General features: G+C 70.5%; 97 protein-coding genes and 1 pseudogene. 81 read left to right on the top strand and 17 right to left on the bottom strand.

The window, feature by feature from the left end; translation table 11 throughout:
* Nucleotides 1-109: 109 nt before the first annotated feature.
* The 4 genes from ACWD0J_RS20710 to ACWD0J_RS20725 form a co-directional block, all read right to left on the bottom strand.
* Nucleotides 110-1,990: a DNA cytosine methyltransferase gene (locus ACWD0J_RS20710; RefSeq protein ID WP_451497274.1), complete on the bottom strand. Its 1,881-nt coding sequence runs from the start codon at nucleotides 1,988-1,990 to the stop codon at nucleotides 110-112.
* Nucleotides 1,991-2,716, bottom strand: a complete 726-nt coding sequence (locus ACWD0J_RS20715; protein ID WP_451497275.1) for a hypothetical protein — start codon at nucleotides 2,714-2,716, stop codon at nucleotides 1,991-1,993.
* Between the two features lie 150 nt (nucleotides 2,717-2,866).
* A complete protein-coding gene (locus ACWD0J_RS20720; protein ID WP_451497276.1) occupies nucleotides 2,867-4,279 on the bottom strand; it encodes an AAA family ATPase in 1,413 nt (470 codons plus the stop codon).
* A gap of 65 nt (nucleotides 4,280-4,344) precedes the next feature.
* Nucleotides 4,345-5,058: a hypothetical protein gene (locus ACWD0J_RS20725; RefSeq protein WP_451497277.1), complete on the bottom strand. Its 714-nt coding sequence runs from the start codon at nucleotides 5,056-5,058 to the stop codon at nucleotides 4,345-4,347.
* Between the two features lie 271 nt (nucleotides 5,059-5,329).
* Here ACWD0J_RS20725 and ACWD0J_RS20730 point away from each other — a divergent pair, with 271 nt between their 5' ends.
* Nucleotides 5,330-5,842, top strand: coding sequence for a hypothetical protein (locus tag ACWD0J_RS20730; RefSeq protein ID WP_451497278.1), 513 nt, complete (start codon nucleotides 5,330-5,332; stop codon nucleotides 5,840-5,842).
* Nucleotides 5,843-5,932: 90 nt separating this feature from the next.
* On the opposite strand, the gene ACWD0J_RS20735 is transcribed toward ACWD0J_RS20730, so the two are convergent.
* A complete protein-coding gene (locus tag ACWD0J_RS20735; protein WP_451497279.1) occupies nucleotides 5,933-6,898 on the bottom strand; it encodes a hypothetical protein in 966 nt (321 codons plus the stop codon).
* A gap of 393 nt (nucleotides 6,899-7,291) precedes the next feature.
* Here ACWD0J_RS20735 and ACWD0J_RS20740 point away from each other — a divergent pair, with 393 nt between their 5' ends.
* The 16 genes from ACWD0J_RS20740 to hisD all read left to right on the top strand — a co-directional run bounded on the left by ACWD0J_RS20740 (nucleotide 7,292) and on the right by hisD (nucleotide 19,897).
* Nucleotides 7,292-7,783 (top strand): hypothetical protein, encoded by a 492-nt coding sequence (locus ACWD0J_RS20740; protein WP_451497280.1) that lies wholly within the window; start codon nucleotides 7,292-7,294, stop codon nucleotides 7,781-7,783.
* Nucleotides 7,780-8,394 (top strand): DUF1643 domain-containing protein, encoded by a 615-nt coding sequence (locus ACWD0J_RS20745; RefSeq protein WP_451497281.1) that lies wholly within the window; start codon nucleotides 7,780-7,782, stop codon nucleotides 8,392-8,394. The genes ACWD0J_RS20740 and ACWD0J_RS20745 overlap by 4 nt, the downstream gene beginning before the upstream one ends.
* A gap of 78 nt (nucleotides 8,395-8,472) precedes the next feature.
* Nucleotides 8,473-9,507 (top strand): DUF5131 family protein, encoded by a 1,035-nt coding sequence (locus tag ACWD0J_RS20750; protein WP_451497282.1) that lies wholly within the window; start codon nucleotides 8,473-8,475, stop codon nucleotides 9,505-9,507.
* Nucleotides 9,508-9,557: 50 nt separating this feature from the next.
* Nucleotides 9,558-10,559, top strand: a complete 1,002-nt coding sequence (locus ACWD0J_RS20755) for a hypothetical protein (RefSeq protein ID WP_451497283.1) — start codon at nucleotides 9,558-9,560, stop codon at nucleotides 10,557-10,559.
* A complete protein-coding gene (locus ACWD0J_RS20760) occupies nucleotides 10,556-11,503 on the top strand; it encodes a hypothetical protein (RefSeq protein ID WP_451497284.1) in 948 nt (315 codons plus the stop codon). The genes ACWD0J_RS20755 and ACWD0J_RS20760 overlap by 4 nt, the downstream gene beginning before the upstream one ends.
* Before the next feature lie 116 nt (nucleotides 11,504-11,619).
* Nucleotides 11,620-12,093: a hypothetical protein gene (locus tag ACWD0J_RS20765; protein WP_451497285.1), complete on the top strand. Its 474-nt coding sequence runs from the start codon at nucleotides 11,620-11,622 to the stop codon at nucleotides 12,091-12,093.
* Nucleotides 12,094-12,106: 13 nt separating this feature from the next.
* Nucleotides 12,107-13,315, top strand: a complete 1,209-nt coding sequence (locus ACWD0J_RS20770) for a hypothetical protein (RefSeq protein ID WP_451497286.1) — start codon at nucleotides 12,107-12,109, stop codon at nucleotides 13,313-13,315.
* 167 nt (nucleotides 13,316-13,482) lie between these two features.
* Nucleotides 13,483-14,493 carry a methyltransferase gene (locus tag ACWD0J_RS20775; protein WP_451497287.1) on the top strand — a complete coding sequence of 337 codons (1,011 nt, stop codon included), beginning with the start codon at nucleotides 13,483-13,485 and terminating at the stop codon, nucleotides 14,491-14,493.
* Nucleotides 14,494-14,579: 86 nt separating this feature from the next.
* The gene (locus ACWD0J_RS20780; RefSeq protein WP_451497288.1) at nucleotides 14,580-14,870 is read left to right on the top strand and encodes a hypothetical protein; all 291 of its coding nucleotides are present in this window, start codon (nucleotides 14,580-14,582) and stop codon (nucleotides 14,868-14,870) included.
* Between the two features lie 12 nt (nucleotides 14,871-14,882).
* Nucleotides 14,883-15,320, top strand: coding sequence for a hypothetical protein (locus ACWD0J_RS20785; protein ID WP_451497289.1), 438 nt, complete (start codon nucleotides 14,883-14,885; stop codon nucleotides 15,318-15,320).
* A 157-nt stretch (nucleotides 15,321-15,477) separates the two neighbouring features.
* Nucleotides 15,478-15,900 (top strand): hypothetical protein, encoded by a 423-nt coding sequence (locus ACWD0J_RS20790; protein WP_451497290.1) that lies wholly within the window; start codon nucleotides 15,478-15,480, stop codon nucleotides 15,898-15,900.
* A 27-nt stretch (nucleotides 15,901-15,927) separates the two neighbouring features.
* Complete coding sequence (locus ACWD0J_RS20795) at nucleotides 15,928-16,377, top strand: ASCH domain-containing protein (RefSeq protein ID WP_451497291.1); 450 nt, start codon at nucleotides 15,928-15,930, stop codon at nucleotides 16,375-16,377.
* A 55-nt stretch (nucleotides 16,378-16,432) separates the two neighbouring features.
* Complete coding sequence (locus tag ACWD0J_RS20800; RefSeq protein ID WP_451497292.1) at nucleotides 16,433-17,011, top strand: hypothetical protein; 579 nt, start codon at nucleotides 16,433-16,435, stop codon at nucleotides 17,009-17,011.
* On the top strand, nucleotides 17,008-17,487 hold the full coding sequence (locus ACWD0J_RS20805; protein WP_451497293.1) for a hypothetical protein: 480 nt from the start codon (nucleotides 17,008-17,010) through the stop codon (nucleotides 17,485-17,487). Before ACWD0J_RS20800 ends, ACWD0J_RS20805 begins: the two co-directional genes overlap by 4 nt.
* 98 nt (nucleotides 17,488-17,585) lie before the next feature.
* Nucleotides 17,586-18,407, top strand: a complete 822-nt coding sequence (locus tag ACWD0J_RS20810; protein WP_451497294.1) for an SDR family oxidoreductase — start codon at nucleotides 17,586-17,588, stop codon at nucleotides 18,405-18,407.
* A gap of 140 nt (nucleotides 18,408-18,547) precedes the next feature.
* Nucleotides 18,548-19,897, top strand: coding sequence for a histidinol dehydrogenase (hisD, locus tag ACWD0J_RS20815; RefSeq protein WP_451497295.1), 1,350 nt, complete (start codon nucleotides 18,548-18,550; stop codon nucleotides 19,895-19,897).
* 56 nt (nucleotides 19,898-19,953) lie between these two features.
* On the opposite strand, the gene ACWD0J_RS20820 is transcribed toward hisD, so the two are convergent.
* On the bottom strand, nucleotides 19,954-21,291 hold the full coding sequence (locus ACWD0J_RS20820) for a transcriptional regulator (protein WP_451497296.1): 1,338 nt from the start codon (nucleotides 21,289-21,291) through the stop codon (nucleotides 19,954-19,956).
* A gap of 219 nt (nucleotides 21,292-21,510) precedes the next feature.
* On the opposite strand from ACWD0J_RS20820, the gene ACWD0J_RS20825 reads away from it, so the two are divergent.
* From ACWD0J_RS20825 to ACWD0J_RS20860, 8 genes are all read left to right on the top strand, one after another.
* Entirely contained in the window at nucleotides 21,511-22,329 is an 819-nt protein-coding gene (locus ACWD0J_RS20825; protein ID WP_451497297.1) for a methyltransferase, read from the top strand.
* Nucleotides 22,329-23,468 carry a pyridoxal phosphate-dependent aminotransferase gene (locus ACWD0J_RS20830; protein ID WP_451497298.1) on the top strand — a complete coding sequence of 380 codons (1,140 nt, stop codon included), beginning with the start codon at nucleotides 22,329-22,331 and terminating at the stop codon, nucleotides 23,466-23,468. The genes ACWD0J_RS20825 and ACWD0J_RS20830 overlap by 1 nt, the downstream gene beginning before the upstream one ends.
* The gene (locus ACWD0J_RS20835) at nucleotides 23,465-25,171 is read left to right on the top strand and encodes a thiamine pyrophosphate-binding protein (protein WP_451497299.1); all 1,707 of its coding nucleotides are present in this window, start codon (nucleotides 23,465-23,467) and stop codon (nucleotides 25,169-25,171) included. The genes ACWD0J_RS20830 and ACWD0J_RS20835 overlap by 4 nt, the downstream gene beginning before the upstream one ends.
* Nucleotides 25,168-25,572 (top strand): cupin domain-containing protein, encoded by a 405-nt coding sequence (locus ACWD0J_RS20840; RefSeq protein ID WP_451497300.1) that lies wholly within the window; start codon nucleotides 25,168-25,170, stop codon nucleotides 25,570-25,572. Before ACWD0J_RS20835 ends, ACWD0J_RS20840 begins: the two co-directional genes overlap by 4 nt.
* Nucleotides 25,572-26,588, top strand: coding sequence for a sugar phosphate nucleotidyltransferase (locus ACWD0J_RS20845; RefSeq protein ID WP_451497301.1), 1,017 nt, complete (start codon nucleotides 25,572-25,574; stop codon nucleotides 26,586-26,588). The genes ACWD0J_RS20840 and ACWD0J_RS20845 overlap by 1 nt, the downstream gene beginning before the upstream one ends.
* Before the next feature lie 14 nt (nucleotides 26,589-26,602).
* The gene (locus tag ACWD0J_RS20850) at nucleotides 26,603-27,784 is read left to right on the top strand and encodes a hypothetical protein (protein ID WP_451497302.1); all 1,182 of its coding nucleotides are present in this window, start codon (nucleotides 26,603-26,605) and stop codon (nucleotides 27,782-27,784) included.
* Between the two features lie 23 nt (nucleotides 27,785-27,807).
* Complete coding sequence (locus tag ACWD0J_RS20855) at nucleotides 27,808-28,725, top strand: hypothetical protein (protein WP_451497303.1); 918 nt, start codon at nucleotides 27,808-27,810, stop codon at nucleotides 28,723-28,725.
* A 236-nt stretch (nucleotides 28,726-28,961) separates the two neighbouring features.
* The gene (locus tag ACWD0J_RS20860) at nucleotides 28,962-30,446 is read left to right on the top strand and encodes a hypothetical protein (RefSeq protein ID WP_451497304.1); all 1,485 of its coding nucleotides are present in this window, start codon (nucleotides 28,962-28,964) and stop codon (nucleotides 30,444-30,446) included.
* Between the two features lie 16 nt (nucleotides 30,447-30,462).
* On the opposite strand, the gene ACWD0J_RS20865 is transcribed toward ACWD0J_RS20860, so the two are convergent.
* Nucleotides 30,463-31,395: a hypothetical protein gene (locus ACWD0J_RS20865; RefSeq protein WP_451497305.1), complete on the bottom strand. Its 933-nt coding sequence runs from the start codon at nucleotides 31,393-31,395 to the stop codon at nucleotides 30,463-30,465.
* A gap of 320 nt (nucleotides 31,396-31,715) precedes the next feature.
* Between ACWD0J_RS20865 and ACWD0J_RS20870 the strand changes: the two genes are divergently transcribed.
* The 18 genes and pseudogenes from ACWD0J_RS20870 (at nucleotide 31,716) to ACWD0J_RS20955 (ending at nucleotide 44,068) form a co-directional block, all read left to right on the top strand.
* On the top strand, nucleotides 31,716-32,114 hold the full coding sequence (locus ACWD0J_RS20870) for a hypothetical protein (RefSeq protein WP_451497306.1): 399 nt from the start codon (nucleotides 31,716-31,718) through the stop codon (nucleotides 32,112-32,114).
* A gap of 262 nt (nucleotides 32,115-32,376) precedes the next feature.
* Nucleotides 32,377-32,907, top strand: coding sequence for a hypothetical protein (locus ACWD0J_RS20875; protein WP_451497307.1), 531 nt, complete (start codon nucleotides 32,377-32,379; stop codon nucleotides 32,905-32,907).
* A gap of 37 nt (nucleotides 32,908-32,944) precedes the next feature.
* Nucleotides 32,945-33,190 carry a hypothetical protein gene (locus tag ACWD0J_RS20880; protein WP_451497308.1) on the top strand — a complete coding sequence of 82 codons (246 nt, stop codon included), beginning with the start codon at nucleotides 32,945-32,947 and terminating at the stop codon, nucleotides 33,188-33,190.
* A gap of 127 nt (nucleotides 33,191-33,317) precedes the next feature.
* Nucleotides 33,318-33,575 carry a hypothetical protein gene (locus ACWD0J_RS20885; RefSeq protein ID WP_451497309.1) on the top strand — a complete coding sequence of 86 codons (258 nt, stop codon included), beginning with the start codon at nucleotides 33,318-33,320 and terminating at the stop codon, nucleotides 33,573-33,575.
* Nucleotides 33,576-33,617: 42 nt separating this feature from the next.
* Nucleotides 33,618-34,289, top strand: a complete 672-nt coding sequence (locus ACWD0J_RS20890) for a hypothetical protein (protein ID WP_451497310.1) — start codon at nucleotides 33,618-33,620, stop codon at nucleotides 34,287-34,289.
* Nucleotides 34,290-34,360: 71 nt separating this feature from the next.
* On the top strand, nucleotides 34,361-35,026 hold the full coding sequence (locus ACWD0J_RS20895) for a hypothetical protein (RefSeq protein ID WP_451497311.1): 666 nt from the start codon (nucleotides 34,361-34,363) through the stop codon (nucleotides 35,024-35,026).
* A 60-nt stretch (nucleotides 35,027-35,086) separates the two neighbouring features.
* Nucleotides 35,087-35,578: pseudogene (locus ACWD0J_RS20900) on the top strand (HD domain-containing protein); the annotation flags it as partial.
* A gap of 316 nt (nucleotides 35,579-35,894) precedes the next feature.
* A complete protein-coding gene (locus ACWD0J_RS20905; RefSeq protein WP_451497312.1) occupies nucleotides 35,895-36,638 on the top strand; it encodes a hypothetical protein in 744 nt (247 codons plus the stop codon).
* 143 nt (nucleotides 36,639-36,781) lie between these two features.
* Complete coding sequence (locus tag ACWD0J_RS20910) at nucleotides 36,782-37,840, top strand: hypothetical protein (protein ID WP_451497313.1); 1,059 nt, start codon at nucleotides 36,782-36,784, stop codon at nucleotides 37,838-37,840.
* Between the two features lie 54 nt (nucleotides 37,841-37,894).
* Complete coding sequence (locus tag ACWD0J_RS20915) at nucleotides 37,895-38,278, top strand: hypothetical protein (protein WP_451497314.1); 384 nt, start codon at nucleotides 37,895-37,897, stop codon at nucleotides 38,276-38,278.
* A gap of 589 nt (nucleotides 38,279-38,867) precedes the next feature.
* Complete coding sequence (locus ACWD0J_RS20920) at nucleotides 38,868-40,799, top strand: hypothetical protein (RefSeq protein ID WP_451497315.1); 1,932 nt, start codon at nucleotides 38,868-38,870, stop codon at nucleotides 40,797-40,799.
* A gap of 160 nt (nucleotides 40,800-40,959) precedes the next feature.
* Nucleotides 40,960-41,466: a response regulator transcription factor gene (locus ACWD0J_RS20925; protein ID WP_451497370.1), complete on the top strand. Its 507-nt coding sequence runs from the start codon at nucleotides 40,960-40,962 to the stop codon at nucleotides 41,464-41,466.
* A 54-nt stretch (nucleotides 41,467-41,520) separates the two neighbouring features.
* On the top strand, nucleotides 41,521-42,159 hold the full coding sequence (locus tag ACWD0J_RS20930) for a hypothetical protein (protein WP_451497316.1): 639 nt from the start codon (nucleotides 41,521-41,523) through the stop codon (nucleotides 42,157-42,159).
* Nucleotides 42,156-42,554, top strand: a complete 399-nt coding sequence (locus ACWD0J_RS20935) for a hypothetical protein (protein WP_451497317.1) — start codon at nucleotides 42,156-42,158, stop codon at nucleotides 42,552-42,554. The genes ACWD0J_RS20930 and ACWD0J_RS20935 overlap by 4 nt, the downstream gene beginning before the upstream one ends.
* On the top strand, nucleotides 42,542-42,892 hold the full coding sequence (locus ACWD0J_RS20940; RefSeq protein ID WP_451497318.1) for a hypothetical protein: 351 nt from the start codon (nucleotides 42,542-42,544) through the stop codon (nucleotides 42,890-42,892). The genes ACWD0J_RS20935 and ACWD0J_RS20940 overlap by 13 nt, the downstream gene beginning before the upstream one ends.
* 49 nt (nucleotides 42,893-42,941) lie before the next feature.
* Nucleotides 42,942-43,256: a hypothetical protein gene (locus ACWD0J_RS20945; RefSeq protein ID WP_451497319.1), complete on the top strand. Its 315-nt coding sequence runs from the start codon at nucleotides 42,942-42,944 to the stop codon at nucleotides 43,254-43,256.
* A complete protein-coding gene (locus ACWD0J_RS20950; RefSeq protein ID WP_451497320.1) occupies nucleotides 43,253-43,597 on the top strand; it encodes a hypothetical protein in 345 nt (114 codons plus the stop codon). The genes ACWD0J_RS20945 and ACWD0J_RS20950 overlap by 4 nt, the downstream gene beginning before the upstream one ends.
* A gap of 69 nt (nucleotides 43,598-43,666) precedes the next feature.
* Complete coding sequence (locus tag ACWD0J_RS20955) at nucleotides 43,667-44,068, top strand: hypothetical protein (RefSeq protein ID WP_451497321.1); 402 nt, start codon at nucleotides 43,667-43,669, stop codon at nucleotides 44,066-44,068.
* Between the two features lie 3 nt (nucleotides 44,069-44,071).
* Here the strand turns inward: ACWD0J_RS20955 and ACWD0J_RS20960 are convergent, their stop codons facing one another.
* Both ACWD0J_RS20960 and ACWD0J_RS20965 read right to left on the bottom strand, forming a co-directional pair.
* Nucleotides 44,072-45,868, bottom strand: a complete 1,797-nt coding sequence (locus ACWD0J_RS20960) for a hypothetical protein (protein ID WP_451497322.1) — start codon at nucleotides 45,866-45,868, stop codon at nucleotides 44,072-44,074.
* Nucleotides 45,869-46,190: 322 nt separating this feature from the next.
* Entirely contained in the window at nucleotides 46,191-46,880 is a 690-nt protein-coding gene (locus ACWD0J_RS20965) for a hypothetical protein (RefSeq protein WP_451497323.1), read from the bottom strand.
* A gap of 288 nt (nucleotides 46,881-47,168) precedes the next feature.
* On the opposite strand from ACWD0J_RS20965, the gene ACWD0J_RS20970 reads away from it, so the two are divergent.
* Nucleotides 47,169-47,576, top strand: coding sequence for a hypothetical protein (locus ACWD0J_RS20970; RefSeq protein ID WP_451497324.1), 408 nt, complete (start codon nucleotides 47,169-47,171; stop codon nucleotides 47,574-47,576).
* 119 nt (nucleotides 47,577-47,695) lie between these two features.
* On the opposite strand, the gene ACWD0J_RS20975 is transcribed toward ACWD0J_RS20970, so the two are convergent.
* The gene (locus ACWD0J_RS20975; protein ID WP_451497325.1) at nucleotides 47,696-48,121 is read right to left on the bottom strand and encodes a hypothetical protein; all 426 of its coding nucleotides are present in this window, start codon (nucleotides 48,119-48,121) and stop codon (nucleotides 47,696-47,698) included.
* Between the two features lie 672 nt (nucleotides 48,122-48,793).
* Here ACWD0J_RS20975 and ACWD0J_RS20980 point away from each other — a divergent pair.
* The 18 genes from ACWD0J_RS20980 (at nucleotide 48,794) to ACWD0J_RS21065 (ending at nucleotide 67,282) form a co-directional block, all read left to right on the top strand.
* Nucleotides 48,794-49,339, top strand: a complete 546-nt coding sequence (locus ACWD0J_RS20980; protein ID WP_451497326.1) for a hypothetical protein — start codon at nucleotides 48,794-48,796, stop codon at nucleotides 49,337-49,339.
* 140 nt (nucleotides 49,340-49,479) lie between these two features.
* Nucleotides 49,480-49,986 carry a PH domain-containing protein gene (locus tag ACWD0J_RS20985; protein ID WP_451497327.1) on the top strand — a complete coding sequence of 169 codons (507 nt, stop codon included), beginning with the start codon at nucleotides 49,480-49,482 and terminating at the stop codon, nucleotides 49,984-49,986.
* Nucleotides 49,983-51,272 (top strand): PH domain-containing protein, encoded by a 1,290-nt coding sequence (locus ACWD0J_RS20990; RefSeq protein WP_451497328.1) that lies wholly within the window; start codon nucleotides 49,983-49,985, stop codon nucleotides 51,270-51,272. Before ACWD0J_RS20985 ends, ACWD0J_RS20990 begins: the two co-directional genes overlap by 4 nt.
* 144 nt (nucleotides 51,273-51,416) lie before the next feature.
* Nucleotides 51,417-51,743, top strand: a complete 327-nt coding sequence (locus ACWD0J_RS20995; protein ID WP_451497329.1) for a hypothetical protein — start codon at nucleotides 51,417-51,419, stop codon at nucleotides 51,741-51,743.
* The gene (locus tag ACWD0J_RS21000; protein WP_451497330.1) at nucleotides 51,740-52,705 is read left to right on the top strand and encodes a hypothetical protein; all 966 of its coding nucleotides are present in this window, start codon (nucleotides 51,740-51,742) and stop codon (nucleotides 52,703-52,705) included. Before ACWD0J_RS20995 ends, ACWD0J_RS21000 begins: the two co-directional genes overlap by 4 nt.
* Nucleotides 52,705-53,604: a Mom family adenine methylcarbamoylation protein gene (locus tag ACWD0J_RS21005; protein ID WP_451497331.1), complete on the top strand. Its 900-nt coding sequence runs from the start codon at nucleotides 52,705-52,707 to the stop codon at nucleotides 53,602-53,604. Before ACWD0J_RS21000 ends, ACWD0J_RS21005 begins: the two co-directional genes overlap by 1 nt.
* A 170-nt stretch (nucleotides 53,605-53,774) precedes the next feature.
* A complete protein-coding gene (locus ACWD0J_RS21010) occupies nucleotides 53,775-54,284 on the top strand; it encodes a hypothetical protein (RefSeq protein ID WP_451497332.1) in 510 nt (169 codons plus the stop codon).
* A 99-nt stretch (nucleotides 54,285-54,383) separates the two neighbouring features.
* The gene (ligA, locus tag ACWD0J_RS21015; protein WP_451497333.1) at nucleotides 54,384-56,438 is read left to right on the top strand and encodes an NAD-dependent DNA ligase LigA; all 2,055 of its coding nucleotides are present in this window, start codon (nucleotides 54,384-54,386) and stop codon (nucleotides 56,436-56,438) included.
* A 399-nt stretch (nucleotides 56,439-56,837) separates the two neighbouring features.
* On the top strand, nucleotides 56,838-57,350 hold the full coding sequence (locus ACWD0J_RS21020) for a hypothetical protein (RefSeq protein ID WP_451497334.1): 513 nt from the start codon (nucleotides 56,838-56,840) through the stop codon (nucleotides 57,348-57,350).
* Nucleotides 57,350-58,738, top strand: coding sequence for a hypothetical protein (locus tag ACWD0J_RS21025; protein WP_451497335.1), 1,389 nt, complete (start codon nucleotides 57,350-57,352; stop codon nucleotides 58,736-58,738). Before ACWD0J_RS21020 ends, ACWD0J_RS21025 begins: the two co-directional genes overlap by 1 nt.
* Nucleotides 58,735-60,192: a VWA domain-containing protein gene (locus ACWD0J_RS21030; protein WP_451497336.1), complete on the top strand. Its 1,458-nt coding sequence runs from the start codon at nucleotides 58,735-58,737 to the stop codon at nucleotides 60,190-60,192. Before ACWD0J_RS21025 ends, ACWD0J_RS21030 begins: the two co-directional genes overlap by 4 nt.
* Nucleotides 60,193-60,259: 67 nt before the next feature.
* On the top strand, nucleotides 60,260-61,381 hold the full coding sequence (locus tag ACWD0J_RS21035; protein WP_451497337.1) for an ATP-binding protein: 1,122 nt from the start codon (nucleotides 60,260-60,262) through the stop codon (nucleotides 61,379-61,381).
* Complete coding sequence (locus tag ACWD0J_RS21040; RefSeq protein ID WP_451497338.1) at nucleotides 61,378-64,170, top strand: hypothetical protein; 2,793 nt, start codon at nucleotides 61,378-61,380, stop codon at nucleotides 64,168-64,170. The genes ACWD0J_RS21035 and ACWD0J_RS21040 overlap by 4 nt, the downstream gene beginning before the upstream one ends.
* A gap of 246 nt (nucleotides 64,171-64,416) precedes the next feature.
* The gene (locus ACWD0J_RS21045) at nucleotides 64,417-64,959 is read left to right on the top strand and encodes a hypothetical protein (protein ID WP_451497339.1); all 543 of its coding nucleotides are present in this window, start codon (nucleotides 64,417-64,419) and stop codon (nucleotides 64,957-64,959) included.
* Nucleotides 64,960-65,075: 116 nt separating this feature from the next.
* Nucleotides 65,076-65,417 (top strand): hypothetical protein, encoded by a 342-nt coding sequence (locus tag ACWD0J_RS21050; protein WP_451497340.1) that lies wholly within the window; start codon nucleotides 65,076-65,078, stop codon nucleotides 65,415-65,417.
* Nucleotides 65,418-65,539: 122 nt separating this feature from the next.
* Nucleotides 65,540-65,914 carry a hypothetical protein gene (locus tag ACWD0J_RS21055; protein WP_451497341.1) on the top strand — a complete coding sequence of 125 codons (375 nt, stop codon included), beginning with the start codon at nucleotides 65,540-65,542 and terminating at the stop codon, nucleotides 65,912-65,914.
* A gap of 185 nt (nucleotides 65,915-66,099) precedes the next feature.
* The gene (locus tag ACWD0J_RS21060) at nucleotides 66,100-66,711 is read left to right on the top strand and encodes a hypothetical protein (RefSeq protein ID WP_451497342.1); all 612 of its coding nucleotides are present in this window, start codon (nucleotides 66,100-66,102) and stop codon (nucleotides 66,709-66,711) included.
* A complete protein-coding gene (locus ACWD0J_RS21065) occupies nucleotides 66,668-67,282 on the top strand; it encodes a hypothetical protein (protein ID WP_451497343.1) in 615 nt (204 codons plus the stop codon). Before ACWD0J_RS21060 ends, ACWD0J_RS21065 begins: the two co-directional genes overlap by 44 nt.
* 34 nt (nucleotides 67,283-67,316) lie before the next feature.
* Here ACWD0J_RS21065 and ACWD0J_RS21070 read toward each other — a convergent pair whose 3' ends face one another.
* From ACWD0J_RS21070 to ACWD0J_RS21100, 7 genes are all read right to left on the bottom strand, one after another.
* A complete protein-coding gene (locus tag ACWD0J_RS21070; protein WP_451497344.1) occupies nucleotides 67,317-67,640 on the bottom strand; it encodes a hypothetical protein in 324 nt (107 codons plus the stop codon).
* A 302-nt stretch (nucleotides 67,641-67,942) separates the two neighbouring features.
* A complete protein-coding gene (locus ACWD0J_RS21075; RefSeq protein WP_451497345.1) occupies nucleotides 67,943-68,866 on the bottom strand; it encodes an alpha/beta fold hydrolase in 924 nt (307 codons plus the stop codon).
* Nucleotides 68,867-69,003: 137 nt separating this feature from the next.
* The gene (locus ACWD0J_RS21080; RefSeq protein ID WP_451497346.1) at nucleotides 69,004-69,705 is read right to left on the bottom strand and encodes an HAD-IA family hydrolase; all 702 of its coding nucleotides are present in this window, start codon (nucleotides 69,703-69,705) and stop codon (nucleotides 69,004-69,006) included.
* Entirely contained in the window at nucleotides 69,702-70,862 is a 1,161-nt protein-coding gene (locus ACWD0J_RS21085) for an MFS transporter (RefSeq protein ID WP_451497347.1), read from the bottom strand. The genes ACWD0J_RS21080 and ACWD0J_RS21085 overlap by 4 nt, the downstream gene beginning before the upstream one ends.
* A gap of 120 nt (nucleotides 70,863-70,982) precedes the next feature.
* Entirely contained in the window at nucleotides 70,983-71,564 is a 582-nt protein-coding gene (locus tag ACWD0J_RS21090) for a GNAT family N-acetyltransferase (RefSeq protein ID WP_451497348.1), read from the bottom strand.
* 269 nt (nucleotides 71,565-71,833) lie between these two features.
* Nucleotides 71,834-72,442 (bottom strand): hypothetical protein, encoded by a 609-nt coding sequence (locus ACWD0J_RS21095; protein WP_451497349.1) that lies wholly within the window; start codon nucleotides 72,440-72,442, stop codon nucleotides 71,834-71,836.
* Nucleotides 72,439-73,380 (bottom strand): hypothetical protein, encoded by a 942-nt coding sequence (locus ACWD0J_RS21100; protein ID WP_451497350.1) that lies wholly within the window; start codon nucleotides 73,378-73,380, stop codon nucleotides 72,439-72,441. The genes ACWD0J_RS21095 and ACWD0J_RS21100 overlap by 4 nt, the downstream gene beginning before the upstream one ends.
* Nucleotides 73,381-73,807: 427 nt before the next feature.
* On the opposite strand from ACWD0J_RS21100, the gene ACWD0J_RS21105 reads away from it, so the two are divergent.
* The 19 genes from ACWD0J_RS21105 to ACWD0J_RS21195 all read left to right on the top strand — a co-directional run bounded on the left by ACWD0J_RS21105 (nucleotide 73,808) and on the right by ACWD0J_RS21195 (nucleotide 84,994).
* Nucleotides 73,808-75,052: a helix-turn-helix domain-containing protein gene (locus tag ACWD0J_RS21105; protein WP_451497351.1), complete on the top strand. Its 1,245-nt coding sequence runs from the start codon at nucleotides 73,808-73,810 to the stop codon at nucleotides 75,050-75,052.
* Between the two features lie 88 nt (nucleotides 75,053-75,140).
* Entirely contained in the window at nucleotides 75,141-75,764 is a 624-nt protein-coding gene (locus tag ACWD0J_RS21110; protein ID WP_451497352.1) for a hypothetical protein, read from the top strand.
* Entirely contained in the window at nucleotides 75,761-76,135 is a 375-nt protein-coding gene (locus ACWD0J_RS21115) for a DUF6415 family natural product biosynthesis protein (RefSeq protein WP_451497353.1), read from the top strand. Before ACWD0J_RS21110 ends, ACWD0J_RS21115 begins: the two co-directional genes overlap by 4 nt.
* A 47-nt stretch (nucleotides 76,136-76,182) precedes the next feature.
* Nucleotides 76,183-76,566 (top strand): ATP-binding protein, encoded by a 384-nt coding sequence (locus ACWD0J_RS21120; protein WP_451497354.1) that lies wholly within the window; start codon nucleotides 76,183-76,185, stop codon nucleotides 76,564-76,566.
* A 361-nt stretch (nucleotides 76,567-76,927) separates the two neighbouring features.
* Nucleotides 76,928-77,224, top strand: a complete 297-nt coding sequence (locus ACWD0J_RS21125; protein WP_451497355.1) for a hypothetical protein — start codon at nucleotides 76,928-76,930, stop codon at nucleotides 77,222-77,224.
* On the top strand, nucleotides 77,221-77,562 hold the full coding sequence (locus tag ACWD0J_RS21130; RefSeq protein ID WP_451497356.1) for a hypothetical protein: 342 nt from the start codon (nucleotides 77,221-77,223) through the stop codon (nucleotides 77,560-77,562). Before ACWD0J_RS21125 ends, ACWD0J_RS21130 begins: the two co-directional genes overlap by 4 nt.
* A complete protein-coding gene (locus ACWD0J_RS21135; protein WP_451497357.1) occupies nucleotides 77,559-78,269 on the top strand; it encodes a hypothetical protein in 711 nt (236 codons plus the stop codon). Before ACWD0J_RS21130 ends, ACWD0J_RS21135 begins: the two co-directional genes overlap by 4 nt.
* Before the next feature lie 138 nt (nucleotides 78,270-78,407).
* The gene (locus tag ACWD0J_RS21140) at nucleotides 78,408-79,031 is read left to right on the top strand and encodes a hypothetical protein (protein WP_451497358.1); all 624 of its coding nucleotides are present in this window, start codon (nucleotides 78,408-78,410) and stop codon (nucleotides 79,029-79,031) included.
* Nucleotides 79,028-79,906: a hypothetical protein gene (locus ACWD0J_RS21145; RefSeq protein WP_451497359.1), complete on the top strand. Its 879-nt coding sequence runs from the start codon at nucleotides 79,028-79,030 to the stop codon at nucleotides 79,904-79,906. The genes ACWD0J_RS21140 and ACWD0J_RS21145 overlap by 4 nt, the downstream gene beginning before the upstream one ends.
* Entirely contained in the window at nucleotides 79,903-80,730 is an 828-nt protein-coding gene (locus ACWD0J_RS21150; protein WP_451497360.1) for a hypothetical protein, read from the top strand. The genes ACWD0J_RS21145 and ACWD0J_RS21150 overlap by 4 nt, the downstream gene beginning before the upstream one ends.
* Complete coding sequence (locus ACWD0J_RS21155) at nucleotides 80,727-80,951, top strand: hypothetical protein (protein WP_451497361.1); 225 nt, start codon at nucleotides 80,727-80,729, stop codon at nucleotides 80,949-80,951. The genes ACWD0J_RS21150 and ACWD0J_RS21155 overlap by 4 nt, the downstream gene beginning before the upstream one ends.
* Nucleotides 80,948-81,433, top strand: coding sequence for a DUF4326 domain-containing protein (locus ACWD0J_RS21160; RefSeq protein WP_451497362.1), 486 nt, complete (start codon nucleotides 80,948-80,950; stop codon nucleotides 81,431-81,433). The genes ACWD0J_RS21155 and ACWD0J_RS21160 overlap by 4 nt, the downstream gene beginning before the upstream one ends.
* Before the next feature lie 363 nt (nucleotides 81,434-81,796).
* Entirely contained in the window at nucleotides 81,797-82,204 is a 408-nt protein-coding gene (locus ACWD0J_RS21165; RefSeq protein ID WP_451497363.1) for a hypothetical protein, read from the top strand.
* On the top strand, nucleotides 82,201-82,752 hold the full coding sequence (locus tag ACWD0J_RS21170) for a hypothetical protein (RefSeq protein WP_451497364.1): 552 nt from the start codon (nucleotides 82,201-82,203) through the stop codon (nucleotides 82,750-82,752). The genes ACWD0J_RS21165 and ACWD0J_RS21170 overlap by 4 nt, the downstream gene beginning before the upstream one ends.
* Nucleotides 82,753-82,807: 55 nt before the next feature.
* The gene (locus tag ACWD0J_RS21175; RefSeq protein WP_451497365.1) at nucleotides 82,808-83,035 is read left to right on the top strand and encodes a hypothetical protein; all 228 of its coding nucleotides are present in this window, start codon (nucleotides 82,808-82,810) and stop codon (nucleotides 83,033-83,035) included.
* Nucleotides 83,032-83,481 carry a hypothetical protein gene (locus ACWD0J_RS21180; RefSeq protein WP_451497366.1) on the top strand — a complete coding sequence of 150 codons (450 nt, stop codon included), beginning with the start codon at nucleotides 83,032-83,034 and terminating at the stop codon, nucleotides 83,479-83,481. The genes ACWD0J_RS21175 and ACWD0J_RS21180 overlap by 4 nt, the downstream gene beginning before the upstream one ends.
* Complete coding sequence (locus ACWD0J_RS21185) at nucleotides 83,478-83,819, top strand: hypothetical protein (RefSeq protein WP_451497367.1); 342 nt, start codon at nucleotides 83,478-83,480, stop codon at nucleotides 83,817-83,819. Before ACWD0J_RS21180 ends, ACWD0J_RS21185 begins: the two co-directional genes overlap by 4 nt.
* Before the next feature lie 18 nt (nucleotides 83,820-83,837).
* Nucleotides 83,838-84,614: a hypothetical protein gene (locus ACWD0J_RS21190; protein WP_451497368.1), complete on the top strand. Its 777-nt coding sequence runs from the start codon at nucleotides 83,838-83,840 to the stop codon at nucleotides 84,612-84,614.
* Nucleotides 84,611-84,994 carry a hypothetical protein gene (locus tag ACWD0J_RS21195; RefSeq protein WP_451497369.1) on the top strand — a complete coding sequence of 128 codons (384 nt, stop codon included), beginning with the start codon at nucleotides 84,611-84,613 and terminating at the stop codon, nucleotides 84,992-84,994. Before ACWD0J_RS21190 ends, ACWD0J_RS21195 begins: the two co-directional genes overlap by 4 nt.
* Nucleotides 84,995-85,085 lie beyond the last annotated feature (91 nt).

Below are 85,085 nucleotides of genomic sequence, written 5' to 3' on the forward strand. Positions count from 1 at the left end.
GCTGCGGGAGGACCCGGAGCTGTTCGGCAACGCCGTCGAGGAACTGATGCGGTATCTGACCATCGCTCAGTTCGGGGTGCCGCGTACGGCGTTGGGGCCCCGATGGATGTCAGGCGGCCATGGTCAGGTCGCCGGGCGTGAGGTAGCGCTCCATCTCGACGCCGGTGATGCACTCCACGAGCAGGCAGACGAGGACTTCCGCCGCGTTGGGGGTAACCGCGTTGCCGTACTGGCGGACGCGCTGCCGCTTGTTGCCCAGGACCTCGTAGTCGTGCGCGAAGGACATGGCGCGGCCGATTTCCTCGGGCTGGAGCATCCGGAAACGGACGTCGTCGATGTCGAAGTCGAACTCCTCGCCGCTGACGAGTGCGTAGCGGTCGCGGGTGGACAAGGCTCCGATGGGATCGGCGACGCTGCTGGCCTGGCCGTTGCCGTAGTACGGAACGAGCAGGTCGCGCCAGTCGACGAGGGACTGGTGGCCGGTGGTGGTCAGGGTGCGGGCCGGTTCGCCGACCGGTGTGCAGTGCTCGCCCCCGTCCCCCTTCGAGCCGTTGTTCCGCATCATCATTGCGGGCCAGTCACCGGGGGTGGCGTAGGCGAGGTGGTTGCCGTTGGCCGACACGGTGCCGGTCGCCTCGGTCAGCGGCCGGGACGCCTCCTGGCTGCCGCCGCCCCGCATGGTGATCTGGAACGGTTCGAACGGGAGGTAGGCCAGGCCCGATTCGGCCCGGGCGGTCTGGGTCCGCAGGGGGTTCTCGACGGAGGCGGCCTCCTTGCCTTGGCGGCCCTCGCAGGGGATGACCAGCGGCGGCACGATCAGGGCGTCGTTCTCCCGGGTCGTGCGGGCGGGCATCGGGTCAGAGATCGGCGACGATTCGTTTCGCCAGGTTCCTCCGGCCGGGACGATCTGCGGCGGGTAGGCAACGGCCTTGGTGGCGGTGGTGGTCTGCGCGGTGAGCGGCTGGTCGATGGGCCGGGTGCGGACGCCCGGCCTGCGCTCGAAGGTGTGTCCGGCGGCCTCCAGGGTGATGGGCCGGGCGTGCTTCTTCATTCCGGCGACGATGCGGGCGACGGTCTTGTCCGCGAGCGGCTTGAGGCCGACGGTCTCGCGGTCGCCGATCTTCGTGCCCAGGACGCTCCAGTCGATGGCGGCGGCGGCCGGAAGCACCAGGGGCTCGACGATCCGGGAGCCGCACTTCTTGTGCGGGCAGCGGTACTCGTACTGGCTCCGGTAGCGGCCCATGTCCTTGGTCGGGTTCTTGAAGCGCTGGACGGCCAGGACTTCCTTGTCGCAGGTCTGGCACCAGGCCTTGGGGCTGAGCCACTTGCGGAAGTCCGGTGTCCGGCCGATCGACTTGTGCCAGTACACGAGGTAGAGGCGGTCCCGGGACTGCGGCGCCCACAGTGTGGCGCGCGGGTTGGCGTGCATGCTGTTCAGGGCGACGAGGCGGGTGCGGTAGCCGAGCTTGTGGAACTCGGCCAGCCAGCGGTCCCACTGGTCCCAGGCCCGGACGTCGATCACGTTCTCGACGACTCCGGCGAGGACCAACTTGCCGCGCTCCTGTACGGACCGCAGGTAGAGGGGGACCTCTTCCATCAGGGCGCGGGAGCGTTCGGCTTCTTCGCGGGTGGCGGCCTTCTCCTCGCCCATCAGCTCGGCGTCGTCGAACAGGCTGCCTTGGAGGGTCTTGTCGAAATCGCGGACGGCGCCGCGCGCGACCGACCACTGGGGGCATTCCGGCGAGGCCCAGAAGATCTTGCAGACGGGCCAGGTCCACACCGGGGCGGTGCGGATGTCGCCGATGAAGTGGCTGACGTCGGGGAAGTTCTTGGCGTGTGTCTCGATCGCCTGGGGCCAGTGGTTGGCGGCCAGTGCGACCCGGACGCCGGGGACGGCGTGTGCTCCCTGCGATGACCCCCCGGCGCCACAGAACCAGTCCATGACGTCCAGTGCGCCGTCATGGTCCCAGCGGCGTGCGTAGGCTGCCACTCAGGCATCACCGCCCGGGCGGTGATCGCTGGCGATCGACCAGCGCCGGAAGGGCTCAATCTCCGGTGAGGCCCAGAAGAGGTCAAGGAGACCGGCAGAAGACCCGCCCGCCGACGATCCCGGAGCGCCGACCATCACGTATCCGTAGTCGGTGACGATGTGGCGGTGCTCGCCGTGACCCTCAATGGCGCCGTAGCCGGCGAGGGCGTCTCCGAGGCGGTCGAGGCTGTGGGAGTGGAGGCGCCGTTCCCCCGGCGTCAGGGCCCTGAAGCTGTGTGGGTCGTGGGCCCAGCCGGAGTCTCGTACGACGGGGGCGCTGTACCGGCCGAACCGCTGCCGCGTGTTGCCCAGGAAGTCGTAGTCGTGCGCGAAGCCCATGGCGCGGCCGAGGTCGTCGATGTCGATGTCGGCGGCGATGCGGGCCCGCAGGGTCAGGGACTCGACGTGCTGCTGTGCGATGTCCGGGTCCATGGGGCTGACGTGCGGTACGGAGGAGTCGAGGCTCACCGCACGGTGCAGGCAGTGCGCGCCCGGACGGGTGTCCCGCGCCCAGCGCTGCTGTCCCAGGTGAGAGGTTGTCGGTGCAACCGAGAATGTGGCGCTGGTGGAGTGCGAGGGCGGCGTCGTTGCGAACCGCCAGTGGTTCGGGGCGGGAGGGGGGCTCGCCGTGGCGGCCGCAATCAGGTCGTCCAGGAGGTCCCAGCGTGAAGGATCGATCGAGTCCATGCGGATCTCCTCAGAGGCGCAGGAAGGAAGGGGGATGCGGCGGTGAAGGGCCAAGTGGCAGCGCCGCGAACAGGGGCAAACCTATCCAAAACAGAGTTGTCTAGTCAACCCTGTATTTCGGCATGGGATATGGCAGCGAGTTTTCGCAGGTCAGTCCGGCTCCGCATCGAGGAGACGGAGACGAGCGTCGAGCAGATCCCCGAGCCGCTGGATCTCCTGCGTGTCGGAGTCGAGGACTTCCGCCCCGGCGAGTCCCTGCTTCTCGGCGACCTCAAGCGTCGTACGCAGTTCCTCGGCCACACTCCAGGTCTGCTGCGCCATATCGCGGATGTCGACCAAGTCGCGCTGCTCCTCGGTCCGCTGCTCGGGGTCGACGGGCAGGCCCACAGGCTCGAACGGCGGCAGCTGCGCGGTCTGGTCAGCGGCCACCGGTCCCAGGTGGGGCGGTGCGGAGGCGTCCTCACTCGGTGACGCCCCAGAAAGGGCCCGCCCCCGGGCGATGATCCAGTCCCGGAGGACGACGGGTGCGTCAGCGCCGGAGGGCATTACCCGCGCCCTGCCTACGCCCTCGGCGTCGGCGATCTCAAGGCGGCGCAGCAGCCCTTCACGGTCGTCCCACACCTCCAGCGCCGCGTTGGCGTGCGTGACGGGCAGCGCGATGCGCCGCTTGAGAATCTCCTCCAGACGCTGGACCCCCTCGGGGCCCGGCAGCACCATGTTGGAGGCCTGCGCCACACGCATGAGCGCACGCAGCTCGATCAGATCGTCCAGAGGCGTGTCCGGCTCAGCGGCACGGACAAAGGCGGCCCAGTCCAGCGGCTCACCCGTGTGAGCCCAGGTGGAGATGTCCGTGGCCATCTGCTCGCCGGGCTCGTCCAGTACTTTGCCGATCGGCAGGCCGGGGATGGACGACTTCACGATGTGCAGCGACCCCGGGGCGATGAGGGTGCCGTACAGGTCCATGTCGTACTCCAGCCCCTCACTCTGCTGGGCCTTGACCGCATGACGGACCGGGATCCGGCGGCCGGCTGCATCCTCCTCGATGAAGGTCTCGGTGGTCGAGCGCACGGTGAGGATGACGTGGCCCGGGTAGGCGTGGAGCGCCTTGGTGACCTGATGCAGCAGGGGGCGGTTCTTGCGCCAGGCCGCATCCTTGCCGCCGATCCCGGGCTGCGTGTCCTTGCTTACAAGGTCCAGCAGGCCCCCCTCGCCGGACCAGAAGGCGCTGTGGCCGTCGATGACCAGGACGTCGGACCGTATCGCGGCGGCGGACGCCAGAGCGTCGATGAGATGGGAGGGGTTGAAGTCGTCGGACAGGATCAGGTGGGAGAACTCGATCTCTTTGGCGTACTCGGCGGCTTTGCCGCGCTCGGTGTCGATGACGGCCACGTGCTCGCCCAGTCGCTGTGCGAGCTTGAGGGCCCAGAGTGTCCGCCCGTAGCCGGACGGACCTTCGATGGCAATTCGGACGGGACGGGCACGACGGACGGCCTGCTGGAAGGTGAATGGGGCGTAGGAAACCGGACCCCTCGCGGTTGCGGGGGCCGTGGCGGTGTCGGCCATGATGGCGCTCCAGCTATGCGGTTGTGATGACCGGGATGGGGCCGGGTCCGCGCTCGCGGACCCGGCTAGTCCTCCTCTACCGGGTCGCCCAGGTAGTGGAACTTGAGGTAGGTGTACTGGATGTCGTAGAGGGTGGGACGCCAGCCGTGCGCCTCGCGGTGACGGTCCGTGGCGTCGGAGAGCAGCATGACCTCGCGGGCCGTGAAGCGGTGCTCGCCCGGGGGCCGCCAGCCGCTGAACAGATCCAGCGTGTCGGACTTGCTCGTCTCACGGCGGCTGGAATCCTCGGTGACGCCCGGCAGTTCACCCGGCACCTTGACGACATCGAGCTGGCCGAGCAGGAACTTCAGCGGACCCTCGCGCATGAGCAGGGAGAGGCTGGTCTTCTCGCGTGCGGCGCGCGCCTGGACGCGCTCGTTCAGCTCCCAGATGACGTCGCCGGTCTCCGGCGTGTACTCGTTGAAGACGGTGTAGGTGAAGTCGGAGAAGCTCGGCCGCCAGCCGTAGGTCTCCTTGTGCCAGCGCTGGAAGTCCTGGAAGGCGGACAGCTCGAAGTCGGACAGTGTGATGGAGGCCGGGGTGCCGTACCCGCCCGAACCGTACGCTGCGCGCGGAACGGCCACGAGTTCGCGGGGGTTGAGGAGCAGATCCCACAGCGCCTCGCGCTGGAGCTCGCGAAGGTCACGGCTCTCCACCGCGGCCTTCTTCTTCGAGCGCTCGACCGGTTCCGCCGGCATGCGCATACTCAGCGCCCGGCTCAACCGCCTGTCTGTCGTCAAGCTGTCTCTCCTCTTCCTTTGTGGCCGGGCTGGCCGGCCGGGCGGGGCTTGCGGGCGCCTCCGCCGTCGTCTTGGTGATCGCAATGATCCTGTCTGCCGACAGGGTACTCATTTAAGGGTTGACTCGGCAACCTCCTTTTGTCAGGCTGCTTCGCGCGAGCCACTTCTTGCACAGCCTCCGGGCACCGATTCCGGCTCGACCAATCCTGACGGCTCACATTGTGCACCTCGTACGTCCGGCCGCAGGGACGACCTCCCCGTAGGAGGAGTCATGGCTTCGCTAGTCAGGCGACAGCAGACCATCAGAGAAGTCCTCGCGTTCTCCGACTCTCAGTACCGTCTCTACACCGCAGTCCACGAGATAGGCCATGCGGCCGCAGGACTGGCCACAGGCAACTGCAGCGTCGACGTCTGCGAGCTCACGATCAAGCCCGGTGCGACCACTGATGCCTTCACGGACATCTCCTGGGTTCGTGACCACACTGCGCAGCACACTCAGCTCGTCTTCCTGAACGGTGGCCTCCTGGCCCAGGAGCAGTGGATGCGGGAGTACGGGGTGTGGACCCCTGAGCGCTCCCGGGCAGCCCGCAGTGGCGCAAGCCACGACATGACCGCGATGACGGAGCTAGGGGCCGACGAGGCGGCAAGTCGCAAAGCACAGGACGACAGCCGAGAGTTGATCAGATTGCACTGGGCGGGCATCGCCGAGGCAGCCCAACTGCTCTGCGACTCAGGCCGGATCACGGGCCAGGAGATCTGCGACGCGCTCAACAGGCACCTTTAGAGGCGTGTCCTGTTCCGCGAGCTCCCGCGCGGACGGCACGTCGTCGTGGCGGATGGCCGCCAGGTCCACTGAACGTGTGGTGCGGCTGTGTCAGGCCACCGACTCCGTCAGCTCCACCTGTTCGGCAGGGCGGGGCGAGGGCGGCTCGGCGCGGAACTTGCCCAGCCGGACCGGCTCGTCGAACAGCTGCCTCGTCAGCTCCTGGTGTGCAACATGCAGCGTCCGCAGGGCAGCGGGGAGGGCGGCCGGCCGTGTCGGATGGCCGCGCCGGGTAGGCCCCGGATGCACGGTGATCCACACCTCCTTTACCTCCCCGCCCTTGAGGTAGCCGGTCTTCACCTCGTCGTCCGCATGCCCGGTCAGGAGCGCATGCGTCTTCAGCCACTGACGCAACAGGAGGACCGTCGTGTCAGGGTCCAGCTCGAAGACGTCCTCCCCGACGGTCACGGTCCCCTCGCGCAGGTCGATATCAGACTTGCGGAGCGGAAACAGCGCGCCGACGGACAGCCCTGTGTCGACGACGAGCGCGGCCAGGGTCGCGGTGCGCTGCCAGCACGGCTCCGTCATCCCCGTCGGCCGCTGGTCGGCGATCCGGCGCAGTTTCTGCCGGGCCTCCAGCGGGGCCAGGCGTGGATGGTCGACCGGCTGCGGCAGACGGAGGTTGAGGGGGCGTCCCAGAAATCGGGAGAAGGTGTTGAGCGTCGTGGTGCGGGCCGCCGCGGCCGCTACCGACGCCTGCAGCGGCTCCCGTGCCGCCTCGTCCGCCCGGGAAGGGGTCCGCTCGGTCTCGGAACGACGTCCCGCGCTCGGAAAGCGCCGGCGCGTGTCGCCTGCGGCCGCCGCCTCGAGCCACCGCAGGGCCAGGTCCTCGTCCACCAGGTCCCCGGCGCGCAGCGGACGGTCCAGTCGCAGGGTCTGCCGGGCCCACTCCAGGTATTCGCCGAGGTACCCCTCGCGCTGCCGCCGGGTCTCGGTGCCCCGGCCGCGCTCCTCCAGGTCCGCGACGAACGCGGTGATCGCGGAACGTGCCGAGTGCTGCAGAGATGGACGTGGCATGAGTCACAGCGTAGAGATCGGGGTGCGCGCGAGGCAGGCCAGGGGCGCATTTCGTCAGCCCGGATGGCCATAACTCCGCCGCATCCAGAAAACGGGTTGAATGAGCAACGCTGTATTCGGTAGAGTGCTCCCAGCACTCGCGCCCGTCGTGTCAGGTGACAGTTCGCCAACAACCCTGGCGCGGCGGGCCTCCACACCACGTAACGGCGGAGCGCGCGTAGCCGCCTCTGACCGCTCCTGAAGGAGAAACGACGGTGTACGCGTTCCTGCTCTACCCGCTCGCCTTCGCCGAGCTCGTCCCGCGTGGCCTGCTGCTGGCCTGCCGCGCCGTGCTGCGCCTCCAGGAGCCGCCCGCACCGAACCAGCCGTTGTGACCGAGAGGAACACCGCTTCATGAGCGATGCCGAGTTGGAAAGTCTGCGGGCGGAGGTGCAGGTGCTGCGGACCTTCGTCAGCGAGTTCCGCATCCCGCTCGCCAACACCGCCGGCGGATACGGCGAGATCGTCGGACGACGCCAGTCCCTCAAGCTGGACCAGTGGCAGATCACCGACGGCGCGAACAGCAACCGGAAGGTCTGGGTCGCAGGTGACTGGCGCCCGATCGCCGACCTGAGCATGGACGCCGCGCACCCCTACACGCTGCATCAGGCCCTCCAGGTCGCCGCGCAGGTCGCCGAGTACGAGGGGGCCACGCTGGAAGCCCTGGTCAACGCTCTGGAGAACGCCTACGAGTACCAGTGCCCCGAGTGCCGGAACTGGAGCCGGTGGTCAGCCAAGGAGCAGGCCAACGCCGGGGGGAAGCCGGACGTGTTCTGGTGTGAGATCTGCACGACGCAGACCCCGCTGGGCCTCGCCCCGCGACGGCTGATCCGGGGTGATCAGTGACCGCCGTCGTCTCCACCGTACTGCCAGACCTCCCCGGCCTCGTCCAGGACGTGGCGACCGACCCGGACACCGGACAACTGTCCACCGCCGTGTTCGACACCGAGCGCCGCTACCGCTACCTGCTCACCCGCATCTGGAACAAGACCCTCCCCCCGGCCGTATGGATCATGCTCAACCCGTCCATCGCCGACGCCTTCAAACCCGACGCCACCCTCACCCGCTGCGTCAGGTTCGTGGAGGACCACCTCTCCGCCGAGGCCGGCGGCGTGATGGTCGTCAACCTGTTCGCGCTCATCTCCACCGAGCCCGCGGGCCTCGCGCTCGTCGAAGACCCGGTCGGCCCGTACAACGACATCTTCCTGCGGCGGGCCACCGCCGAGGCCGGACCCGTGATCGCGGCATGGGGCTCACGCCCGATCGCCGTCGCCCGCGCCCAGCAGGTCACCGAGTCGCTGACCCGCGCCGCGGTGCCCCTGCGCTGCCTGCGCGTCACCACCAAGGGACAGCCCTGGCACCCGCTGTACGTCGGCCGCGACACCCGCCCCACGCCGTACACACCCCCCAGCTCCGCCGACGGACGGCGGGCACGCCTCCTGCCCCAAGCCCGCTGACCGCCCAGTCGCCCGAAACCGGCGCCACTAGACGACTCCTCTACCCGCGCGCCATACGCCTACATAGGAGAGGACTCAATGGCTGACAGCAGCACCACCTGGACCGACCGCATCTGGCAGCCGGTCACCCGCGGCACCGGCTCCCGCGCCAACCGCGCCGTCCACCACGAGGGCCGCATCATCCAGCCCTGCCTCTGGAGGAAGACCGGCCAGCGCGTCCTGGTGCGCGACCTGTTCCACTTCGACGTGCCGGACCGCTTCATCACCCGCGTCCTGGAGGAGATGGAGGTGAACAAGCAGCACACCTTCGTCGTCCTGACGGAACACCCGGGCCGGATGCGCGACCTCGTCGAACAGCGTGAGGCCAGGAAGCGGAAGTATGCCGCCAAGTTCGACATGGTCCCGGACCATCGCATGCGCACCAGCCCGGCCGCCGAGGACGCACGAGCCCGCGCCAAGACGCCCCCGGCGAACATTTGGCTCGGCGTGCAGGTCACAGACCAGCAGACCGCCGAGACACGCATCCCGACGCTGCTGGAAACCCCGGCCGCCACGCGATTCGTCGCCTGCGAGCCGCTGACCGGCCCCGTCGACCTGCACGATTACCTCACCGAGCTCCGCGACGTCACCGACCCGTACGCCGACGCACCGGAAGGCGCCGTCGTCGACGGCATGGAGCGCCACGGCGAGCAGTGGCACCGCATCGCGCGCCTGCACTGGGTCATCGCCGGTGGCGGATCCGGGACCGGCGCACGGCCGCTGCACCCCCAGTGGGCCCGTGACATCCGTGACGCGTGTGCGCGCAGCGACGTCCCGTTCTACTTCACGCAGCACGGCGAGTACCGGGCGGTCCCCGTCGTCGACGACCCGAACTTCGGCGGCGGGCGGGCGTACGACAACCCCCTCCACGGCGGCCGCAGTTCGGCCACGATCCGCGAGCGCGGCCCCAGCCACACCTTCCGCGCGGCGACCACGCGCCTGCTGCGGCCGGGTGAGCGCACCCGCAGCACCTGGCTCCTGGACGAGAACACCATCGCCGTCCGCGTCGGAAAGGCGCCCGCCGGCCGGGAACTCGACGGCCGACTTCACAACGCCGTGCCCAGCCGCCCCTAGCCGACCGGCCGCCCGATCTCCCCACCAGATCCGAACCACGAGGGAATGGCATGAAGAAGCTGCGCGTGTACGGGGACTGCGAGTTCCTCCGCGACGACCAGACGAACAGCGGGACGATCACCTTCGGGCTCTACGACGAGAACGGCGAGGGGTACTACGCGGTCAACGCCGACGTGGACGAGGAGCGGATCCTCAACGAACCGGGCCCGCTGTGCCAGTGGCTGCGCGACCACGTCTGGCCGCTGCTCCCCCTGACCCCCGACGGCCGCCTCGACCGCAGCCACCCCGACGTCAAAAGCATCGAGCAGATCCGCACGGAGATCGCCGGATACTTCGCCGCCCGGCCGGCCGCACGCCTGTACGCCTACTTCGGCGCGCAGGACACCAACCGGATCCACGCCCTGTGGCAGCACGACTGGCACGCCGCCATGCCGGAGTCCGTTCCCCGGTACTGCACCGACGTCATGGGCGTGGCCGAGGACGCCGGGATCACGCCGGAGGACATCGACGACGGGTTCTTCCCGCCGCAGGACACCACCGCGCACCACGCCCTGAACGACGCGAAGTACAACCGCGTGATGCACGAGTTCATCCTTCGCGCTACCGGTCAGCTGCCCACCTGGTCCGGACCGTCACGCGAACTGGCCAACCTCTGGAGCCGCCCGCCCTACATCTCCTCGGTCTCCGTGGAGTTTCCGCAGGCACTGCAGGAGCCGTGCGAGGACCCGGAGGACAACCGGGGTCTGATGGTCTACGGCGGTCGCCCGCTCAAGCGCGACCGCGGGCACGAGCTGCGGGTGGCGGAGTCGCCGTTCCACGAGCCTCAGGTCGACCTCACCTTCACGCCGCCGGCCCCGGACGGCCGCTACGCCCTGCCCCTCACCGAGATCGTCTGGCTGCGCGGCACGCTTGACCAGGCCGTCCAGCAGGTGATGGAGACCTGGGGTGATGGAGACGAGATCGTGCGCGACGCGTTCGCGCGGGTGCTGGGCCACCGTGCGGCGGCTGCGACGGACGGCACCTTGCTCGACGAGGGGACGGCCCCGAGGTGACCTCGAGCGCCAGCGCCTCCGCCGGGTGGGAGGAACCGCTCCTCACCGACCCGGCCCAGGAGCCGGTCAACACCACCGCGAACCAGGACAGGCCTCGCCGTCGGGCTCAGCGTCCGCCCGCGATACGCACCCCCGAACTGGAAAGGCTGCTGCACGACCACTTCATCCGGCCCGAAGACCGCGACGCCCCCAACGGCGCCGGAGCGGTCTACCTGACCGAAGTCGTCGACCCCGAAGGACGCGGCCGCCGGGCCGACGCTGTACACATCGGCCTGTGGCAGTCCCGCGGCGCCGGCCGCATCGACGTCTGCGAACTCAAGACCAGCCGCGCCGACTTCCGCCGCGAACTTGCCCAGAAGGCGAAAGCGGAAGCCTGGTGGAAGTACTCGACCGCCTTCTGGATCGTCTCCCCCGGCATTCACATCACCCCGCCCGACGAACTCCCGGAGAAGTGGGGCCTCATGGTCCCCGGAACTGGAAAGCGCCGCTTCCAGGTCGTTGTCAAGCCCGAGGAACGCGAACCCGAGCTCACGGTCGGGCTCCTGCTGACCCTTCTGAAGAACACCGAGACCCGCCGCACCAAGGCCCTGCACGAGCAGGCCAACCGCCTCGGCACCGAGCACCACCGGCGTACCGAAGAGCTGCGGACGAGGCTCGCGTCCGCAGCCGACCCGAACGTCGCGCGCCGGCTCAAGCTCCTCGACGAGCTCGAAGCGGCCCTGGCCGTAGAGGTCGGCGAGTTCTCCTGGGGTGATGTCCTCGCCCCCGGGCAGGCCGCAGCCGGTCTCGCCGAGTTCATGCAAGGACACCGGGCTCGACTCCGAGCCCAGCAGACCAGCAGCGACCAGGCGCGGATGCTGGACGACATGGTGAAGAGCCTGCAGAACGCCGCACGCCAGCTTCGCGCCGCCCCCGCGCTCCCCGTCACCGGCAGCGAACCGTAGCGCCACCGCCACGAGGCCCCGCTTCGACGCCACGGCGCAGGCCGCCGTCCCCCACCGTCGAGGAGGCGCCGACCGTACGCCGGGCACAACCACCTTCCCATTCCCGGAGGTTGCTCATGCCGGAATCGACCCCGGACGCCGCCGACTGGCGCGGCATCCCCTTCACCGACCGCTGCACCGTGCTCTACGCCCGCCGCTGGGGCAAGAACCTGCACTCGACCGAGTTGGTCGAGGGCACGTTCGAGGGCCTCAGCCCGACCGGCCGCGTCCGCATCCGCGTGACGGCCACCTCCCGCGACCTGCTCTACCCCAACAACACCCGCGACCTGTACGCCGTGCCCGCTCACAGCGTCGCCGTCCTGCCCACCCCCGCGGCCGTCCTCGACACCATCACCGACGACTACGACGAGGCACGCCACCACCTGCACGCGGCGCTCGCCCACCTCCAAGCGCGACACCGCGCCGGGCACCACGACGGACCCACCTGCTCCGGCTGCCACCTCGCGGAGACGATCGACGAGTTCCTGCGCCGCCGCCCTCCCGTCCGCCGCCCGCGCAGCGACACCGCGCTGCTCACCCCCTCCCCCTGAACCGAGGAGCCCCGTGACCACCCACACCCTGTCCGCCTTCCCGGCCTTCCGGCTGGTGCCCGCCACTGGCATGGCGGCGCACGACGTCCTCGGGCCCGACGACCAGGTCGTGGGCCAGGTCCCAACCGGCACCCCGACCCGCGGCCGGGCCGGAAGCGACCTCGGCCCCGTACGCCAGGACGTGCAGCGCGCCGCCGAGGACGCCGTCATGCTCCACATCGCTGCGCACGGCCTGCCCGACGGCCCACCCGAGCCCTACTCCCGCGTCGACGAAGCCCGTGTCGCCGTCGGCCTGCCTCTCCTGCAGGAGACGGAACTCATCGACTCGGCGGCCCGGGCCTTCCACTTCCACTACCTGCGCCAGCAGCACGTGGCTGCGCTCCTCGACGGCCTGGAGACCCTCCGGCGGGAGCGCGACGGCGTCGGCGCCCGCGCCGGCTGCCGCCGCCTGGCCCGGCTGCTGCACTTGGTGCGCGACCCGGCCCGCGCCCTGCTGAGCGAGATCACGGGAGACGCCCGGCAGTGGCTGGTCTTCCCCGTCGCCCGCCTGCTGACGTTCACCGAGCAGGCGATCGCCCGACTGGAGGCGACCGCCGCCACCCCGCCCGCCGACCTCACCGGCCGATTCCCCGACCGGTACGCCGCCGACCAGCTGCTGGAGACGCTCCACCGCGCCTACCGCGAGGTGCAGGCCGAAGTAGCCCACCTTCCCCGCCTCCAGCCTCTGGCCGAGGACATGCGGTCCCTCGATGCGGCTGTGCAGACGCTGCCCAACGGCCCCTGCGCGGGCAGCGCCGCACAGTGCCGTACGACCGCGGCCGCGCTGGATACCGTGGCGGATGCCGCGCACACCCTGAGGGCCGCAGCACGCTCGCTCCCAGGACCCTGGGCCCCGGCGGGCGAGGTGGAGGCGCTGGCCGCTCAGGGCAGCGCACGGCTGGAGGCAACCGCGCGTGTCCTCGACGACGCGCACCGCCTCGGCACCGTCCGCGCCATCGTCGACACCCTCCACGACGCGGTGATCGGCCCCGAAGAGGCCGACGGGACCCGTCCGGTGCGGGTCAGCGGCCGCGAGGCCGGGCCCATCCGGCGCACCGGCGACGGCCGGTGGAGCGGGCCCGGCATAGACGAGCCCTACCACTCCCCGGAGGGAGCCGCCGCCGCGCTCGTCCGCGCGCATCACACTCGCCGACAGGTCGGCCGCACCGCCGCGCAGATATAGAGTTGTTCAGACAACGCCATATCTGTTAGGGTGGGCCCGTGCCCGCGTCGCCTTCCCCCCGTTGGGTGGCGCGGGCCTCTCCTTGCCCCGCGTCACCGGCTTCTCGGAGGTGGCGCCGCAGCGAGGCACATCCGCCGAGCCCTGCTCCGTACCGGGAGGCGATGCACATGAAGATTCCCGCAGACGTTGTCGACGTACTCCGCGGCGTGCAGACCGAAGGCCGCCATCTCCGCATCCCCGGCCCCCGCCTCGCACTTCGCCTCTACGAGCGCACGAACGAGGTCATCGAGGGCGCCGGAGGCGCCTGGTCCAGCCGCGACCAGGCCCATGTCTTTCCCGGCGACGCCGCACAGGCCGTCGCGAAACTCCTCCAGGACGGCGAGGTCACCACCGCCCGCGAACACCGCCAGGCCTCGCAGTACTTCCCCACCCCCGACACGGTCGTGGACCAGCTCATCACACTGGCCGAGCCGTTCCCCGGCGCCGAAGTCCTGGAGCCCTCCGCAGGGCGGGGCGCCATCGCCTGCGCCCTCGACAGCATCGGCTGCCTCGTGGACTGCGTAGAGCGGGACCCCGAGAACGCGGCAGCTCTCGACGAGACCGGCGCGGCCCGGAAGCTGACCGTCGCCGACTTCCTCACCGTCGAACCCGCCCCGCTCTACGACTTCGTCATCATGAACCCGCCCTTCACGCGACAGGCCGACATCGCTCACGTCACCCACGCGCTGCAGTTCCTCAAGCCCGGCGGACTGCTGGTCGCGGTGATGATCCAGAGCGTGGCGTGGCAAAAGGGGAAGGCACCCGCCTTCCGCAACCTCGTCGCACAACGGGGCGGCACCGTGCACCCCCTGCCCGAAGGCACCTTCGCGGAGTCCGGCACGGACATCGCCACCCTCATCGTCACCATTCCCCAGCAGCGCCCTGCGAGCCCGCCGCCACCGCTGCACTGGCCGACGCAGCAGCCTCCAGCCCGTGCGCCGGAGCCCGGCGGCGAGGTCCACGAGTCGCCCGCAGTACTGGCCCAACAGATCGCCGACAACCTGGCCGACGCCTGGAAGATCATGAACGACCTCGCGGCCGACCTCGCCGGACTGGGCCAGCCCCGCAGCGACCCGCCCGACGAAGCCAGAGAGGAGCCTCAGCACCAACCCGCCCCCAACCTCGAAGCCGTCGAGTGAGCGGCCGGCCAGCTTCGCGTGCGGACAGCGTGCCCGCCCGCCGTCCGCACCACCCCACCCGTCCCGCCCTCTGGAGGACCAGCACCGTGCCCGACCTGCATCTGATCATCAGCCAGCCCGAGCCCGGCGACTGGCACGGCCGCCTCGACGTCATCGAGGCGCTGGAAGCCGCGGGCTGGACCGGAGACGCCGACCTGCCGCTCAACATCCTGCGCCACCCGTCCGGCGCCGTCTGGTCCGTGTACAACGAGTCCGGCGACTCCGGGCTCACCTGCCCCAACGGTGCGAACCCCGACTTCCCGTCCGACACCCCGTCCGTCGTCGTCATCGCCGCGTGCCTCGCCGCAGTAGCCGAGCCCGTCGCGACGACGGACTGACCGGAGCGCCCCATGGTTACGGACCCGCGCACCGCCTACGTCACCCACGGCCGCAAGTACCACACCGACCCGGAGTGTCCGCGCATGCTCGGCGGCGAGTACCTCCACGACTGGGACGGCGACATCGACTACGGCGGCGGGTTCACCGCCGGGTCATACCGCACCGAAGACCCGTCGGCGCGGCACGCGGCCATGCGCGGCAAACTGCCGTGCCTCCACTGCGTGCCCGCCGAACTCCGGGTCTTCCCCCCGCTGTACGGGCAGACCTTCGGCCACCGGCCCGTCACCGGGTTCATCGACGGCCGCGCCCTCACCCGAGTCTGCGCCCGCTGCTACACGGTCAACCCGAGCGGCCCGCGCTTCTTCGGCACCCGCAAGGAGCCCGTCCGCTGGCCTTGCACCAGCGCCCGCGTCCTCGGACTCGTCCCGCCAGCCCCCTCCGGCGCATGACCCCGCGCACTGCCCGCACGGCGCACGCCGGCCAATCCGCCGACAACGCGTCCTGACGCCGAGCACACCGCACGACCCTGCCCGCCAGTCCGCTCACACCCGCCACGAAAGGGGCCCCATGGCGCCGAGTTCCCTACCGCGCGTCTCGCTCCAGAACTTGACCGAAGAGCACCTCCAGCAGCTCTACGCCCAACTGGAGGCTCTCCTGAACGCGCCGGTCCTGCGCCACTGCCTGATACCGACCTGCCGGGCCGAGTTCGACGTGCGCGCTGCCGCCACCGGCCAGGCACCGGCCCGCGCGTCCTGGTCCGGGGAAGGATGGCTCCTGCTCGGCGCGGGCACCGTCATCGCCGAGGGCGGCCACATCTGCCCCGAGCACAGCGATCTGATCCAGCAGCACCGTCCGCACCGGGAGGGGCCCGCCCCAGACGGCCGGTTCAGCGTGCGCTGCGGCTGCGGGCAGTGGACGTCCTCCCCGCACGGCTGGCATCAGGTCCTGCGCGCCCTGTGGGAGGAACACCTCCTGGTCACGACCGGGCAGTTGCCCGCTCTCGGCTCTCAGGCCTCCGGACCCGGGTGACCTTCCCACTGTGAAAGGCGCCGACAAGTGCTTCTGCAGCTGCCGACCCTCCCGCCGGACGTGCGCGTCTTCACCCCCGTCCTCACGGTGCGCCAGCCCTTCGCATGGGCGATCGTGGCGGGGCTGAAGGACGTGGAGAACCGCACGTGGGAGACGCCGCACCGAGGCCGCTTGTACATTCACGCGGCCGGCCGGGTGCATCGCGAGACGCTCGAGTTGGCCGCCACGTTCGGCCTGACGCTCCCGGCCGACGCCGTCTTCTCGGCAATCATCGGGCACGTCACGCTGGACGACGTGGTGACCGGCTCCTCCTCGCCGTGGGCGATGCCGGATCACCGTCACTGGCGCCTGTCCGATCCGCAGGAATACGACCCGCCGGTGCCGTGCGCGGGACGGCTGAGCCTGTGGAGTCATGAACCGGCCCGCCCCGCCCCCCTGGATGCCGACCGCCCGACCGTCTCCACGGCCGATCGGTAACCTTGCCGCACTTCCCCGCGTTGGCCCCCGTACGCACCATCCCGCAGGAGTACGTATGTCCGTCGGCAGCGACGCCCTCGGCCCGCCACCCGAAGACGCCGGGGAGCCCACCCAGGAGCAGCGCATCGAGCAGCTCGCCGACGAACTCGCAGGACTGTACGACTTCGTGCACCTCAAAGAGCTGGAGACCAGCGACCCGGACCGGGCCCAGGAACACCGCGAGGCCGCCGCAGGTCTGGTCGCCTGGCTCGACGAAGGACCACGCCGGGAGAGGAAGGCCGCCTTCAGCAGGGGCTGGGACCGGGCCAAGCAACGCCGCAACGAGCGGGCAGAGCGGCGTATCGCCGAACTGGAAGACCTCGTTGCCAGCCTCCGGACGAATGACGATCCGGGCCTGTCACACACCGCGGTGTCCTGGCGTCGCGCCCGCCAGGACCCGCGCTACGACCTCGTACGACGCGAGGCCCTCCAACTGGACCGCTACGACGGGACGATGGTGATCCCCTACCCGCTTCAGGAGCTGCTGGCCGCACGCGTGATGACGGCGATCCTCGCCACCGAGGAGAGCACGAGACGCGGCAGGGCACCGACACCAGACGCGTGCACGGCCGACCCGGCGGAGGCGGTCCGATGACGACCCTCGCGACGCGACCTCCGGCCGTGCTCCGGCCTACCGACGATTCGGCACCGGTGGAGAAGGCGCTCGTCGCCAGCATCACAGCCGACTTCGAGCCGGAAACCTTCCTCTGGATCAACTTCCGCCGCCCCAACGGCGGCACCCGCATCCGCCACACCTGGACCACCGGCGGAGAACCGCTTGGCGACCACATCGACGCCCTCGCCACGGCGGCCGGCCTGGACGCCGCCGACTGGCTGCACATCGCCGACCGGAACCAGCAGACCACTACCCGCGGCCGCATCGAGATCTGGGCGTACCCGCTGCGCCCTGTGCTCGGCGACGTCACCTCCGGGGTACGCGGCCCCGAGGCGCGACGCGAAGATCTACGACGCCTCCTGCACAAGGCATCCGAGATCACCAGGCAGCAGCCGCTCACTCTCACGCCGCGCTGGCTCGGATTCGGTCCGGTCCTCACCGCCCGCCCCAACTGACTGCCCTGGAGGGCAGCGCCGACCCTGGCGGTGCGGCACACACCGGGCATACAGCCGTCCACTGTCGTCCGCCCGCAAGATCGGCTGAGCTTGCCCGCATGGAGAAGACGCGCACAAGCCCAAGGCCGACCGGCCCGGATGAGCTGTTCTCAGTGGCGGGCAAGACCGTCGTGGTCACCGGAGGAGCGACCGGCATCGGCAGGATGATCGCGGGCGGGTTCGTGGCGGCCGGAGCCCGGGTGGTGCTGGTCTCCCGGCGGGCGGAGGCATGCGCGCGTGCCGTGGACGAGCTGCGGCAGTACGGCCACTGCGAGGCGGTGGTCGGCGATCTCGCCACGACGGAGGGCGCCGACCGGGTGACCGCGGAGATTCTGGCGGTCGCGCCGACCGTTGATGTGCTCGTCAACAACGCGGGAGCAACCTGGGTTGGTCCTTTGGAGAGTCACCCGCCTGAGGCGTTCGATGACGTGTGGGCGGTCAATGTGAAGGGCTTGTTCCGTCTGACCGTGGGCCTGCTGCCGGCGCTGCGGGCGGCGGTGGCCGCAGGTTCCGGCGACCCGGCACGGGTGATCAATATCGGGTCGATCGACGGCGGACCGGTGGTATCGCCGGTGGAGAACTACGCGTACAGCGCCAGCAAGGCGGCGGTTCACCAGCTGACCCGTCACCTGGCGCGGGCCCTGGCAGGGGAGGGGGTGACGGTGAACGCGGTGGCGCCGGGCCTGTTCGCCACGGCGATGACGGAGCCGCTGCTGTCCGACCCCGCCGAGCGGGACCGGCTGATGTCGGCGATTCCGCTGGGCCGGATCGGGCGGGCGGAGGACATGACAGGGGTGGCGCTGTTCCTGGCCTCGCGGGCGGGCGCCTACGTGACCGGGACGGTGATCCCGGTGGACGGTGGCGAGTCCGGCTGCGGCTGAGCAGGGTGCCGAGTCACACCGGCCAGGACGACCAGGTCGCTACCCTGGTGACAACGGCAGTCGATCGCGACCACACCTCCGGTGAGGGCGCCCGCGGTCGGGCCGGACCCTCGTACAGACAACTGATGAGAAGCGGACGGATGACAGGGACTGCGAACATGGCGGATCTGCGGCTGGTCGAGTGGAGCGCGGCGACGGCCGAGGAGCGCCATCGAATCCTGTCCCGGGGAAGCGGCCACGACGGGATCGACGAGGGTCTGCGGGCCTCGATCTCGACCATCGTGGAGGACGTCCGCAAGCGCGGAGACGCCGCGCTGGTCGACGCGCTCGGCCGGTTCGACAAGATGGACCTGCCCGCCGAGCGGCTGCGGGTGAGCGAGGAGGAGTTCGCGCAGGCGCGCGCGGCGGTCAGCGAGCCGCTGGTCGAGGCGATCCGTACCTCGATCGCGCAGGTGCGGGCATTCAACGAGCTGATCGTCGAGCGTGCGTCGTGGACGGCGGAGCCGAGGCCCGGGCTGCTGGTCGGCGAGCAGGCCACGGCGATCCCCTCGGTCGGGCTGTTCGTCCCCTCGGGCAAGGGGAGCTTCCCGTCCGTGCTGATCCAGATCGCCACCCCGGCCGTGGTCGCCGGAGTGGACCGGATCGTGGTCATGGTGCCGCCGGTGCCCGGTGGCACCGGCCAGGTGGACCCGGCCACCCTGGTCGCCGCCCAGGAACTCGGGCTGACCGAGGTGTACCGCAGCAACGGGCCGGCCGGGATCGCCGCCCTCGCGTGCGGCACCGACACGGTGCCCAAGGTTCGTAAGATCGTCGGCCCTGGCTCGCCCGCAGTGGCGTGCGCGCAGCTGGAGGTCCAGCGCCTGGGCTGCGTCGTGGAGGTCGGCTTCGGCCCCACCGACGCGGCGATCGTCGCCGACGACAGCGCCGATCTCCGGCTGCTGGCCGCCGACCTGATCAACGAGGCCGAGCACGGTCCGGACTCCTCCGCCGTCCTGATCTCCGCCTCCCGCACCCTCCTGGAGAACGTCCGCGAGCACGTGGCGCAGCAGCTCGCCGAGCTGCCTGAGCCGCGCCGCACCTACGCCACGACATCGATCGCCCGCAATGGCGGCCTGGTGCTGGCCGCGAGCCGCGAGGAGGCCATGGACGTGGCCAACGCCTACGCTCCTGAGCACCTGCAGCTGGCCGTCGCCGACCCCGGTCAGTGGCTGCCGCTGGCCCGCTACGCCGGCACGGTGCTGCTGGGGCAGTGGACCACCTTCGCGGCGTCGAACTTCGCGATCGGCACCCCCGCGACGCTGCCGACCACCGGGTTCGCACAGGTCTCCAGCGGGGTGACCGCGTCCACGTACCTGGTGCGGGCGGCACTCGCGCAGCTGGACGAGACCGAGTTCCGGCGGCTGGCCCCGGTGGTGACCGAACTGGCCGGACACGAGGGATTCCCCGCGCACGCCGCGACCGTCACCGTCCGCCAGCCGGCTGGCGACTGACCAGTCCTCTCGTACGAGGTCCCGCTCCGCGACGCCGCGGGGCGGGACCTCGGCGTTTACGCGGTGGCGGAGAGGAACTCCTCGACGTCGCCGACGCCACGGTGCTCAGTGAGTTTGTCGCGCAGGTCGCTGATGCTGCTGCTGCCGCGGGCGGAGGCGGTGCCGCCCATGTGGTCCACGGCCTGGCGGCCCAGGTCGACCGCAGCGTCGATCTCGCCCAGCGCGAGATGGGTCTCGGCACGGCGGGTGAGATAGATGGCGGTGCCGCGGCGGTCGAGGTCCGTGTCGTACGGGTCGTCAGCTTCTTCGGCAGCCTGAAAGTGCTCCAGGGCTCGGCGATGCTCTCCTAGTTCGAGGGCGGTGCTGGCCGCGACCTGGTGGAGTTCGCCGATGTTGACCCAGTACAGGGACGGCACGTCCTCCGCTGTCGGTGCGGCGTGCTGGTACGCGTTGAACGCGGCGTCGACCGCCTGGTGGGCGCCGTAGCGGTTGCCGGCCTTTGCGTGGGCGCGGGCGGTGCGGGCGTGCAGCAGGGCGGTCACTCGGGGCGAGCCAGTGCGTCGGCTCGCGGTGGCGGTGACGGCGTCGAGGATGCCCAGGGCCCCGTTCGGGTCGTCGCGGTTGTAGCGCAGCGTCGCCCAGAAGGCGAGGACAGTGGCGCCGACCGCCCGGTCGTCGGTGTGCCCGGCCGCTCGCAGCGAGGCCAGGTAGTACTTTTCGGCGGCGGCGTGGCGGGAGGAGTCGTACGCGGTCCACCCGCAGATCCGTCCGGCCTCCGCCGCCGCCGCGTACAGCCGTCGTCCGGTGGCCTCGGTGTAGGCGGAGTCGCGGAGGGTGGAGGTGATCAGCCGGAGCTCCGAGCGGGCCGCCTCGTGGACGTCGTCCGAGCCGAGCCGGTCGTCCAGACGCCGTAAGCCCGCCAGTCTGGCGTCGAACAGGTCGGCTGTGGAGGAACCGATGTGCCGCCCTGCCGTCGGGGACGCTGCCGCAGAAGGAGCGTTGCCCGCCCACGTGACGGCGGCCGCCGTGGCGGCGCCGGATGAGGCGATCAGGAAGCTGCGGCGGTCCATGGGTCCTCCGGTGACGCTCTCCAGGGACTCCACCGTAGCCGCAGGTGACCACGCGACGACAGAGCGGACGTCGTCGGCGTCCCAGAGAGGCTGGTCCGCGGTGTAGGCGGGCAGCCACCAGGGCCAGCCCAGTTCACTCACGAGGTGGTGCGGGATGTCCAGCACCTCGGCGATCAGTTCCTGGGAGAAGGCGTCCGGCGCGCCGACGCGGCCGGTCTCCCACTTCGACACCCGGTTGCGGTCGGTGCTGTTGCGCAGGCCGCGCCGGCTGGCGGCCTGGCGGATCAGCCGGGCGAGGTCCTCTTGGGACCAGTTGTGCGTCATCCGCACGTATGCCAGGGGGTGGTGGCATAAGTCCGACCACATTGCCCGGACTCCTCTCGTAGAGCGGCTCGGGTGTCGGCGCGACGCCTAGTGTTATGGCCGTATTGATCTGGTTCCAGGGAGTTATCGGCCGGGCACACACCAGGCACACAGCGGGAGCGGAGCGGGCACACAGTCATCCACTTCATCCGCGCCGTGGCAACGCGGACGCTGTCGGGCATGCCTGCCTCGCCCACTCCACTCACCGCGCTCGTCCCGCCTGTAGACACCGCCGTCACCGCGGCGGTACGCGCCCGGCAGATCCTGGTGGCCGCCGCTCCCGGTGACCGGCTCCCGGTACCGGCCGGGTGGCCGGTCGTCGCTGCCACCGAAGCGGTGGTGCTGCGCGCCGCGCCCGGACGGGACCCGCAGGCTCTGGCCGTCGAACTGGGCCGCGGAGGCCGCACGGCACGCTGCTACCTGGACCGCATCGTGCTGACAGCCCCCACCGGCGCCGGGTGCAGCGCGCTGGTTCCGGACCTGTACGACGTACTCGGCGAGGCCTACGACCTGCTCGTCGACGCGGGGCGGAACATCGCCGCCGCCGAATGGGCCCTCCACACGGTGGCCGAGGTCGCCGGCCGCCCGCCGCAGGCGGTGCTCGACGTCGGCTGCGGCAGCGGTCTGTCGCTGCGGGCGAGCAACCGCCCGCCCGCGCTGACCGGCTGGGACCCCAGCCCCGCGATGCGCCGACTGGCTGCCGCTGCGGGCATGCACGTCATCCCCGAGCTCACGTCGCCGCCGGGAGAAGCCTGGGACGCCGCCCTGGCCTGCTACGTCCTGCACCTGCCCGGGGCAGCCGACACCGCGGCCCACGCCGTGCGTCTGCTGCGCCCCGGCGGCGTGCTGGTCGGCAACCTCCACCGCACCGCGGACCCCGCCGCACTGCCCGCCGCCTGCGCCCGTCACCGCATCCGCTGCCGCACGGTGTCCAGCCACCCGTTCCACGGCGACCTGATCGTTCTGTCATCCCTCCCGACCGACTCTGGAGCCGCCTGATGCCCGCCCGCACCCCCGCCCCGCCACCGCGCACGGTCCCGCCCGCCGTACGGGCATTCCCCACTCTCACCCCCTTCGCTGCCGGGCCGCACGCCCACGACCCGCGCGGCGTGACCCGCCTGGCGCTGTCCGAGAACCCCCACGGCGCCTCCCCGCTCGCGCTCGCGGCGGCACGGGCCGAGGTGGACTCGGCGCACTGGTACCCACACTCCGACGGCGAGCCGCTGCGCAGCCTGCTCGCCGCCCGCTTCCGTACCGCCGCCGAGCAGGTCATCGTCGGCAACGGAGCGGACGAGATGATCCTGCTCGCTGCGCTCGCCACCGCCGGCACCGGGCGGCCAGCGGTGACCACCGAGCGCACCTTCGCCGGATATACCGCCTCCCTGGAGACCGCCGGACACCCGGTCCGCCAGGTCCCCCTGCTCCCCGACGGCGGCACCGACGCGGCCGCCGTACGCCAGTCTCTCGCCGGCGCTGGCTGCGTGATGGTGTGCAACCCGCACAACCCCACCGGCACCGCCCTGAACCCGGCAGAAGTCACGGCCCTGGTGGATGCCGCGAGGAAGGCGGGTGCGGTACTCGTCCTGGACGAGGCGTACGCGGAGTTCGCCGACCCGGTCGCGTTCGGCAGCGGCCTGGAGCACCTGGACGGCGGCCGCGTGGTGGTGCTGCGGACCTTCTCCAAGGCGTACGGTCTCGCCGGCCTGCGGGCTGGATACGCGGTCGGCGACCGCGACGTGATCCAGGCTATGACCACGATCCGCACCGCGCTGCCGTACAACACCAACCGGGTTGCGCTCGCCGCCGCTGCCGCCGCCCTCAGCGACAGCAGGCACCTGAAGTCGGTCGTCGACGACTGCGGCGCCGCCCGCCGGGCCCTGGCCGCCGAACTCGACGCGATGGCGGTACGCACCCTGCCCTCCCAGACCAACTTCCTCCTCGCTCACCTCGGACCGTGCGCCGGCACGGTGGTGGACCAGCTGGCCGCCGAACACCGGGTGCACATCCGGCACACGGCTGGACTCGGCTTCCCGGACTGGGCGCGCATCAGCGTCCCCGCCGCCCGCGACGTACCGCACCTGGCCGCCGTCCTGCGTTCCGTCCTGCCCGCTCACCGTTCCCAGGAGGCCCGCACATGACCCCCACCACCGCCGACACGACGACGGCGACCGGCGCCGACGTCCTCGCCCGCGCCCTGGCCGATGCGGGCATCGGCTGCGCCTACGGCATTCCCGGCCAGCGCATCCTGCCCTTCTTCCACGCCCTCGACCAGGCGGGCGTCCCCATCGTGCTGACCCGGCACGAGCAGGGCGCCGCGTTCATGGCCGACGTCCACGCCCGCATCGCCGGGCTCGGCGTCTGCCTGTCGACGTCCGGCCCCGGGGCCATCAACATGCTCGGCGGGCTCGCCGCCGCTTATATGGACAGCGTGCCCCTGCTGGCCATCACCGCTCAGGCAGCCACCGGCGAGTTCGGCCACTACGGCATCCAGGAAGGCACCGGCCTCGGACGCACCCCCGACATCCCGGCCATGTGCCGCTCCACCGTCAAGGAGTCGTGGCAGGCCACACGCGCCGACGAGCTCGGCCCGCTGCTGGCGCAGGCGCTCGCCGCCGCCCGCTCTGGACGTCCCGGCCCGGTCCACCTCGACATCCCCTCCGACCTGTTCACCGCCCCCGCCCTGGACACCGACGGCGCGTCGCCGCCCACCGGAGCGGTGAACGGCGTCGACGCAGTCGACGCCGTGCTTGTCGAGGCCGCCGCCGATGCCCTGCGGGGTGCCAAGAGGCCGCTGGTGCTGGCGGGCGGCGGTCTCGCCGACCCGACCACCGCTCGCCTGCTCCTGGACGTCGCGGAGGCCGCCGACCTGCCGGTGGCCACCTCGTTCGCCGCCAAACGCTTCCTGGACGAGCATCACGCGCTCGCCCTGGGGCCGGTCGGCACCTACGGACGGGCCGCGGCCAACCACGCCCTGCACCACGAGGCCGACCTGGTGCTCGCGCTCGGCGTGGCCTTCTCCTACCTGACCACCGCCGGATGGACCGCCCGCCTGCCCGCCGACCGCCTGATCCGCGTCGACATCGACCCGCGCGAACTCGCCAACACCTATCAGGGCGGCATCGCCGTGAAGGCCACCACCCGCGCCTTCCTGACCGCCTTGCGCCCGCACGCCGAGCGGCTCGCCGGCCACGGCGCCAGCCGAGCCGACGCCCTGCGCCGACGCCACCCCGACCCGCTGGTGCCCCTCGATGCGGCGGACGGCCGACTGCACCCGGTCACCGTGTGCGAGGCGATCAACCGGCACCTGGACGACCGTACGACGGTGCTCGCGGACGTGGGACAGAACGCCTACTGGGTGGAGCGCTACCTGCGCACCCGGGGCGACAACCGATTCCTGATCAACGCGGGGCTCGGCTCCATGGGCCACGCGGTCGCCGGAGCCGTCGGCGCCTGGCAGGCCCGCACCGCCATGGGCGGACCCGGGGAGCGGGTGGTCGTCACGACGGGCGACGGCGGGTTCCTCATGGGTGCCCTGGAGATCTCCACCGCCGTGGCGGAGCAGGCGGCGATCACCTGGGTCGTCTTCAACAACGGCACGCTCGGCACCCAGCAGGCCTGGTTCGACCGCGAGGGCCACCGGCCGGTCGCCTGCCAGCTCCCCGACACCGACCTGGTCGCCCTCGCGAAATCCCTGGGCGCCAACGGCCGCCGTGTCCACACCCCCCAGCAGCTCGAAGACGGACTCGACTGGGCCCTGAAGCGTGCGGCGCCCACCGTGCTGGACGTGGTCATCGACCCCACCCCGGCACCCACCCCCTACACCCCGGAGGAACCGCGATGACCGCCAGCACTCCCCAGACCCCGCCGGACGGTACGGGCGGCACGGACGACATGGTGTGGCTCACCCCCACCATGAGCATGCGCACGCTGGGCGACCTGGGGACCCTGTCCATGGACTACCTGGAGATCCACCCGGGCTCGGTGCGCACCCCCGTCGTCCACGACGAGGGCGAGGAGATCCTCTACGTCCTCACAGGCGAGCTGGAGTTCACCCTCGGCACCGACACCTTCACCCTCAGCGCCGGACAGGCCGTCGCCGTACCGCGCGGCACCCCGCACGGCAGCACCAACCGCTCTGGCCAGACGGTGCGGATGCTGGCCGCCAACAGCCCCGCCTTCCGTCCCGAACAGGAACGGGCGACCGGCCAGTTGCCGCCTGACGCGCCGGCACGGACAGCCTGATGGAGGCGTGCATCATCGCCTGCGGCCGCGGCTCCCGCCTGGACCCCTTCACCCGCGACCGGCCCAAGGCCCTCATCCCCCTCGGCGAACAGACCGTCCTCGCCCGGCAGCTGAACGTCCTTCAGCAGTGGGGCATCGACCGCGTCACCCTCCTGCACCGCGACGACCACGACCCGGACTGCGTCGCCCGGGCTCTCAGCGCCTACCAGCCGGCCGTGCGGACCGCGACGGCGCCACCGCACTGGCCCGGCGTGTACGCGTGGCTGCGCGAGGAGTACGCGGCGGCCCGCACGCCGGTGGTGACACTCAACTGCGACGTGATCCTCGACGAGGGCTGGGGCTCCATCCTGGCCGAACACACCGCCACCGGCGCCACGCTTACCCTCGCGGCAACTCCCGGACCCGGCAGGGAGGAGGGCCAGTACGGACGGCCGCGCCTGCTCACCCGCACCGGTGACGGCCTGATCACCGCCACCCGCGCCCCCCACCCCCGTGACCGTCAGGCACCGGGCCCGGGCGAGACGCTCGCGCACCAGATCGGCGTCAGCATCGTCGCGCCCGAAGCCTGGCCGCACCTCGACGGTCTGGAGCACCGCGCGGAGGACCCATGGGCGGATGAATTCGTCCCCGCGCTCATCGGTACCGGCCACGACGTCCGCCTCGCGGTACGAACCGCCCCGTGGCGGGACACCGGCACCTGGTTCCGCGTGTGGCTGGCCCACCACGACCTGACCCGGACGAAGCCGGACCAGCAGCACATCCACCCGTCGGCCCACCTCGCCCCTACCGCCCGGGTCGAAGGCTGGGCCTACCTCGGCCCCGGCGCCCGGGTCGGCGCCGGGGCGGTCGTCAAGAACAGCGCCGTCCTGGCCGGAGCGCACCTCGACGCCGGCAGCTCCCTCATCGACGGCCTCGCGCTCCCCGACGCCCGCATCCCGGCCGGAGCCCACCACCACGCCACCGTCCATCTGCCGGACGCCGCGCCGCAGCCCATGCCCCAAGCTCCCTGCACCTGACCAGGAGTCCCGTGATGGACCACGACACCCTCCCCACGCTCGCACTGCTGGCCGACGCCCACCACCTGGCCATCTTGTCCGGCATCGACCCCGACACGCTGGCCGCCGGTCACCCGCTGGACTACCCCGCCCACATGGTCCTGCGTGAGATTTACCGGCACCAGGGCCCCGACGCCACCGAGGACTTCCTCGCGCGTCCCGACGCCCGGGCCGCTCTGCTCGGCGAAGCGATCCGGCGGTTGGAGAGCACCGACTACCAGCGCCTCGCCGGACACGGGATCACGCCCGACACCGTCACCACCAGCCCCCGCGAGGCGCTGCAGGCCGCCCAGGCCCTGCTCCCCGGCACCGAACAAGGGCGCCAGGAGGACGACCTCGCACTGTGGGCCAACACCCGCAGCTTCGCCGCTCTGCGCATCGACGAACCCGCAGCCTTCACCCGCTACGGACACCGCTTCCGCCCCACCACCGAGATCGCCGCCTCCAGCTACGGCCGTGGTTACTACGCCTTCTCCGTGCCCGGCAACGACGGCTTCCTTATGCAACCGGCCGCCATCGCTGTCGTCGCCCGCGTCTATGCCCACCTCGCCCGCACCAGCCCCGGTGACCTGCCGTCCGGCCTCACCGCCGCCCAGCGCATCGGCATCGGACGGCTCACAGCACTCGACGCCTGGTACCAAGGCCCGATCGAGGATCTGCTGAGCGAGATGTTCACCGCGCACGAGGCCGGCCACACCCTCCGCATGGACGGCTACGCCCCCCTCCGTGACCTGCTCACCAAAACGGGCCACGACCCCGACGAGGCCTTCCAGCACGGCTTCCCCACCCCGCACCAGCTCAAAGCGTGGTCCCGCCTCCAGGCCGGTGCCGCCTCCACCGCCGACATCACCTTCGTCCTAGGCGACGCCCTCGCCAACGCCACCTCCGCCCTCGCCCTGCCACCCGGCGACCCCATCTCCGCCGTCCGAGCCGCCTACCTCTGGCAGATCATCAGCCCGCCCCGCCCCACCGGGGCCCCGCGCGGCATCGCCACCAGCCTGCGCCTCGAAGAACGCATCGTCGTCGACGAGCTCCTCGACGACCTGACCACCCTCTTCCAGGCGGCTCACACCCAACCTGCCACCGTCGCCCAGCGCATCCAGGCACTGGAACACACCAGTTGGGCCCTGCTTCAGCAGCACACCTCCGCAGCGTGACCCCCAACCTCACGGAGCCCGCGATGACCATCGGAACGCCGATCGCCCGCCTGTACTTCTTCGACGACCTCACCTACCACCTGCGCCGCATCTGCCGCGCCCAGCAACTGCCCGAGGCCGACAGCAACCGTCTGCTGACCACCGCCGTCGACCGCGTGCACCAGGCCCTGGAAGGCCTCGACCCGGCACACCAGAGCGCCGTCCAGGTCACCTGGGAGCACGCCTGCACCCAGCTCGCCTTCGACCTTCACCGCTCCGGCGCCGCCTTCGACCTCCTCGTCTCCCAGGGCTGCAACGGCCAGTACGCCGCCGACTCCCTGCTCGCTGAGTTCGCCACCGCCTACGGCCTTCCGCTGGCCGCCGCGATCGCGAACGTCCGCTCCACCCACTTGCTCACCGACCCCGCCGACGCCTTCCATTCCGACTTCCGCATCGCCGTCAGCAGCGGCGCCCCCCTCGACCAGCAGTGCCGTACCGCCCTCGGACCAGCCCTCAGCAACCACCGGGGCAAGACCGAACCGCTGCGGGTCGCGGTCTTCGACGACTGCATCCAGACCGGGCAGGGCACCCAGGCCGTCACCGAACACCTCATCAAGGCTCTGCCCACCGGACAGGAGGCCGAGATCCACACGATCGGCTTCATCGCCTGCCAGGCCACGCAGCAACGCTTCGCCGAGCGCGGCTGGCACCCCGTCCAAGGCGTCCTGCTGCCCGGGGCCACCTACCCGGACAGCTGGGACACCGACATCTACTTCCTGAAGGACCTGATCCTCAACAACGCCATCCGGTACACGAACAACACCAGCGAGGCGTACATCGACAACCCCGAATGGATGAAGAAGATCTTCGCCCGCGACCCCGGCGCTGCCGCTCACGCTCTGAACAGCCTGCGCACCACACTCACCGAGTACGGCATCTACCAGCACCTGCTCGACCTGTAGGCGAGCAGCCCGTCTCCGTGCCGTGGACGCGTGCCGTCACACCGCGATCAGCTCCTCCAGCGTGGCGGCCGCGGCACGGGCGATCTCAGGATCGGCGCGGATGGCAGCAGCGACCTCGGCGACGCTGGGCCCGGGAAGGTGGGCAGGGCGTGCCCCTTCGAAGCGGGTGAAGGCCGCGATGGGCGGGCAGGGAATTTAGGTCTGCCCCGTGCTGCGTCGCATGCAGAATCGTGCGCATGGTCCGTTCGTTCTTCCGGTTCCCCGTCTCCGACCGCGAGTACGTACAGCGGGTTCGCCGGCATCCGCCGAGCTCCCTGCTGCCGCTGATCGCGGCCGTGAGTTCGCGGTGGCCGGCGAAGGAGGAGTGGAGGCAGGACGGTTCGGGCCTGTACCGGCCCTGGGGGCTGGCGGACACTGCGTGGGTGTCGCTGACCCGTGGGAGCGAGCACCGTCAGCGGCCGGCCACCGACGGCGACCTGGTGGAGATCCTCGCGCAGTACGTGGCGCTGGACGACCTCTACCGCCACCTGCCGGTCGGTGAGCGGCTGGAAGGGTTCCTGCTGCGGGTGGCCGGACAGCAGTTCACCTGGCAGGAGGACGACTTCTCCGAGCTCGCCCGCAGTCTGGCCCTGCTCGTCCAGACGACGCCGACGAAGCCGCTGGAAGTCCTCGTCGACGACTGGGAACACGACCTGCTGGGTTGCCCCCTGGCCGACTACGTGGGGCTCGCGCAGCTGCTGCACACCGCGGCCACCCACCGGCAGGGCCGGTTCGACCTGGCCTGGGTTCCCGAGGACGAGCTGACCGTGTTCGAGGAACTGACCAGCCACGCCGCTCTCAAGACGGTGATCGAGCGGCACTTCGCCACCGGTGTGGAGGAAGAACGTGCCCGGGCGGCCAGCGGGCTGCTCTCCAACGACCCGCTGCTGCGCCGGTACACGCCCAACCCGCTGCGCTCCCGGCCGCTGGTGCGGGGCTTCGGATGCGACTACCTCATCCCGGTGGCGCCCGCCGTGCTGGGCAAGGCCAGCCCGATGGGCCTGTACTACACCGGGATGGAGCACTACGGGGACGCGTTCGAGGCGTTCACCCGGGACCTGGGCGAGCTGTTCGAGCAGTACGTCGGCCGTCACCTGCGACTGCTCCCGGATGCCGACGTCCACCCCGAGATCGTCTACGACAGGGACAACAAGAAGGGCGTCGACTGGATTGCGGTGCTGCCCGGCCTCGTCCTGCTGGTGGAGGTCAAGTCGGCCCGGCCCACTGCCCGTCTGCGGCTCGGTCCGCAGCAGTTCGGTGACGAACTGAAGCAGAAGCTGGGCAAGGCGTTCAACCAGATCAACAAGTCCGCGAAGCTCATCGAGGACCGGCACCCGGCGTTCGCGCACATCCCGCACGACCGTCCGAGGTTCGGGATCGTGGTGACCATGGAGCCGTACCACCTGGTCAACTCCCCCGACTTCCGTGTCCTCCTGCCGGACACGGCGATCGCCTCGGCCGGCGAACTGGAGGACGTCGTCGTCGCGGCGGACCCCGGTCTGCAGGAGGGGATCGCGTCCCGGCTCGGGCAGCCACCGCCGGGCGGATGGTCCCTGCGGGATCTCGCCAGCGGACGGGTGGTCATCAACCCGGTCCTCGACCAGGGGTGGGCGGCGTACCCGTGGGGCACCGAGCACGCCTCCCCCGCCGGCGGCAGCCCGCAGGCTGCCGCACCGAGTTGAGGTACCGCCGCGGCGTCTACTCCTGGACGACGTCGCGCTGTGCCGCAGCCCAGGAGAACGCGGGCGACAGGTGCTCTGCCGGAGGAAGCGGCGCGCAGGTGAAGCAGAGCTGCGGTGGGACGCCGGGATTCCATCCCATGAGGCTGACGCCGCAGGTCGTGCACGCCCCGGTCGCCTCACGGATGCGTTTCGCCTCGGCCTGGGCGACCTCGTAGAGGCGGAGCCTCTCGCGCTCGAGCGCATGCTGCATGGCGAGCGACACGGATGCGTCCCAGTACATGTCGTCGTACAGGTCGGGATCGCCGAAGCACGCGTCGAGGAGCACCGCCCTGACACGCTCGAAGGAGCCGCCCGCGACGGCGGCCTTGATGAGGAGATCAGCCTCGCGGCTTCCCCCCAGGCGCTCAGGGTCGTGTTCGAACTCGTCACGTCGGCCGTGCCCCCAGTTCCGCGCCATGGACACCAGGGCGTTGGTGTCGCACTCGGCGAGATGGCGGGGGCACCGGGTGAGTGCCCAGCTGTCCGGGGAACCGTCGCAACCCGCCTTCCGGCACAGCTCGTTGACCATGTCCTGACTGAGGACGAGCTGGAAGCGACGTTCGCGGCAGACCACGACGGCCTGCGCCAGAGGACTCATCGACTCCACCGTGATCCGTGCGCCGGGCCCCTGCTGCGCAAGGACACCCGCCAGTTCCAGCACGGTCCCGTACGGGACCGCTCCGCCGATGAGGCGCGACTCGAACGCCGCGGGCGCGTAGTCACCGGGGAAGTCCCACTCGACAGCGGCAGGAGGCAACGTGGCGCACTCGGCCAGCAGCTCCGACAGCAGGAAGGTACGGGCCGGCACCCGGGCAGCAGCGGTCATCTCGCGGGCCAGCCGGACGTAGCGGTGGCCCGTACTGCGCTGCGCCTCACGGATTTCCGCCTTGCGCTTCTTGTCCCTCTTCACGACGGTTCCCTCCACGGCACGCCCACGCCCATGCCGCAGCAGGTCATCATGATCAGGAGAGGCAGCGCGCGAGTCGGAGACCCTTGTCCGCGCTCCGGGTGCGTGGGTGCTTTCCCGGCCGGGAGTCTGGCAGGCGCGTGCTGCCGCGGCAGAAGCGTAGCGCATCCGACAGTCCGTCACGGCGCACCCGCGGCCCACCAGAACAGCAAAGAGGGTTGTGTGAAACACGCTGAATTCATACGCTGGAACCGCCTTCGCCGCAGGCCCCCGGCCCCGCAACGACGACCCCGGAGGAGCGGCACCTCCGGGAGGGAGTCCACGTGCCACTTGACCATCATCAGCTGACCCTCAGCGGAGTGCTGGCCGAACCTGCCGTCGTCCGCCGCGGGCACACCTACTTCCGGCTGCGCTACACCCCCGAGGATCGCGACCAGGACCTTCCTGCGGAAGACCGAACGGTCAGCGAAGGCGTCCTGCCGTGTGCGGTGTCGTCCGAAGCTGCCCCGGGCCTCGGTAGCGTGCCGGCGGGGACCTCGCTCCAGGTCGCCGGCTTCCTTGTCCTCCCCGGCGTCCGTGACACCCAGCTGCGTCTTGCGGCCTCCGAGGTGCGGGCGGGACCCCCGGCGGTGAACGCGGACATCCCCGCCCCGGAGTGCGCGCGGGGGCGCGCGGCGCTTCACCTCGTCCGTCCCGCCGTCACGGGGTCCGGCGAGGGGTGACGAGGCTGGGTGCACCTCCGGGAAAGGGGGTTGCATGAAACACTCGATATTCGTTAGGGTGGGCCGCCGCGGCGCACCACTCCCTCTACCTCCTCCTGCCGCCCGGTTTCCCGGCCGGGCGGCCCCCGCGCCGCAGAACTGCCCGCGCACCGTCTCTTCCCGGAGCCGCCGTGCCTGCCCATGCCACTGTTCCGTCGCCCCTCACCCACCCGACTGACGAAGCCCTCGGAAGCCACCCGTCCACCGAGGACGGTGGGAGCCGTTGACCACCCCGATGACGCCCCAACGTCAGCAGGAGATCGCTTCCCTCCACTCGACGTACCGCCAGCGTCACGACCATCCGCATGCGTTCAACTGCTGCTCGGCACACGCCGCTGCTGACACCGTGCCCGAACTGCTCGCCGAAGTAGACCGGCTGCGTGAGGAGAACGCCGAGGCGAAGGCCGCTCACAACCCGCGCCTGCGGTGCCTGCTCGTCAAGGCGGCCCCGGACCGGGACCTCTATGTCGGCTGGTCCCAATCAGCCGAGATGCCCGCCGGAGTGTGGAGCCGCGAGACCGCCATCGAGTACGGCTTTCCGCGCTCACGTCTGGACCGTGCCGACGCGAACGGCAGCAGCGACCTGAGCTGCGGCGACGGCCACTGGGACGACTCGGGGTTCGTCGCCGAGCAGCGCGGCTGGCTGTGCCGCGAACGCCTCGCGGACTACGCCGTCGCGTACCTCGACGGCGACCAGGAGACCGCGTTCAACCTGCTGGAGCCCTTCGAAGGCGAGACGGAGATCCGGCGGTGACCACCCAACGCACGATCTGCGACTCCAGGAGGGTGCGATGGAGTACCTGTATGTCCGATTGAGCGTGTTCGGCATCGACCGGGCCGACCTGCGTACCGCGACCCCCCTCACCGAGGAGGACATACGGAGCGCCTACGGGGAGCAGCCGGCGTACATCAGCAAGGACACCGCGAGCGTGACCGTGACCTTCGACGACGCGGGACCGGTCTTCGAGTACTTCGCGCAGCGCCCGAACGACTGGGACGAGCGGCCCGCGACGCATACGGCCCCGGGCGCCTCGTGACGTAGATCGATCTCGCCTCGACCGAAACGAGCGCACCGGCCTAGGCCCGGTGGGCAGGCGGGGCGGGAATCCCCGTCCGCCCACCGGGCCCGATCACACCGAAGAACACAACGAGGGGGCCACACATATGAACGAGGACCTCATCACCCCCGTCTACCTCGGGCAGTTCCGTCCGGCAGGCAAGGACTGGATCACGATCGTCGAGGGTGACGCGTCGGTCGAGCCCGTGGATGTGGCGGGCTGCCTGTGGACCCAGATGCAGAAGGCCGACTGCCGGACCGGCGAGATCCCGGCGCACATCCAGGACGTAGCCGCCGGTGCTGTCCTGGTCGCCGAGAACGGCACCGCGTTCCGCGTCATCGAGAACCCGGCCCACCAGGGCTGATGACCACCGGCACCACCCCAACGACGAAATGGAGCCCCGATCGTGAGGGACTACCAGGGCGTTCGCGACCACAGCATCGCGGACACCGAGCAGGGCGCGCTGCGCTTCACCGACGGCACCCAGACAGGCATCGCCGACTGGGAAATCACCGAGTCCGCCCCCGACGTCCACGGCCGCATCTACCGCACCCTGCGCGGCTGGGCCGCCAACGTCACCGGCAGCAACACCCCCGGCGACAGCCACTATGTCCCCTTCCCCAACGGACCCGCCCACCTGTTCCGCGCCGACCTGCGCGGTCAGCCGCAGCTCACCGACCTGAGCGTGGACTGCAGCACCCACAGCGTGGGCCGCCCCCACCCCCACACCTGGGACCACCCCGGCTACCTGCTCCAGATGACGTGGCTCGCGCGCACCCTCAACCCCGACGGCGAGCTCACCGCCCCCGCATGGTGGCCCGCCGTCCTCGACTGCGCACGCGAACTCGACCGGGAAGCCGCCCGGATCCTTGAGTACGCCCGGCCGGTGAACGACAGCGGCAGTCTGCTGCTGCGCCTGCCGTCCGAACAGGCGAGCCAGCTCAGCCACCACCAGGGCACGACCCTCGTCAGGGACGCCCTCAAGGCCTACGGCCGCCGCCGGGGCCGCGACGCGTTCGGCCCCCAGGGCCTGGTGACGTGGGTCCAGCTCACCTATCCCGACCAGCCGACCGCCTGAGCAGGCCTCCCCTCGTCGGCTGCCGCCGACGCCAACGACCCGGGTCCGGACAGGCAAGGAGGAACACCCCCGTGAAGGACTGGCAGCACGACCCCGATCACCGCATCACGGGCACCGAACACGGCACCCTGCACTTCGCCGACGGCACCACCACCGTCATCGCCGACTGGCAGGTCATCGACGACGCCCCCGACCCCCAGGGCCGCATCTACCGGACCGTGCGCGGCTGGGCCACCACCTGGACCGACCCCGAACCGCAGCCGGACACCTCCCAGTTCCCCCCGCCGTCGCCAGAGAGCCACTTCCCCAAGGGCCGCGCCCAGCTGCTCCGCGCCGACCTGCGCGGCCAGCCGACACTCACCGACCGCGACGTCGTCTGCTACCGCAAGGTCGTCATCCCGCCCCACCCCAACACCTGGGACCACCCCGGCCTGCTCCTGTCGACGACGTGGCTTGACCGCAACGCCCACCCGCAGGGCGACACCACCGCACCGGCCTGGTGGCCGATGATCCACCAGCGGATACGCCGCCACAGCGCCGCGCTCGCCGACCTCCTCAACCACGCCCACCCGATCGCCGACGGCGACCTGCTGTGGCTGCGGCTGGACCCCCAGCGCGCGGCGGAAGTCCGCGCCGCCAACGGGGTCAAGCTCATGGCCTGGTCCCTGCGTCACCCCGGAGGGCCCCGCATCACCCGGCGGATCGAACTCGGCACCCCCGCGTCGGCGGCACCCTGAGCGCCGACGCCTACCTCAGAGACTCGACAGGCGGCGCAGACCGCCAAGAAGGGAACGGGAATGAAGTCCGTCAGCGAAGTCGATTCCCTAGCCGACAGCGCGCATGCCGGGCAGGTCGACAAAATCGGCGTGCCCTACATCGAGCACGTCCGCGCAGTAGCCGCCGGGCTCGCCCCCTTGGGGGACGAGCTCGTTAAAGCGGGTCTGCTCCACGACATCCTGGAAGACACCGACTGGACCGCTGAACGGCTGCGGGAGTCAGGGATCTCAGCCCGGGTCGTCGAAATCGTCGAGGCGGTGACCAACGTGCCCGGCACGCCGTACGAGGAGAAGATCGGGCGGATCACTGCCGACCCCCAGGCCACCCTGGTGAAGATTGCCGACAACGCGCACAACTCCCACCCGGCCCGGGCCGCGCAGCTTCCGGCGGACAAGCGGGAGCGTCTCGCAGCAAAATACCGTTCAGCGCGGGCCCAACTCTGGCCGGCGGCGCGACCGGAAGACATCCGGGCGATCGTCCGTGTCGTCAACCCGTCGCTGCTCGCGGAGCTGAGCGAGCTCCAGACCGCCTACTGCGGCCACGACGAGTGCGCCGAGGCCGTGAACGACTGGATTGCCGCAGGCCGCCCCGAACCCGCCTACGAGAGGGGCGTCGGCGGGGTGATGAACCACCTGAGTGAGGTGCTGTTCTACGCCCGCCGGGACTGGCTGGCCGACACCTACGAGGCCGCCGTCGAGGCGGACCGCCCGTTCACGGAGGAGCAGCGGTTGGCCTACGTGATGCGCGACCGCGAGGAGAAGCGCCGTGCGTTCCGCAGGTCCCGGCACCGCACCCGCACGGCCGCGACGGCGGGCGGGGGACGAACCGATGAGCGGTGAGATGCGGCGCCGCGCGCTGGACGGCGGCGATCTGGTGGAGCTGGAGGCCCGCGTCAAGGTCCTGGTCGAGGAGTTCACCCGGCGAAGCGTCGGCCAGGACCAGGACCAGGAAACGGATCAGGCCCCGGTCAGCGGCGAAGAGACTGCGGACGAGGAGCGGGGCAAGGCCGTCCAGCTCGCCCGGGCGGCGGTCTACCGGCACGTGGAACGGGTCACCGCGTCTGCGCTGGCCGACGACCTCACCGAGGTTCTGCTGTACCGGGGCGCTGACTTCCACGACCTCGCCGGCGTCCTCGGGCCGGACCACGGATGGAGCGACAGGCTCCGTCGGCACACGGGCGTCGCGGTGCCGCGCGGCGAGCACACCGTAGTCGTGATCGAGCACGGCACCGTGCGCACCCCCGGCAGCGAAGCGGACGCGCATGCGGCGGACCGGGGCCCGTGGCCGATTGAGGACGCCGTCCGGGCCCAGGCGCAGTACGCCGTGGTGACCGAGGACGGCGTGATGCGGCGCGTGTACCGTCTGCGGGACTGGCAGGAGACGCAGCCCGGCCGGTGGACCTTCGCCGGCCGGGAGCTCACCCCGAGGGAGATCCGCGACGGCTACGACCGCGGGTTGCTTCCCCTCTATGTCCCCACCCTGTCTCTGGAGTTCCGCCTCCATACCGCCGCGGGCACCGCCGCCGAACCCGGCGCCCGCGCCTACCGGTTCCGCTGCCAGTGCCGCCGATAGCCGAAATCAGGGTTGTCGCCACAACGCCGAATCGGATAGGGTACGGGCTACGGCTCACCGGCCGCGCGGACAACCGGCCGGTGAGCCCCCTACAGCCGAACGCCCGTTTCCTGACCCGCGAACGCGGAGGAGGAACGCACCCCGTGATCACCGGCACCCCGCCACCCGACCACCGCATCGGCCACACCGAACACGCCACGCTGCGCTTCGCCGACGGCACCGTCACGGTCATCGCCGACTTCAGGATCATCGAGAACGCCCCCGACGCCGAGGGCCGCATCTACCGCACACTGCACGGCTTCACCGTCAACCGGCCCCACGGACCGCTGTCCGACACTCCCTTCCCGGACGGCGAAACCCGCCTGGCCCGCGCCGACCTGCGCGGCACCCCGCCCCTCGTCGACACCGACGTGGTCTGCACCCTCAGGCACCTCACCGCGCCCGAGCCCAACACCTGGGACCACCCCGGCTACCTGCTCTCGGTCCGATGGCTGGACCGCAACGTCAACCCCGCCTGGTGGCCGACCGTCCTGGAAGCCGTGCGCAAGAAGGACGCCGAGACCGCGGGTGTTCTGGGCGAGAGCGACCTCTGTGTCGCACCGGTGCTGGAGCAGGCGCGGCCTGCCCTCGACGACGAGGGCACGCTGTGGCTGGGCCTGCGGGCCGAGGCGGCCGAGCAGTTCACGGACGCGGCCGGTGAGCTCTTCCTGCGCAACGCACTGGAGGACTGCAACCTCTTGCGCCGCAGCGGGCTGCACCGCGAAGGCAACCCGGTGGCGCGCTTCAAGCTCGGGCTGGTCCATGACCCGTACGCCGTCCCGGAGCCGCTCCCCGCGCAGCCGGCGCCGTCCGCGCCCGCCGACGAGGTACTGGAGAAGCTCGCCGACCTGAAGGGGCGCTTCACCGACGGCTACACCCCCGAGGACATCAACGCTGTCTTCGCGCGGATCGAGGAGGCGGGCGGCCCGTCCCTGGTGTGCGCGTGGGAGTACCTCGACGAGTGCGGGTTCGGCGGCAACTCCGAGTTCTACGTCGACGTCGACGGCGGCCTGCGGGAGATCAGCCCGGACGTCTACCGCTGGCTCAGCGGTCGGCAGGACTCGCCCGGCGACGTCGACACGTGGGCGTGCGCACCGGTCGCCCCCGAGCCCGCGTTCGCGGCGAGCGACGACCTCCACAACTGCGCCCGCACCGTGGCCTGACCGTCCGGCAGCAGCACGCTCAGTGCCACGACACGAGGAGAGGACCCACGCCCGATGGCACAGCACACGAGCGATACCGATACCGATACTGACACCGGACCGGAGCGCACCTTCACCGTCACCTGGTACGCGGATTTCGAGGCGAGCAGCCCCGGCGAGGCCATGCTCCTTGCTTACGAACAGCTCAAGAGCTACGCCGACCACGACACCCTGCCGCCGGTACTGGAAGCGGACGACGGCACCGGGCCGGTCGTCCGCGACCTCGCCAAGATCGAGCCGGACCTCGCGGCGCCGGGCTTCAAGCTCGACGGCCTCGGCGCAGCCGATCCAGGCACAGGCGTTCCCGGAAGGTCACTCCTCTGGATCGCCAGCCTGGCGGAGCACTTCCGTCACTGCGCCCGCACCGGTCCGGGCCGCGAGAACCGTGACGACCACTGAGGAAATAACAGCAACAGGCCGCGAGGGTGCCCCCTCCCCTCCAGCTGCGGGTTTCGTGTCGGCTCGTGTCGAACCGGAACGTACGCGCCGCATCGTCACGAACATCACGCCCGATCCGGCCCCCCGCCCCGCGGCCGCGAACAGCGGCCGGGACGGACGAGCGCTAGTTGCTGTTATTTCCTCAGTAGGAACACGGCTTCGCCTGAGAGGTGAAGCCCCGGCCTGACAGCTGCCTCCCGGGCCCGACACCGTGCGGGACCCGGTCGCAGGGAGCCGGACAGACCGGAGCAACTCCGCCCCCAGGAAGCGAGACCCCCGATGGACAGCATCATCGGCCGCCCTGCCAAGCCCGGAGAGACCCCGAACCGCAAGGGCATCCCGGTCCCCAAGCCCAAGCCCACGGCCTGAGCATCCGCAGAAGCGGCCGGCCCTGCCCGAGGCGATATCAGCGCCATACGCGCAGGGCCGGCCAAGGCCGTCGGGGCGAGGCCGGGTTCCGGTTCGTCAGCCCCGGCCTACGGCCTCGCCCCGCCGACCCTCGTCCATTCCCCAGCCAGGATGCCGACCACGAACACCCTTAGGAGGGCGCGTGGCTCACGAAGCCCAGACCATCACCGAAGCCCGGCACACCCAGGCGCTGGACGCCGCCGCCCGAGTCGCCGAGACGTCCGCCCAGCTGGAACAGGATTGGTCCAGCGGAGGCGGCATGAGCGCCAGTGAGCCCGCCCAGGGCCACGCCGAACCCGTACCCGACCTCACGCACTTGGACCAGCTCCTGACCGCTCCCGGTTACCAGGTGCTCCGCTCCCGGCCCAAGGTCCCCACCTCCAACGGCGCATGGTTCGCTGACGAGCCCTTCACCCTGAACCGGGCCCGCACGCGCCGCCTGATCGAGGCCTGGGCCGGAGCCCTGGACTCGCTGCTCCTGCGCGACCCGAGCGGCCGGCTGCACGTCGTGAACCACCGCCTCCACATGGAGCTGGTCCCCACCCTGCTCGAACCCCCGCACACCGAGGGCGACGTGCTGTGCGCCGCACTCCAGGCCTACGGTCTTCCGGCGTACGAGCACGGCGAGAGCGGGGTCACCTGGCTGGCCGTGCCGCTGGACCCGGCGACCTCGGAGAGCAATGTCTACGAGGGGACACACTTCCGGATCTCCAGCGGAGAGCACGTGGACCGGGTCGCCTCCGCCCACGACGACGTCTGGGGCGCCTCTCTCTACGACGCCAGGGGCGAGTACGTCGACACCCTCGATGCCTGCCCGCCGGGCTCGACCCTCGCCGAGGACTCCGCCTACTGTGCTCGCGCCATCGCTGAGCGCATCGCTGCCGCAGGCGAGAACAGCCGGGCGTCCGAGTCGCGCCACCGGTGGGAATCGGCCGCCAATCCCACCCCGGGGGAAGGACACACTCACTCAGGAGGGCACGTGACTCACCACGCCCAGAGCACCATCGACCGGCACACCCCTGCCAGCCTCGTCGACATCGCGTCCTGGACCCAGACCCTGCAGAGCCAGCGGGCCGACGCGCGAGGCGTCGCCCGTCTCGTCGCCGACACCCTGCGCGTCCAGTTCCCCCAGGCCGCCTACCTCGTGCTGTTCATCGACGACGATCGCGACATGGCCACCGACCTCTTCCCCGACAGCCTCCGCGACGCCGAGGGCCAGATTCTCAACGACTTCGACAGCCCCAAGCTGCCGCCCCTGCCCGAGGACAGCCCGCTTCGCCCCCTGTGGGGCACCCACTCCCCCACCGACCTCTTCCAGGTCCGGCACATCCTGCGCACCCTGCGACTGAGCGGAGCCGCCTTCGACGACTACCCCGAGGACTTGCGCACGGAGAAGGACGACGAGGGCTACATCCCCTGCCTGCTGCTGTCGAGCCAGGCCCGCCCCGAGCAGTGGAACTACGACGACGATGACGACGACCGCGAACGCCTCCTGCGCCCCTACAGCGCACCGGACCCGCAGCAGTCCGGAGCGGCGGGCGACGTGAGCGCCCCGTTCGCCGACCGGTGCCGCCAGGCCGCCCACCGCGCCCGCGTCGTTGCCGAGATCGCCCGCGACCGCTGGGCCGACCCCGCCACCATGACCGCCCTGCGCATCACCATGGCCGGACACCTGGACGCCGCCGCCGCGCACTTCGACGCCGTGCCCACCGGCTACGACGAGGGAGTGCCGACCGCGGCCACCGAGGAACTGTTCCGCGCCGAGCAGATTGCCGTGGAGCGCCCCGCCGGCCGCTTCCCGGCCGAACTCGGCGAATACATCCTGGCCCCGCTCGTCGACCGCGACCTTCCGTTCCCCGCCCGCCTGGACCCGGTCCGCCCCGAGTTCGAGGACTTCGCCCAGCGGGAGACCGACCTGGTACACGCGCTGCACGTGCTGCACGCCGACGACGAGCACCAGCGGGAACGCACCGAGGACTGGCTCCGGCAGGTCTTCGCCGTCTGGCAGGCCCACGCACGCCTCGCCGGTGAGGTCCGCGTCGACAACGCCCGCCCCAGCAACAAACAGCGCTGACGGCCCGCTTGGTCAGCGGCTGCTGCTGAACCGACCCTCCGACATCGTGTCCCCGGGGCCCGGACGTACGAGCCGCCCCGGGGACACGTCACCCGCACCGACCAGAACCGGCGCGGCGCTCCTGGCCCGCTGTACGCCGCACGGACGGAGATGTCCCGTGATGCACGTCGTCCTTGAGCCACGCACGCTACGCGTCGTCGAGCTCATCGCCGCAGGCGTCAGTCGGCTCGATATCTCCGGCCTGCTCCGCGTCTCCGAGAGCATCGTCAGCCGGGAGGTCGACCGGGCGTGCCATGTGCTCCTGGTAGGGCGGAACCAGCATGCCGGCCTGGTGGACACCGCGATCCGCGAAGGCGTGATCAGCCTGCCCGCGCTGGCACCCCGCCCGTTGGAGGAGTACCTGCTCGACACCCTGCAGTGGATCGCGCGCGGGTACACGAACCCCGAGATCGGTGCCGAACTCTGGTTGTCGGTCGACGCGGTGAAGTCGCGCGTCAAACGCATCCTGCGCGCCCTGGACGCCGAGAACCGCGCGCACGCCGTCGCAATCGGCTGGCAGCGCGGCCTCCTTCCGGTCGAGAGCGTCGAGGCCGTCCGCGTTGCCTTGTTGCCTTGCCGTGTGCCACCGGCTGAAAGTGGGTTGTCTCAACAACTCAAGATTGGATAGAGTGGTGCTCCTGCCGAGATGCGTACTTCCCCGTCACCGAAGGGATTCCTCTCGATGAACAAGCAGTCGCTCGTCGTCGGCGCCGTCCTGGCACTCGGCATCTACTACCTCGGCGCCTCCGGCCTCATCCCGGAGACAACTCACCGCCTGCGCGTCCGCGTCCGTAGGACCCTCGCCCCCTGGGTGGTCAAGCCGGCGTGGCACCCCGCTCGCTGGACATACGAGACCGTCGTTCACGCCCGGTCGGCCCGCAGTATCGCGCTCGCCTTCGTCTTCCACCCGCGCAAGGCAACGGCGTACCTGCGCCAGATGCTCCCCCTCTTCCCGTGGCGCCAGCCCGCCGAGCTGAAGGAGGCGGTCACCGAAGCCGCCCGCCTCCACATCCCGGGCAAGCCAGTGGTCGCAGCCCGCTTCGCCGTCTACCAGGGCCGCTGCGACCTCACGAACGTCACCTTCCGCCACGGCCGCGCGCCCGACGACGTCACCCGCATCACGCTGGGCGGCAACCCCGACCACATGGGCGGACTCAGTCCCGGCCAGGGCACCCGGGCCGAACTCGAAGCCTCCCGCGAGCGCGTCGACACCGCCCTGCGGGCCCTGCCGATCGGCCCGTACATCCGAGTCCTCACCGTCCGCGCCGTCCGGCACGAGGACGGCCACCGCCCCACGACACCCCGGAGGCAGACCACATGACCGGCGCGCGCCGCCTGTGGGAGATCACCCACCCGTCCTCCTGCCACGAGGGCAACTTCTACGCGCCCCCCAGCGAAGGACTCCACACCGCCTACGACTCCTGGTCCGAGTTCCACGACAAGTGGGGCCCCGGCGGGCCCGACCGCGCCCATGTCTTCCGCTGGGACTGGGAGCGGGACACCGGGGAGTACCTGGAGGAAGGCGAGAGGCCGGGGCCCGACCTGCTCAAGGTGTACTGGGTCCTGCAGAGCACCGCGATCCTCGGCTCCACCCAGGTGGTCGTCACCGAGGCCGACGAGCCTGCCGTACGCGCGTGGCTGGCCGAGCAGTCTCAGCACGTCCGCGCGCTGTGGGAGCCGTTCCTCGACGACGCCGGCGCTCCATGGACGCGGTGAGCGGTTCCGGGCCGAACCGCCGCTACACCCTGGAGATCGCCTGCCCCCGTCCCCGCAGCCGCGGTCGCGCCGGCGACGACTTTCACGTCCAGCCGCAGCGTGTCGAGCGGACGGTCGCCACCTTCATCGGCGGCGACGCCGAGCTGACGCTCACCCGCCGAACCGTGCGGCTGCGAGTCACCACCCACCACCCCATCAGGGATGTCACGGTCTGGCACAGCCGCATGGCTCTGATCATGAACGGCCTCTGGCTCGACGTGCCCCGCGTCCGCGGCGAACTTCAGCTGCCCGCGCCGGTCCGCACGCAGATCCAGGAGGTCGACAACTCCCGTTCCTGACCCCCGTTCGTGCACCAGCCGATTCCCTCTCCCGGACAGGAGGAGCACCTTGGCCAGCATCGATTCGTTGACCCTGCCCACCTCCAGCGTGGAACTCGACAACGGCGAGAACCTACGAGACCTCGCCATCGGCGACAGCGTCCGACTCCAGCCCGACACCGGCGTCGGAGGGCTGTGGATCGCCGCCCGGTTCGACGACTACCAGGACCAGCTCACGCTCTACGCCGCGACGATCATCACCAACTGCGCCAAGAACCCGGCGATCGTCTGCCCGCACCACGGCGCCCGGCACGCCCATCCCGTCACGCGTGACGGTCGGGTTCTGCGCCGGCCGAGGCCCGACACCGTGAGCACAGCCCGATGAGCACCGCGCCCCCTCGCCTCAGCCCGGAGCAGGTCGCCGAACACCTCGACAGCCTCGGGGAGACGGCGGCCGCCCTCCTGGTCGGCGCCATGGCCCGCGAACTCACCGTCCTCCGGGGCGAGCGTGATGCCCTCGCCACGCACACCCGTTCCATCGCAGCTCTGCCGAGCAACGGCACGAGCTACAACGGCGCCCTCATCGCGGCGGCGAAGAAGGCACTGGACACCCTGCGCGTGACCAGGCGGTGCCCGGTGGCGGAGAACCGGCGGCACGTGCCCGCGGAATCCCGTGGCGTGACCCGTTGTCGGCTCTGCCACGCCCGCGTCCCCCGCCGGGACTGAAACAACCCTGACTGGGGGCGGTCCCGACGTGGGACCGCCCCCCGCCGACTCCACCGCTTCGGAGACGTGATGCACGAGTACCGCGTACAGACGGCCAAGAGCGCCTTCCCCAAGCCGGGCGACTGGAGGACCGTGCTGGAGACCAGCGACCGGGAGGAGGCGCGCGCCGCATTGAGAGGGGCCCGAGGAGTCTTCTGGCGGCGCCTGGTCCGGGACGGCACCGTGATCCTCGCGCTCACCAACATCAAGCCCCGCATCACCTGGGTCGGAAAGGGCCGGTGGCAGGTGACGTACTTCAGTCCGGAGGGAATCGGCGGCGTCCACTGGTCCGCCGGCCCGTGGGACGTGGTGTACGCCCAGGTTCTGCGCGGGCTGCACGAACGGGCTGCTCGGCATGGGGTGTTGTCGTACGCGATGCACCACCCCGCACGCCGGGCCGGAGACGACGAGACGGGGTGCCGGCGGCGCTGATGGCTACCCCCAGCGGCCACGGGGAGCTTCGGGAACGGGATGATCCGCACGCCGCCGTAGCGCCTCCCGGTCCAGCCGGTCCGCCTCCTGATCGGCCTGGGCCCGAAGTTCGGCCCAGCCCGCTGGCGGCGCGGGCTCAAGGACCCGCTCGTCGTCCCAGATCGGTCCTGGCGTGTGCAGCGCACCAAGCTGTGCCGCCAGGTCCCGCTCGAGCTCGCTGGTCCTGCGCACGAGCTCCCGAGCCTCCTTGTCTCCGTCGCGCACCATCGCGATGAGACGGTGGTCGAACAGGTGGGCCAGCCGCACCTGCCACCAGCGATAGTCCTGGTGGTTCTGGCTGAACGGCGCGCGGTCTAGATCCAGGGCCGACAGAGCCCCGTGCTCGTCCACCCGGGCCAGCACGTCCCGGTGCACCGCGGTCAGCCGCGGCCGTTTACGGGCCTTCTTCGCGTCGGCGGCTACCTCCTCGACACCGGCCCGGCGGTGCAGGAGGGCGTGCATGCCGGCCAGGCACGCGAGCTCGTGCCGGGCGCACCACCAGCCCTCACGGCCGGAGGTGTCGACCAGTTGCAGCAGCCCCGGGCACACGTCACACAACCGGAGCACGATCGGCTCATGCCCGCCCCCACCCGAGCCGTCGCGGTTGTCGCCCGGCCACCACGGCCGCTCTACCGCATCGGTGCGCCCGCACAGCGCACACCCGGACGAGTGGAACGGCTCCTCGCGCAGCGCCGCGCGCAGCCCGCGGACCGCCCGCCACGGCCACACCTCAAGGGAGCCCTGGTACTGGAGATCATCGGTCCAGCCCAGCGACAGGCACTGCTCGCACAGCCCGATGGGGGACGAGGCCAGCGGGGCACCACGCTGGGCGACACGCGCCGCTTGGACCTGCCGCCCGCACCACGAGCAGTTGTTCAGCGGCACTTCCGCCGGCCGCTGATAGGGCACGGTCGCCACCGGCGAGACGGTCAGATCCCGCTCCTCACGAAACAGCAGCCGCCCCTCAACTTCCCCGGCGTGATGGAACATCCGGACGACCTTGCTGCGCCCGGCGAGCGCGAGACGGGTACGCCAGTGGCCGTACCCGACCATGTCCCACACCCGCGCCCGCTCCCCGCGGTCCCGGGCGGCATCGCGCAGACGCTGCTCGGCCTTGCGCTGCTCGGCGGGGTCATCCAGACGCGGCCGCAGGTCCACGGCGAGGTCGACGTGCAGCAGCGATTCCTGGCCGGGCTCGGCGTACGGGCCCACCGCGCGAATCTCCTTGACCCACCACAGCGTCGCATCGGGGTCGGCGTTGACCGCCCGCGCGGCCTTGACCACCTTGGCGACCAGCGCGTCGGCGTTCTTGCGGGTGGACGGCTTGCGGCCAGAGGCGTGGGCCAGGCTCCGTCCGGCGGGGGTCAGCGTCCAGGTCCGGTAGTCGTGGTACTCACAGTCGTCAGTCCTGCAGTTGGAGCAGTGCTGGACCTCGTTAAGGTCATCGGGCGCGGTCAGGTACCCGGCGTCGACGGTCGCGGCCAACAGCGCCAGGCACCCGCCCCGGTCGAGGTGCACAGCGCGCTTCACATCGCGGATGTGAAGCCCGAAGGAATCTCCGCGTTTGAGCAGGTCGCGGATCTCGCGGGTGGCGTGGCCCAGCAGCGGAGCGTCCAAGTCCACGACCCGCTCGCCCTCCTGCCGCCCGACGCCGCCGAGCGGCATCAGCGCGGGACCTCTGTCGCCGTCCTCACGGGCATACCGGGCCGCCATCTCCGCGATGAGGCCCGCCATGTCCCGCCCCAGTTCCTCCACGCTCACCGCTGCACCCCTTCTCTACGTCCGCGCAACCATGCGAGGAGCTCTCCGGAAAGGACCAGCCCACCGCTCAGCTCCTTCCAGCACAGACCTACTGCGACCCTATCGACGCAGGACGACGGCCCATGCCGTCCTGGCTGAATGGAGGACTTGGGAGGTGTTCGGGCATCCGTGCCCCGAGGACCTGGCGGACCAAGTTCGTCTGCTCGTCCACGGCGGATCCAGGGAGGTGTGTCGGTGCTCCCCGCGGTGCGGGGGCAGCGTCCGGGTAGCGCTCCCCACCGGTCCACGGATCAGATCCTCTCAAGAGCCGTCCGATCCGGGGTCAGCGCGACTTGGCCCGGTGCGTGCCACCGGGGACGAAGTAGCGGGCGCCGATCCGGTCCTGAGGGTCCATGTACACCAGGGCTCTGAACCACGGTGTGGCCTTGCGGGGGGACTTGGCACGAAGGAGCGTGGCGTAGGCGAAGAGCACCCGGATCGCCGGGCGGTTGTCGATCAGCCCGTATTCGAGGACGTCGCGGAACGGGAAGGGCAGCGACTGCTGGACGAGCCAGACACCGGCCTCGGCCCATTCCAGGGCTTCTTCCAGGTCGCCGGGGACTCCGTCCTCGTCGATACCCTCGCCTTCGTCCAGCCCAGCGCAGCTGTAGGCGAAGTCGGTGTACGCCTCCAGGCATCTGGGGTGGAGCAGCCGGCCGTCGATCTCGACGCAGGCCTTTTCGTAGGCCTCGTCCTCCTCCGGGCTGGACTCGCCGTCCGGTAGCCAGATCCGCTCCATCCGCCACATGGGACGCGGCGCCAGGGCCGCGATCTTCTTCTCCAGCGGAGTCGGGCGGTCCTCGATGTGGTCGTTGGCGTCGAACAGGTCATGGTCCGCGGTGCCCGTCCAAGCAGCCAGGGGCCGATCGAGTTTGGCTTTCACCAGATCGGTGATCTCGCCGGTCGCACGCAGCCAGGGCATCACGCCCTCGAACGCCCCGGCCTCCTCTTCCTTGGTCAATCCCAAAGTCATGGGCATCAGTGTGCTCGCCTCGGTGACACTGCCGGGACCGGCCGTGGAAAGAAGAGCCCGGTGCCGACCCTGCCACCCATCGCGTCGGAGCCTGACTGCCGACGTCCCGTGCGGTGACCCCGTGCGGTGACAAGGAGACAGTGGTCGGCCAGGACACCGGCCGGCCACGGGCATTACCCCCTGCGTGACTTGATCGTTGGTAAGGACATGGGCAGGCGCAAGCAGAGCAAGCCGCGGCGATCGCGACCGGTACCTCCTCCGGACGGGGTGTGCGACACCCCGTTCGTCATGGAGCGCGCCGAGTGGCTCGGCTACATCACCGGGCAGGAGCAGCCGTTGGGCTACGCGACCGCGGGGGAAAGCTACGACGCGGTGATGGCGGGCATCGCCGGTTTCGTCGACCACCGGGAGCAGGCGGACGGCACCTGGATGCCTGTCCTTGATCCGCGCGACGGGCGACCCTGGCAGGCCCTGCAGACAGACGAACCGGTCACCACTCTGTACCGGTCGCTGACCGTCGCGAGTCTGCTGGCGGACCAGATTCTTCCGCCCGGCTCGGTGGTGCTGCACACGATCGGCATGGACCCGTACCTGCTCACCGACACCTATCGGCAGCGGCATCCCGGGCAGAACCCGGTCATCTCCCGCATGTGGATGGATGTTGCCGGCGTGCGGTTCGCCCCGGAGCCCGCCTGACTGGCTTCGGCCTGTCCGTCGGTGGAGGTGGTCCTGTCCGGGGTTGGGGCCCGGTAAGAACCGTGTCATCAGCCCCGCAAATGGCGACAGTTCCGCCAGTGCTGAGGGGCCCGCACGCGTCACCGCCAGGGCCCATCAGGGAACCCTGGCTCGTCGGCCATCGGGTGGAGGAACTTAAAGAGGCTGTCCCACAGGACCGTCACCGTCTCCGGGTCCGGGTTCGGCGTGCCACGCAGGAAGGGATGGAACAGTTCGTCGGACAACTCGCACACCATGTACTCCGCCGCTCTGGCGAGAGCGTCTGCCCCACCCTCAAGGGTCTCCCTGCCCTCGGACGGCGGAAACGTCCGGGCAGCCCTCAAGACCTTGCCGGTCCACTCCTGCATGAACACCGAGACGGCCTCAAGCTCCTCCTCCGTGGGCAGCGGGGGAAGTTCGGACTCGACCTTCGCACGACGGCGTACGGCATCGACGGCCTGGCGGTGGTTCTTCCCGCTATCCCGCGCGGCGCGTGCCGCGTTCTTGCGGGCGTGATTGGCGACCATGCTCGTTTCCTGATCTCGGCGCGCGCTGCCCGTGAGCTGGCACACCGGAGTCGGTGAGCAGGTGGCTGCGTTCTCGCTGACGATGCGGAGCACCTGGGGCCGTAGGCGTTCCAACCGGTCACGGGCCGACGGAACTGAGGCCGGGCCGACGCGAGAGATCGGCCATCGCCAGCCATGCTACCCGGATGCGACGGCCGTCAAGGCACCTTGCAGCGCTGCCGTTTGCGGCTGATGACACGGTTCTTGCCGGGTGCCCGGGTTGGCGTCGAACCTGCGGGCGCCAAGGTCGCCGACGCTTGTCTCGCGGCCGCAGCGTCGAAGTGTGCGTCCAGACCGAGGCACGCTGTGGTCGAACCGTGCGATAGGCGGGACATCCGCTCACAGGCGCGCCTACGCTGATCCACGATGTCCCGGTGGTCCCCCCGTGCCGCCGGGACGTCCTTGCAGTGAAATGGGGTTGAATGAACAACTCTTCATTGGCTAGGATGGGCGCCCTGCCCGAGACGCGCGGCGCCCTGCCCACCAGGGGTGTTCCACACCCGGCCCCCGCTGGACCGCCGACGGCGGACCCCTCGGGTCCCCCACGGCAGTGCTCCGCACCAGGCCAGCGGCCCGGCAGCCAACTCGGCCGGAGACACAGACCCAAGCCCGGCCACAGGAGGGATCCTGACCGTGCACGACGACACTGCACTCACCACCCGCACCGACGAGCAGCGCATCTGGTACCTGGCCACCCTCGGGAGGGGTGAACTGCTCCAGCAGCTCGCGCCGCTGGGACTGCCGACGGCCATCACCCACGACACCATCGCGTGCGCCCAATGGATGATTCTCGCCGCACACACTCACAACCGCGCAGCCTGGGAGATTGCCCAGAACGTCGTGCAGCCCCTCGCGAGTGCCTCGGCGTTCGTAGTCATGCCCGATGAAGAGCCCGAGCCCGTGGCCCATGTCGCCCTCGTGCCGGCGATCCGCAGGCGCACCGAGGGCAACATCACCGGCCTCTACGCCGAGCTGCTGCTCTTCGAGCAGGACGGTCGGGTGAACCAGGGTGCCTACCGCCTCTCCCGTCTGCCGCAGGAGAGGCACTGGATCATCGACACCAACTACGGCCCCATCGGCGCCAGCGACCAGCCGTTCGGGTCATCCAGGCTCGGCCGCCGACGCACCCTTCGGCCCGCCGTCACCACCGAACTCGACCGGCTCGCCGAAGGGCTCTGAAGCCGTGCGCCCGCGAGGGCCGAGGCTCGGCTCTCGCGGGCTCGGCACACCACTCGCCGTATCCCGCCTCCCAGACGAAGGACGACTGCATGGTCCGCGGCATCCAACCCGAGCCACCGTTCACTCTTGACACTGCCGAGATGACCCGGCAGCCCGAGCGCACCGTCCGATTCCACCGCATCCAGGCCGCGCTGGCCGTTCTCGCGATCACCGTCCTGCTCGGCGCGCTGGCCGTCATGCTCACCAGCACGGCGTATCTGGCCGTGACCAAGTCCCGGGACTGGCACGACATGTTCGGCTGGTGGGACACGCGGATGGCACTCATAGCCGTGCTCCCGGCGAGCTTCTACGCCTGGCGCTGGAACCGCATCCGGGCCGCCTGGGCCTTCCGTGGATATCACCTCGGCGACGAGGAGCTCTATGTCCGCACCGGGCTGATGTTCCGCAAGTTCGTCGTCCTGGCCTATGCCCGGATTCAGGAGGTGGACGTCTCCTCGGGACCTCTCCAGCGCCGCTTCCGTCTGGCCACCCTCACGATCAGCAGTGCTGCGGGAAGCGACACCATCGCGGACATCGACCCGCGGACCGCACAGGAACTGCGCGACCAGCTCACCGAGCTCACCCGGGAGCGGAGGCTGCCGGTATGACCCCGCAGCTTCTCCAGGGCCGCCTTCACCCGGTCACGCCCCTGAAGCACAGCTGGGTCGTGCTCATCGGCCTCGCCAGCGTGGCCTACAACCAGCGCGACCTCCTCAACGAGCCCTCCCAGACCGGCGGGAAGGTCGACGTACCGCTGTGGGCGGCCTGCCTCGTCGCCTCGGTGGTCGTCGCCGGCACGGTCGGCCTGTTCACCGCCGCTTGGTGGTACAGCCACTACAGCCTCGACGGCGACGTGCTCCGCTACCGCAACGGCCTGCTGTTCAAAGTCCGGCGCGACTGCGAGCTCCACCACGTGCAGAGCGTCAACATCGACCGGCCCTTCCTCGGCAAGCTCATCGGCGTCTGCACCCTTCAGGTCGTCATGTCCGGCACGACGATGGAGTTGTCCTACCTCACCCTCAACCAGGCACGCACGCTCAAGGCGCGCATTCTCTCCGAGGACACCGGTGACGAGAAGCTCTACCAGGTGAAGCCGGCACACCTCGTGCTCGCCCTGCTCCTCGACGTCGGCACCAACCTCTCCTCCCTCGTCCTCGCTGTCTTCGGCCTCCTCCCGTACGTCCTGTCGGGCGAAGTGTTCGCGCTCTCCACCCTGATCGGGTTCGTCCCCAAGCTCTGGCGGCTGACCGGCGAGAAACTCTTCGTCTGCAGCGGGTGGTCCGTCACCCGGACCGCTGAGGGCAGCTACCGCACCGACTTCGGCATGTTCGACACCCAGCAGTGCACCTACCGGGACACCCGCGTTGCCTCGATCGAAATCCATCAGCCGGTCCTGTGGCGCAGGTTCGACTGGGTCGAGGTCAGGATCGCCGTCGCGGGAGTGCCCGTCCCCGGCCTGCTCGTGCCCGTCTGTCCCCGTTCGGTGGCCGAGAAGATGGTCCTCCACCTCCTGGGCCCGGACGCCGTGGCGCACCTGCACGATCCCCTCCCGGCACCGTCGAAGGCCAGGATGGCCACCCCCTTCCACAGGGCCCTCGGATACCGGCTCGGCGACGGGTACTTCACCTCCTGGAGCGGGTTCTTCCTCCGCAACGTCACGACGATCTGTCCCACCGCGCGGATCCAGGCCGTTGAGGCCGACCAGGGGCCGTGGCAGCGCAGGCTGGGGCTGGCGAGTGTCCACGCCCACATGGCCGGAGGCACCGCCGTGCCGGCTTCCCATCGCACCGCCGAGGAGGCGGCGGAGCTCACCACCCGGCTCTACGCCGAGTCGATGCGCTCCGCACAGCCGGTCGTCCGCACGGCGTCGTGGGTGACGGGCGGCCTGCGGTAGGCGCGGCCGCGCCGAGTCGCCTCGACGAATGCGCCGTAGCCCGGCGACCGAACCGTGCGCTCGTGCCGGTGGGGCCCCGCACCCCACCGGCACAGCGCGCGTGCCCGCTCCCATCGCACTACCAGCCTCACCGCAGGAGGAGTTGTGCAGAAACTCGTGATCGACCAGTCCGAAGTCCGGTTGTCGGAGAGGCTCGCGGCCCGAGGCGCGCCCGGCTTCCCCCGTCCGCTCTCCTGGTGGCAGCGCTACGCCCCGAGCTGGCTCGACGTCACCGAGGACGACCACGGCCGCCTCGTCCTCGAGCCGAACGGTCACCGCGCCGACGGCATCGTCCTCGAAGTGACAACCGCGCTGCGCCGCCGTCACCTGCGCTACGCCCTGAACTGGATCGGCGACCAGATCCACCTGGACTTCTCCAGCGCTGTGTTCCTCGTTCCCGTTCCCGACCGCCATACGCGAGGGCCCGCATGACCCTCCAATCCGAGAATCCCAGCTGGCTCGACGAGGCAATCCGGTACATGTCCTGGCAGGCCCAGGAGTGGGCCCGGACGGGGGTGCTCCCCCAGGAGCCGTCGTACGACCTCACGCGGCTCGAACTCGGCACCGAGACCTGCACGTGCCACTGCTGGGGCAACCACCCGACCAGGCCCGGCGTCTGCGACGCCTCCTCCCACCCCGAAACGACGCTTCGCGACGGTCCTGCCTGTCTCGGCTGCTACAACGCCGCCGTCGAAGGCCGAGCCGGCCCGACGGGCATCGCGTCACCGCCCACTCGAAGGAGCACCGCGTTGAACTCCCCCGTGCTGGACCACCTGGTCGGACACGGCACCGGCGAACAGCCCTGCCGGATCCGGCTGGCCGACGGCGTCATCATCTCCGTCCTCGCCAACCCCGTCGCCCGCTGCCTCAAGCACCTCGACACGGACACCTACGCGGCCGTGGAGGTCACACTGCCCGCGGGGATCTGCGGACCGGAGAACTGGAATCGCTACGAGGACGGAGCGCTCGGCTCCGGCCACTACTCCTGGCTGGACGTGGCTCTGCTGCGTGAGTTCGTCCAGCAGCACGGAGGCGAGCACCGCGCGGAGGGCCCCGAGGTGGACATCGAATCCGATGCCCCTCTCACCCCCGCCGACGCCGAGGCCAGCGCGCACCTGCTGGCTCTCACCGAGTCGCTGGGCGTCGAGCCCGCAGACCTCGATGAGGCCGTGCACGACGCGGCCGCACGCTACGCGAGCGACGAGTGCAACGACACCAGCGCGGCGGACTCACCCGAGGCGGCCGACGCTATCTACGACGAGGCCGGCCGCCAGGCCGCCGACGACGTCAACAACCAGGGCCTCGCCCGGCAGGTGAGCTACCTCGTCGCGCAGTACGGCGCCGAAGCAACCGAGGAGATCGTCCGCGCCGCCGCCCCCACAGGGGATCGCTGATGTCGGCCGCGCTGTATGTCCAGGAGCAGATCGAGTCGGGGGAGGTGTGCCAGCGCTGGCGGGATCGCCGCCATAGCTGGCGGCCGATCCACGAGGGCGGCTTCGATCCGGCACGCTACGCGGTCCGGGAACTGCCGAAGGAGCAGATCGGCTCTGCCAAAGAGTTCGTCCTCGCGCACCACTACAGTGGTTCCTGGCCCGCAGTCCGATTCGCCTACGGCCTGTTCGACACCGCCGCGAACACCAAGGACGGCGTGCTGGTGGGCGTGCTCACCCTGGGCATCCCCATGCATGTTGGTGTTCTGCGAGGGCCGTTCAAACGGCTCGAACCGTACGTCGAGTCCCTGGAGTTGAACCGGCTGGTTCTGCTGGACGAGGTGTTCGCCAACGCGGAGACATGGTTCCAGGCCAGGGCCTTTCGCCTGGCAGCCGCGCGGAACGTTCTGGGGATCGTGGCGCACAGCGATCCGGAGCCCCGTGAGCGCATCACACCCACCGGTCCTGAACTCGTACATCCAGGACATTACGGGACCATTTACCAGGCCAAGGGGATGGAGTACCTGGGCCGGACCAGTCCGCGGCGCCTGACCGTCCTGCCGGACGCCTCCATCCTCACCGACCGCGCCATCGCCAAGGTGTGCGCCGCCGGACGTGCCGCCGGGAGCGGCCACGGCGGGGTCGAACAGCGCCTGGTCGCGTTCGGCGCCCGGCCTCGCGACCCGGGCGAGCCAGGCCGGCCGTGGCTGGACGAGACCCTGCACACCATCGGGGCGACCGTGATGCACCACGGCGGCAACCACCGGTACAGGGCATGGATAGGGCCCCGCAGGCGCCACGACCCTGGGAACAGCCCGGGCTCCGTCACCACCTACCCGTACCCCAAGAAGCATCAGATATAGAGTTGCATCGACAACTCGTGTTTCGATAGGATGGCAGCCCGCCCACGTGAGGCCAAGGTTCACCAGGCGCCTCCTACAGATCACACGCTGGGCAGCCTCTCTGATACCGCTGGGCTCACCCTTGGCGCCGCCACCTCTGCGCATCCACTCCACCAGAAGGAGCGAGGCCCGTGGATTTCAGCGCCCCTCCTACCGGCACCCTCACGGTCAGCCCGCCCCTCAACCCACAGGAAACCGCGTTCCTGCGCAGCTTCTCCGCCAGCCGCCGGATGCGCCGCCGCGAAGGCCCTTACTCCACGCGCGAGGACGTTCCCTACGACGACCTCGGACCTGTGGACTACAACCGGCCCCACGAAGGGCAACCGGGCCTGTCATGCAACTGGGAGCCCACCGACGACGGTGCCGGCATTCGCTGGGACGGCAGTACGAGCTTCGACCACGCGGATGAGTGGCTTCAGTACATCGTGGACCACTTCCTGCGCCCGGGTGCCGTCGCACAACACCTTGCCGACTCCTCGCAGCGTCCCGACCAGGTGGACTTCAGCACCTTCACCTTCGACCACCACGTCAACGGCGAACTCCACGGTCAGGTCGAGTACTGCTGCGACTGGCAGGCCCACTGCATCCTCACCGTCGAGGAAGACACGGTCCGCACCCGCTACGAGAGGCCCCGCCAGTAACCGCCGAGCTACGCCTCCTCCCCCTTCCGGCCGCTGAGCGAGCACTGCCGCTCGCTCAGCGGCCGGGCATTGTCAGTCCCCCACGAGAGGATCATCTGCATGACAACTCTCCCCGCCGATGAGGCGCTGACCAGCCGCGCCGACTACGAGGCCGCGCTCAATCGCCTGCGCGAATCGTCGCGGGCGTACTACGGCGACGGCAACAGCCCACTGGACGACGCCGCCTACGACGCGTTGCGCCGATCCGCGCTGGCCTGGGAGGCGGAGCACCCCGAGGACGTCGACCCGGACTCCCCCACCGGCAAGGTCGGCGACGGCGCTGCCCCGGTCGGGGACGTCGCGCACACCAGCCGTCTGCTCAGCCTCGACAACGTCTTCAACGCCGAGGAACTGGTCGAGTGGGGCGCTTCCGTCCAGCGCCGCCTGGGCCATGCGCCCGTCGGTGGGTACGTGGTCGATCTGAAGATGGACGGCGCGGCCGTCGCTGCCCGGTACCAGTCCGGTCGGCTGGTGCAGATCATCACCCGCGGTGACGGCAGTCACGGTGAGGACATCAGCCACAACATCGGCCAGATCGACGGTCTCCCCGAGCAGCTTCCGGTCCCGGTCACGGTCGAGGTGCGCGGCGAGGTCCTTTTCACGCAAGCCCAATTTGAAGCCGCCAACGAGGTCCGCACCCGCTACAAGGCGGATGTCTTCGCCAATCCCCGCAACGGCACGGCCGGCACCCTGCGGGCGAAAGACCGTCCGTACCGTCTGCGGATGACGTTCTGGGCGTACGGCGCGGTCGAACTCAACGGAGGCGCGTTCCTGCCCGCCGCAGCAACCCACGCCGAGATCATGGCTGCGGTCGCCGAGGCCGGGGTGCAGACGACCGCGGTCACCCCCGCCGGGCTGCACGTCGTCGACACGCTCGCCGAGGTGCAGCAGAAGGTCGACGAGATCGCCGTCATGCGCCCGAACCTGCCGTTCGGAATCGACGGTGTCGTGATCCGGCTCAACAACGCGGCCGAGCAGGCCGCAGCGGGAGTCGGCAGCCGCTTCCCGCACTATTCCATCGCTTTTAAGTTTCCGGCCGTCGAACGGCAGACGGTACTGGAGGACGTGGTCTGGGCGGTCGGCCGTACCGGGGTCCTCGCCCCGACCGCCGTGCTCACTCCGGTCGAGATCGCCGGGTCCACGGTCACCCGGGCCACCTTGCACAACCCCGCCGACATCCGCCGCCGCGATCTGCACCTGGGCGACACGGTAATCGTGTACAAAGCGGGCGAAATTATCCCACGCCTCCAGGCCGCCGTGGTCGAGCGCCGCCCCGCGGGCGCGAAAGAGGTGCCGCTGCCCATGGCGTGCCCCAACTGCGGCGGGGAAATCGACCGGAGCCAGGAGCGATGGCGCTGCGCAAAGGGCACGGCCTGCGCGCTGCCCGCGCTGATCGAGTACGCCGCCGGTCGCGAGATGCTCGACATCGACGGCCTGGGCAAGACCTACGTCAAGGCCCTGGTCAAATCCGGTGTCGTAGCGGACGTGGCCGACCTCTTCACCCTCTCGCTGGAACAGCTCACGGCCGCCTCCGGCAGCACCAAGCGAGCCGTCAAGATCGCGGAGCAGATCCAGGCGGCAAAGTCCCGCCCGCTCAGCCGCATCTTCTGCGCGCTCGGCGTGCTGGGTACCGGTCGCAGCCTGTCCCGCCGTATCGCCCGGCACTTCGTCACGATGGACGCCATCCGCCAGGCCGACGCTCTGGCCATGCAGGCCGTGGAAGGTATCGGCCCGGAGAAGGCACCGGTCATCGTCGAGGAGGTCGCCGCGCTCGCCACGGTCATCGACAAGCTCGCCGAGGCGGGCGTCAACCTGAAAGAACCGCAGGAGGAGGCGGAGGCGGGCGGTCAGGGACCGCTAACTGGCAAGGTCGTCGTGGTGACCGGCAAGATGAGCGGGCCCCTGGAAAGCCTGAGTCGGCCGGAGATGAACGCCCTCATCGAGAGGGCGGGCGGGCGCGCGGGCAGCAGCGTCAGCGCCAAGACCCACTACCTGGTTTCCGCCCCGTCGGCAGGCGGCAGGCCGAGTTCGAAGGCCGTCAAGGCCGAGGAGTTGGGCGTCACGGTCCTCACCCCGGAAGCATTCGCCGAACTCGTCGCCGACTACATCAACTGACCCTGACACTGCCCACGGGCGGCCACCGGTTCCAGGCTCCGGCGGGGCGGGAGGCAACCTCCTGCGCCGCCGGACCCGACCGGCGACAGGGCAGGGTCGGGTGCCGCCTGGTCACCCTGGCTCTCGGCCTTGCCCGACCAGACCCGGCATTCGGAGTTGTCCAGACAACTCCCATTCCGGTAGAATGTGATCCCTGCACACGAAGCAGCGCTCTTACAGCGGTCCCGACCCCGCGGAGCCCCGGAACCAGGACCGCAACTCCCCACAGTCGCGCCTGAATGCCCCAGCGCCGCACTGCCAGGCACCCGCAAGTCCCGGCCGTCAGCGGCGATGTCAGTGCCCGCACGTAGTTTCAGCTGCGCCCCGCCCAATGGCGCGGGCCCCCTAGATCCATTGGAGATGGTGCCGTTGTCCGCTTGGGAGAAGTCGAGCACGGCCCGGGTGATACAACCTGCCCGGCCGCGAAAGCTCGCCAAGGTCCCGTTCGTCGAACTGGCCGACGGACGCTTGCAGGGCGTGGTGTCCAGCGGTTCGGACGTCGGGCGGGTGTACGTCTCGTCGATCGCGGCCGGCGACTTCGCGTACGCATGCAGCACCAACAACAACCGGCCCTGCGGCGGCGCCCGGGGAGGCTTCTGCAACCACATCCGGGCCCTGGTGGGCGAGGCGGTGTTGCAGTACGGCGCCGAACGCGTCACCCGCTATCTGCGGATCGACACGGCGCCAGCGGAGCAGAGCGCACACGTCCTCGAGCACACCATGGCCAGCTCCCGTCCGTCGAAGGCGGACCGCACGGCCGCCGCGCCGGTCTTCAGCCGGTTCCTGCGCCACCTGGCGTACCTCGAACTCGGCCCGACCGCAGAGCCGCTGCCGGAGATGCACTTCTTCCCGCCGACAAGGGCGGTGGCCTGATGCGTGCCGACCTGCTCACAGAGGCCATCGACGGGATGGACGAAGCCCTCGCGGCGGTCGACGGCTTCGACCGGGTTCTCGTCGCCGGCCTGCTCCGTCCCCAGCCCGCCCACTCCGCCGCACTGACCGAGCTCGCGGCCGCCGTCTCGGGTACGCCGCTGGCCGCCCGGGTCGCCGAGGCAGCGGAGAAGGCGACGACGGGAGCAGCGAGCGAGGACCACTTCGCCGTCCTGGCCGGTGCCCGTACGGCACTGCTCGGCTCCGCCCACGACGCGCTCATGACGCGCATCGAGGAGGCCAGCGGCCGAAGCCGCAGCGAGCAGACCGCCCACGTGCCGGGAGAACCTCGGGGAGCGAACCTGCTGGCCGCCGCCCACTCCTGGCTGGCCGATCTGGCGCGCACCGGATGGCAGGGGATCGACCACGACCTGATCGCCGGATCGGCGCAGGTGGTCTCCGCGATGCTCCCGGACCCGTCCCTGCGCCGCCTGTCGCTCCTCCTCGACGGCTTCGCCGCCGAACTCGCCGCCTCCTGCCCGGGCGCGACCCTGGAACGGATCCCGGCACGCCGCTGGGGCGACCTGTGGTCACGAGCGATGCTCCTCACGCTGCCCGGCGCCCTGGCCGCGACCACGACCGAGACCGCCACGGGCCGTCTGCTGCCTCTTGGGGTCGACCTACACGAGCACGCGACCGCCGCCCAGGCCCAGGTCCACGCCGTGTTCGAGCCCGCCGACGGCACGCCCGCCCGCCTGGTGCGCGCGAACATGTCGGTGCCGAAGCCCGACACGGTCGTCGGAGCAGGCATCTGGCAGCTGCTGCGCCCGCACATGTCGCTGCTCGCAGCCGTCGGCGAAGGCCTCTCAATGAACCTGACCGACATGCCGATCACCGCCGAAGGCGACCTGATCTGGAGCGACGAGCGGGCGCGCCCGGGCCAGCCCGCCGACGGCTTCACCACCGCCCGCGTCGCCCTTCCCACCGCCACCGCCTCGGCAACCGCTCCGCTGGACCGGCACCCGGCGCGCATCGCAGCTCCCGTGTTCCTCCAGGGCTACACCGCCCAACGCAACGACGGCGCACTGACGTTCACCATCGCCGGACACCCCCTCCCCGTCGACACCGACCGCATCCCGACTGCCGGCCCGCTCACCCCCGAAGCCGTCGCCGCGTCGAGCGCGTGCATCGGCCTGCTGCGCTGGGACGCCGGGATGTATCACGTCCAGCCGCTGGCCGTGGAGACGACCGTGCGGCACACGACAGTCGCCGTGCACGCCGGGGCATGGGCAGGGGGCACGACCGACAAGGCCGGTGCCAAGGCGGAGAAGGCCGCCACCGACACCGTGGCGGTGCTGCGAGAGCGGGCCGGGAGGCTGCTGCGGAAATGACCGAACACACCACGGACACCGACCAGCCGGGCACGGTCCCGGCGAGCCCTGAGAGCCACGCGGTGGACTCCGACGAGAACCGGCGTCAGGTCCTGTACTGGCGGTTGCTGGCCCGGCTCTTCGACCCCGAGGAGCAGGCCCCGCTGGAGTCGGCGAGCCTCGCCGTCGTCGAGGACATCGGCCTGCCCCCGGCCCTGCTGGATCCCCGGGCCTCCATCGACTCGATCGTGCAGCGCCACCCGGAACTGGCCGCCGAGTTCGACGGCCTGATGACACCCGAGCCTGACGACGGTGCCCGGGACCGGGCCGCCGAAGTACGGCGAGCGGCGCTGGCTTCGAAGGTGCTGCTCAACGCCTTCAGCTCCGGCTCCGGAACGGTCACCGCCGAGCAGCTGTCTCGCTGGCAGTCCGACGCGGGCTGGCTTGAGCGCGCGCTCGGCTGCAAGCCCGGCGACTTGCGCGGCGGCCAGGCAGGCAGAAGCTCCGGAACAGACACAGGAGAGGCAGGGGCCAGCCCGACCGGGACCGGCCGCGGTACGACCCCCGACCTCAGCCGGCTGATCCCGGCCATCGGGCCCGAACTCGGCGCCATCGAGGCCGACCTCGTCAAGCGGATGCGGCTGCGCGAAGTCCTCGCCGACTCCAAGCTCGCCGCTCAGCTGACCCCGAGCATGTCGCTCATCGAGCAGTTGCTGCGCGACAAGAACAACCTGTCCGGTGTCGCCCTGGCCAACGCCAAGGCCCTGATCCGCCGCTTCGTCGACGAGGTCGCCGAAGTGCTGCGCACCCAGGTGGAGAAGGCCACGGTCGGCGCCGTCGACCGCTCGGTCCCGCCCAAGCGCGTGTTCCGCAACCTCGACCTCAATCGCACGATCTGGAAGAACCTCACCAACTGGGACCCGGAGGAGGAGCGGCTGTACGTCGACCGCCTCTACTACCGGCACACCGCCCGCAAGACGACGCCCCAGCGGCTGATCGTGGCCGTGGACCAGTCCGGCTCCATGGTCGACTCGATGGTCAACTGCACCATCCTCGCCTCGATCTTCGCCGGACTGCCGAAGGTCGACGTCCACCTGATCGCCTACGACACCCAGGCACTCGACCTCACGCCCTGGGTGCACGACCCCTTCGAGACCCTGCTGCGCACCAACCTCGGCGGCGGCACCGACGGCACCGTCGCCATGGCCCTGGCCCAGCCGAAGATCGCCGAGCCCAAGAACACCGTCGTGGTGTGGATCAGCGACTTCTACGAGTGGCAGTGCGAGCCGCTGTTCGAAGCCATGGCCGCCATTCACCGCTCCGGGGCCACGTTCATCCCGGTCGGCTCAGTGACCAGTTCCGGCGGCGGCAGCGTCAACCCGTGGTTCCGGGAGCGCTTCAAAGACCTCGGCACGCCGGTGATCTCCGGACACATCCGCAAGCTCGTCCACGAACTCAAGGCCCGCCTTGCCTAGCCGCCGCCCCGCAGACGCCGCTTCCTGCACGACCCCACCGACGTTCACCCACTCGAAAGGCCCTGACATGCCCGAGATGTTGCGCGCCCCCGCCGAGATCGCGTACGCCGAGGAACTCGACTGGCTGGAGTCCGTCGACAACAACCCCAAGCCGTTCTCCTGGCGCCTGTCCCCGAAGATGGTCCGCCTGTTCATCCTCGGCTCCGAACGCGCCGATGGCCTCGACCGGGACATCTCCCAGAAGTGGTACGGCGACCGCAGCTTCGTCGAGCGCTCCATCGTCACCCTTGCCTCCGACCGCGGCCTGCTGCTCATCGGCGACCCCGGCACCGGCAAGTCCTGGCTCGCCGAACTGCTAGCCGCTGCGATCTGCCGCAACTCCACCCAGGTCGTCCAGGGCACAGCCGGCACCACCGAGGACCACATCAAGTACTCCTGGAACGTGTCCATGGTGATCGCCAAGGGCCAGTCCCGGCAGTCGATGATCCCCTCACCGATCATGACCGCAATGGAGACCGGCACCATCGGCCGCTTCGAGGAGCTCACCCGCTCCACGAGCGACGTCCAGGACGCGCTGATCTCCATCCTGTCGGAGAAGTACATCTCCGTCCCCGAACTCGACGGCGCCGACGGCGACAACATCGTCTTCGCCAAGCCCGGCTTCTCCGTCATCGCCACCGCCAACAGCCGCGACCGGGGCGTCAACGACCTCTCCTCCGCCCTCAAGCGCCGCTTCAACTTCGTCCGCATCCCCGTCGTCACCAACAAGAAGAGCGAGGCGGAGATCGTCCGCTTCCGCACCGAGGAACTCCTGCGCCGCCACCAGATCGAGCTGGACGTCCCGCCGACCCTGCTCGACGTGCTGCTGCAGAGCTTCGCCGATCTGCGCGCCTCCGCCGCCGCGGCGGGCAGCGACGACGAGAAGCTGGAGTCCGCACTGTCGAGCGCCGAGCAGATCGGCGTCCTGGAGGACGCGATCCTGCACAGCAACTTCTTCGGCGAACGCGTCCTGACCGCCCACACCCTCGCCTCCTCCCTCGTCGGCTCCCTCGCCCGGCGCGCCCCCGAGGACCTGGCCATCCTCAGCAAGTACCTGCACGGCGTCGTCGAGCCGCGCAGCAGGGACAAGGGCGGTTCCTGGACGGAGTTCCTGGACGGCGGCCGCGACGCGATTGCCACCCTGTCGTGAGCGCCGTGAGCGAGGGAACGTTCACCGCCCTGAGCGCCCAGCTGCAGCAGGCGGCCCAGACCTTCGCCGGAGGAGCGGACGCGCTGGAGGGCATCCTCCTGGGCATCGTCGACGACGTCGACCGCGCCGTACGCGAACCACTGGAGATCTTCCCCGTCTGCCACCACTCCCCCGCCTCCGCGATCGCCATGGCCCGCCGCCTGCGGGAGAAGCAGCCCAAGGTCGTGTACCTGGAACTGTGCGAGGACATGGCGCCGCTGCTGCCGGAACTCCGCAACTGCAAGCTGCCGGTGGCCGTGCAGGCCTTCGCGAGCGAAGTCGACGGTTTCCCGGCCGAGTGGTCCCCGCTGTCAGTCGTCGCCCCGATCACCGAAGCCTCCGCCGAGTACCAGGCGATCGCCTACGCGCTGGGCACCCCAGGCGTCGAGCTGGTCCTGGTCGACCGCTCCTCGGACCACGTCTTCCAGTGGGACCCGCGCGGAGCGCGCTCCTCGGCGCCGGCCGAGCCCGACGCACCGCCCCCCGAGGAAGAGGCCGCGCTGCACGGCGACGCGGTCGGTGTCGAGCTGGGCGACCTGCGCCCGCGCTTCGCCGAACTGGAGGAGCACCTGCTGCGCCACGGCCGGGTCCGCCACTGGTCGGAGTGGTGGCACCAGTACGTCGAACTGCCGCTCGGCGACAGCGACCACGACACCTACCGCCAGGTCATGCTCCTGATCGGCAGCCTGTTCCGCCGCCTCGCTCCCGGGGACCTGTCCCGGGTTCGCGTGGACGAGGACCGCGAGCGGTACATGTGGACCCGGATGCGGGAACACCTCGCCACGACCGGCACCGATCCCGCCGACGGCCTCTACGTCTGCGGTGCCTTCCACGCCGCCAGCCGGGTAGCCGAGTTCGGTGTCCACGGCAGCGACACCTTCACCATCAGCCCGCCCACCGGCACCAAGTGGCAGCACGGCCTCATCCCGTCCAGCCACGCGGCGATCGAGGCACAGTTCGGCCTCGCCGCCGGCTCGGTGTCGATCGCGGCGACGGAGTGGGCGAAGAACCTCAAGCGCACGCGTGTGCGCCCGCACCAGCTCGCGGGTCAGGCGGGGGCGAAGAAGCCGAGGGCCAAGAAGACCGTGGCCGCAGCCGCCCCCGTGCCGGAGATTCCCGCCTCCGACAAGCTGACCGGGTTTCTGCAGAAGCCGCCCGCCCTGGACCCTCTGGACGAGGCCGAACTGCTCGGCTGGTCGGTGGAGGTCGTACGCGCCGCGCGCCGCAACGGCTACCTCGCCTCCACCGCCGACGCCATCGCCGTGTTCGAGACGTCGATCCTGCTGGCCGGGATGCGTGATCGCGTCCGGCCGACGCCGTACGACTTCCAGGACGCGGCCGTCACCTGCATCGAGAAGGACACCGTCCCCGGTCGCCGCGACGTCCGCCGCATCGTGGAGATCATGATGGGCGGCGACCGGGTCGGCCAGGTCGGCTACGACGCTCTGCCTCCCCTGGCCCGCGACGTGCACGACCGGCTCGCGCCGCTCAACCTGAAGCTCCAGCAGCGCGGCGTACAGCGGGCGCTGCTGGATATCGCCGCCCAGCCGGACCTGGAGCGGTGCTCCGACGTCCTGTGGATGCTGCGCTACCTGATGCCGCAGGGCGCCGCGCGGCCGATCATGGGTGAGCGGCGGCTCGGCGAGCGGCCGATCCAGGAGTCGTGGGACCTCGCGCTGGGCACCCACCAGCGTGCCCTCATCGAACTCGGCTATGAGGGCGTCAGCATCGAGCAGGTCCTGGAGCAGCGTCTTCGGCGTACGGCGTACGGTCCGCAGGCGACCACGGCGGCCGTCCTCCAAGCCGTGGAGGACGCCACGCTGTACCTGCGCAGCCGCCGCCTCGCCGACGAACTGGGCACCCGCGCCCTGGAGGTACTCTCCGCCGAACGCAGCGTCGACGGTGCGCCCGAGGTGCTGCGCCGGGTACGGCGGCTGCTGGCCTACTACCGCACCAACGAGCCGGAGCTGCCGCCGTGGATCCAGTCCTTCGTCAAGACCGGATACGCCCACTACTGCACGCTTTTGCCGACGGCGTTCATTGACGAGGACGCCACCGTCCGGCAGGTCGCCGCGATGCTCGGCTTCCTGTTCAGCATGGAGAGCCTCGCGTTGTCGCTCGGCTGTGACCGGGCCCAACTGGAACTGGCCCTTGCCCAGTCACATCCGCAGGAGCCGTCCAGGGTGGCCCTGCTGTGGGCGGCCGAAGTACAGCTCGGGCAGCTCTCCCGCGCGGAACTTCGCTCCCGGTGTGACGACCTGCTGAGCAACCCCCTGGTCGTGCCAGCCTATCCGCGCTACCTCAGCGGCTTCCTGCAGGCTCTGGTGCCCGTCCCGGGCCTGACGGACTTCGTCGTGGAAGCGGTGTCGAACGCGTTCGCCCGTCTGCCCGACCCGGTCCTGCTGCCCTGGCTGCCGACCCTGATCACGACCCTGCGCTCCGGCGGCGCCGACCTCGCCCCCTTGCTGACCCGCGAGGCGGGGCGCATCTTCCCCGGCCGTCTCGCGGACCTGGACGAGTGGGTGCCGCCGTGGCACGGCCGGACCGACACCGCGCCCGTGGCTGCACGCCGCTCCGGCCGCAGTGGAGTGCTGCTCGCCGCGCACCCCGCCACATGTGACGCTGTGGCCGACCTGCTGGGCTGCGGTGGGACATGGGAGACAGCCGACTCCGACGCGGAGGGCGCCGTGCTCGCCGGGCTCTACCCGGATACGGCTGTGGCGCTGGGACTACTGCTCGCGAGTTCATGACGGGTCACAGCAGCATGCCGCGGATCCGCCGTCGCGCCCTGACGGCGGATCCGCGGCTCGCTGAGCCCGCAACTCCCGTGGCTATCAACCCAACCCGATATATGGCGTTGACTGGACAACTTCATATTCGGTAGGCTGCGGAGCCTGAGGTCACCAGAGGCGAGGGACCTACGCCCTGGCGACGGCCCCCTGTACGTCCGAGCCGTCTCCCCGCTCCCCTCATCACTCCTCAAGGAGGTCACCCTGATGGTCACCGCCTCTCGTCTCCGCTCCCCGCTCCAGGTCTTCCGTGTGGGCGGCGAGCAGGTGACCGCCGTCCCGATGACCCCGGCCGAACTTGTCACCGAGGACGTCGAGGCCCTGCAACTCCCGGAAGACCGTACCGGCCTCATGCCCCTGCGCGGCTGGCAGGTCTACGACGCAACCGGACAGCACATCGGGCGCGTCATGGCGCGCTCCTGCGTCCTGGTCGCCGAGTGGTACGACAGCCACGTTCAGATGGACTGGCTGCTCGCCATGTGGCACTGCCGCCGACTGGAGCGTGGCGTGTTCGAGATTCTCCGGCTGCGCGACGAGACGCTCCGTCAGCTGCAGATCGAGAACGAACGGCGCGCCGAGCGGGAGCGCCGCGAAGCCTACGCGGCCGGCCTGGCGCGGCGCGGCCTCGTCCTCGACGAGGGCGGCGACGAGGTGCCCGCACACCTGGCACCGGGCGCCCGGCCCGTCGCCGAAGTCCTGGGCCTGACGGCCGGATGCACTTCCCGGCCTCCCCTGGCGCGGACCGCCTGACAGATCCAGCGCACCCCGAAACTCGCCCCGCCCTGCGGCCTCAGCTTCACCGAGGCGCAGGGCGGTGCCCGTCCGTGTCTCTGCCCCCTTCTTCAATCCTGGGAGGTCACATCGCCATGGCCGTTGGCAACGACGTTGACGAGACCGCCGCCTATCTGATGTCGCTCGATCACGACGAGGAGGCCGACCTCCTGCTGCGGCAGGCCGGGGACCGGAGCCGGCTGCTCGCCTTCGTCCGGTCGCTCACGATGCACGACGGCAGCGACCCGACCCGTTCCGCCCTGGCGACCGCGGCGTACCAGGTCCTCGACACGCTCGCGGTGCCCGTCGTATGCGACGCCGTGCCCGACGGAGGGCACCGGATCGACCCCCTGACCCAGCGCTGCACCGCCTGCTGCGGCCTCAGCTACCGCGTCGGTAAACCGGCACCCGGACACGTCCGCGCCGACGAGCTGTGACAGCGAAAAGGCGCGGCCGGGACCGTCCATTGACGAGAACTAGCGTTGTTCATGCAACCCACATTGGTATGGTGGGAGACCGCACAGCCCATGACCGGCAAGGGATGAGGAGCGTCCGCTGCATGCCCGACAACACAGTCCCCCTCCGCCTCAGTTCAGGAGTCACGGTCACCGCCTGTCCCACTGCCACGCCCGGCCTTTTCGTCTACGCGTTGGCCGAAGTGAACGAGAACGGTCTGCGGCTCGCCCACCATTCCGGTGTCTACATCGCCGAGTTCAGCCATGACGATGACGCCCAGGCAGCCGCCGGCGCCCTGGGCCGACTCGCGGACTGGGACGGCGACGCCGAGAGCCTTCAGGAGAGGTCGCTCATCGCCGCGGTGATCGACATCGTCGAGGGGCACGGCGGGCAGTGCCGCTTCCGCAAGGGCGGCCTGGGCGAACAGGTCGCCGCTGAGCGCCGAGAGACGAAGGGGACCCGCCCGCATGCCGCGTGAGCCCTGCTTCGTATGTGAGGCCCACGCCGAGATCCACGGGTGGTGGGACCCCGAGCCCTGCGCCGTGTGCGAGGAACACGCCGAGATGCACGCAGAGGAAGAAGGCTGCGCCGGCTGGTTCTACTTGATCGCGCTGGTAAGTACGACCGTTGTCACCAAGCTTCTGAAGCGGAAGTGATCAGCCGATGTGGCGCCTGACCCCGAAGCAATTCGAGCAGCTGCAGGCCCGACGCAACGGCGGCCGCCGTCCCAGCAAGCCAGCAGCACGGCGGGCCGCGGTTCAGACGGCCCGATCACGGATGACCGCCCAGGAACCGCCGCCCCCGGACCTCACTGCCGAGATCAAGGCGCTGGCCGGAGCCGGCAGGTCGTGGATCCTGCTCATGCCCGCGGCCGAACTGCTGAACAGCAACCAGCGGCGGCACTGGGGGGAAGTGGCTCGGCTCCGCAAACGCATGCGCGAGGAAGCGGCCCTCGCCGCCCGGGTCGTCCGCGTCCCTCCGCTGCAGCGGGCAGCGGTCTTCTACGTGCTGCATCCTCTGCCCGTCGAGCGGCAGCGCGATCCGGGCAACTGGGCGGACAGCGCCAAGCCGTACGTCGACGGCCTGGTGGACGCCGGTGTTCTCCCGGACGACAACGACCGGTATCTCAGTGGCCCGTATCCGGCCATGGGTGAACCGGTACCCGCCGGCGATGCCCGTATCTCTCTTGTCATCGTCGAACTGCACACATGCGATATGGAAGGAGGCGACGATGAACCAGGTTCTGGTACGTGTCCACCAGACGTGCCGACCTGAGCCTGCGCTGCCGGACACCTACTGCCAGTGGGAGGCCTGGAACGACCGGGAGGAGTTTCTCCTGCTGTCCTACCGCTCCGGCGTGGGCACGGCCCAGCTGCTGAAAGAAAACGAGAGTTGGGGCCAGGACCCGGACGACTATGAATGCGTGGCACGTTTCGACACCGGTGATCCCGACGGGCGCGAACTGAGTCTGGATGAGTTCTGCCGGCGCGCAGCGATCGTGCTCGCCCCGTCCGCGGCCGTGTCGGTGCTGCCGACCTGGGCCATGGCCACCCCCCTCCTCGGCCCGGGGCACCCTCCGGACGGCTCCGGCCGCTGCACGTTCGTGGCAGCTCCCGGGGATGAGCCCTGCGGCGCCCGCGCCACGTGGCACGTCGCCTGGACTCCGCCCAACCCCCGCACTGGAACGATCAGCACGTCGGCCGACTGCGACCTGCACATGGACCACGTGCGACAGCACTACGGGTACTACGACCGCCACCAGTACACCGATGCGTGCTCCCTGCCCGAGTTTCGCTGGCAGGGACCCGACGGATGCTGCACGGCGCAAGCCGAGACGACGTCATAGCGGCAGATTCCCGCCCTCAGCATGGAGGACGGGCCTACGCGGGGATCCGGCGCAAGCAGGGGCGCAGGGCCTCGAGTTGTTCCTCCTCGAAGACCGCTGCCTGGTTGAGGCCGTCGAGGAACGTGCCCAGCTCCTCCCAGGCCCTTTCGCCGTCCGGTCCCAGGCCTTTCAGGTGCGGGACTCCGAGGGACTGCAGGAAGGGCATGAGCACGTCGTCGTGGTGGACGCGCAGGTTGTAGATCCCACAGGCCGCGATGCCGACGCTCATCCGGTCGAAGCCGGACACGGCGTGCCCGGGCGTGCGGAAGGTGCGCACGGTGTCGGCCAGCACCCGCATGGTGTGTTGGTGAGCACGCATGTGATCAGGGAGGACCGTACGGCCGGGCTCAGGTCGGACTGCTCCGGTCGCCAGGTGAGACCGTGCAACGGGCCGGAGAAGTTCTGTGCCCGGCTCCAGGGCACGTACTCGTGGGGGTACCACTCCGTGGTGAGACGGAGGTGCTCGTGGAACTGCCGCTCCGCGACGGGCTCCAGTTCCTCGAGCCAGCCCGCGGGATTGCGGCGGTGTCGGCGGATCGTGGGCTCCTGCACGAACCGGAGGTTCATCATCGTGTCGGGCCCGAGGCGGACGGCGGCTGGCCGGTCAGGGGTCATGTGCGGTCACCCGGCGAGCAGGTCGGCGGCGAGCGCGGGCCGGGAGGCGTGGCACATGCGGGTGAGCGTCTCGGTCACGGCGGTGCGCCCGTGCCGGTCGGTCGGCAGGCGGTGGCGGGCGCCCGGGACGGGCTCGTGCAGACGGGCGTGGGGAAGCTGTTGGGCGAGTTCGCGCGTCTTCGTCATCGGGATCATGTCGTCGCAGGCGCCGGTGAGGATCTCCACGCGGTCGCCGAGGTTGTCGAGTGCGTGGAGGGCACCGGTTGTGTCGTACGCGCGCAGCGACCGCCACACCTGGACGACCGGCGCGGCCGGCGTGTGGTGGATGGCGTCGCGGCAGGGCGGCGGAACGTTCTGGTCGTGGGCGCGGTCGGGGCTGAGGGCCCACAGATGGGTGGCTGGAAGCCGTCGGCGTACCCGGTCGGCCGCCGTCGGCATCCAGCAGATGGGGTAGGCGTAGGCGGCCCGGGAGACGGCTTTGGCCCAGTGCAGCGGGCCGCGACCGGGTGTGAAGGTGGCCTTCGTGCAGGCGGTGGACACCAGGGCGACGTGCGGGCGGCGCTCGGCGAGGACGTGGGGCTGACGGGCAGCCAACGCCATGATCGACATTCCGCCCATGCTGTGCCCTGCGAGCACGAGCGGGCCGGTGGGCGCCGCGGCGGTGATGACGCGGCCAAGGTCGGCGCCCAGGCGCTGCAGGGTGGCCGGGGCGTCACCGGCGGTGGAGTTGCCGTGGGCGCGCTGGTCGTAGCGGACGACGCGGTGTCCGAGGCCGGCCAGGTGGCGGGTCTGCACGCGCCAGGCGTCCGCCGACTCGAGGAAGCCGTGCGCGAGGACGACGGTCACGGGCGCGTCGGGGTCGCCGTCGGTGTACACGGCGAGGTGGGCGCCGTCGCTGGTGACGACGGTGGATCGGGAGGTCGGGGGCATCGCGGGCTCTCCTTGACAGGGGGTTCGGCGGTCGACTTCGTCGAGATGAGCGGAGCCATAGCTCGCAGGTGGGTGGTTGTCGGCGGCGCGCCGCCGAGACCTCGTGCGGACCTTCCCCCCGGGGCCCGTACGGGCTGTCAGGACGTGACGGCTCCCGCGGGAACGCGGGCCGGCGCAACAGCGGGTCGGGGACTTCCCTGGGACAGACGTCGGGCGAGGTCTGCGGCATCTCCCTGGTAGTGCAGGGTCGCCAGTCCGAGAGCGGCGGCTGCCTCGCAGTTGTCGCGGCGATCATCGACGAAAAGCGTCCTGCGGGGATCGGGGTCTCCGGCTGCCTCAAGGGCCGCTCTGTACGCCTCAGGGTCGGGTTTGTTCAGCCCCAGGCGTGCGGAGAAGACGGCCGCCGACATGAGGTCGCGCCGCCAGGGGCTGCGGTCCAGGGCATCGGCCACGCCGAGCGGCGCGTTCGACAACATCACCATCGGGACATTCCAGGCTGATCGTGTGGCGTACAGGGCGTCGAGGACGGCCGGGTCTGTGCGGATCCACATCGAGACGTCCATCGCGCTGAGTTCCTCGACCAGGGCGTCGGTGAGGGGACGTGCGCCTCGCACCATGCCGGTCCAGAACTCGGGCGTGCTGACCGCGCCGGCGTCGTATGCCTCGCGTCGCTTCCAGAACAGCTCCTGGAACTCGCTGAGGCGGGCGGCGGGCCAGCCGGCCATGGCAGCGAGGTGTTCCCATTGATCGATGCCGGGCTGTACGCCGGTGACGCCGTTGTGGTCGAGGATCACTGCCTCGAAGGGGCTGGGGAACGCACTGCTGGCGGGGAATGTCATCGGGGCTCCAGGGCGTGGCGGGATGTGACGGCGACGACCGCCGCCAGGACGGCGGGGAGGACGAGGGCGAAGGGGAGGGACGTGAGGGAGGCCAGCGCGCCGATCGCCGCGGGGCCCGCGACCAGGCCGACGTAGCCGACCGCGGCGACGGTGCCAACCGCGCGAGGTCCACCGCGTCCGGCTGATGTGATGAGCGAGGGCACGGTGATGGACAGGCCCAGCCCGAGGGCCGTCCATCCGGCGAGGGCCGCCGGGACAGTGCCGACAGCCAGTGAGAGGCCGAGACCGCCGGCCGCCACGACGGCGCCTGTGCGGACGACGGCGGGTGCGCCGTACCGTGAGGTCAGCCGGTCGCCCAGGAGACGGCCCGTGGCCATGGCCGCGGAGTAGATGGCGTAGGTCGCGGCGGCGACGGAGTCGGATGCTCCCAGGTCGCTCAGGTGGACTGCGGACCAGTCGAGGGCGGCTCCCTCGCCGAGCAAGCAGGCGGCCGCGAGGGCGCTCAGGAGCCACACCGTGCGACGGGAAACAGCGGTGGAGCGGTGGGCAGCGCTCTCCACCGTGGGATCTTCATCCAGCTGGGTCGCGGAACGGATGGTGGGCAAGGTCGCGGCGGCTGCGAGCGCTACGAGCAGGCCGACCGCCGTGTACATCGCGGAGTAGGAGACCCGTGCCGTGCACGCGGCGAGGACGGCGCCGCCCATGGCCCCCAGCGAGTACGCGGCGTGCAGCGACGCCATGATGGGCCGGCCGTAGGCGTTCTGGCAGTTGACTGCGGCGGAGTTGATGCCGACGTCGAGGATGCCGTGCGTGATGCCGAACAGGAGGGCGGCCATCATCAGGGTGGTGAGGGTGCGGCACTGGGCGAGCAGGACCAGGGTGAGTCCGAAGGCCACGCCGGGGCCGGCCAGGAGACGCGACGGGCCGTGGCGGTGCGCCAGGCGGCCACCGAGTTGAAGGCCGCCGACCATGCCGGCCGCCGCGGCGAAGAGGACCAGGGCCAGGCGTCCGGCGCCGAGGTGTGCTGTGTCCTGGACGGCTGGCAGGCGCGCTCCCCAGACGGCCATCGCGGCCCCTGCCCCGGCGAAGAAGCCCGTGAGTAGCCGACGTTCGGTGACCGGGGGCGCCGCGACGGGCGCGTGTGCTGTCGCCGTCATCGCGCACCCACGGAGACGGCCAGCCCGGGGGCGGGCGCCGTGCGTCGGGTGCAGGGTCGGCGTGCTGCGGCCGCCCGGACGTGCGGGGTCGGCGGCACGGTGGGTGACATCGCGTACTCCTTACAGAGGGATGCGGAGGTCGATCGCGCCGTCGGTGTCCAGGACCGTTGGCAGTGCACCGAGGAGCGCCATGGTCCGCAGGTGGGCGGTGTGGGGCAGCGCGGGGCCGCCGAGGTGCTCAACGATCTGCCAGACCCGCCAGTTGGCCGGGGACGAAGTGACCGACAGGGCACGGAAGTTCAGCTCGCGGGCCAGGTCGGCGGAGTGATCGGCCAGGCGGGTGCCGAGGCCCCGGCCCTGGTAGTTGTCCGGGGCGCGGTCGGCGATGAGCATGGCGAGGTCGCAGACGTCGGGTTCGCCTGGCACCTGGGCGAGGCTGGTCATGGCCACCGCACAGGACGGCGCGTCGTGCGGGGTCGTCAGCAGCACGCGGCCGCGCGGCCGCTGTACGAGCCGGTTCCACTGCTCGGGTGTGAGACCTGCGCGGTGGGTCCCGTAGCGCTGGGTGCGGCTGGTCGGGCTGCATCGGGCGTGGAGGTCCTCGATGAGCGGGAAGTCGTCCTCGTTCGCCCGGCGGGTATGGGTTGCAGTGCCGTCGTCCAGCAGCATCGTGGTGGCGCTGGGGGTGAGGAGCGGGGGCACGGAGGTCTCCCTTGCAGCCGGATGACGTGCGGCAGGCCTGCGTGACGGTCGGGTCGGCTGCGATGGCGAGCCCGACCGGCCCAGCGAGGTCCTGGTGGTGAAGGCGTGCGTCATCGTGCTGGGCTGACCGTTGTGGACCGCATGACGCTTCGCACCTCTTCACCCGGCTATGAGCCCAATTGGCGGCTTAAATGGCCGCTGGCCGTTGCGGGCACGACGAAGCCCCCGAACCGGTGCCGCTGGTCGGGGGCTTCGCGTGTCGACGGGTCCTACAGGACCCGGAGGGCCGGGCCAGGCGGGCGGTAGGTGACGGTGTCGCCCTCCGGAGCGAGCACGACCTCCAGCGTGGCGCCTGCAACGGGCTTGTGCAGCAGGCTGAAGTGGTCCAGGTCATCGTCCACGCACGGAAGGTGATCGTTGAAGTCGGTGCCGTCGGTGCGGTGCAGCACTGCGCCGGCGGCCGTGAAGGTGCGTTGCCCGCGCGGAACCGTGAAGGTGACCCGTACGATCCCCGGCGCGTAGTAGGTGGCGAGTGCCGCGCGGACCTGCTCAGCGAGAGCCTGTTCGGCGCGCGCGGTGAACTCGATGGTCGCCTCGGCGAGTACGGCGAGAAGCTCGGCGTCAGGCAGGGCCTGCACCCATGTGCGGCCGCCCGCCTGGTCGACCTGGGAAACAGGCCCGTTCGGATCCACGCCGAACTCGGTGACGAGGTTGCCGAGGGCCTCAGCAGCATCTCCGGCCCATGGATCCCCAGGGAGCGCGTCGCCGACAGCGGCGCGGAATGCGTTGGCGATGGCGCGGCCTTCGGGCCTGGACTGGTCGAGGATCACCTTGCTCGACTCGTCGGCCGCCACGCTCCGTCCGTCGACGGTAGTCACTTCATGTCCCCGTTCTGGTCGGTGGGCAGCAGGGCGAGCGCAGCCACCAGGAAGCGACGGCCCTCGTTGACGAAGTGGGCCACGTCTTCGGTGTTGCGCATGTCCGCGTACTCGGCGTCGTAGACCCGGTTCGATGCGAGTTCCTTCAGAGAGTGGATCGCGCCGAGAGCGTTGGAGGCTGCCTCGGTCAGGTTCTGATGCAGGGCGCGGCGAAGGAGGGTGATCTCGTGCGCGTGCGCGATTTCCTGTTCTGCCTGGTCCATCAGCTCTTCGGCACGGGCCGCAGCCTGCTGGGTGGCGGTGCCGAAGAATTCGAGCTGCGCCACCAGGCGTGCAGCAATCTGCCGCTTGCGGATGTCCTCCGTGTTCGGTTCGGTGCTCCGCGGGTCGTTCGTGGACGGGTCCTGCTCACCCTCTTTCGCGGACGCCGCGCGGGCCAGTTCTTCCAGGACGTCGACGATGCCGTAAGGGGTCTCAGGGATGACGTGCAGCGGGCCGACGTCCCAGTAGTGCTCTCCCTGGGGCTCGCCGCCGAAGCGGGATCGGATCATGGCGTGGTGCTGGTTGACGGAGTGGTCGTCGTCGACCGGGTCGCCGTGGAAGGGGTCGCGGTCGCAGTAGGCGGTGAAGCCGTCCGGTTCGATCCGGCTCGGCGCGCCGCAGGTTCCAGCGACCGGCGCGTCATCCCAGACCATGACCGCGAGCAGGCCGGGTCCGGGGCCCGGGCGAACCTCCACACGCCGGTTCGCGTCGCGGGCGAGGGTGTCCACACACGATGTCAGGTAGTTCTGGGTGAGTTCGGTAGAGACCGGAACGGTGAGCGTGTAGCCGCTCTCGCCGTCCTCGGTCCATTCGTGGCAGTCGCTCACGGCCTGCGCGCATCCGGTGATGCGGCCCAGCCGTTCCGACCACGCCTCCTTGATCTTGCCTGAGTCCACGGGGAGTTGGCCTCCTGCTGGTAGTGAAGGGCGGCTGACCTCAAGGGCGTGGCCGATCCTACAGAAAGCAGGTTGCACAGACAACTCTGTATTCGTATCTCGTGCCCCTCGGCGCTCCCCTGGGCGTCGGCCTGCGGCCAGGCCGGCACTGGTGAGGACTCACGGAAAAACGAAGGAGTAGCACTTCGCGCGGCGGCAGCTCCCTACCGCCTCTGACCCGGGGATCCCGTCAGGTTGCCGGTGGCGCCGACGCAGCTGGGAACGCCGTCTCGCTCAACCGGAGAGGCGGTTCGTTCTCCTGACATCCATGGCCGACAGCAACTGTCCCCGGAGGCCAAGGTCCGATACGAACGGGCCCCGCGCGGGTTTGTGCGCGCGTGGGCCCGTTCGGCGTACCGTTCTGGTGTCGAGTCAGAACGGAGCAAGTATGCCTCTCGCGAGCGACGAACACATCGGCACACGCGTCAAGATTGCCCGGAATGCGGCTGGTCTGACGCAGCGTGAACTCGCCGATTTCCTGGACCGCACCGACAAGTGGATGGAGCATGTCGAGAAGGGACGCATGCCTCTCGACCGCTATTCCGTCATCTGTGCGATCGCAGACCGGTGCGACGTTGACGTGGTCTGGCTTCTCGGGCAGCCCTACCGTCTGCAGCGTAACGGCGGCAGCCTCGCCCACGCGCACATCCCGGCCTTGCGTACCGGACTGCGCCGAGCAGGTCTGATCCTGTCCGGTCATCCCGGACTGAGCCCGCAGGGCCCTGCGGTCGACCTCAGCGAAATGCGGACGAGGTCCCGCACGACCAACGCGGCACGGCAGGCGGCGAATCTACCCCGAGTCGCGACACTGCTTCCGGCATCGGTCGAAGATCTCAATACGGCGCTCCTGGTGGCGCACGGCCCGGACCGCGAGGAGGCATTGCGGCTCCTGGTCGACGCAGCCCGCACGGCACGGATGTGCCTGAATCAACTCGGCTATCCGGATCTCGCGTGGGTTGCTGCCGAGATCGCGGCCCACGCCGCGACACAACTCAACGACCCGGTGGTCAAGGCCGGTGTGGCATGGGACCGTTGCGGCGCGCTACTGCACCAGGCCTCCCTCAGGGAGACAATCGCAGTCGCCGATGCCGCCCTCGCGGACCTCGAACCTCACGCTACTGGCCGCGGTGCGCAGGAGGTCGCCGTGAGTCTGCGGGGTGCGCTGCATCTGCGATGCGCCATCGCCCACGCGCGAGGTGGGCAGGCGCAGAGCGCGTGGGCGCGGATCGACGAGGCCCTGGGCGACGCCGACCGACTCGGCCCAGGATGGAACGACGTCGACAGTCACACCGTGTTCGGGCGCGGAGTGGTCGCTGTCCACGCCGCCGAAGCCGGCGTGGAGGTCGACCAGCCCGACACCGGCCTGGAGCGAGTACCCGAGGTCAACATCGACGCCGTACCGAGCCGCGAGCGTCGTACGCACTACGCGATCGACGAAGCCCGTGCCTTGCACCGCATGGGCAAGAGCCCGGCCGCCGTGGTGAAACTGCGCAAGGCGGCCGCCGACGCTCCGTACTACGTGAACGCCGACCCGATGGCCCGCGCGCTCGTGAGCGATATGGTCCGGACCGGTGTGCCCTCGCAGGCCTCGGCCCTGTCTGGTTTGGTCCGGCACATGGAGTTGGTGAGCTGAACCCGAGGTTGGTGAACGACCCCTAGAAAAACTAGGGGTCGCGCTCCCCAGCGTGCCCGATCCTCAGGTGGTCACCATCCGTGTCTGAGTGATCACTTTGGGGGTGTCGGCGATGCAGCCGATCAATACCCGTGACCCGGGCGACGCTGCCCGCGCCTACCTCGCGCTGAACTGGGCCATCACTGTGGGGCACCGCCACCGCCCCCGCCAGGGCTGCACATGCGACAACCCCAATTGCCCCGTGCCGGGCGCCCACCCGCTTCTCGGTCAGCCGCCTCGGCTGACCGAGGACACCATCACGAGCGCTCTGGAGACAGCGCCCGGCGCCTCCCTGATCGCGCAGACCACGCATTTCGACGCCGTGATTGTGCCGCATCGCATCGGCATGGAAGCGTTGCTGAAGCTGGACCACGTCGGCTCCGGCATCGTCCCGTGCCTCGTCTCCACGGACAGCGCGACCCTGTTTGTGTTGCCCTCGACCGGCCGCTACGCGCTGGGGCACCCGGACACCGAGGTCCGCACCGGCCCCGACGGATGGATCGCACTCCCGCCGAGCCACGGTGTCCGGTGGGACACTCCGCCCTGGATGGAGATGGCCGGCACCCCCAAGCCACTGCTGCACGGCAGCGACGTCGGCAGTCGCCTGGCGCAGGCATTCAAGATGTCCAGCAGTTACCGCCGAGCGCGCAGCAGCAAGGACGCTCTCCGGTGATCCCGACCGAGCCCCGACTGGCAACCGAACTGGCCGCCGACGACGGGGACTTAATTGACGCCGAGACCATCCGCCAGACGTCCGAAGCGGCCCTGTGGGCACCAGCAGGCAGCACGTCCGGCCAGGAACAGGACGCACTCCTCAAGCGCCTGGAGGGTCACACGCACCTCCTTATGCCCGAGGTCACCGACCGTCTTCCTCGCCTCCAAGGCCAGTGGCGGGACGCCGCCGAGCACGTCATTGCTCGCGCCCAGGGCGTACTGGGGGCGTCCGCCCCCTCGCCCAAGGACAAGACTGCCCGCGTCATGGATCTCGCGGTGTACTCCCGGGCCCTCCTCCACCTCTACGGGGTCGCCGAGGAGCAGTCCTGACCAGGGCCGCAGTGCGACCCCGCCGCGTTGGACACCCTGGCTACTCGATGTCGTGCGACCGCGACCCTCGAACGGCGCAGACGGCCCGAGCTCTGACGCGCGTGACGATGGCGGTGTGGGGCCTGGATAAGGACACGGATACGGCGGCGCTGCTCCTGTCCGAGCTGGTGGCGAACGCGGTTCGGTGGGGGCACGGTCCCCGGCTCCGCATGAGCGTGGACCGCCCGGCCAACGACACGGTCCGTTTGGCGGTGGTCGACCGCGCGCCTAGCCGACTGCCTGAGCTGCTTGTGCCGACCGAGGAAGACGTTCGCGGTCGTGGCCTCTTCCTGGTGGACGCCCTGGCCGATCGGTGGGGCTATGACTTTGTGGGTCTCGCCTCGCGGCCGTGGGGCAAACGCACCTGGGCCGAACTGCTGACGACTCCGTGAGACCTGTCCCGGCTCCCGCCGGCCAACCGCCGACGCCGGGTTGGCCTCCCCCGCGGCGGGCCTGGGACTCCGCGCGTCGCCCCCACCGTGCGCCCGTGCGTAACGGCGGGGGCGACGCAGGCTTCGGGTGTAATGCCACGGCGTAATATAGAGTTGAATGAACAACTCTGTATTGTTACTCTGACGAACCCCGACGTACGAGTGGAGGCGACTAGCAGGCGTGATCAACGCAGCAGCAACTCCCCCGCAGCCAGGGCCCCACGGCGTCCCCGTCGCCGAGTTCACGCAGGCGCTCGCACGGTGGTCTGCGCGCCACCCCCACGCCCAACCGGACGGGCTGTCCGACACCGCCCCCGTTCCGGTGACGGTCGACACGATCCGGCTGCCGGTTCACCCCGGCCTGTTGCGTCAGCTCGCCATCCTGCTCAACCAGCAGTTGGAGACCTGGGAGAACGCCGATCGTGACCACAGCGTCGGTGCATGCGCCCACTGCAGCGGCGGCGGCAGCGCCATCTCGGCTGCACCCCCCGACCCCAGCGAGTTCGACAGTTACCTGGGCCTGGACGGCGTGGTCTACCACGGCGTCGGCGAGCCCGACTTCGAGACCACCGCCGAAACCGCGACTGAAGACGCGACCGACGAAGAGGGGCTGCGATGACCTCCGCCATGGTGCTGGTAGAACTGCCCGGGCTCGAAGATCCCGACCTGCGCTGGGCCCTCGTCCTGCCCGAACAGATCTCCCCCAAGCAGGGTGACCACACCCTCTATGACCTGTACTGGTGCGGCGACCGCACGTGGGCGGCGATCTCACCGACCCACATCCCACGGACTTTCGCGTACAGCGACGCGCTCCACGCGGCACTGCTGGCCGAGTACGGCTCAAGCAACCCGGCCGAGATCCGTCGCGGCACCAGGATCACCCGCATCTCCGTCAAGGACCTACCCGACGTACCTGCCGACGGCGCGTCCGCATCAACCGAGGAGGCCCCTCAGTGACGCATGTCGCCCCGCGTCCGGAGACCGGGTACGCGCGCCCCCTACGCCTGTGGATGGCTCTGCCGATCAGCGACGAGCACAGCACCGTCCAGGTCGGCGAGACGATCGAGCTTCCCACCCAAGAGATCGACGTCGAGAACAACAGCACCTTCATCAACGTCTTCACCTCGGCCACCGAGACCCTCCTCAACCTGGAGCCGTGGCGGCTGCTCGAGGTGGCGCCGATCGGCGCCACCGTCCAGATCTCCTTCCCCGGCCATCCCTACCGGTTCGGCGTCCGCGCGCTACGTGTTCTGCGCGAAGCCCCGGCCTGGCAGGCCCTGGGCCCCCAGGGCAAAACGGTGCTGGATCTCGTGATGCAGGCGTACGACATCACCGCCTGGCAGGCCGGGGAGCTCGCAGCCCACTGGCAGCTCCCCGGCCGCACGGTCTGGGACTCCGCAGATCGCGAGCACATCCTCGCAGTGGTCGACGCCGGCCGAGTCCCCGCGTGCCACGCCGCCGAGACCAGCGCAGTCAACGCGGTGCGCCGCGCAGCCGGTGGCCACCTCCGCAAGCATTCGCTGGAGGCGGCATGTGCGGCAGTCCGGGCCGCTGTCATCGCGGAAGTCGTCCGCGACCACCTCAGCGACGAAGCCGCTCGAGTGCTTCAGCAGCCCTGGGTGCGGGTCTTCGGATCCCCCCGTCGCGCCGAGCATCCCGCCTAGGCCTCGCCTTCCGGCTCCAGCACCACCGAGCTCCCCGGCGGACAAACCAGCGCGAACAGCCAGAGACCTGCCGCTATCTCCGCACTGATCCGGTTTCGCACGGAGTTACAACAGCCCCAAGCCACCCCAAGGAGCGCCATGTCCGACCCGGCCGACCCGCTCGCCGTCGTTCATCGTCCGGTACGCGCCCAGTCCGTCGGCAACCTGCTGATCAAGGAGGGTGACGGCCTTCTGCAGCGCCGACAGAAGATCGGTGTTGGCAGGACCGGGACGCGGCAGCCACGTTGCTCTGGATTCCTCACCCGGCAGAAGACCCCGGTGAGCGTGCGCGTCTGCTACGTGCACGACGAGGGGGACGACGAGAGCACCAGCACGCGCCTCGAGGCAGAACGACACGGCCGGATCCGCGAGATCCTGCAAGCCGACGGGTACACGGCCGAGATCCCCGACAGTCCCGTCCCCGGCGACGTCGGCGTCCACGTCCGCCGACTGACCCGGCCCGCGGACCCCGAGTGGGACGCACTGCGGAGCATCGCCGACGGGCAGGTCATCTACTGCCACGGCGGCCCGATCGAGGGCTTCGACCGGGACATCGTCAACACGCTGATTCTGTCTCTGCTGGCCACCTCGTCACGGCACAGCGCCGGGCCGGGGCGTACGTACATCCGGCTCACCCAGTCGGGCGAGAACCTGCTCGCACACCGCTTCACACACGCCCGTGAGCCCCAGGCCACGCAGCTGCTGGAGGACGGCGCCCGATGACCACAGCAGCGCGACAGATCAGGCAGGCCGAGCCCACCTCCCCCGAGCCGGGCACAGGATCCGCCGTCGTTGTCCGGCCCGCTGGCACCTTGGAGCCGCACGCGATCACGGAGATCGCGCCAGAAGACGCCGTGGAGGCGGTGACCCGGTTACTCACCCTCGCCGTCGGTCAGCCTGCCGCACGGGGACAGGACACGTCGACGGCACTGAGCGAGGTCCGCGGTGTGCTCTCCGGCGCCGAGAAAGCTCTGCGGAACCTGAGCGGCCCGGCGGAGCGCCTGTACGAGAGCGACGGCGACACTCCGCTTTGGAACGACCAGCGGATGTGGACGCGTGCGTACGACCCCGACCACGATCAAATCCGGGCGGCCCTGCTGGTAGTGACTGCGCTGCTGTCTCCGTGGCAGCGAACCGGGGTGCCTCGGGGATCGGCCCAGAGCCGCCGCGCCGCGTTGAAGGGCGTCCCGTGCGCCTGCGGGCGGCTGTGGGCCGGGCGTCTTGCCGTCGGCCACGTCGCCGACTCGGATGCTGAGTGCTGCAGTTCCGAGGGCGACCATGGTGCGTCGCCGTCCGAGGACCGGCGTCTGCTCACGCTCGCTGCCCTGCTGTCCAAGGCGACCAGCTCGGTCACGAGTTCTCCGCCGGCCGGGTCCGAGCAGGCGCCGGAGCCCCGGGCCGCTGCGCTCGCCCGGACGTTGGCAACCGCAGAGGACGAGATCGCCCGGTACCGGCGGATGTTCCAGGACGCCGCCAGTTGGATCAACGACCCCGCCTACGACGCCGCCGCCCGCATCGCCCTTGCGCGGCGCCTCGGGCTTCCCGAGCCGCGCACCGCGGCGGCCGCATCCGTGGGAAGGAGTGCTCCCTCCGCATGACGACCGTTGAGCCGTTCATACTCACCAGCAACGATGGCTTCAGCGACATGTACGGCATCCCTGTGACCCCGTTGGGCGAGGCAGGCGAATTCCTCCTCGCGCTCGGCCACCTGGACCATCGCACGGCCCTCTCCGTGACCAACGCCTACCACCGCCGCGAGTGCGGGCTCCGTCTGCGTCCAGACGCCCGCATCACCGCTTTGGACACACGCTGCACCTGGGCGCGCGCGTCCCGTCAACCAGCCGGCTCGCCGTACGCGTGGCGAGTCGACGACGCGATCCCGAACGATCCCTTCGCGGTAGAGGTGACCTGGATCGACGCCGAGTGGCTCCGCTACGAGGACGTCGCAGTACTGGAGGACTGCCCGTCGTGCGGCCGCCGCAGCAACTCCACCACCTCGTGTCAGGGCCCCGGCCGCTCCGGCTGGGGGCACTACCACAAGTGCCGAGGCTGCGAGCGGCGCTGGCCTGCCGCCCCCGTCTACCGCCCCTTGCTCTGGAAGCCCCCGGCCGAGCGGGAGCCGACCCCTGACAGTTGCTTCGCCTGCTCCTGCACCAGCGGCTTCCCCTGCCAGAGGGGATGTACAGCAGTCCCCGATCCAGTCATCGGGCATTCGCTGTGCGGCACCTGCCGCGCTCGCCACGCGCCGGCCGTCTGGGAAGCGCTCGTCGCCGCCGGCTACGGCACACCGCATATGTACCGCGGGTTCGCCGAACCGCGCGATCGCTGGCTGTTCGCCGAGGCCCTCCGCGGCGTTGCTCCCGCCGAGGCCGCCCGGGCATGGACGGAGCGGCTCGCTCTCGTGGCGCGGAGGGCAGCGTGAGCACCAGCGAGCCCCGGTCGGCCGAAACCGAACAGGGAGCCTGGCACACGGTCTGGCTGTACACCGACTGGCGGTCCGTCACCGGTCCCATGACGCCCGAACAGCGGGAGTACGCCGCCGGGTGCGTCGCCGCGTACGCGCAGCTTCTTGCGGGACGCGACGCCCCTAAGTCCCCTGCGCTGACCGGACTGCGGTGGTGGAGAGAGGAGCGCACCGGATGAGTCATGCCCTCGCGGTCCAGGCAGTCCCGCGCCGGATCCATCGCTGTCGAACCCGCGGCTGGCGCCTTGCCGACGCGTCGTCCAACCCCCTCGGCGTCGTCTACGTGGGCCGCCGCCCCGGCTCCCGCTGGCACAACCCCTTCAAGATCGTCCCCGAAGGGCGGCAATGGCGGGTCATCGACACCGGGGACCGGAGCCGAGCCCTTCGCGACGAACCACAGATCGTTCCCGAAAAGCACCTCGCGCGGGTCGTAGCCACCCGCCTCTTCGAACTTCACACCAGCAGCCCCCTCGGCCTGTACGCCTACAGCGCGGCTGACCTCGCCGACCTCCGTACTGAGCTCGCCGGCCGTGACCTCATGTGCTGGTGTCCGCCTCCCGCGCCCGGCGAGACCGACTACTGTCACGCGGCCGTCCTCCTGCGACTGGCCAACCCTGATCAACCCGTAAAGATCATGGTGCCTGGATCGGTGGAGGTCTGAACCATGGGAGCTGCAGTTCATCTCGCCCATGCCCGGTCCGCTCCGCCGTCCCCCCGACGCAAGCGGAAGGGGGGCGGCAGCGGAGACGGGTATGACGACTTCGTCCGCCGTGTCTACCGCGATGACCGACACACCGCGGAGAGCCGGGAGTTGATCCTCTGCCTGGCCTGGCTCATGTGCCGTGACCCGGACAGGCACAACCCGGACACCGAAGCCGCGAACATCTGGGAGAGGGCCAACCGCGTCCTGGGCTTCAACCCCAGAGGGGGCCCTCGTCTCGCACATCTGATAAACGAAGACCGGCCTCGCTACGAACCAGACAGGAAGCACAGTGCCTGGGGCGACCGCACGTGCTCCGCGCCGATGATTCGCCGCACCGGCCTGTGCGGACAGAGTGCTGGAGACGGTGACCACTCCTGGCACATCGACCCGGAGACCGGCTGGCGCACGCCGGCCTGGTACTGCCGTCGGCACCGCGACTCATATGGCCGTGACCTCGACGCCGCGCTGCGCTCCACCGGCCTCCCCGAGCCGATCCCGAACACTGGTGGACTCCTGCCGTCCTACATAGTCCACAAGGGCGGCACCGACGGCTGGATCCGCCTCTACACGTGGGCCTCCGACTGGCACAGCTCGTTGTGGAAGCCGCCCACGAAGCACGGGATACGGGCCGATAGCTGGCCCCGCCCCGACCGACCCCCAACGGCGAAGACCCCGAAGCCGGCCCGGCTGCGCCTCGCCGCGTCGGACGGCGAGTTGATCGCGCCGTGACCACAACGACCGTACGGACGACGCGGGGTGACGCCGCCGATGCCGGGCCGGAGACCGCGCTCGACCAGGCCGCCATCCCAGACCCGCACCACTGGGCGCAGCAGAGCGAGGAACGGAAACGGTGCACCGTCTGCGGAGTTCTCGCCACAAGGTGGCTCGACCAGCACAATCGATACGGCGTCACCGAAGGGACGGACTGGCTGGCGCCCGACGGACGGACCTGGTTCACCACTCCCGGCGGGCCCGTTGAGCCGCCGCCGTGTCCGCTTCCCGTCGTGGAGGCGGTGTGCCCGTGGCGGGCGGACGCCTGGAAGTACGACGGCGTGTGGGGAGACCTACAGCTCGACACGGCGATGCGCACCTGGTGCGGCACGCACCAGTGCGCTGTGTCCGAGTGCCCGGAGCCGGGCCCCTACTGCGTGGGAGCGCCCGCCCACGACAACGCCGGCCCGGGCCCCTGCACGGGCCGGGAGAACACATGCCGCTGCATGTGCCCGGCCTGCTGCGGCGACACCCCGGACGTCTGGGGCTTCGACGGTGACTACTGAGCGCAGGCCCGACGCGGGCCCCGAATCATCATCTGGAGAACGGAAGGCCGACCTGATGCCCATCGCCGATGCCGATCTGGTCGCTGCGGAGGATTTCCGGCGCACGCTGGCCACCCACGACACGGAGAGCCTGATCGACCTGCTGGTTGCCCACCGGGCACAGACGATCACGCGGCTGCGGAAGGCATGCGCGGCCCTGCGTGCCGACCTCGACGCCCGGACCGCTGCGCACCAGAGGCTCCTTGCCCTCCTGACCGCCCGCAGTGGAGAGGACCCCCGATGACCGAAGCGGGCACGTCCGACGACGTCGTAGCGACGCTCACCCGGGCGTACGAGTTGCTCGAGGACGAACGCGCCGCAGAGCGCTTCGGCGACCTCCGTCAGCCACTGGCCGACCTGATCGACCACCACCTGGGCGCCGACCGCCACGGCCCGATCCCCGCCCTGAAGGCCCAGCCGGACCCCGTCCTTGACGAGGTGTTCGGCCGCCACGGCAGCAGCGCGTGCTGCAGCTGCGGGGATACCGGCGTGCGATACGACGGCGTGGGCGCCGACGGACACCAGTGGTCCGGAGAGCAGTGCTGCTGCCAGCACCACCACTGCCGCTGCGGTGCCTGCGGCGGATACCCGTGCGAGGAGGTCCGGTACCTGCTCGCCGTGGCCACCGCCGTCCTCCAGGCAAGCACCATGCTCCCCGCGGCTCCCGCACAGAGGGGCGCCCCAGCGTGAAGGCCACCGCCCGCGCCGGCCAGACGGCGCTCGGCGACCGCGACACCCCGGCCGCGGTCACGCCGGACACCGTCCCGGCTGGTTGCTACTGGTGGACCGACCCGGACGGCGACCTCTGCCTCATGCCCGGCTGCATGGCGCGCGTCCAGGATCCCGACGCCGAGTGCACCTGCGACAAGCTCGGACTCCGCCTGCGCCGGGTCGAAGAGTTACTACGGGCTCGGCGGGAGGCCGAGACGTACGCCAGCACCTGGTGGGACGCGCTGACCGAGGCCGTTCGCGCGCACCCCGCTGCCGCCGAAATCCTGACCGACGCCCGCCGCCGGGCCGGCCGCTGACCGGGAGGACCAACCATCATGGGCGCTCTACATCTCGCTCACGCCGAGCTGTCCCCGCCTGCCAAGGGGAACCGCACCAAGGGCAAGGGGGGCGGCGGCGAGACTTTCGCCGACTTCGCCCGGCAGATCTACACCGACAAGCGCGCGACCCCCATGGCCCGGGAGATGCTCCTCGCCTTCGGCTACGCCACGATGGTGGCCCACTCGGAGGACGACCGCGACGTGCACGCGGTCTGGTCCACCGCCCGGCACGCCATGGGCTCCACGCCCAGAGGCCGCGAGTGGCGCCTGGACCAGGCCATCGCCGAGGACGCTCCCCGCTACTCCTCCGGCAAGGAGCGCTCGCACCGGGTCTGCGTCGCGCCGCGGCTGCGACCCCACCCCGACGGCCCGGACGACTTCCGCAACAAGCGCGGCATCTGCGGCACCGTCGCCGACTGGGAACACTATGCCGTGGAGAAACAGGCGGGCACTGGCTGGTACAAGTATCACTGGTTTTGCCGTCGGCACCTCGATCACCTCGTCCGGGTCCGCGAGCAGCTGAGAGAACCCAACTCGCGTGCCCCCGAGCCGATTCCGAACCGCGGCGGCCTGCTCCCGGTGTACTTCGAGTCCGACTGGGTCGCCAGGTACCGCATCCACCTCGGATATCCGGACTGGCAGCCGCCGGTCTACGGGATCTCCGCCGACGCCTGGCCGACCCCCGGAGTGGAGAGGGTTCCGCCCCGAGCCCGGCTCCGTCTGGCCGCCGTCGACGGAACGCTCCTGGTCGAGACACCCGGTAGCCCCCGGTGACCGACGAACTCTCCGAACGCCGCTACCGCCGGGGCGGCCGTACGGTCAGGCCCAGCCGACCCCGGCAGCCGTCTGAACCGCCTGCGTGGGTACGCCGCTTCATCATCCCCGCGAATGCCTGCCCACCCTGCGCTGACCACCTGCATCATCGCTGCCACGGCGTCGACGTCCTCCGGGACCCCGTACCCGACTGCCCGTGCGACTGCGGCGACTCCCGTAACCCGCTGTTCCTCAACGCCCGGGCGTGGGCCGACCTCGCCCTGCACGCCCCCGATCAGGTGTGGATCGCCGCCATGTTCGAGCGCCAGCGCGCCGCCGGCATCCACCTGTGCACTTGGCGCAACGACGACAGCGGCCTTACCGCCGCCCGACCCGACTAGGGCCTGTGTGACGTCGTGATCAACCTTGCCAATCCGGATCCGTATGGAAGGTGGATCCGGTAGGAAACAACCGTGACGCGCAGGCAACTCA

This window comes from Streptomyces sp. NPDC003011 (assembly GCF_053591515.1).

Excerpts from the sequence above, each read along its gene's own strand:
- ACWD0J_RS20805 (WP_451497293.1), top strand. The coding sequence starts at position 17,008 with ATGACGACCCTCGCGACGCGACCTCCGGCCGTGCTCCGGCCTACCGAC.
- ACWD0J_RS21005 (WP_451497331.1), top strand. The coding sequence starts at position 52,705 with ATGTCGGCCGCGCTGTATGTCCAGGAGCAGATCGAGTCGGGGGAGGTG.
- hisD (WP_451497295.1), top strand. The coding sequence starts at position 18,548 with ATGACAGGGACTGCGAACATGGCGGATCTGCGGCTGGTCGAGTGGAGC.
- ACWD0J_RS20800 (WP_451497292.1), top strand. The coding sequence starts at position 16,433 with ATGTCCGTCGGCAGCGACGCCCTCGGCCCGCCACCCGAAGACGCCGGG.
- ACWD0J_RS20970 (WP_451497324.1), top strand. The coding sequence starts at position 47,169 with ATGGAGCGCGCCGAGTGGCTCGGCTACATCACCGGGCAGGAGCAGCCG.
- ACWD0J_RS20915 (WP_451497314.1), top strand. The coding sequence starts at position 37,895 with ATGGCACAGCACACGAGCGATACCGATACCGATACTGACACCGGACCG.
- ACWD0J_RS20785 (WP_451497289.1), top strand. The coding sequence starts at position 14,883 with ATGGTTACGGACCCGCGCACCGCCTACGTCACCCACGGCCGCAAGTAC.
- ACWD0J_RS20860 (WP_451497304.1), top strand. The coding sequence starts at position 28,962 with ATGGTCCGTTCGTTCTTCCGGTTCCCCGTCTCCGACCGCGAGTACGTA.
- ACWD0J_RS21105 (WP_451497351.1), top strand. The coding sequence starts at position 73,808 with ATGCCTCTCGCGAGCGACGAACACATCGGCACACGCGTCAAGATTGCC.
- ACWD0J_RS20755 (WP_451497283.1), top strand. The coding sequence starts at position 9,558 with ATGAAGAAGCTGCGCGTGTACGGGGACTGCGAGTTCCTCCGCGACGAC.
- ACWD0J_RS21140 (WP_451497358.1), top strand. The coding sequence starts at position 78,408 with ATGTCCGACCCGGCCGACCCGCTCGCCGTCGTTCATCGTCCGGTACGC.
- ACWD0J_RS21180 (WP_451497366.1), top strand. The coding sequence starts at position 83,032 with ATGACCGAAGCGGGCACGTCCGACGACGTCGTAGCGACGCTCACCCGG.
- ACWD0J_RS21060 (WP_451497342.1), top strand. The coding sequence starts at position 66,100 with ATGTGGCGCCTGACCCCGAAGCAATTCGAGCAGCTGCAGGCCCGACGC.
- ACWD0J_RS20940 (WP_451497318.1), top strand. The coding sequence starts at position 42,542 with ATGGACGCGGTGAGCGGTTCCGGGCCGAACCGCCGCTACACCCTGGAG.
- ACWD0J_RS21025 (WP_451497335.1), top strand. The coding sequence starts at position 57,350 with ATGCGTGCCGACCTGCTCACAGAGGCCATCGACGGGATGGACGAAGCC.
- ACWD0J_RS21080 (WP_451497346.1), bottom strand. The coding sequence starts at position 69,705 with ATGACATTCCCCGCCAGCAGTGCGTTCCCCAGCCCCTTCGAGGCAGTG.
- ACWD0J_RS21175 (WP_451497365.1), top strand. The coding sequence starts at position 82,808 with ATGCCCATCGCCGATGCCGATCTGGTCGCTGCGGAGGATTTCCGGCGC.
- ACWD0J_RS20730 (WP_451497278.1), top strand. The coding sequence starts at position 5,330 with ATGGCTTCGCTAGTCAGGCGACAGCAGACCATCAGAGAAGTCCTCGCG.
- ACWD0J_RS20735 (WP_451497279.1), bottom strand. The coding sequence starts at position 6,898 with ATGCCACGTCCATCTCTGCAGCACTCGGCACGTTCCGCGATCACCGCG.
- ACWD0J_RS20975 (WP_451497325.1), bottom strand. The coding sequence starts at position 48,121 with ATGGTCGCCAATCACGCCCGCAAGAACGCGGCACGCGCCGCGCGGGAT.
- ACWD0J_RS20905 (WP_451497312.1), top strand. The coding sequence starts at position 35,895 with ATGAGCGGTGAGATGCGGCGCCGCGCGCTGGACGGCGGCGATCTGGTG.
- ACWD0J_RS21150 (WP_451497360.1), top strand. The coding sequence starts at position 79,903 with ATGACGACCGTTGAGCCGTTCATACTCACCAGCAACGATGGCTTCAGC.
- ACWD0J_RS20925 (WP_451497370.1), top strand. The coding sequence starts at position 40,960 with ATGCACGTCGTCCTTGAGCCACGCACGCTACGCGTCGTCGAGCTCATC.
- ACWD0J_RS21030 (WP_451497336.1), top strand. The coding sequence starts at position 58,735 with ATGACCGAACACACCACGGACACCGACCAGCCGGGCACGGTCCCGGCG.
- ACWD0J_RS21045 (WP_451497339.1), top strand. The coding sequence starts at position 64,417 with ATGGTCACCGCCTCTCGTCTCCGCTCCCCGCTCCAGGTCTTCCGTGTG.
- ACWD0J_RS21165 (WP_451497363.1), top strand. The coding sequence starts at position 81,797 with ATGATTCGCCGCACCGGCCTGTGCGGACAGAGTGCTGGAGACGGTGAC.
- ACWD0J_RS21130 (WP_451497356.1), top strand. The coding sequence starts at position 77,221 with ATGACCTCCGCCATGGTGCTGGTAGAACTGCCCGGGCTCGAAGATCCC.
- ligA (WP_451497333.1), top strand. The coding sequence starts at position 54,384 with ATGACAACTCTCCCCGCCGATGAGGCGCTGACCAGCCGCGCCGACTAC.
- ACWD0J_RS20950 (WP_451497320.1), top strand. The coding sequence starts at position 43,253 with ATGAGCACCGCGCCCCCTCGCCTCAGCCCGGAGCAGGTCGCCGAACAC.
- ACWD0J_RS20740 (WP_451497280.1), top strand. The coding sequence starts at position 7,292 with ATGAGCGATGCCGAGTTGGAAAGTCTGCGGGCGGAGGTGCAGGTGCTG.
- ACWD0J_RS21000 (WP_451497330.1), top strand. The coding sequence starts at position 51,740 with ATGACCCTCCAATCCGAGAATCCCAGCTGGCTCGACGAGGCAATCCGG.
- ACWD0J_RS21160 (WP_451497362.1), top strand. The coding sequence starts at position 80,948 with ATGAGTCATGCCCTCGCGGTCCAGGCAGTCCCGCGCCGGATCCATCGC.
- ACWD0J_RS20840 (WP_451497300.1), top strand. The coding sequence starts at position 25,168 with ATGACCGCCAGCACTCCCCAGACCCCGCCGGACGGTACGGGCGGCACG.
- ACWD0J_RS21065 (WP_451497343.1), top strand. The coding sequence starts at position 66,668 with ATGAACCAGGTTCTGGTACGTGTCCACCAGACGTGCCGACCTGAGCCT.
- ACWD0J_RS21085 (WP_451497347.1), bottom strand. The coding sequence starts at position 70,862 with ATGACGGCGACAGCACACGCGCCCGTCGCGGCGCCCCCGGTCACCGAA.
- ACWD0J_RS20935 (WP_451497317.1), top strand. The coding sequence starts at position 42,156 with ATGACCGGCGCGCGCCGCCTGTGGGAGATCACCCACCCGTCCTCCTGC.
- ACWD0J_RS20715 (WP_451497275.1), bottom strand. The coding sequence starts at position 2,716 with ATGGACTCGATCGATCCTTCACGCTGGGACCTCCTGGACGACCTGATT.
- ACWD0J_RS20930 (WP_451497316.1), top strand. The coding sequence starts at position 41,521 with ATGAACAAGCAGTCGCTCGTCGTCGGCGCCGTCCTGGCACTCGGCATC.
- ACWD0J_RS21020 (WP_451497334.1), top strand. The coding sequence starts at position 56,838 with ATGGTGCCGTTGTCCGCTTGGGAGAAGTCGAGCACGGCCCGGGTGATA.
- ACWD0J_RS20985 (WP_451497327.1), top strand. The coding sequence starts at position 49,480 with ATGACCCGGCAGCCCGAGCGCACCGTCCGATTCCACCGCATCCAGGCC.
- ACWD0J_RS20810 (WP_451497294.1), top strand. The coding sequence starts at position 17,586 with ATGGAGAAGACGCGCACAAGCCCAAGGCCGACCGGCCCGGATGAGCTG.
- ACWD0J_RS20750 (WP_451497282.1), top strand. The coding sequence starts at position 8,473 with ATGGCTGACAGCAGCACCACCTGGACCGACCGCATCTGGCAGCCGGTC.
- ACWD0J_RS20845 (WP_451497301.1), top strand. The coding sequence starts at position 25,572 with ATGGAGGCGTGCATCATCGCCTGCGGCCGCGGCTCCCGCCTGGACCCC.
- ACWD0J_RS21070 (WP_451497344.1), bottom strand. The coding sequence starts at position 67,640 with ATGCGTGCTCACCAACACACCATGCGGGTGCTGGCCGACACCGTGCGC.
- ACWD0J_RS21035 (WP_451497337.1), top strand. The coding sequence starts at position 60,260 with ATGCCCGAGATGTTGCGCGCCCCCGCCGAGATCGCGTACGCCGAGGAA.
- ACWD0J_RS20720 (WP_451497276.1), bottom strand. The coding sequence starts at position 4,279 with ATGGCCGACACCGCCACGGCCCCCGCAACCGCGAGGGGTCCGGTTTCC.
- ACWD0J_RS20965 (WP_451497323.1), bottom strand. The coding sequence starts at position 46,880 with ATGACTTTGGGATTGACCAAGGAAGAGGAGGCCGGGGCGTTCGAGGGC.
- ACWD0J_RS21075 (WP_451497345.1), bottom strand. The coding sequence starts at position 68,866 with ATGCCCCCGACCTCCCGATCCACCGTCGTCACCAGCGACGGCGCCCAC.
- ACWD0J_RS21145 (WP_451497359.1), top strand. The coding sequence starts at position 79,028 with ATGACCACAGCAGCGCGACAGATCAGGCAGGCCGAGCCCACCTCCCCC.
- ACWD0J_RS21190 (WP_451497368.1), top strand. The coding sequence starts at position 83,838 with ATGGGCGCTCTACATCTCGCTCACGCCGAGCTGTCCCCGCCTGCCAAG.
- ACWD0J_RS21120 (WP_451497354.1), top strand. The coding sequence starts at position 76,183 with ATGTCGTGCGACCGCGACCCTCGAACGGCGCAGACGGCCCGAGCTCTG.
- ACWD0J_RS21055 (WP_451497341.1), top strand. The coding sequence starts at position 65,540 with ATGCCCGACAACACAGTCCCCCTCCGCCTCAGTTCAGGAGTCACGGTC.
- ACWD0J_RS20820 (WP_451497296.1), bottom strand. The coding sequence starts at position 21,291 with ATGACGCACAACTGGTCCCAAGAGGACCTCGCCCGGCTGATCCGCCAG.
- ACWD0J_RS20850 (WP_451497302.1), top strand. The coding sequence starts at position 26,603 with ATGGACCACGACACCCTCCCCACGCTCGCACTGCTGGCCGACGCCCAC.
- ACWD0J_RS20990 (WP_451497328.1), top strand. The coding sequence starts at position 49,983 with ATGACCCCGCAGCTTCTCCAGGGCCGCCTTCACCCGGTCACGCCCCTG.
- ACWD0J_RS20855 (WP_451497303.1), top strand. The coding sequence starts at position 27,808 with ATGACCATCGGAACGCCGATCGCCCGCCTGTACTTCTTCGACGACCTC.
- ACWD0J_RS20880 (WP_451497308.1), top strand. The coding sequence starts at position 32,945 with ATGGAGTACCTGTATGTCCGATTGAGCGTGTTCGGCATCGACCGGGCC.
- ACWD0J_RS20830 (WP_451497298.1), top strand. The coding sequence starts at position 22,329 with ATGCCCGCCCGCACCCCCGCCCCGCCACCGCGCACGGTCCCGCCCGCC.
- ACWD0J_RS20885 (WP_451497309.1), top strand. The coding sequence starts at position 33,318 with ATGAACGAGGACCTCATCACCCCCGTCTACCTCGGGCAGTTCCGTCCG.
- ACWD0J_RS20775 (WP_451497287.1), top strand. The coding sequence starts at position 13,483 with ATGAAGATTCCCGCAGACGTTGTCGACGTACTCCGCGGCGTGCAGACC.
- ACWD0J_RS20765 (WP_451497285.1), top strand. The coding sequence starts at position 11,620 with ATGCCGGAATCGACCCCGGACGCCGCCGACTGGCGCGGCATCCCCTTC.
- ACWD0J_RS20835 (WP_451497299.1), top strand. The coding sequence starts at position 23,465 with ATGACCCCCACCACCGCCGACACGACGACGGCGACCGGCGCCGACGTC.
- ACWD0J_RS21050 (WP_451497340.1), top strand. The coding sequence starts at position 65,076 with ATGGCCGTTGGCAACGACGTTGACGAGACCGCCGCCTATCTGATGTCG.
- ACWD0J_RS20825 (WP_451497297.1), top strand. The coding sequence starts at position 21,511 with ATGCCTGCCTCGCCCACTCCACTCACCGCGCTCGTCCCGCCTGTAGAC.
- ACWD0J_RS20955 (WP_451497321.1), top strand. The coding sequence starts at position 43,667 with ATGCACGAGTACCGCGTACAGACGGCCAAGAGCGCCTTCCCCAAGCCG.